Consider the following 114032-nt stretch of genomic DNA (forward strand, 5'->3'; position numbering starts at 1 on the left):
GCCAAGAACAGTGAACTGAAGAATCGGCACGGCTATCGGGTGACGTCCGGCGCCGGATTGAGCGGCATGGCCTTACAGAGCGCCATGGCGATTTTCACCGTGAACCTGAAACGGATTCTTCGCTTACTGGATGAACGCAGGCAAGCTGCAGATCAATAAAAGGGCAAAAAAAGAGTCGGAAGACAGGAAATCCTGCCTTCCAACTCTTTTTTTAGTCTCCCATTGATTTAAAGGAAGGGTTTTTCAGTGGCCTCACAATATCGGGGACACCTTTTTTATAGGTCGCGGGAATCAGTCCGTATTTGATACAGCCCGAGCGGTTCACCGTCGGCACCAATTTTGATGCCGGTCAAGGAGCCGGAATACGCAGCGCCGGTATCAATATAATAAGCCTGGCTCTCCGAGTCGTATTTTGGTTCTTTTAATGGTGTATGCCCAACTATTTGCAGTTTGTTCAAATTTTTAAGTTGGCTGCGGTTCCAGAGAATTCCATATGGGTCGTCTTCATCAAATAGATCCTGCGTGTTTTTGGCAATTCCTGCATGGCTTACAAAAACCTTTTCATGGTCATAAAACAAGGGCAATGCTTCCATCCATTCTATATCACTTATTATATCGCGATCCTCGGCTTCGTACTGATCCAATGTTTCCTGTCCGCCTTGCCTCAACCAATTGAAATTCGGAGGATCTGAAAAATGTTCAAGCATCATCGCTTCGTGATTGCCTTTGATAAAATGGGCGCGTTCTGGAAAATCGGCAGCTAATTTTCGCGCAAGTTGAATGGTTTGAGGCGTATGTTTCCCGCGATCGACCAAATCGCCGACTTGTACAAGCACTTCGTTTGTGGGATCCCAATAGTCCTCTACCAGTTGTTTGAAAGTATAAAAACAGCCGTGGACATCTCCGATAACAAAATGGTTCATGGTCTTCAGCCTCCATTCCATTCAAAGTGGGATAGAAAACAATTATCCTTTTAGTCATTTCATTTTCTGTAAAATCTGACTGTTTGTCAATGATCTTTGCTGTGCCTTATCCATTTATAACAAGATTCATTCGGTTAAAACTTGTAGAAGATCATAAGCCTTCTGTCTTAATTTGCGTTATAATAAAGTATCATTGAAAAAAGGTGTGAAGTATAATGGCGTCATTTAATGGTTTTTCCATTTACATAAGCAACAATCTTGAATCGATGGCCAAAGAAATAGTGGAAGCCGTCCGGAATGCAACGGAACAGCCTATACCTGAAGAGGAATTGAACCAAGCCTTCAAAATGTATTGCGAAATGTTGCAGGTTTTTGGAGAGACTTTGGAATACGGGAATGAACAAAGCATTCCTGAAGTGTTGATTCATTGGAGCAAGGGAAATGCCCGGATGCAAGTGGAGGCAGGAGGGAACCTGTCAGAGATTGTTGTCCGCTATCCGCCGACTAGAACCGTTTTTACGGAGATTTTTACCCGAATCAGCATCGGATTGGGTTTATCTATAGAAGAAAATGCCTTTCTTATAAAACGCATCAACTCGATGTTGGATGTTAGCTTAAATGAAACCTTTTTTGCCTTTGAACACCTTTCCAACCAGTTCAAGGAAGAATCACAAAAAGAGCTCATGAAACTGTCCGCTCCCATCGTTCCGATACTGGACGATGTAGTAGTGATTCCATTGATCGGTTTTATTGATGATAACCGCGCACGACACATAATGGAGAACGTCCTCCCGCAATTGGCCGATTCCGAAATCAATCACGTAATTACCGATTTTTCAGGCATTCTCATGATTAACAATAAAATTGCCCAGTCTCTTTACCAGATTGGAGCCATGCTCCGTTTGATGGGGATTCATGTGGTTTCTGCAGGATTGCGCCCGGATTTAGCTCAAACTATTGTTAACAGTGGCATCGATATGACAAAAATCGAATCGTATGCTTCTGTAAAACAAGCATTGAAGAGCATCAAATAAAACGTGCTTCTGCCGTGAAATCTGGAAATTGAAACTATAAATTCGATTTTTCGGTATAAAGATCTTTGTTTGGGGAATAGCAATAATAACATGCTGATGAAAATTCCCGAAACAAGGAGGATTCAGAAATGAGCAAACCGATTGAATTGACTAAAATTACAATTATCCAAAAAGACACGGCGAACAAAGTGCGTGAAGCCTATATCGCTAATTTTCCTGAGCCCGTAGTCTACGGAGTCCATTCCGGAGTACGTGAATTTTACGGAGTCGATACAGAGGTTCAGCATCCTTCCACATTGGACCACATTGTGGCAGCGGCGGGCGGTTGACTGGTCGGGACTCTTTCCGGCGCGCTGGAAGCGCGCCATATACCAACTTCTCCTGACAAAGTCCGTGCCAATGTCCAAGGAACGATTGAAGCACCTGAAGGCGTTTTGAAAATCACAAAAATCAGTTGCCATTACATCTTAAAGGTGCCGGAAGGCAAACAAGATGCCGCCGAAAGGGCGCTTGCTGTTTTTGAAAGAGGCTGCCCGGTCGCCCAGACATTAAAAGGGGCAGTTGAACTGGAACATACTTGGGACCTGGAAGTTTATTGAGCAATAAAAAGGACCGTCTCTCCAAAGAGACGGTCCTTTGAGTTTGTAGACAAAGTATATGATCGGTGAAAAGCGATGCATAAAGCCAATCGGGCCGGCCGCTTCGCTTTCCGTGGGCTTGGCTTCAGCCACCTCGTCACTGCGTGTCTGAAGGGTCTTCAGCTCAAGTCGCTCCGTCGTTTCACTCCGTCACTGCTCCACCAGGAGTCTTCGCGCCCGGCCGGGTTGGGCTTCTTTCTCGGATCCGGACAACTGCCTTTATTCCTGTGACTGGATGCTGCAAAGGCAGGCGCAATTTCTTGGCCGCCCCTTTTCGCTTCAGAACCGGAGCGCAAGCCCGCGGAAAGCGACCGCCTGGAGCGAAGGTTCCGGCATCGCTCCCGTAAGACCTGTATCTTTAATCCGTTTAAAAAATAAAACTTCTTTTGTTTACAGTCTGAAAGGACCGTCTCTCCAAAGAGACGGTCCTTTCAATTTATATTGGCAGGACGGTGGACGATTTGATCTCCCTTAAAGCCAAACTGGTCTGGATTTTGGTGATGCCCAGTTGATTTAATTTGCGGATAAATGCTTGCAGATCTTTGCGGTCTTTATTGGCTACTTTCAGCAAATAATCGTATTCACCCGTCAAAACTTGGCATTCCAAAACTTCTGGCATTTCTTCCAAGGCGTTCTCCAGCGTCTGAAGTTCTCCGGCTTGATGGATATTCGTGCTGATGAATATAAAACATAGCAGATCAAATCCAAGCTTTTCCTGATCTAGTATGGCTACTTTGCGCTGGATATAGCCCTCTGTTTCGAGGCGTCTGATCCGGGTGTGGACGGCCGGCGCAGAAAGGTTCACCCGTTTGGCAATTTCCAAATTGCTTAATGCAGCTTGCCGCTGCAAAATATTCAATAGCTGCACATCAAGGCTATCAAGAACTTTATTGGTAATCGATTCCATATAATGCCTCCTTTAAATTATTCGCGTGGAATAGACAAAAAAAGCCGTAATCTAAATAAAATTAAGGAAAATCAATATTTTCTTTCGTTTCTTTTGAGTTTTTATCATTCCTCTTAATAATACACAAAATTAGGCTCTTAGGTGTTATTATTATTAAAAGTTTAAGGCTTATCATGATTATAGTAGGAAGCCAGCCGGAGAAGAGGCAAAAGATGCGCTATTTATATTATTCAATATTATTATTAACGAGTTTTTTGTGGGCAGGAAATTTTGTCATAGGAAAAGTATTGACGGAGCACGCTTCGCCTATGACGTTGACCTCTTTGCGTTGGTTGATTGCCGTTGCTTGTCTAGTGCCGCTTGTGTGGTGGAAGGAAAAAACCCTATTGCCTCCGAAAAAAGCGGTTTTGCCGCTTGTCTTAATGGGCGGAACCGGTGTGGTACTCTTCAACATCTTGCAATTTATCGCATTGGAAAAGACATCAGCCACAAATGTTGGTTTGATATCTACGCTCAATATGTTATCGATTGCCATTTTTTCAGGTGTTTTACTCAAAGAAAAACTTAATGGTTTGCAGATTCTGGCGATGTTCTTCTCCTTATTCGGTGTCTTGCTCGTTCTTACAAAAGGGGATGCAGCGCTTTTAATGTCGCTGGATGTTAATAGCGGGGATCTGTATATGCTGGGAGCTGTGGCTATTTGGGGATTGTACTCTGTTTTTAGCAAATGGGCTATGGCACACGTTTCTGCCATGTTCGCTACTATGTATTCCGGCATTTTCGGTTTAATCATCCTATTGCCGTTTAATTTGCCGAGCTTCTCCGTTGTTGATCCGGATGTTTCATTTGTTTTTGCGATTCTTTATACCGGCGTTGTTTCAACAGTTCTATGTTTTGTACTCTGGAATATTGGCGTCCAAAAGATTGGTGCGACAACATCAGGCATTTTCCTGAATTTTAATCCGGTCTTTACGGCATTATTAGCCTTTATCCTGCTTGGAGAACAAATGACGGAAATTCAGGTCATAGGAAGTGTTATTGTCATTAGCGGTTGCTATTTCTTTACCGTCTTCGGCATAAAAAAAACGAAAAAGAAACAACTCAGCAGACCTAGTTTTCAACAATAAAAAACCGCCGCAGAAAATTCTGCGGCGGTTTTTATCATGCGTTTACAAATTTTGTTCGTACAAACTCTTCGACTTCGTCTGAAGTTGAAAGAGACAAGATGTGGTCAACTTGGCTTTCCATTTCAGCTTTCGATAACTTCTTCAGTTGAGCGCGCGCTTTAAGTATAGACGATGCGCTCATTGAAAACTCATCAAGCCCTAGTCCTAGAAGGATTGGAATGGCAACTTCGTCTCCGGCCATTTCGCCGCACATGCCTGTCCATTTGCCTTCCTTGTGGGAAGCGTCAATGACCATTTTCACCATGCGCAAAATCGCTGGGTTGAATGGCTGATACAAATACGAAACGCTTTCGTTCATGCGGTCAGCAGCCATTGTGTATTGGATCAAGTCGTTTGTTCCAATAGAGAAGAAATCGACTTCTTTCGCGAAAATATCAGCCATTACAGCAGTTGAGGGAATCTCAACCATGATACCGACTTCGATCGAATCGCTGACAGCAACGCCTTCGTCCTGAAGTTTCGCTTTTTCTTCTAAAAGAAGCGCTTTTGCTTTGCGGAATTCATCAAGCGTTGCAATCATTGGGAACATGATTTTCAAGTTGCCGTGGACACTTGCGCGAAGCAATGCACGCAGCTGCGTCCGGAACAAATCCGGCATTTCAAGGCAAAGGCGGATAGCCCGAAGCCCAAGGAACGGATTTAACTCTTTCGGCAAGTCTAAGTATGAAAGTTCTTTGTCTCCGCCGATGTCAAGTGTGCGGACAACTGTCGGCTTGCCGTCCATGCCTTTTAGGACAGCGGCATAAGCTTCAGTTTGCTCGTCTTCTGTAGGGAACTGGTCGCGACCCATATACAAGAATTCAGTACGGTAAAGACCGACCGCTTCGCCGCCATTCTCCAATACGCCAGCAATATCTTTTGGCGTCCCGATATTCGCGCCAAGTTCAACTGCATGGCCGTCCTTAGTAACAGTTGCTTCGTTTTTCAAGGTTGCCCATTCTGCTTTTTGCTGATCATAAGCTGCTTGTTTTTCTTCGTATTCCGATACAGTAGCTGCATCCGGATCGACGATGATGTTGCCATCGAGACCATCAACGATAACAAGTGTCCCGTTTTGGACAGTAGCCATCGCTGTTTTTGCGCCGACTACTGCAGGGATTTCCAGTGTACGTGCCAAAATTGCAGAGTGGGAAGTCCGTCCGCCGATATCGGTGATGAACCCTTTAACAAATTCCGGGTTCAGCTGAACCGTATCAGAAGGGGTAAGGTCTTCTGCAATGATGATCACTTCTTCTGAAATCATGCTTGGGCTTTGGATGGAAACACCTAAAAGATGCGCCAATACACGTTTTGTCACGTCACGGATATCCGCAGCACGCTCTTTCATGTACTCGTTGTCCATCGATTCAAACATCGCAATAAACATATTCGCTGTTTCCTGCAAAGCGAATTCAGCATTCACTTTGTCAGAAGAAATGCGCTCTTTGATCGGGCCTACCAATTCCGGATCGCTGAGAACAAGAAGGTGGGCGCCGAAAATGTCAGCTTCTTTTTCGCTGATTTGTTGAGCTGTGCGCTCTTTGATTACTTCCAGTTCAGAAACTGACTGGCCTAAAGCTTTTTCAAAACGCGCAACTTCAGCTTCTGCATCAGTAATATTTTTTTGTTCTACGTTTAATTCCGGATTTTCAAGGCGATACGCTTTGGCGATGGCGATACCATTGGACGCAGCTATTCCGGAAAATGAATTCGCCATCAATTTGATAGCCCTTCGGTTGTCATAACTTCTTGCGCGCGCGCCATCGCTTCTTCTTCATCCGTTCCGTTTGCTGCCACGGTTACTGTAGCGCCTGAAGGAATTCCTAAAGACATTACGCCTAAGATGGATTTTAAGTTAACTTTCTTTTCTTTGTATTCAAGCGTGATATCGGAACTGAATTTCGAAAGCGCTCCTACAAGTGCTGAAGCTGGACGTGCATGAATGCCTGCTTGATCTGTAATTGTAAATTGTTTTTCTACCATGGATGATTCCTCCTAAGGAAAATGAGTGATTTTGACTGACTTCCACCAATACAGTATGAACGTTTTTGAATGAATTTAAAAGCATTTGATTGTTTTTGAATGAATTTAATCGTTTTTGATTGATTTTGGAAGCGATTTCAAGTATTATCGATTTATCGAATCGATAAAGAGGGTGTTTAGATGTTAACAAATGAACGGCATGAGTTCATCTTAAACATGTTGGCTGAAAAACAGACAATCAAAATTCAAGATGTGGTTGATGCAACCGCTGCTTCAGAATCGACGATTCGCCGGGATTTGACGGAACTTGAAAACCAGCAGAAACTCGAACGGGTATTTGGCGGTGCTGTATTGCCTGACCGCAACTTAATGGAACAAAGCGTTTCGGATAAATCGACTCAACACCTCCAAGAAAAAATTCGGCTGGCAAAATTTGCAGCAACGTTTGTACAAGACGGGGATAGCGTTTATCTTGATGCCGGAACGACGACATTTCAAATGATTCCTTTTTTAAAGGACAAAGACATTACAGTCGTTACTAACGGCCTGACCCATGTTGATTCTTTGAATGAGCATGGCATCACCACTTATTTGACCGGCGGCTTGATGAAGTCAAGAACAGGCGCGCTAGTCGGCGCACAAACCGTCCAATCGCTGCAAAATTATCGGTTTGACCGATGTTTTCTTGGTGTTAACGGCATCCATGAAGAATACGGCTATACGACACCGGATCCCGAAGAAGCGGCCGTTAAACGGCTGGCCAGTTCACTTTCCCGAAAAGCTTATGTTTTAGCCGACCATTCCAAGTATAACAAAGTCAGCTTTGCAAAGATCATGGACCTGGCTGCTGCAGTCATGGTTGTTGATAGGATGCCAGATGACCTTCTTGCCATATTGGAAAAAAAGACAACAGTAAAGGTGGAGAGCTAATGATCTATACGTGTACAATTGCCCCTTCGGTTGACTACACCACATATTTACCCGAATTTGAAGCCGGAAAACTGAACCGCTCCCAACAAGTGTATTACTATCCTGGCGGAAAAGGAATTAATGTTTCCCGAGTGCTTAAAAGGTTGGGAGCCGACAGTAGAGCTCTTGGCTTTGCCGGCGGCTTCACAGGAAATTATATCGCACAATTTTTAGAAGGTGAAGGCGTGGCGACCGATTTTATTCCGGTTGAAGATATTACCCGCATCAACGTCAAGATCAAGTCGGCGAATGAAACCGAATTAAATGGGCCGGCGCCAAGCATTTCTGAAAGCCATCTGGAAGTATTGATGGAGAAAATCAAAAAAATGGAGCGTGGCGATTGGTTTGTACTTGCCGGTACTTTGCCGGATTCCATCCCCATTGATTTCTTCAAGAGAGTGGCGGAGATATGCCAAAGGGGCGGTATTCGATTAGTTCTCGATACGTCTGGTCCCGCTCTGAACGAACTGATCGGGCTTAAGCCATTTTTGATCAAGCCAAATGAGCACGAACTTGGCGAACTGTTCGGCATTGTCATATCGGATAAAAGTGACGCTTATTCCTACGCCAAGAAATTGGTTGAAAAAGGCGTGGAAAACGTTATCGTATCTATGGGGGGAGAAGGCGCGCTGCTTGTTGCAAAAGATTTGGCGGTTTCAGCTGAAGCTCCAAAGCAAAAAGTTGTGAACACAGTAGGTGCGGGCGACTCCTTGGTCTCTGGATTTATCGCTTCTTATGTAAAAGATGAAAATCCGCTCGAAGCCTTCAAATATGGGGTAGCGAGTGGTAGTGCCACGGCTTTCCGTTCGGATTTATGTGATAAACCCGATGTAGAAGCGCTGCTCGGCCAAGTGAAATTAACTCCATTTCATGAACAGGATGTGACAAAATGAAAATTACTCAACTATTAACAGAAGACACAATTGTCTTGGACTTGAAAGCTACGTCCAAACAAGCAGTATTAGCCGAATTGGTCAATCAGTTGGACTTAGCCGGAAAATTGACGGACAAAAACAAATTTGCGAAAGATATCTTGGCTCGCGAAGAACAAAGCACAACCGGGATCGGCGATGGCATTGCAATTCCGCATGCAAAGTCAGCAGCTGTCAAATCACCGGCTATCGCTTTCGGCCGTTCGTCATCAGGAATCGATTATGCGGCTCTTGATGGACAGCCTTCCCACTTGTTTTTCATGATTGCGGCAAGCGAAGGCGCAAACAACGATCACTTGGAAGCATTATCAAGACTTGCAACGTTTTTGATGGATGAGAAATTCCGTGCAAGAATGTTGGCTGCAAAGTCAAAAGAAGACGTCCTTGTTGCGGTAACAGAGAAAGAACTGGCGGAAGATGGGGAGGAAGAAATGGCGGAAGCGATGGACGCTCCTGCTGCATCTCCTTCAGCTAAGAAAATTCTTGCTGTGACGGCTTGTCCGACAGGTATTGCCCACACGTATATGGCGGCTGAAAAGCTTAATGAGCGGGCAAAAGAACGGGGCATCGCCTTAAAAGTGGAAACAAACGGTTCCAGCGGCGTGAAAAACCGGTTGACTGATGCAGAAATTGCAGAAGCTGACGCGATAATTGTAGCTGCCGACACGAAAGTGGAAATGGCGCGCTTTAGCGGCAAACGGGTTATCCAGACCAAAGTCGGCAAGGCGATCTATGAAACAGATGATTTGTTGAACCGGGCAGTCGGCGGAGACGCAGCGGTCTATACACACGACCGTTCCAAAGATGAAGCGGATGGCTCTGAAACAAAAGGCGGCTTCTACAAGCATTTGATGAACGGGGTTTCGAATATGCTGCCGTTTGTCGTCGGTGGCGGGATTTTGATCGCCATCTCCTTCTTCTGGGGCATCAATGCTTCTAACCCGGATAGTCCGGAATACAATCAATTCGCGGCTATGTTGAGCACAATCGGCGGAGGCAATGCATTCTTCTTGATGGTCCCGGTACTTGCTGCATTCATCGCGATGAGCATCGCGGAACGCCCTGGTTTTGCTCCTGGTATGATCGGCGGTCTGATTGCAATTACGGTTACGGGCGTTGAAGGCGCAAGCGGAGGTTCTGGCTTCCTTGGCGGTTTGATAGCCGGTTTCTTGGCAGGTTATGTAACACTTGGCGTCAAAAAAGTTTTTGCTGGGCTTCCTAACAGTTTGGAAGGCTTGAAGCCGGTCCTTTTCTATCCGGTATTCAGTATTGCAATTACAGGTCTTATCATGATGCTGATCAATCCTCAGTTGACAAAAGTATACACAGCAATATCCGCTTTTCTTGAAAGCTTAGGCGGAACGAACTTGGTGCTGGTCGGCCTGCTGCTTGGCGGTATGATGGCCATCGATATGGGCGGCCCGATCAACAAAGCAGCGTACACTTTTGGCATCGCAATGCTTGATGCCCAAAACTTCAATTTCATGGCGACGGTCATGGCGGCTGGTATGGTTCCGCCGCTTGGGATGGCGCTGGCAACAACTTTCTTTAAAAACAAATTCACCCGTCCGGAACGCGAAGCGGGCAAAACGGCTTACGTCCTTGGCGCTTGCTTTATCACAGAAGGTGTTATTCCTTTTGCTGCAGCCGACCCGGCACGTGTAATTCCGGCATCGGTTGCCGGTGCAGCGACAACAGGAGCGCTGGTTATGTTGTTCGATATCAGCCTTCGGGCACCTCACGGCGGAGTCTTCGTAATGGGGCTTGTCGACGGCGGAATCGTTAGTGTTTTAATGTACGCTTTGGCAATCATTGCCGGCGCGATTGTTACAGCAGTCGTAGCAGGGCTTTTGAAAAAGAGGACGGCAGTGCCCGCTTAATAGACAAAACCGCTGCAGGAGCTCTACTCGAGCCTCTGCAGCGGTTTTTTTAATGAAAAAAATTAAGCTTTCGTCTTGTTGTTATTGCTGGATTTCCATGTGTAAAAAGCGACGGCGCCAAAGCACAAAGCTGAATTGAAGAAAAATACAAGATCGTTCAGCTTGCCATCAAACAGCAGAATATTGATCACCGTAATGGCATGTATAATGATAAGCAAAAGAAGCAGAACAGTTGAAGTTTTCATGAAGCCATCCTTAAAATTTGTCGTTTCCCTATTATACCGCAAGGCGGATAGCCGTTATACAAGGAAAAAAGATTATGTAAAAAAATTTTCAAAAAACAAGGCTTATTTTTTAGAAAATTCCTTCTTTTATGATAGAATAGTAGAAATAATTTTTTACAGGAACATGCGGCTGGGGCGAATAAGCTCAGCAACATTCCTGAATCTGTTAAAAGGAGTGAATTGCCATTACTATCATCTGCTTAGTAAGACACGGTGAGACGGATTGGAACGCGCAAGGAAGACTTCAGGGAAGCATGGATATACCGTTGAACGCCAATGGTATTTTGCAGGCAGAGGCGTGCAGTGTGTATTTACAGAAATCAGCATGGGATTTTATCATCACCAGCCCGTTGCAACGTGCAAAAAATACAGCAGAAATCATCAATGGAAAAGTGGATGTGCCGTTGATAGTGATGGAAGAATTCATGGAGCGCCATTTCGGGGACGCGGAAGGCATGACGTTGCATGACCGGCGGGCAATTTTTCCGGATAAGAGATACCCGAACCAAGAACCTGCAGATGTGTTCAAGCAGCGTTTATTGTCAGGCATCCAAAAAATCCAGGAGCAGTTCGGGGACAACCGCATTTTATTGGTGGCCCATGGAGCAGTGATTGATACGATACTCTCCGCTTTTTCACTCCAGGAAAAGGATGGATATACGTCATTGGAAAATGGCTGCTTCAGCCGCATTCATTTCGAACAAGAAAACTGGCAAGTAAAAGAAATCAATCAAGTAGCCCATTTAGAGAAAATCCGAACAAAACAGAAGTTCAGTTATGAAAAAGAGGCTGTTTCATGGCCGTCGTAAAAGGCGGTCTTCAATTGTATACGAAGTGTTTCTCGAGTATAAAAGCTGGAAATATCTAAACTGCTTTTAACGATAATAGAAGAAAATCGGGAAGGCGGTATGCAGATTGGGACAATCGTTGTCTGGAAAAGTGGCATTTATCACAGGAGCGGGAAGAGGCATAGGCTGTGCGACCGCTCTCGCTTTGGCAAAAGAAGGGGTACATGTAGGCCTTATTGCAAGGACTGATAAACATTTGCCCGATGTGGTGAAGCAAATCCAAAATTCAGGCGGTACCGCAGCCTACGCCATAGCGGATGTTTCCCAAATGGACGAAGTGGAACAAGCAATTATGCATTTGACTGGAGCTCTAGGCACTGCTGATATCTTAATCAACAATGCAGGCATAGGGCAGCATGTTGCTTTGCTGGATACAGACCCGGCTGATTGGAAAAAAGTGATAGACGTCAATTTAATGGGGGTTTACTACGTCACCCGCGCAGTATTGCCGCAATTGATTGAGAAAAATGCCGGAGATATCATCAATATTTCATCCACCTCCGGTCTTCGGGGCAGCGCCGGTTCTACCGCGTACAGCGCTTCGAAGTTCGGCGTGCTCGGCCTTACTGAATCGCTGTCGCAGGAAGTGCGAAAACACAATATTCGCGTGTTCGGCTTGACGCCTAGCCGAGTGGTAACCGATATGACGATCCAGGGGTTTTTAAAGGACGAAAATTTGGAGAAATTCATGCAGCCGGAAGACTTGGCGGAATATATGGTATCTCTTCTAAAGTTGCATCCACGCATGTTTATTCCTTCATCAAGCCTTTGGTCCACCAATCCTTTTAATAGCAAGTGATCCAAAAAGCCGGCAGCGCGCTTCGCTGCCGGCTTTTTGGCGGAAAAATAAGATCAATAAAGCAGCAGGCAATAGGTGGAGATTCTGGAGAAAAAAATATTCTGGAGAAAAAAATATTCATGAGCCGATCTGTAGAGAATCAAAAATTTGCAGGAAAGAAGTTTAAATGTATTTATTTACATAAGGAATAATATATAAAAAAGTAATAAAAAAAGCAGAACAAAAAAGACAAATCGAAAAATAGCTTTCAAAAATAAAATAAAAAAGCAAAAAACTCAAGGTATGAAAACAGAAGAATGGGAGCAATAAAAAAGAAACTTAGAAAACAAATAGCATACTTTAATGACTGCTTGGCAACCAAAGAAAGAAACACACCTTAGAAATAGGGCAATAAAAGAGAACAGGTATTAAGAAGCTGGAATACGAGGAGAAGTAAGAAGCGACATTTATATTATCTAAACAATTTCTAGCGTTGTAACGATATTAATAGGAGGCAGCAAAGAAGAAGAACCATTTGAAATGAAAAAGCAAGCGAACCTATCAAATACTGGATATCAGGTATATAAAGAACTTTACTGCTAGAGTAATTGGAATTCTGATCATTATGAGTTAGTAAGAAAAGGTTACCAGGAGAGTGTTATAACATAAGAATCAGTTTAAAACGGAATAAAAACTAATAAATGTATTAATTTACATAAGGAAAAACAAAAAAATAAAAACATACAAACAAGAAAACAAGAAGAAAAATCCAAAAAAAGCTATACCTAAAAGGAGGCACAGCCTAAGATCAATAATTGCTTATTGAAGTTAACTAGCAGAATCTTCTCGTTTAAGGTGGGCATTGGGTGCTTTATCTGCTATGAGGTTCAATTCAACTTTGTGTTCTAAAAGAGCTTTTAAACCACAGAGAACCATTGTAAACCCGCCCATAGCATCTATAGCTTGTTTTACAATATCATCAGGTGTTCCTTTGAATCCCGTATTGGTAATTGAGACATATGTGTTATTAATGCCGCGCGATGAAAAAATCCATTCTACAGGGGTATATCCATAAGATTCTTCCCATTCAATTAAAATGCGCTGATTTTCTTCAACTTCGATAACATGTACTTTGGTTGATACTCCATACATGTCCCATTCCCATATGACGTTTTTTCCAGTTTCTAAAGGGCCACTACTTGTTGTAAACCAGAATTTCGTAGTAATGGCGGGATTTACAAAAGCCTGAAACACTTCATTTACCGGACGGCGGATCATCATTTCTGCTTTTGCTATTGGTTCGTTGATTAAACCAGTCATATTCAGCGCTCCTTTCGTCTTTACTTGTTCTTTATTTGATACTACTATTATAAACCGAATATTTTGATAATAATATGGGAAATTGTACGATATATAGTTATATCTTCAAGAATTCTTCAGCAGTGCATGAAGAGAAGCGAATGAATAAGATTATAGCGATTTCGGCAGTGATTTTTCTTTCGTTTTGAAACCATTTCTGGTGATGTCCGTAGAATAAAGTACAAAAGGGGGAAAGAATTATGAATGAAAATAAAGAGAATCTAAATTATGAAAGAATCAATCCGTTTACAGGCATCTGGATACGGACACGGGAAACGGTCCGCTATGTGATTGAAGAGAAAACTATGGGCTATATTTTTTTGTTAATAGTGTTGGCTGGTGTTATTAACGCCTTAATAGGAGCGTTTGATCCAGAATTAAGTACCGGGTTACCTATATGGGCTACTCTTTTAATCGGCTTTGTTCTCGGACCGATTGCTGGAATTGCGGGTGTAGCATTCCTTTCTGCTCTTTACCTAATTATCGGCAAAATATTTAAAGGCACGAGTACATATCAGGCGATGTTTAAAGCAATCGGTACAACGTCTATTCCATCCATTTGGTTTGCGCCGATTTTTCTTCTTGGTTACTTGATCGCCCCTGATATGATGTTAACCGAATCAGGTAACGAAATTTCACCGGTAAGTTTTGTTGTCGGCGGACTAATTTTCATCGCAAGCATGGTCCTCGGGATTTGGAGTTTGATTATCCAAAGCAAAGCAATCGGGGAAGCGCACCGGTTCTCAAGCTGGAAAGGGTTTTTCACCCTGCTGATTCCAGGCGTTATTTTATTCATAATAGTTGCTGCTTTGGCTTTCTTCTTCATCATTACGTTTATGAATTTTTCTTAAAAGAAGGCGAAAGCCTTCTTTTTTGTTTATAAAATTTAAATGGAAGTAAATGTTTTAACTAAAACTCAAAAGAAAAGGGAGGGGAAGAGTTAATGGGGGATAGATTAGAAGAACTTATTTTGCAAGGCAATTTTAATGAAGCGAAACAGCTCTACGCTCAAACCAGCTTCAAATCTTTTAGCCATGAGTTATTATCAACGGCTTTCGATAACGAAAGCCTTGCAAATTATTCTTTTTTGGCGATGCTATTGTTAGAGGGCGAAGATGAAAAACTTCATGATTTAGCTTATCTGGTATTATCCCAACCGCTTTGCCACATCGAAGGCGCTTATGCGTCCGCATTGTATCATGCCCAAAGGGCCGTTGAATTGACCGATTTTAAAAATGTAAAACGGTTAGAAAATCTATTGTTTTTAAACATCGTTCCAGAAAAAGTTGTCAGCGATGAAAAAGCTAAAGAAATTGCCAGCAAAATTTTGGTGTTAGATCCGGAAAATGAGGTGGCCCAAGAAATGCTGAGGTGACAAGGGTATATGAAAGGGTTATACAGCTACTAAAATCTAAAAAGGTTTATAGCTTTCAACCACTTATTTGATCTCGTTCTTTTTACACTCAAATGAATAATCATTTGTTAAAGAATTATGTATCTCTAAATGAATGATTCCATTGTTTTCTATGCATTGCATGCTTAAAGATCCGATTTGTTTGCTATTAAAATAACTTGAAGCAATTACTAAGAAAGAGCTTAGCAGTATAATACTTAGCGCGATTACTGTGAAATTTTTAACATGTTTAAACATCAGTTTTCCTACCTTCTTTTTTATTCCTCTTCAGTGTAACTTAAATTACCAATAAATGGAGAATAAATTTAAAGTTTCTTATGTTAATTGAAAGAAAAGAGGTCATAAAGAAATAATAAAAAAACGAATTGAAAAAATGAAAGCAGGAAAAGACAACAAGTCGGCTCCTCCGAACGTCCAGAACTGTATCTGAAAATTTTCTGTTTATATGGTCAAGGAACAGCTTATTTTCTCAATGAACATCTTGAAAAAACCTTTCCTATCTATTGCTTGACCGGACAGACAGTTATCGGTATTTACTTATACTTCGCAGCAACCTTAATGTTCTATAAAATGTTTAAGAGACAAGACAACTTCAATAAGATTTTCGGAGTTTTCCTCATGATTTTTTTGTTATTGCCCCAATCGCCTGCATGTGGTCGATTTTTGTAACGGTTATCTCCTCCGATCGTCAATTAATTAACCCATACTTCCCCGCTCATCTTCTGGTCCATAGAAAATCTCTTCCGCCTATTTTATTTAACATATAATTCCAATTGATTTCCTTTATAAGTATACTAAATCGTATCTTTGTTATACTTAAAGAAGAAGCACAAATTTTTAACTATTTACATTCCTGAATTGCAAGGAGGCGCATACATGCAGGAGTATATGCTATATGTACGGTTATTCATTGAAATCATTTTAGTCGCATTTTTTATCTATTTTGTAGGCGGCCGGTTGATGGGATCGCAAATCAATTTCACTAAACGAGTATTATCGGTGAGTCTTGGTGTCGTATTGACCTCATTTGTATATTGGTATTCATATTTGCGCTACACCAATTACTTGACCGAAAGTGTTGTGTCCGAAGTTGCAAGCGTCAGTACGGTGATCTGGATTGGCAGTATGGTATTGATCTCAATGCTGTTCTACCTGTTTTTCGAGCTTTTCGATCCGATCGAACTTGGTGAAAGAGGAGAACGCATTACCGGACGCAAGTTCTTTCTGCGGCGAATCCAGCTGCGTTGGCGCCGCCAGAAGCGGTTAAGCCAAGTATTGGAGATCGCAATACGGAACGGCATTACACGGGGGTTGAAATACGCACGCCACCGGGAGAATGACCGGGAACTTGCCATTGCGTTCCGCGACACGCTCGAACAAAGCGGAGGCATCTTCATCAAATTCGGACAGGTGTTGTCCACACGCACCGACTTGTTTCCCGCCCCTTTTATCGAAGAACTTGGCAAACTGCAGCAAGACGTAAAACCGCTTCCAAGCCCGCAAGTTCAGGCCATCTTGCAGAATTCCTTGAAAGCGCCGGTTGATGACGTTTTTTCTTTTTTTGATATGGAACCGCTGGCAGCCGCCTCTATCGGCCAGGTGCACCGGGCTGTCCTTCGGAAGAATAATGCACAAGTGGTTGTAAAGCTCTTGCGTCCCGAAATCAAACGGATCATGCGCGATGACCTGAACATCTTGGTGGAATTTGCCGAGTGGGTGTCCAACCGATCAAAATGGGCCGAGAATCTTGGATTCCGGCAGCTCGCAATCGGATTTGCAGCGGGGCTGCGGGAAGAAATCAATTTTGATATCGAAATTCGCAATATGGTACAGATATCAAATGCACTCGCCAAAAGCCCTTACCCGGTCAAGATTCCGCAAGTCTATACGGAATACAGCAACGATTCCCTCATTGTTTCGGAATTTGTCGACGGCAAAAGCTTGGCAAAAGGCGGGGAAGTGTTCAACCACTTGAACGTCGATCCGAAAGATTTTGCACGGACGGTGTTGTTCTCCTTTTTCGAGCAAATGCTGTTTTCAGGAATTTTTCACGCCGATCCGCATCCAGGGAATGTTTTTGTCGACGGACGGAATGGGACGCCCATCTTGCTCGATTTCGGGGCGGTTGGCCGTTTGGCGGCTCCGCAGCAAGACGGCGTGATCCGCTTTATTATCGGAGTCCAGCAAAACGATTCAAGTGTCATCTATGAAGCGGTGACGTTGCTTGTTGAAGAACATGACCATATCGACCGCCAGAAGTTCGAACAGGCGCTTGGCCAGCTGCTCCTCAAGATTTCCTATGTCGATGCCATTCCGACTAAAGAACTTATCCAGTCGCTATTCGAATTGGTGCGCCACTTCGGTTTGACGTTTTACCCTTCGGTCGGGACAGCGCTCCGTTCCCTGATCACACTCGATGGAACGCTTCATCTGATCGATCCGACGTTTGATATGTTTACAGAAGCCAAAACGTTTGCGAAAAAATACAAGTCGGAAGCCTTTAAAAAGCCGTTCAAGGACCCGCGCATCATCAAGGAAAAACTGGAAGATGAACTGACTTTGATCATTCCGGAGCTGCTGAATATCCCAAAACGGCTCGATCAGCTCTTGCAGCGTGTGGAGAGCGGCAAAATCATTTTGCATCACGATGTCTTTTCGGATAAGAAAAACGCAGGCTTCATCCTGCAGCTTTTTTCCCGTTTTGTGCTGCTGATGACGGGCATTACATTTGGTCTTGTGTCCGCCGCCTTATTAGCAATCGCGCAATTCATCGATGCTGCATTCGCAGTCTATTTGAACATTGCTGCCTATACCGGGCTGTTTTTATGCGTTGTGCTGCTCGTCCGGCTTTCTATTCAAGCAATACGCGACATGAAGCGCAGCGGAGCATGACTCATGTTTGTAAAGGAAGGTGCGGCGGGAATATAATGGATAGGACAGACAGGAAGAAAGGGTGGCAGCATGGACAAACGAGATGCTGAACAATTGTTGAACCAGAAATTGCGGGAGACCCGCCCTAGCTGGCAAAAACGCCAGCCGGTGCGCCCGAAAAAATACAAGACGAGTTTAAAGACTGTAGAGGATTACGTCATCCTTGATTTTGAAACGACGGGCCTGCGCGCCGGAAGCGATAAAATCATCCAGATCGGCGCAGTTAAATACATCGGCCACAACCGGGTCAATACGATGTATTTGCTGATCAATCCGGAATGTTCCATTTCACCGACAATCACCCGCATTACAGGTATTACGAATAGGGATGTCCAGAATGCGCCGGTCATTGAGGAAGTGGCTCATGAACTGATTGCGTTCATTGAAGGGTTGCCGATCATCGCGCATAACGCGCCGTTTGATATGGGCTTTCTCTATGCTTTAGAGGACATCACGCCCATTCCGGAATACACGGTCATCGATACGGTGCATTTGGCAAGACGAGTTATTCGGGAAACGCCTAACCACAAGTTGACGACTTTAAGCGCGTTCCTGGAACTGGAACACAACGCGCACGACGCACTGGGCGACTGCTTGGCGACAGCCGCCATTTACCAATATTGCATCAGCCGAATGTAAAAACCATTTTTACTATGTACAACCAAAGAGGAGCAAACTGTAATTTTTATGTAAAGAGCAGGAGATTGTCCTTAAAGTAAAACCATTTTTTAAGAAAGAACATCACTTATCGTATAAGTGATGTTCTTTTATTTTTTAAGCATTAGATTAACTCCTTTTCCTCCAACCTTAAATACCATTAAAATTAGTTTTGTTGTTGTCTCCCGATTTATCCATTAGTCTACCTATTAAATTCACTAGAACACCAAGAACAGCTAAATAAATCTGGGTATCTCATTATATAGGCTAACCTAATTCCACTTAATAGAAATTTAGAAACAAAGAGAACGTTTCACATTCTTACAACCTTCATCCTACTCCTCCTGAACAGTGTTGGTTAGGTATCAAGTTCCTCTGCTAAAGATGTGCATTGATAATCATAGCAGCAAAGTGTTCGTAAAAGTGTATGAAAATCCACGAACGTTCGTAAAGAATTTTAATAGGTTTACGAACGCTCTTTAGACTATTTCCAGCCCTTTTCAACTTGTTCATAAACGTGTACTTTTACGAACGGTTTTAACAGTGATTGAATAAATTTGATAATCTACCAATAAGATCTTAATCATGTGATAATCTGTAATAAAAAGAAAAATTAAAAATTTTTACACGTTAACTGGTGTAAAGACAAGCTTTTCTCAATGCAAGCTTGTTATAAGAAAAAGAGTGCTAATTATATTGGGAGGTAGGCCGAGAATGAAATCCATACGAGTGACAAAGTACAACCCAAGAAATAGAGATGCAAATGGGCATTATACCTTAGTGGAGGAATGGACCAGTATCTCTGATGTCGGCGATTCATATGAGGACCAAGTTTTTACAATAGACCAATACCTGGCCGCCGAAGAAAAATACATAAAAGCTGTGGAAGTGCTCCTGCAAAACACCGGCGTCACTAATTTGAAGATTGTATCTTTGGAAAATCACAATAATGAAACAGACTTAAATTTAGCAGAAGGGAAGACTATTCCACGAAGATTGGTCAAGGAATTGGTCAAGATGATTCTCCGAGAAAGGGTTTGGGGGAAACTGGTTGCCAAAAATCAATTTGAAGTACATTTTGGCTATGATTACTACATGTATTTTGTGGGAGAAAGCCTTACAGATGAAATTGTAGAAGAACTAAAAAGAATCGAAGGTTTGTATGTGGAAAATTTTCAATCTCCTTATCTTGATCAATGAAGTAGAAGTATCAATGCAAAGATAGCCGATGCTTTGAAGGATCGAATGTAACAAAAGTGCAGATAAGTTACATTCAAATCCAGTAATTGGAACGAAAGGTGCGAGACCAATGAAAATAGAAGTTGGCTATTTCCCGAAAAGGTATTACAGCTCAAAACCTGATATTAGCGGTTTTTTCCCGTTCGCGCTAGACGGTGAAACAAAATACGTTTTCGACATTTCAGGCTTTTATTTGCCAGAAAGCAATGATGAATTTATCCCTTCATGGATGACTAACGTTAAGGCATTTCCAATTTATTTTTGTGCTGGAGTTTCAAATTTTTGGCAAGAGGAGTTTGAAGAAGAATGTGCCACTGCGAATATTCGTTATCATTGTATCGGCAATACTAAAGACCATTCGGTTCTCGTTTCTGAAATTGAAAACGAAAAGCAACTGAAGGAGATTTTCCCGTTTTTTATCAAGCTCGGTGCTTCAAACGATTTGGTCTTGTGGTCCAGCAATAAGAACGTATTTAGTCTTGAAGAAAGAGAATGGACAGGGGTTTATGAAGGCGGCATTCGGAAAGCAGTCGTTGTTACCATGGAAGCTGATACCAGTATATTTTGGATTGGCTACGATGGTCACTCAATTACAACCATCTCCAACCAATCTCAATTTTCAACGTATGAAAAGATAACTCAAACCTTCCCTGAATTTGTAATCCCTAATTTTTTTAAATTTGCTGAACCTGATTTAATGTAAAAGCAGATGGATGAATGTAACTTAATGTGAATTAAGTTACATTCAAAACCTTGTAAACTGTAGGGTTCGTTTTCATGCTCTATTTTAAAATCTTTTAATTAAAAAGGAGAATGAGAAATGAATTTAAATAGTTTGTTTTTTGCAGTTGTATTTATTTTATTTTCATTGACGGGTTGTGCGAGCGGTCCTTCTGAAGTAGTGAATGGAGAAGAAGAGCTTTCAAGTGATTTTCCTCCATCAATGACCGGAACGGTCATTGTTAACGGGAAAACGTATGAAATGGAAGAAGGAAATAGCATGTGGGAAAGAAAAAAAGGGGAAGAAAGTGAAGTTGTTCAAACAGATGCTTCATCTCCATCCCAAATATCCGAAAGTTCCAATGCCATTGAAGTAGAACCAAACACAGTTATCCTAATTGAAATTGAGAGAGATCCTGTACAGTCTGTCTATCTCTGGAATGAAGATGAGCGAGATCAGGAAATCAAATTAGCAAACAATCATTTTGCGGCTCCGTCCAGCGAAGGCTGTTATGTCTATGAAGTATTCGCCGAATGGCAAAATGGGGAAGTATCTTATACGTTTGTGGTGGAAGTGAACTAATTCATTTCCATCTATTATTTGTGTTCTTTTTGGCTATACCAGTTCTCAAATGATTTGAATATAAAGCGATTATGTAAAGATTTGAATGTAACTTATTAGCAAGTAAGTTACATTCGTTATTGGCCCTTAAAAGATCCTCGGGTAATGAAACATTCATTACCCGAGGATCTTTTAAAGGGAGAAGCTATTTATTAATGATGATTGATAATCTGTAATTCACATGCTCATTTAATTTAATAAGAAACTCATCCAGTTTCTCGGTAGATGGAAATTTGCATTCGAGCAGGTAGCAGCTGTCCCCGCTAATCTTGTAGTTGTGAATGACATAAGGCTCCTGTGTTTTTAGAAAAGATAGATAAGGATGGTGATGGGTGCTTTTGGTGAAGATGTTGATCATAGCATGAACAAAAAATCCCATCTTTACTTGATTGATATTAATGGTATAACCCTCAATGATTCCGCTGGTTTCCAGTTTCTCCACCCGTGCTGAAGCGGCGGGCCCGCTTAAATGGATTTTCTCACCCAATTCTTTCATTGAGATACGGCTGTTCTTGGAGAGTTCCTCCAAGATTTGCATATCTGTGTGATCCAACATTTATTACAAATCCCTTCAATAATAAAGTCAAACGGCAAAAAGACTTAATTTATGCTATGTATTTCTAAAGTGCTCTTATTATACACTTAACGTAATTCAAACTAAAGGAGTTAACAATATGAACATACAGCAAATCCGCAACGCGACATTGGTACTCAACTATGCCGGAAGAAAATTATTAGTAGATCCGTTTTTGGCAGATAAAGGTGCTTATCCGCCTTTTCCGAATGCAGCAAGACAAGATCAAAATAATCCGCTTGATAGCTTGCCTGTACCAATCCCTGAAATTATCGATCATTTAGACGCCGTTATTGTTACACATTTGCATTTGGATCACTGGGACGATGCGGCCAAAGAGGCATTGCCAAAAGACATTAAACTGTTCGTTCAAAACGAAGAAGATGCGAAAGAGGTCCAAAAGGACGGTTTTAAAAATGTGGAGGTGCTGCAGGAAGATACTGTATTTGAAGGGATCCAATTAACGAAAACCAAAGGCGAGCATGGCAGAGGGGAGATAGTAAACCTTATGGGCCAGGTATCAGGTGTAGTCTTTAAGCACCAAGATGAGAAAACCTTATATGTAGCTGGAGATACGGTATGGTATGACGGCGTTCAGGAAGCAATTGATGCCCATAAACCAGAAGTCATTGTGGTAAACGCAGGGGCCAATCAATTCCTGGAAGGCGGTTCAATTGTAATGGACAAAGAAGATGTTTACGAAGTTCATCAAGCGGCACCTGATGCAACGATAATCGCTGTCCACATGGAATCTGCCAATCACTGGGGGTTGTCTAAAGAAGAATTGAAAAGCTTCGTAACTGAAAAAGGCTTCTCTTCCCAAGTCTTTGTGCCAGCAGACGGTGAATCTTACACATTGTAAGGAGATCCAAGAAACGAAATTCCCATCAATCGAAAGTAACTTGGTGGCAATTAACTATTATATTTATAAGAAGCGTTTTTCTTTAAAAGACGCAAATTAAAAAACTAGCAGTTGAGTTCCAGCTGCTAGTCTTTTAACTTTAAAAAGCACTTGCATTGACATATCGAACTAATTCGATATAAGATAGGCGAATGGATAATTTAAATGCTTTAGACATTTTCAAAGCCTTGTCTAATGAAACTCGCCTTAATATTTTGAAATGGTTAAGAGAACCAGAGAAGAATTTTCCAGCACAACAAGCGCATTTGCCTAAGGAGGTAAGCATCAAAGGCGGCGTTTGTGTAGGGGATATTCAAGAAAAAGTGAATTTATCTCAGTCGACCGTTTCCCATTACTTGTCGCTCATGCAAAAAGCCGGTTTGCTGGAAGCTGTGCGTTACGGTCAATGGACCTATTACAGGAGAAATGAAGAGACCTTGGCGGAAATTTCAAGTTTTATTCAAAGAGAACTTTAAGGCAGAGCTTTGCCTTTTTTTTAACTGCATATATCGATTTTTCTCGATATATGCATATATTGCTGCCTTCGACTGGAGATGTGAACGTTCTTCTTTTCGACGGCAGGAAAAATTAGGAGTGTGTTTTTAATGACCGCAGTTTTAGATAAAGATTCGTTGAACACGAAACAAAAAATATTGGCTTTTACGTTGACTCTTTTAACTTTCGTTATGGGAACCAGTGAATTTGTGATTGTCGGTCTTTTGACCGAAGTGGCAACTGACTTGAACATCAGTTTGGTTACAGCAGGTACCCTAGTATCCGGTTTCGCCCTGGCATATGCTATCGGCGCGCCTGTATTGACAGCTTTTGTCAGTCGATTCCCCAAGTATCCATTGATGCTGACATTGATTTCTGTTTTTATCATCGGAAATGTAATCAGTGCTTTATCCGGCTCTTATGAGCTTTTAGTATTTTCCAGAATTATTACAGCGGTAGTGAGCGGCGTGTTGGTTGCAATGGCAATGAGCATCGCCAGTGACATCATGCCGGAAAGCAAGAAAGGGCCGATCATCGCGTTGATCTTTGCCGGCTTTACAATTTCAAATGTTATCGGGGTTCCTTTAGGGACAATCATTGGGCAGCTTGGAAACTGGCAAATGACTTTCTGGTTTACCACGCTTTTAGGAATCATCAGTTTGGTAATCAGTATCTTTATCATGCCGAGAAAAATGAAAGTGGAGAAGACCTCTGTCAAGGAACAGTTAGGATTGCTCACCAATCCGCGGATGATTTTGGCTTTCTTTATCCCGACATTTTCAATTGCCGGGACGTATACCATCTATACGTACATCACGCCGATTTTAGAAGAAGGCTTGGCAATTCCCACTAGTTATATCAGCGTGATCTTACTGGCTTATGGCGCTTTTTCCATTCTAAGCAATGTATTGGCAGGGAAAATTGCAAGCCGGAACGGGGTAAGCAAGCTGCGATACGTCTTTATCGTTCAAGCCATTATTTTAGGTTCCTTGTATTTCACGATGGAATCGACTATTACCGGTCTTATTAGCCTCATGCTGATGGCGGTCATGATCTATGCAATGAATGCGACAATTCAACTGTATTTGATGAACTTGGCTGAAGTGTATTTTCCTGCAGCCAAAGATTTCGCTTCTTCGTTAACGCCGGTGGCTGTCAATATCGGCATTGCACTCGGCGCTACACTAGGAGGCTATGTGGTCGCAAACGGAAGCTTGCTTCATCTGTCTTGGGTTGGCGGCTTGTGCGCATTGATCGCTTCCGGACTGGCAGTGATCAGCTGCCGGATGGATTCGAAAGAAAGTTTTTCAGATGCTGAAGCGTATGAAGGGTCAAACGTATAAGAGAGTGTAAACCATCCTGCTAGAAGCAGGATGGTTTTTTGTTTTGTAGATACCGAAAGATTTTACCCCTTTCTTAGTAATTAAATAAAGTTTTACTAACTAGTTTTCTGACAATGGGCAAGGTATATTAAATTGGAACAGCTTTACTCCGATTTCACTTTGATGCTAGCCACCGGCTAAAGAATGGAGGGAAGAACATGGGAAAAGTAAGCTTTGGACTGATTCAGTCGATTGATGGGTTTATCAATGACCGGAACGGGGAGACACGTAAACTTTACGCCAGTTTTAAACCGAACGACGTCATTTTAGCAACGTGGGAGAATATAGGAGCCGTTGTTATGGGGCGGAATAGCTTTGATGGAAGCGAGGACCAGGATCCGGATGCCTATGCCGATTCTTATGAATTTCAAGTGCCTTTATTTGTTTTGACTCACCGTCCGCCTGAAAAGCATCCAAAGGAAAATGAAAACTTAACGATTACATTTGTAACAGATGGCATCGAAAGTGCAATCCGGCAAGCCAAAGCGGTTGCCAAGGAAAAAGACGTCGTTGTATTCGGGGCTAATGTCGGCCAGCAGCTTCTTCGTGCAAAACTTGCGGATGAACTGCAAATTGCGATTGCCCCTGTTTTGCTCGGCCAAGGGCTGCGATTGTTTGAGCATCTGGAAGATCTGGAAATCTACTTGGAAAAAGTACGGACCATCGAGACCGAAAAACAAGTGGAAATTTGGTATAAGGTTCTACACGAGTAACTTAGAAGGCTTAATAATCAATATTTATATAATGGTACTATACACAACCCAACTAACTTCCGAAATCAGGCATGCTCATTATCCGGAAACCTCTCAGCGGCTAGATGACCTGGATAAAATGATTAAATAAATTCCCTTATCTATGAACAAGCAATGAATGTGGGGCAAATGAATAAGTTAATCCAATTTTAAAATGAGCAGGAAATTCGCCTGCTTATTTTTTTATGAGCTTCAGCATTTTAAACAAGAAGACGATTTATTGATACTGAACTGTAATTATAACTTCGATGAAGAAGGAAACTCATAAAGATGTATGTTACGCGACAAGAATATTCAAACAACTTACCTATGAACTGGCTTTATTTGGTATATTAATAACAAGAAATAAAAGGTTATTTAATAGATAGGAGGGGGACTTTCATGAAAAGATTGACAGTTTTAATGACGGTGCTGCTTTTTTTGAGCGCTTGTGGGAATGGTGATAACCGCTATAACTTTTCGGGCAGCAGTAAAAATTGGGACATGTTTTATGTTGTGAATGTTTCCAACGGCGATAGTGAAGAGAAGAATGGAACTATAAAGTTTACGGGTAGTGGCGAGGCTCCTGAAACAATAAACTATAAAATCGCAACTAGTTCTGGCGGTTCTGAAGGGATTGGAATAACTCTGGAGGATGCTGTCGGAAAAACTGGAAACGGATATTGCAGCGGATGTGCCGTTATTCAAAAAGATGAAGAGATAGAAGTGCAAATTACATGGAATGGACAAACGGAAAATTTCGTTTTAACCAATAAAAATTAAACTATAAGTTATCAGTAGTTTTCTATAGATTTTAATATGTATAGAATCTGAAAAAGATGTGAGGACTTCACTGTAAAATAATGATAGTCAAGTTGCAGTTGAATCGACTGTTAACTTAATAATGGAGGTTAAATCATGCAAGAAATTATAAAATTATTGGATACAAATAAAAAAGGAGTAGCGGAATCAGCCATAATAGATACGGAACAAAAGCTGAACGTGCTATTCCCGACTCAGTATGTAGAATTGTTCAAATTGGCTAATGGCCCCGAGGTTGGGGAATGGATTTTATTCCCTATAAAAGATGCTAAAAATCTGAAAAAGACGTGGGATGATGTTGTCAGACAAAACACGGAAGTTTTAGATGAAGTAATTCCCGAAAATCTGATTGCGATTGCTGAAGATGGAACTGGAGATTACTTGTGCTTCGAAGTAGAAGATGGAAAAGCAGCTGATCCTATTTTTTTATGGCTTCATGAAACAACTGAGATGGAAGAGCTGGCCCCTTCTTTAAAAGACTTTATCGTCATCGCCCAAGAAGAAATGGAAGATTTTGAAGAAGACTGAAAGTAAATAAACCTCTAGTAAATAACATGCAGAAGCTTAATGCATCTTTCGCTCAATTTTATATCTTCGAATGAAAAATACAAAGTTTTTCTTAAATGGTTTCCGCTATTTCAAAATTGAAGATGCAAGGAGGCGTGCTGAAGTGAAAGTGTTTATTACAGTAAAAAGTGCAAGTTCCAGAAAGAAATACTTGAATCAGATGGCAGTAACTTTGCCGGAAACGATAGCTACGCTACAGGAGCTTGTGGAAGAACTCGTCAAACAAAATGTGAAAGCCGCCCATGCATCGCTTGAGCAGCAAGATCTGATCTCTTTTCTGACAGCAAATGAAACCGAAAACCAGCTGGCAGCAGGTAAAGTTGGATTTGGCTATACGTACGGGGAGCAAAAAACGGATTTAGAAAAGGCAGTGCAAGAAGTGGAATCCGGATTTAGAGACGGACTATACCGTGTTTTCATTAATGATGAAGAAGTGCTCGAATACAAAGGAACCATCAAACTAAGAGAACATGACACCTTGGTTTTTCTGCGGTTGACTATGTTGGCAGGGAGAATATGGTGAGCCAAAGGAGGAAACAGGATGACCCCGAAAATTGATGAGCAGTACTTGAAAGATCGTAAAGAAAAAGTCAATCGATTGCCGGAAGCCGATAAAGCGCTCGGCCAAAAGCTGGCCAGAGCCGCTACATTGGAAGATTATCATTATGACTCGCATATAAGGCGCTTGAAAAGAGAGTTAGAACGAGATGCTCCAAGTTTCGATGAGAAAATACATAAACTGAAGTTATTGACAGAGCAGCTCCTGCCTTCCTACTATGCAAAGGTTCTGGCCTACATCATTGAACATTCGACTGAGTATGCCTATACATCCGGTTATGATAGAAGGCCCTTTCGAACACCGGAACCATCAGCACATCTGGACCTAATTCTTTGGAAATGTGTGGGGCTCCATGCCTTTGCGTCATCTCAATTAAGTTTTTCAGAGCTGCTGACGCGCAAATCGAATTACGCCGAGTACAGCGTAGCGAGCGATATCTTCGCCTACGAAATTGATCGGCAGAATGACGAAGTACTGGAACTCATTCGGGACGCTGTTTTTGGCGACAACAATTATGCCTTGTTATCCAGAGACCTGATTAAAGGCATGGTGTTAAGCCACGATAGAGAAATGTACACCATGCTCGGGCAGCTTCTAGTGGCCGCAAGATTGCAGGAGGGGCTAAGGCAAAGCATTGTGGAAACGATGGATGAAGGGTGTCTGGACGCCACGATCTACTTGATGCATGTAATTATTGAACACGATCTTATCCGGTATAGTTCAGTAGCGCGGGCGATGAGTGTCTGGACCGGGATAGAGCTAGAAGTGGAAAATAAACGAGTTTTAAAACAAATCATTCACTATATGCATGAAGCGCTCACTGACGAATCATGCAGGACGGAGTGGCTCACCAGCGAGAACGCGGATAAATTATATATCAGCATATGGGCGACGGCCGTGCGGAATGAACTTCAGCTGAAGAGTGCTGTAGCAAAAGTCATGAATAGCGGGGCGCCTTATCAAAAAGTTGCGGCTTTGCATTTGCTTATGGAAAGCGAGAACCTGTACGTCAAATACGTGATTGCCGCTGATAATTTAGGTGTTTCATCGACCGAGATCGAAGCGATGATCATCGCCAACTATCCGGATACATATGACTACAAAGCAATTCACAAAATTCATTCCAATGGCGGAAGCAATAAAGACGAGTCGAATTACATACCTGAACTGGGAGATGAAATCGAACGAAATCGCCAGTTCTTAAAGTTGATGGAAATGTTTCAGGTTGCTCCCCAAAAAGAGCTTATCATTTCCTCTAAGCTATTCAACGGTGCTGAAATCCGGTACTCAAACGAGTCTGTCGCAAAAAAAATTCTGTATCTAATTTCTTATGATTACGATTCTCAAAAACTTAAAGCCCTTCTTGTATACAAGGCGCTGCTGGGGACAGACACGAGAGGCATCATTTTAAACAATTTCATGCATAATTTCGATGATCCCGTTCTAAGAGACTTTGTTTTTTCCAGTCTATCAGACCGGAGCAGCTACAACCGGGAGCTGGCCTTGAAAAAAATCAGCCAAATGACGCTAAATTCCGATGAAGTGCTTCGAGTGGAGGCGCTCTTGAAACTTAAAACTGGAACAGTCCGGCAAGCGGCGATAAAGCTTTTAATGAAATTGGATCAGCCAATGTTAAAAAGCAGCATCAGCCGTCTTGTTTCAAGTAGAAATGAGTTGCTGCGCCTTGGCGCGTTGGAACTTCTCACGGTTATCAAAGACAAAAAACCTAAGCAATATTCTTTTTTCCAGAATATACATCTGGCTGTCGAACACCCAACTCCGAAAGAACAAATCCTTTTGGATAAGCTGACGGTTCAAGAAGAAGATGGAGCTCAAGCTGGCTTCGGGTTATATGACACGAACCGAACGTTTCAGCTGTTAGAAGAACAGCCAGCAATTGAACCGCTATTGCTGCACGATTTCTTCAATCTAAAACTGGATCGCTTTAAAGAAATGTTGTCCGATCTGGATCAACTGGTTCATCAACATCGGAATGCATCATACGAAATAGAGGATTATGGTTCGACCGAAACTTATTTAATCGGCGCGGAAATCAACAGGGACAACTCCTATTACAGCGAAAATCAGCCAAAAGGAATTCGCACCCTTCCTATAACAGAAGTATGGGTCGACTTTTTTAAGGAAAAGAAAGTGACGCCTATGGAACTTTTTCAATTGGAAACTGTCTTTTCGCTGCAAATAGCCTATGGCTATTACCTGAAACTCTGTCAGATAGAAAGTGCTGGATCTACCCCTTCAAGTAAATGGAGAAAAGACCTGTTTGAATCACTCTACCCGGTAGAGACTTTAGCGGGTTTTTATGATAGTTACCAATCGATGAGATATAAGCAACAGCTAAGGGAAATTGTCGCCGCTTTTTTTGAAGATAGAAATAAACAGGCTTTCTTTAAAATGACCAGCCAAATTTTAGACTCTTTTATTAAAGGGATTCCTGAAGATGTGCGAAAAGAGCAGAGCGGCTTATTTGAGTATTTGGCTCACCCTTGGCTAGATTGGCTTTCGGAAGATTCAGAAGAAAAGCTGGATGATGATTCATTTAAACACTATTTCAAACTGAAATACCAGCTCTATACGGCGAAAAATTTCCGGAAATATCATCCGACTACAGAAGAAATCAACCGCGCATATGGGTTGGGACTCCTCGATAGAAACGAATGCTTCAAGGAATTATTGGATCGGAGCGGGGGAGAATACGGCCATCATCTATATCACCTGACACATCCGGGTTCATCGGGTAAATTCAAAGCGCTTGAGAAACTTAAAGAAGAAATAGTCGAGCGATTATTGGAAATCGAGTTGAAAAGAGGCGACCTTCCAACACCGGCTTCCAAATTGGCAGTGGAAATAGACCATTTTGAAGGAGCGGAATATTTCTTTTCCATCTTGAAGGCATTGGACGGTGAAACATTCCCTCGCGGTTATTTTTATTCGTTCGATAATCAATACTCGAAAAAAGACGTGTTGAGCCAGCTGCTGAAAAATTGCTATCCGTGTAAAGACGATAATGGCAAACGGCTGGCCCTTCTTTTCGAAGAGTTTTCGATACCAGACAAACGTTTGCTGGAAGCGGCCATGTACGCTCCGCAATGGACTGACATAATTTCTGCTCACCTTGGATGGGGTGGATTGAAAAAAGCAATCTGGTATTTTCATGCTCACACTAGCGAAAGTTTATCTTCTGAAAAAGAGACCGTGATAGCCCAGTACTCCCCAATATCACCAGAAGGGTTTAACGACGGAGCTTTTGATATAGGGTGGTTTAAAGAAGCATACGAGGAGCTGGGAAAAGAACGTTTTGATCTTTTATATGCATGTGCAAAATACATTTCATCAGGAGCCCTGCATAGAAGAGCGCAATTATTTGCAGATGCAGCCATGGGGAATTTGGATATAGAAGAGCTGAAAACAAGTATTCAAACAAAACGGAACAAAGAACATTTACTGGCTTATAGCTTGCTGCCTATTATCGCGAAATTTGAAGAAACCATTTTAGATCGCTATGACTTTATCCAGCAATTTCTAACAGAAAGCAAGCAGTTCGGGGCACAAAGGCGCGCGAGTGAAGCAAAAGTGGTGGAGATTGCATTGAAAAACTTAGCGCTAGCAGGTGGCTACGAAGACTTAACGAGAATGCGCTGGTCACTGGAAGGCAAAAAAATGGAAACCATTCAGCAATACACTGTTTCAGCTGAAGTGGAAGGATACCAGGCCCATATCGAAATCGACAATAGCGGCAAAAGCCGTCTTCGAGTCTTTAAAGGAGAGAAAGAACTTGCATCTTTACCCGCCAAACTCAAAAAGAATGACTATGTAATAACACTGAAAGAAATCCATTCAAAGTTAAAAGAACAATATAGCAGGAATCGGGCTGAACTAGAAAAATCAATGGTTTTGCAAAGTCCTTTCAGAAAACGCGAATTGGAACAGATGTTAAACAATCCGGTCGTAGCGCCTCTGGCGAAAAAATTAGTTTTTAAAATAGATGAGCGTTTTGGTTTTCTTGAAGAAAATGGACTTGTCCAAGAGAACGGAGACATTTATCCCTTCCAAGAGACGGACGTAGCCACGATAGCCCATTGTGTACATCTGCAAGAAAATGGGATTTGGGCAGCTTATCAACGAATTTTATATGATCAAAAGGTGATTCAGCCGTTCAAACAAGTATTCCGGGAGCTTTATGTGCTTAATGAGGACGAAAAGCTGGATGGGTATCGGTCATTGCGCTATGCTGGCCATCAGCTTCAGCCGGCAAAAGCAATTACGTTGTTCAGAGGGCGCTCTTGGACGGTCCATTACGAAGAAGGGCTGCAAAAAGTCTATCACCAGGAAAATATCATCGCGACTGTCGACGCACTGGCCGATTGGTATTCACCCGCAGACATTGAAAGTCCAACCCTTGAACAAGTGGCATTTTTTGACCGCAAAACCTATAAACCATTAAAGTTGCGCAGCATTCCGCCAATTCTTTTCTCGGAAACCATGCGGGATATCGATCTGGCAGTCAGTATCGCGCATGTCGGCGGCATCGATCCTCAAGCCAGCTTAACAACGATTGACATGCGAAAAGCGATTATACGCGAATCACTGAGGCTAACCAAGACGGCCAATGTCCGATTGGACAAGAATTTTGCTTTTATCGAAGGAAATCTCGGCGAATATGGAGTCCATTTGGGGAGCGGCTCCGTGCAAAAACTAGCCACAGGTTCACTCTATATCATTCCTGTCCATAGCCAACATAGAGGCAAATTGTTCCTGCCATTTTTAGATGAAGATCCGAAAACAGCTGAAATTTTAGCTAAAGTCCTTTTACTGGCTAATGATAAAACAATCAAAGATCCACATATACTGGAACAATTAAAAAATTAATGGAAAAGACCATCAATAAGGGATCGCTTGTTTAGCTTTTAGAAGAATAAAGCAGACAGAAGCATCTACCCGTCTGCTTTATTCTATTTAATCTACTCTAAAGTGTTGTGTTGTGGCGAAAAGTAAACACATCCAATAGTAGAGTTTTGATAAACAGGGTCTCCTATCAGAGTCAAAGATAGAACTTTTCTGGAGAGACCGAACGTTACTTGCAAGCAATGGAATCACATCCAAAGAGTCAGGAGGAGAAATAGATGTTAATCGACCTGTTTATCGAGGCATCTAAAGAAGAGAAAGCAGCACGATTTTTATCTTCTTTTATTGAATTAGCTGAAACCCACAGCATGAATGCTGCCACCATTGAGTTTGAGGAATATTGGAAAATAGACGACATGTATAAAATCGAATTAAGGGCTGGTGGACTGGCTAAAGATCAGCTGCAAAAGTTTATCTATCAAATTGCGTCTAAATGGTTGGAATTGCCTGGCGAATTGTTAGCTTCGAAAACAATGGAAGATTGTCTTATCCATCTGGAAAACCTTAATATGATCATCATTTATTTTGAATAACTTTACTACCCATAAAATCTTAAAGAGAAAAAAGCGGGGCAAGAGATGGATATTTTAAAGAAAGCACTTGTTATATTAATCTTTATGTCCATCATGGCTGCGTGTTCAAAAGGGGAACCTATTCAAACAGAAAACCTATCCACATATGGTGACTTACTAAATAGGATAACCGAACAAGGCATGGCTATTTCCATATCGACAGATCAGGAAACATACAAGATGCCTGTTAATCAGATCATGTTAACGATCGAGAACACGGGAAACGGCTCAGTAGAATTTGGCCCGGCTCTTTATCTTGAGAAGTTCCAGAACAACGAATGGCATCAAATTCCATATAAGGATTTTACGTTCGGTGATGAAGGTCTAGGTATTGAACTTGGCGAAATTTATGAAGAAGATGTTCCCCTCGACTAAATCAATTTTAGTTTAAGTAAAGGAAAATACTGTGTCGTAAAAGATTTTCTTGTGCACTTAGAAGAAAAAACGATTGCTGCAGAGTTTAGCGTTCAATGAAGTTTCGATTTACAATTTGAATTGTTTAGATTTTGACATAAACCCAAAAAGATTCCGATGGTTTTAAAAAGAAAAGTGAAGATAGTTAGAAATTGAGATATACGAATGTTAAAAAGATTTTCAGCTGTGATCATCAGTTCAATCATATTAACCTTAGGCATTTCACTAACCAGTCAGACTCCAGAAGAACAAAGAGATCCACATGTGTATTACATGGGCATATCGGAAGTTTTCATTTTCACTTTTTGGTTTTCCCTCATTTTCTATTCAGCTATAGGTATACCTTCTTCTTGGGTAATAGACAAAGGCAGACAAAGGTTCAATGTTGCTTCTTGCTATAAGCGCTATTTTAGAGGGAAGGCTTTATATTCTCTCGCAGGAATAATTTTTGGAGCGATTTTTTATTCTACGGTGGGATACATTCATTTTTTTCTGGATATTTTTTTAGAATCAATAGCTTTATGCCTTATTGCATCAATTTTGTACTTTCAGATTTTATGGATTTTTGAAAGAAAATTTTCAAAAACTCAAGCAAAAAAAAGAACGAACTCATAATAAGTAAGAAAGCAATTCGCAAGTTAGCACCTATGATGTACCATCAACCCGCTCTGGTATTTTGTTAATTTAGATGAAATAAGTTCCTAGGCTAATAGGTAAAAACAAAAGGATTCAAAGAAAGTGGAACTGAAAAAACTTCGGTGTTTAGAGAGGAGGAATAAATATGGAGAGGAAGGAAACTCGCCCTTCGTACATCTACATGGTAATTGCTTCGGTAAGCATGGCTTTACTGGGATTTAAACTCCTGGAATATTTAATGCTTGCCGGAGGAACGATTACGCCTAATTTCTTATTGATTTTTGCTAGTTTTTTTATACTGGTCCATTACATATACCATTTAGAACAAAAGGCTGGTGTCAGCAATAAGGTGATTTTGATTCAATCTCTTCTGCTTGCTCTATCAATATTTTTTCTCATGCACATTTTCACTAATTATTGAATGAGACTAAAGAGCAGCTACGCTACATATGATTTATCTAATACTTAGATACGATATTACAGAATAGAGGTGGATCCCAATAAAAGAAAAATGGAAAAGTAAAGAATACCAAAAGAATCCAATGGCTAACTTTTCTGATTCTATCAATAAAACTTTTACCGGGAATTTTAGCAGTATGGGCAATGTGGGGTGTACAACATCAGTTCTATTGATTTTACTTTGTATTATTATTCTTTATTTTAACTCTAAATAAACTCAGTATTAAATTAGGTTAGAATGAGTCTGAAAGTAACCTGATGATAATTGAATTATACAGACCTCTATAATTTTTTTATAAAAACCAAGGTAAATCAAAATAATAAATCTCGCAGGTAGGTTAAATGGAAAGCGAACGAGAGCAGTGATAAAAAGAAATGTTGGAAGAATACGGCTGGTAAATGGATATCGTTCTTGCTAAAGAATATGATGCCATCCATGCTAATTATCATACTCATAGCGTTCAAGAGAATTTTAGCCATATGGATTTTCAAATAGTACTTAGTATGGATCCTGAAATAGCACACCAAATATTCATTAATTTAAATACAATGCAAAGTTACTAACATTAAGTTTTTTAATCGAAGAGGAAGCTGTTTTTAAAATTAATGGACACAGAGTGGTGGTTTTTATTAATAACTGTCCTTTTAAGATATGCCAGGGAGGGCAGTGCCTAGTTTGAAAGTATGCCTTGTTTCACCCACTATTCAGAAAGATTCTGGGAAGTATGATTGTTTATTGCTTCTTTGAAAGTTTTAAATATAGTTCTCATGCTTTCATCTGCTATTCTTATCTATACAAAGGCGACAGGCCTATTAGTTGCCATACTTCCATTTGTTGCAGGAGCATTACTTTACACTTATATTCGTAAAGCATTCTCGGAACCAATAAAAACTTTAAATACAGGCTGCACGGAAGTCCGATGCTGTCTGAATAGGAAAATCAAAGAAGAGATCATTAGTGATCTCTTCTTTCTTAGTTTATAAAGTTGTGAATTTCGTATAAATTATCTTCAAATTCTTTATAGTAAATTTGTTTTTCTTCATCAGTCAGTCCTCCATACTCACCGCTGATAATGTTAGCTACTTTTAGAAGCTCCGAGAATTCTTTTGCCACTCCTAAATCTATCATTTCGCTTTTGTCAATAGATCTAAGAGCGATAAAAGTTATATCCTTTTCCGTGTTCTCTTCATCAACTGTTCCGCTATTCCAGTGATTCCAAGCGGTTTTTATATAATCCCTTGCATTTCCTTCATTAGCTACGTGTTCCGTGTTCTTTTTTGCGGAAACATCTTCTTCTGGTGCCAAGTTGACCCAAGCGATCAACAACACCATAGCAGAGAGCAAGGCTATAGGAAAGCCGACAATGATTTTCTTCATCCCATTCCTCCTATTCTATCTTCTTATTGTAACACAAGAAAACCCAGTTTTTATCCAATTAATCCAGCGTTAAGAGGATGAATTTTGTTTTTACTATTCTTTATAAGAAAAATACAAAAAGAAGTAAATGTCATCGCCATTAATAAACTGGTTCTTCTTCAATCTTGATAAGTTTTTCCACTTAATCAGCCTCAAGACGGAGTTTAAACTAATTCTCAGGTTCATTACACAAAAGCCGTTCAGACGTTAAAATGAAGTCAAGGGGAAAGAAGCCATAGAAAGCAGGGAAAACGATGAAAACTAAAAAGATAAGTAGATCTTTGAGAGTTTTGAGGAATGCTTTATTAGCTATGGTAACAGTATTTGTTATGTGGGCCGTTGCCAGTAATGTTACGACTGCGTATGAACAAAAAAAGTATCCGGCAACAGGTCAACTAGTTGAAGTAGACGGTAACCATATGCATATCTATACAAAGGGCAATGGGGAAAATACTGTCATTTTATTAAGTGGATTGGGTACTGCAGCACCAGTATTGGATTTTGAACCTTTACTAAATGAGATGTCAAAGAAGAACAAGGTTGTAGTGGTAGAGTTATTTGGATATGGCTGGAGTGATAGGACCGAAAAGGAACGAACCGTGGAAAATATAACGGAAGAAATAAGAATAGCATTACAAAAAGCGAATATAGAAGGCCCATATATACTGATGCCGCATTCCATTTCGGGAATCTATAGCATGTATTACGCCAATAAATATCCAGAGGAGATAAAAGCGATTATCGGAATTGACCCTACATTGCCAAAGCAATTTGACTATCGTGGCGATTCTGCCCCTACTCTACCCAACTTGATCGGTCTAGCAGCACCAACTGGAATTACAAGATTGATATCCTCTTTGAGCCCGGATATTTTCCTCCCGTCAGCCGCGGATGCTACTTATTCCGAAGAGAATATGAAAATGTTGAAAACTCTTTTCGCTTGGAATGGCTACAACAAAAATGTAATCGCTGAAACAAATGAAATACAGTATACCGTTGATAAGATGATTGATATGACGTTTCCGTCAGATTTACCGGTCATGATTTTCACCCCTGAAGAAAATAAAGTAATCGATGAAGACGGGAAATCCAAGGTGATTTATTATCAAGCGCAGTTAAGTCATGGTTCTTCCAATAAACTTGTCACCTTAGATGGAGGCCATTACCTGCATTGGACTCGGTATAAAGAGATGAGCCAATATGTTAACGAATTCGTCGAAGCTCATCAAAGATTGCCTTTACCGAATTGATAACGATGACGGTCCTCCGGCTTTGACCTTTAACTTCCACCTGGTTTCGGCTCACTTAGTGATGGCCCAAGGGACTCACTTCTGAAAATGGCCGATTTACAATGCGGCTAGCCCTATTGCTTGGGAAATGAATAATAATTTATGCATAAAAGGAAAAGAAGCCGTTCAAGTTGAGTGGCTTCTTTTCCTTTTATCTAGATTAATGTACTATGATGGCGGTTCTCTCTTTCAGAAGCGGCTGCTCCATGTTTAATCTCACTTTCAAAAAAGAACTTACTCTAATAAAGTAAAAATTGGAATTTACTAGCATAGCTTGATGTGCAATGTTAATCTAGGTTAAGTGCCGAGGTTTTTAGAAAATTATGCAACTAGTATAGAGGAGTCTAAAATGAAAAAGAAAATGAACTATTCAATCGTCCTTCTAACGGCCATCTTTCTGGCTGGTTGTACCGATGTCGAAGATGCATCTAATGCCGAAGCAGAAACAGATGCACAAGAAGTATCCGTGGTAGAAACAGATAATAGCAACGAAAAAGTAGAAACGATCCCTGTTGTTGAGGAACCGGCAGCGGTAGAAACACCTGCTCAATCCACTAATGAACTGTTCGAAGACTACGAATTGATTAAAGTGGATGGCGGTGATTTGTCCGGAACTCGTGAACCGAACGCCGTCACTGACATCGGTTATGGCGATCGGGAGTATTGGGCCTTTACGAATGAATATGGGCAGCTCGTGCGTGTCATTGCCGACGAACTCGTACTGCAAGATGACACAAGCGAACCTGTAGAGTCGTCTGGCAGATACTATCCGGACGAGGCGAAGGTTCCGGGTGTCGAAAGTGATGTTTTGGATGAAGGGCATGTTATTGCGGATTCACTTGGCGGTGTATCAAATGCTTATAACATTACCCCGCAAGAGAGCACGCTCAACCGCCATGGCGACCAAGCCTATATGGAAGAAGTAATCCGCAGCGCAGGCGGAGCAACAGATTTTGAAGCCGTTATCACCTATCCGGATACGGAAACGCAGATTCCATCAAGTTATCAATACACCTATACGGTAATGGGGAACGAGGTCGTCGATACTTTTGACAATGTGAACCCGGATGAAGTAAACGCATCTCTCGGTTTAACAGGAAGCGAGCCTTCTGATTCCACAAGTTCAGATACAGGCAGTGAGCCCTCAAGTTCTACTGGTACAAACACAAACGGTGATGTTTCGAGTGTGGATACAAACGGCAATGGCCAGGTGACGATCAAAGAAGCAAAAGCAGCGGGTTTTAGTATGCCGATAACGAATGATCATTGGTTATATCCACATATGCGAGATAATGATAAAGACGGTATGGTCGGCGAGTAAGCCACTGGAACGTTGCGGTAAAACAAATGAACGAAAGAGCAGTTTCCTGTTGGTACAATAAGTTTTAAGAGCTTCAATATTTAAGTTCGGTTTATTTCAATATTAAAAGAAAAGTTTGTTCTACTAATCGAACTTTTCGGTAATAATAGAATTTCTATTGAAAAGAAAGTACATAGAATAATTCTAAAGTTTACATATCAATGAGTTGCCGTCAGTATCTATAGGCATCGAAATACCCCAGTAATCCTTATTAAACGAGGTTGCTGGGGTATATTTCATTTACCGTAAACTCAAGATATCATAGCTTTTTATAAGCCAAGTGAATACCGTATCTTTAGTTCGAAGCCATATTTCTTTTTGTATTATCCATTGGGGGATGTTTCTTTTTCCATTGTCTTTCTATATAACCGGTTCCAAATAAAACGCCGGCTACGATGAACAAAAAGCCGATCAACTGATAAGCGGTAATGGTTTCATTCAGAAAGATAGCCGCGAACAGGAGGCCGAAAAAAGGCACAAAGTTATTAAATAAGGCAGTTTGTCCTGCACCGATTTGCTGAATCGCAGCATTGAATATCATATATCCTGCCCCTGTAGCCACGATTCCTGACAGGAAAAACAAAACGTAGATAAACAGCGGGGCAGAAGCCATTTTGCTGACCCCGGTTGGCTCAGCCATAAAGCTGACAATCAACAACCCAATCGATCCAGCCAGGTACATAATTGTTGTTACCTGTTTTGAGTCCAGTGACGCCGTTGCTTTTTTCACGAAGATGAAACTGATAGCTTGAGCCAGCATAGCGCCGAATAAAATCCATTCTCCCATGGAAAATTGCATGCCGCTGAAAGATCCGCCCTGGATAAAAAAGACGCCAGTTAAGGCCAGTATGAAACCCATACTCCGTAATTTCGTTAAGTGTTCGCCTAAAAAGAACACGCCTAGTAAAGCAGTTGTAAGCGGCACTAATGCGAGAATCAAAGATGCGCTCGAAGCATCAATCATGGTCAACCCGGTTGCCATAAACGAGTGGTGTAAAATGACGCCAAATAGCATGCCTAGTAACGTATAAATCCATTCCCTTTTCGATAAACGACGAAGTGATTTTCCAAGAACAATTACAAGTAATGCTGTAATTCCAGCCAGCATAATCCGGAATGCCGTCATGGTCTGAACAGGCAATTCCTCCACAAGCACTTTGATCATCACAATATTAAGTCCCCAAATAGCAGTGACAGAGAACACCAAACCGTATGTCAGTAATAATCGTTTTTGATGCATGCACACACCTCCTTTGAATCTCCCGAAGCTGAAATCAGGAGAGGTCCAGCCAGTTAAAGTTTTTAAGTTTTGAAACTTTGTTCTCCTTGTGAATTCTATGATTTAATAATCCTCGGAATGTAACCCGCATGAGGAAGGAAATTATCAATAATGTCTTTTGTTTTGAGCTTCAGATAGCCGGTTGTCGTCCCGTCGCTGCAGCCATACCACTCCTTTGTCACTACATCCTGATCCACAACGACCTGCACTTGTTTGTCCGTATCCATTAACAGACTGAATACAGTGGCAGCACCGATTTTGACACCCAAAATACTTTCCATTAGTTCAACAGGGGCGAAGGATACGCGTGAGATTCCGAGCGCACTGCTGAAGTCCTTGGATTTGAAAGACTTCTCGCCATTTGTGATAAACAGGTAAAATGCTGACTTTTTGCTGTTGCAAAGGAAGAGGGTTTTCACCATTTCCATTTCCAGCTTCCGGTTAATTTCCACACAGTCTTCCATCGAAATCGCTTCGTCAGTCTCCACTCGTTCAAATGGAATCAATAATTTGTCCAATGATTCATAAGCTTTTTCTTGCAGGGGGGATTGAAAGGCAGTTGGTGCTGTGTTCATTACATCACTTACAAAAAACAATGTTTCTTTCCCTTCTTTCCTCAAATTGATTTTTTCCTAGTAATAACATATCATGTGTTCATACATAACAATAACGAACATTTAGCATGTTATCCATGACAAAAACAGATGAAAGGAGGAGAAGTATGAATATCCAAAAATTCCTGGTATTTGTGAAAGTAGCTGAACTCGGTAGTTTTACGAAAGCTGCTGAAGCATTAGACTATACTCAGTCGGGAATCAGCCGAATGATTCATGATCTAGAAACGGAATGGAAGGTCTCGCTTTTTGAAAGAAGCCGTTCCGGTATCAGTTTGACTTCAGATGGAATGAATTTACTTCCTCAGGTAAAGCGTATTTGTAATGAGCACGAAATTTTGTTGACACGAGTTAATGATTTACACCATATACAGACCGGAATGATTCGGATTGGAACTTTTTCCAGCGTAGCAAGTCACTGGTTGCCGAACATTATTCGGGCTTATAAGAAGGACTTTCCACAAATCGAATTTGAATTTTTACTTGGCGATTATACGGAAATCGAAAACTGGACTTTAACGGGTCGTGTTGATTTCGGATTTGTCCGGTTGCCGTCAAAAACAGACCTCGAAACAATTTTCTTAGAGAAAGATCGGCTGCTGGCTGTAGTTCCGGCAGATTATCCACTTGCGAATTGTGAAAAATTTCCGATCCAGGAACTGCAAAATAGTCCATTTATGTTGCTGGAAAAGGGATCAAAGGCAGAAGTGGCTGAAATTTTCGAGAAGCACCAAATTATGCCCCGGATTAATTTTACAACCTGGGATGATTATGCCATCTTGTCCATGGTGGAAAAGGGGCTCGGGATTAGTATCTTACCGGAATTGATTTTGCGGCGTATCCCGCACAAAATTAAAGCAATTGAGCTTGAAGTTCCTGCTTATCGGAATATTGGCCTTGCTATGAGAGAACAAAAATCCCTTTCCTTGGCCTCTAAACGATTTTTAGACTATCTATCCTATCGGAATGAAAAATAAAAAAGGGTAATGAATCACAGTGGTAGGGATTTATGAGAACTCATTACCAGTTAACATATGAGGGTTATAGGAAGGAAAGGAGTGATACATATTACTTCTTTCCTTCATTTGTTCGTTTAAGTGTACTTTTACGAGGGGTTTTATTCAAGAAAGCAAAGGTAATATTTCCTCTACATATTATGGGAATTAATGTTAATCTAATGTAAATGATAGTTACATTCGAAAAGTGAGGAATATGAGTAAGGAAGAAATAAAATATGAAGGAGAATATATGTATGGTTGAGAAAAGATCAAGAAAGCTTAATCTAATTCCTTTTCTTACAAGTGTTATTTTAGTTCTATGCATTCCTTATATTTTTGACATGAAAACAATAACTTTAGGTATGGAGTATAGAGGTTTTCCGTTTAATTGGTTGGCAGTATACCCTAGTAACGGTATTAGTTTTAAAGGGCTTGGTTTCTTGGTTGACGTAGTAGTGTTTTATTGGCTGATGACATTACTTATAAACAAATTGAAGAAAAAACGTGGAAAACCTTAATGAATGCAACTTAGTGGTTTTTATGTTGCATTCATTTTCTAGTCAAAGGCCGGTATAAAAAGTATTGAAAAAGCAGTTGCATCCAACTGAATGATTTAGGAGGAGTAAATGTGCATCCAGTATTTCTAGGAATTATCTTATTTTCTTTACTCGTTTCTTCTCTGATATGCCTTTGGATTATAAAAACAAAAGTTAGCAAATGGACAAGAATTTTGGTGGCCTTTTCTGTAAACGCGCTAATCCTTTCAATTGCTTCAGCTTTTCTTTATAAATTGGACGTTCAAACTTTCCATAAACAAACAGAAGGCTTATTTGATTCAATGGGCATAGGGACATTAGTTTTTTTCGTTCCAATAAACACATTTATAACTATTCTTGTTATGGAGTTCATCAAAAATAAAAGGGAACGTACAGGTAATGAACGACCAATTTGAAAGCTACCATGCTGAAGAGTTCAAATGTCATTTCAGTTTCGAACAGTTGAAAACCAAACTAAAACTCCTCCAGCCTGAGGAACAACTGGAAGCAGAAGAAAAGCTGCAGCAAAATATCCATTATACCTCCCTGGTGCTCAAAAGAATCAAGACCATTTCACGCTAAAGCAAAGAATTCGTTTCTCTGCTTGACTGATTGAATTGCTGAATTACTAAATCTGGTTTCTATTAAAGGCTTATGAAATGTCGAAAGCCTAAAACGGTGGGTAAGAAGTGTTGTTCACATGCATTCAAACGATGAAATAGTACTGAAAAAAATGAGTCCACTCTGCTGGAGGTGTTTGGGATGTTCAAGTCATACCAAAGCTTAGATTATAAAGGGAAATTAAGAAGAACGATTTGGGTGTCGGCTTTCTCCGTTTTTCTAATCACCATGATATTTGCGTTTCCGAGATTCCCCCATCGAATGAATCTTCTCTTTTCGCTTGGTCTTATTGCGTCCTGTATATACCAACTGCAAAGGGATTACAAAAGATGCAAAAAAGAAGAGCGGCGAAAAGGTTTAAGCTGAATTTGCGGATTTTTGCTTATGACAGAAAATGCGCGTGATCAAAACTACCTGCGTTTCTATTGCCTATGTATGTAACTTATGCGCAGATAAATTGCATACAGGACTATTAATAGGAAAACAATCAACCTTATGATAGATCGAAAAAGCTTTGATCAGAATTAAGGTACTGAAAACTTAAACAGCAAAGGGAATCATCTAAACTTTATAAAGCAGCACTATGTATCTTAAGGAGGCAGACATGAAAGAAGTTATCATAAAAGAAACAGACAAGTTAAAAGGGCTAAAGTTAAGAACTGCCGGGAGAGCCGCCAATCTATTCTGGTTGGGCTTTGGCGAAATAATTCCTATCACTCGCAGAGGTGAAACCGAAGAAGCACCTGAATTTGCCCTCCATATTCAATGTGCTTGGCGCCTGAGTGCCAACTTTAAAATTGTAGTTGCGTCACAGGACCTTTTTGTTCCCCGTTCTGACTGGGCGGAAGATGATGAAGAATTCGAGTGGGATATTCCTGGAAATAATCGCTTCGATGAACGAATAACGGATTTTCTTAAGGTTGCCGCTGGAACCTTGTTTATCACAGAGGTGCAAGTGGATTCCCTGGGTGGGTTGAAAATTTTGATGTCAAATAGCTTTGTGTTGGAAGTGTTTCCGGATTCAAGCGAAGAGTGGGAATTCTGGCGATTTTTTAACCGCCAACAGAACAGCCCACATTTTGTCGTTTCCGTCAATGGAGTAGAATACGTCTAATCTTTGGGATAGGAGCAAGGACAAGTAAATAACTTGCAATTTTGAATATAACTTATTGGTAATTAAGTTACATTCAATTATGGAATAGCAGGTATTTATTAAAAGAGCGCTTCTTCTATGAGCAGCATGAATTACATACATTTATTCTCAAAGTATTTCTTAAAATCTAACTCGTATTCTAGGAATTTATTATGCAGAAGACAATTTCCGTAAGCCATTCCAAAAATTCAATTCATCGGGTATTATTCAATCTCGTATAGTCTTATTTATTATTTTCAGGCTTGGAGTACTTCTTCACAGAGTTATGAAAAATTCCAATCAGTTTCTAAGAAAACGAGGTTTCTATTGGGAATCATAGCTGGATTAACTGCAGTTCTTTCAAGCAGGTATCTGTTAAGCGTCCAATTATGTATGCAGCTTAATGTGGATCAAGTTACATTCAATGCCTTTAGTTCGATAAGCTTCGAGGAACAAAAAAAGAAAGTAGATTTGCTAGAAAAAATAATACATAAAATAGACTTATTAATAACGCTTTAAGAGGCGAATTTTTATATGGATACTAGTTAACATATAATGGCTGATCAGAAGCTGATTTAAGACAGAAGGAGAGAAGATGCGGACACTACTGCATCTTCTCTCCCTTTTAGTCTGTAGAAGTATACTTTTACGAGCGCACGCCTCATAGCAAGTTACGGTAATTATTCTTTTAATTAAAGCATAAAGTTTTCACTTTCTCTTTAAGGTTCTTTTAAGGTTTCTTCTTGATAATGTAAACAAAGCTTATGTCATGACTAAAAATGAACTGAATAATAGGAAGGTGAGATTTTTGAAGAAGCGGAACAAGAACACAATAATGTTAATTGTATTAATAATTTTGCTTTTCCTTGGTTTGAATACAGATCTATTACAAAACGTTATTTCCGGAAATATACAGGTTTTTACTTCGAAAATAGGGGGAGAGGGGAATATAGCTTACACTTTGATGATCACTTTGATCATAATGTTGATTCATAATGCACTTCCTGTTATTCCACTTTTTCTAGTTGTTTTGATAAACAATAGCTTATTGGGTTCTCAATTTGGTCTAGCATGGAGTGTTCTAACTAGTACTCTTTGTGCAGTAATTGTATTTTTAAGTGCTCGATATGCCCTGCAAGATTTGATAGTAAAAAAAGTTAGTAAAACTTTCTTTAGCAAGGTAGAACGAAACGGATTTTGGTACGTATTGGGCACGAGACTCTTTCCTCTTGCTCCGACAAGTATGCTTAATGTTGTTTCTGGCATAAGCAATGTTCGACTTTCTCACTTTACTTTCGCGACAGCAATCGTGAATCTTATTTTTATCACTTTGTACTTTCTTCTTCAGGAGGGGTTAGTATCACAAGGCATTAATAAATTCGAAATCGGGATCGTTCTTTTCTCAGGAGCTCTTCTTTATTACTTTATAAGAAAAATCACATCGCGAATAAAAATTTCAAAAATCCATTTGGCTAAATGAACCCCAATAAAATGAGTATGTGAATGATCAAATTTAAAAATAGACCTCCCGCTTATTAGCTAATAAATGGAGGTCTATTTTGAATGATAAGGCAAGGTAAGCTAAACATGAACGGCTTATAAAGGAATAACCGCGTCTTTCTCTTTTAGAGCAGGGGTTTTTGCTGCTCGATTGGCCTGGTTTCTTCGAACCCCTAATTCATTCTGAACCCTTAAAAGTATGGCCGATTCGAGCTTACGCTCGTATGGTTCAGACTCGGATTCCGGCTCGGCGAGGGAGTCCTTAGTGTATTTGAATTAATTCTGTTAAAGAAATATCTATATTACGTATGACAATTCAAAAAAACTGGCAGACCGCTCAATTACAGATGGTCTGCCAGTTGGTATTCTAAACTCGTTCATCTTCTTTTTCTCTGATAACTTTTCAAGTCGATGGGTATAGCGATCCTATTTTCTTCCCATTCCGTGATGGTGGCCTTTTCCCAGTACAGGGCGGTCAACGCCAAGTTCCGCTAATTCTGCTTCAGCTTTGTCGACGATCGCTTGTGCTTTCTCTTTCGCCGCTTCATCCAAATCTGCAAAAAGATCTTGTTTTTCGCGTTTTTCCGGCAAGCTGACTCCTAAAGCTTTCAATTGAGTACGAGCTTCCTCGTGTGTGAGGGTACCGGCTTTTTCCTGCTCACGGATAGCTTCTGCTTTTGCCTTTGCATCTTCATCTAAGTTAGCGAACGGATCTTGTTTTTCACGTTTTTCAGGGAGAGTTGCGCCGAGCGCCTCAAGTTGCTCCTGAGCTTCTTCGTGGGTCAGTGTATTTTCTTTCAGCTGTTTCAGGATCGCTTGTGCTTTCGTTTTTGTTGCTTCATCCAAATTTGCAAAAAGGTCCTGTTTATCACCTTTTTTTGGAATTGCAACTCCTAAAGCTTCCAATTCTTCTGCAACGCGGTTATGGATCTCTTGTACTTTGGTTTTCGTCGCTTCATCTAATTCTTCGAAACCATGTCTATTTTGTTCTTTTGTTTCTACTGTCGATGTGGTCGTGTCAGTCGATTCAGCAGCGTATGTGATTGTTCCGCCTATAGCTCCTAAAGTCAAAGCACCCGATAAAGCATAAGCAAATAATTTTTTTCTCATTGTTTCTTCCTCCTCGAATAGAATATTTTCATTTCGCAGTTTGTGGTATAGAGCCATTGCCTCATTAAATCAGATCTGAGACGCGCAGTAGTTCCAGACCGTTGCTTGCTGAAATGTTTGTTGCTAAAGCTATTATTAAAAACAAACCTTAAATCAACCTTAAAATACAAAAACAATTTGCTTTTATTTTATTTGATCTTATAATCAAGTCTATTATTGCTATTCCAGCGATTGAAGCAAAGGAGCCCTGCAAATGAAATTGTTAATCATAGAAGATGATCAGCATCTTTCTAATACAATTAAAGAAACCACACAAGAAATGTTCGAGGCACATCAGGCGTTTGATGGGGAGGAAGGCTTGTTCTTAGCGGAACAAAACATCTTCGATTGCATCATTCTTGATATTATGATGCCCGGCATGAATGGATATGAAGTATTAAATGAATTAAGGGCAGGCGATAATACGACACCAGTTATCATGCTGACAGCAAAAGACGGCATCAGCGACAAAATCCAAGGGTTTAAAGCCGGTGCCGATGATTATTTGGTCAAGCCTTTCCACAGGGAGGAATTGCTCTTGCGGCTGGAGGCGATTGTCCGCCGTTCTGGCGGGGAGTTGAAGGAAAATACATTGACTTTCAAGGACTTGAAGCTGAATATCAAAAACAAGATGGCTTTTATCGGGGAAGAGCCCGTAAAGTTGAATGGAAAGCAGTTTGATCTTCTTGAATATCTGTTGAATAATATAAACATTATTTTAACGAAAGAGCAGATTTTCGACCGTATATGGGGGTTCGAGTCGGATACTTCAACCACTGTAGTGGAGGTATATGCCAGCAACCTAAGGAAAAGCTTGAAAAAATTCAAGTACGATTCCTATATTAAGACGTTCCGGGGGCTTGGCTATATGCTGTCAGAAAACGGTGGGGCAGATGAATAGAAAGTCCGTTTTCAGGAAACAGCAGCTCCGGTTTATGACATTAAATCTTTTGGCGTTCAGTGTTATTTTTACGATCTTTGGATTTATTATCTTCAACCAAGTACAAAGTACCTTGTTTTCCAAAACCGACGAGGGAATGATGAACTTTAAGGAAATGATGGTCGAAAATCCATTTCGGGAAAAGAGGATTCCGCCAAACAGGGAAGAACAGCCACGTCGCCCTGATTCCAGAGGACCCAATCCAAATCCTCGGATTATCGTGCTCGACTGGAACGAAAATGGAGAAATCGTCAATGAGGACCAAATCGGAACTTTATTATATGAAAATCATTTTGATAACTATACAGTAGACGCTGAAAATTTGAACACGTTCACTAATATTACATTTGATGAAGCATACACTTTCAGGTATTTGCTATTCGAAGATGAAAATCCGTCTGATGAGGTTGCCTACACTCAGCTGTTGGTTAATATCGATCCCGAACAGACGATTATTGAAAACTTTGGAAGGTTGCTGATTGTCTGCTCGCTGATTTTTATCATCTTGTCGATTTCTGCAAGTTATTACCTATCAAAGAAAATGATGAAACCCATTATTCAATCGTGGAACAAACAAGCGGAATTTGTGGAAAATGCTTCTCATGAACTGCGCACTCCCTTAACCATCATTCAAAACAAATTGGAATTGATGTTGACGGCGCCCCATGAAAAAATTATGAATAAATTTGAAAACATTGCCCTTAGCTTGTCGGAAACGAGGCGTCTGTCGAAATTGACTTCGGACCTCTTGACCTTGGCCAGGGCGGATTCAGCTGAACTCCAGCTTTCCAAGCAAACCATACCGATTGATTCTTTTATCAGTAATACGACTGCCCCTTATAAGGAAATTGCAGAGTCCCAGGACAAGTACTTATGGCTCGATTTAAACTCCAATATGAATATGGAAGCGGATGAAAGCCGTATTCATCAGCTCTTGGTCATTTTGCTTGATAATGCCTTGAAATACACAGAGGAAAAGGATAGCGTCGGAGTCAAAACTTATTTAGAGGATCAAAAAGTGGTCATCGAGGTCAGTGATACAGGTGTCGGCATAAAAGAAGAAAATATTCCACACATCTTTGACCGCTTTTATCGCGAGGATAAGGCGCGTTCACGGGAAACCGGCGGTATGGGGCTTGGCCTGTCAATCGCCCAGTGGATCGTCGCCAGCCATTCCGGAACGATCAGCGTATTGCCGAACAAACGGCAAGGAACCATTTTTAAAGTGAAATTGCCAAAGTAAGAGATCATAAATTTGTGATCTCTTTTTTTATTGTTTATTAAAACATTCGAGTGTGGAAGAAGGTTTTTTTATTTTTTCTGCAAGCTAATGTTGATTTCCCACTCTGGGACATAATTCTTCCAATGAACAATACGTTATTTGATGAAAAATTGCCGGAAGCTTCCACCTAGCCTTAGGGAGCTGTTTTGATAAAGCAGATAATGACAATCATTCAGCAACCCATTGGGATCTGGTCTCGATACAGCGACTCGACTATGGCGGAGGAGAAATTTATTTTGATGGCACACTGACCCGGAAAGATGGCCGATTTGTGCTGCCACTTTTAAGTGGACTAAACCCAGAAAAACTCTTGGAAGAATAGAAACTCCTGTACTGAATGACTAGTTAACATAATTGTTTCCTAAAAAGTACATATGCGACCGCTTAGTGTGGAAACGCATTCGTGTATTCCATAGTGCTGTTACTGAAGTAATCTCCACATTGTGGTAAACACATTTTGATTCATTTCAAAATATACACCCATAAACCCGCAATAGATATATCCATCCTTGAGTAGAGTTAGGCGGATCCTTGAACCGTCATCCAAGTGAACAGTCAGCTCTTTATATTCCTCATTATTCTGGGAGTCTCCGATTGGATCGGAGTTTTGTTCATGGGGTAGAGGTTTTGAGTTATTCAGCTCTTCTAAGGAGGTATACAATACGGCCATATCTGAAAGCGGCTCATAATTTTTAAGACAGTTATCCCAATCACTAATAGTATAATTTCCGTTTACCATGAGAATAGCAAGAATATTATGTATTTTCATAAAATTGTGATAAAATTGTTTTCGAAGGAGCTTCATATTTTTAGTTATGATATGAAAGTCTTAACCAATTTTTGGTACTGGGTTTCAGGGGACTGAATTTTAGTACATATTCAGTTTAATATTTTAGGAAAGGGAGGAAAAACGATGACGAAAGATTCGTGGTCAAGATTACTGTTCCTTATGATGTTGATCTTTGTAATGGCTTTGGCAGCATGTGGTGGCAATAATGAAACTTCAGACCAAGAACCAACGGGTGACACAACAGAAGAAAATACTGATGAGGATGCTGACGAGAGCCCTGAAACAGCAGAAGGTACTGAGGAAGGCACTGAAGAAGACGCTGGCGAGGGCGCTGAAGAAGGCACTGATGGAAGTGCAGAATCTGAACCAAAAGTTACTGAGTTTGAACCGGCATTTCCAGAACAGACAAGAGCACCTGCAGTAAAAACTGAAACAGAACTTAATGTGGAAGTTGTTGCTGAGGGTCTTGGCGTGTCTTGGGGTATGGAAGAGTTTGAACCAAACCGCTTGTTTGTTACGCAAAGAGATGAAGCAGAACTTCTTATTGTAAACCTTGAAGATGGCTCTGTTTCAGAACCAATTCAAGGTACACCAGAAGTAAATAACGCAGGTCAGGGTGGCTTACTTGATGTAACCGTTGCACCTGATTTCGATGAATCAAGAATGGTATTCTTGACGTATTCTGAAGATGCCGATGATGGTACTGTAACTGCTGTCGGTAAAGGTGTTTTATCAGAAGATGAAACTTCACTTGAAAATTTCGAAACAATCTTCCAAGCATTACCGGCATATGATGGTGACTTGCACTATGGTGGACGTATAATTTTTGATGAAGATGGCAACCTGTTCTTAACAACTGGTGAGCGTTCAGATGATCCAATTCGCGAACGTGCACAAGACTTGGATGCTTATTTAGGGAAAGTCATTCACATTACACAAGATGGAGAAGCAGTAGAGACGAATCCATTTGTCGAAGATGAAGACGCACTGGATGGTATTTACAGCTACGGTCACCGTAATATTCAAGGTGTGGACTTCCACCCTGAAACAGGAGACTTATGGATTATTGAATTCGGTCCACAAGCTGGGGATGAACTGAATATTGTTGAACCAGGCAATAACTATGGATGGCCAATTGTTTCTTATGGTATCGAGTACACTGGTGAATTAATCAATGATGGTATTTCAGAACACGAAGCGCAAGGCTTTATTGAACCAAGATATTATTGGGATCCAACAAGTGCGCCAAGTGGTAGTTCATTCTATGATAACGACGCAATTCCTGAATGGGAGAACAACTTGTTCATCGGTGGTTTAGTGTCGAGCTATATTGCACGTGTCGTTATTGAAGGTGACACCATCGTTGGAGAAGAACGTCTATTAACTGATGAAGGCGAACGTTTCCGTGATATTCTTGTAACTGAGGATGGCGCGCTTATTGCAGCCACTGATGGCGGTAAGATTTATAAGATTACTGCAGCAAGTTAAGGTGACACAGTTGAAAGCACACAAGAAGACGATGTTGATACTGATGAAGACGGCGACGCTGAATGATTTATTATTCTCTAAAAGCACCCAACCTTATGTCAATGTCATTAACTTAAGGCGCTTGACAATATTAAAGAAGCAGGCATTCATGGAAATCCATGAATGCCTGCTTCTTTTTTGCTGCCTGTGCAGATTGGAAATATAAAGGTGGTATGATTGAAATGACTTGGTGGACGGACAGAGCTGCTGACAGCGAAATGAGGAAATTAGAAAAGTGTCTATCATGCAGGAAACCATGGAAGCGTTCAAAAACTTTTTAGAATAAGGCCAGGTGATTTACCTGGAAGATATTCGTGAAGGCAACCCACAGGCGTTTACACGCACGCGGAAAACGATCCCTTAGAAGCTCTTGCTTCAAATGTTTGCCCAGAAAGGGCACTCCCAATTTTCCGAGCTTTTGAACTTCTATGAGAGTCTGGACCAACCATTGGATATTACGACCGCAGGGTTCTATAAAGCCCGAATGAACTATAACCCGAATGCCATTAAACTCATGATGAAAGCTTACCTGTCCTTGATCTATGAAAATAATGATTCCAGCCTGTGAACTGAATGGCTACATTGGGACGGTAGCAAGGAATCGATGCAATTCTATGAAAGGATTGGATGCAAGAGTATAGGTTCAATGAAGAAAACCCCAGTTTGAAAGTGAATTCAATAAATAATAGTTTTCATATGAGGGATTATCGGAAGGATAGAAGCTGATAGAATTAGCTTCTATCCTTTTTGTTCGTTTAAGTGTACTTTTACGAACGGTTTTATTCTAGAAAGCAAAGGTGATTATTCCTTATACATATTATGGGAATCAATGTTAATCTAAATGTAGATGATGTTTGAAAGTGAATGTAACTTAAGTGCAGTTAAGTTACATTCAACCTGTAATGAATTTATATGTCGCAAATAAAATTTTTGTATAAAGGAGGAGAACCCCCATTCTTAAAATAACTAGAATTTTTTTAAATATAGTCACAGTGGTATTTGCAGCTTATGTGTTATGGAATCAGAACTTTACGTTATTACCCTATGTAATGCTCACACTTGGAATTTTTATGTTGGTAGCAGGATTTGAAAAAATCCAAAAGGACAGAAAAGAGTTTTGGGGATACACGTTTGTCATTATTTCGTTGTTTATTTTCTTTGTTTCCATACAAGGATTGATAATGAACGCTTAAGATTTTTTCTTGTAAGCGAATGTAACTTATTGTGAATTAAGTTACATTCAGGAGCTTAAATTTTGAGAGGCTTAATAAGTAAAATTGGATGGGAGAGAAGCAAAATGAAGAGGGAAATGGAAGAATTGATTGTGAAATCTTTTTTTGATAAACATATACAAGAAAGGGTACTCCATGAATTATTTACACCTAAGAAAAGGAAAGATGCAATGAATCGCCTCTGTCACCGATATACAAAGATGTTAAAGGAAAAGTACATGATTGAAATTCCTCCACCTAACTCAAATCCTAAATACATTTACGATGTACTAATGATGCACGGAGCTGAAAAGATGTGCTATTCACTGTCATATAATGAAAAAATAGATGGAAAAGAACTGCCACTTCTAGAAGCTTTGGAACATGCTGTCGGTGATGGTTTTCCTTCCATTATTTCATGTATTCCTGGTGAGTTAGCCTACTTTGAATCTGAACAAGAGTATGGAGCTCCTCCAAGATATCTCTTAAAAAGACCTAAGTATGAGTTATAAAGTAAATTTTTGAATGTAACTTATTAGCAATTAGGTTACATTCGAAGTGCTTGATTTATCTTAATTCTAGTAACATAGGAAAAGGAAAGTATTGAAAATTTAAGCTATATAGCTGGTTAGCAACCAGCCGTGATCATGATGATTATTGAAACTGACGGTTACTTCAACCAAGCCTTATTGACCGGTAAAAAATGTTCCAAGCAGCAATTGAGGCAGATGTATCGACAAGCAGACCAATTAACTTCTGAGACTCGTGACTTTGCCGATGTGTTTTGCCGGCTTCATAACTTTGATCAACTTCCGTATTCAGAGGATATAGAAGTTGATTTTGTCTTGGATACGGATACCGGCAGGATCTACTCTCCGAGTTACTAACCTTTAGGAACCATTTTTCGAGACTTTTTGTTAGATGTGAATGTAACTTAATCCTAATTAAGTTGCATTCAGTTCCTCGATTCTATTGATTTCACCAGAAAACCATACCGAACTGGTTTTATTAGAAAAAAAGATACATTCGAAATGTTGTTCTGTAAGGCTTCAAAGCTTGGATTTCAAAAGAATATAAGTTTACATATCTTCAGATTATTGATAGGCAAGGGACTTCATAGAAAGTTATTTCCCTTTTTTCGTTGGTGTAAGTGTACTTTTACGAACGGTTATTCACTGTGATTTCTCTGGCTATCTGATTATGCGCTAAGTATATTTAGAGAAATAGCAGTAAGTGTAAGAGGGAGGAAAAAGATGGACTTCATGATTGCGGGCAAGCAGGGATACATCCGGATCGACCTAACAGAAGTAGTTGGATTCCCAGACGAAACCAGCTACTTAGGTGGGTTCGATGTGAAAGGCAGAGTCGAAATTAAAAGTGGGAATTATTACGTTAAAGATGCAGAACTGTGGTTTTCCACGGGGCAGGTATACGAGTTCTTCGTTGAGCTGCAGGAAGCCTATCAAAGGTTGAAAGGTTGCGCTACATTCTTGGAGTCGGATAATAACCTTAATCTTAGCTTGCGCTTTAATCAGTTTGGCCAACTAAACATTCAGGGGCACTTTCAGGAAGTGTCGGAACCTGAAAACGCTCTTCAGTTTGAGTTCGAGAGCGAGCAAAGTTATTTGATTAGTACACTTCAGCAATTGCAGCGTATTGTGGATTACTATGGAGATTAATCTATTTACATATATATATACTAGAAGAGCATGTAGTTCACATATCAGCAATTATCAGAAGTTGCAGTTGGCAAATAATAAAATGATTAGATCTAACAAAAAAGAGTCCAGCATAACGAGCACTTTAGAAGTGCCCCTATGCTGGACTCTTTGAGACTGAATCGAAATCTCGTTTTAGTTAGCTTAATCGCTCTTCAGCCATCTTATAGATTTTTTCTTTCTCCCGCTTCCCGATAGCGACAATCTGAATCACTTGGATTGTTCCTTCAGCTTCTCTGAAAATGACCCGCAGGCCCATCTTCTTGTTTTTTAACTTATTGCATTGAGCCAAATTGCCGGAAAGCGGCTGGCCGGCTTCCATGCCCATCAACCGGATCCGATCCAATGCTTTATTGACAAAAATCTTTTGGCTGCCATCAAGTTGTTCATAGTCTTCCTTTGAATACTGGGTCCATTCAAGCTGATACAACGATTATTCCCACCCATCTTCTTCATCAATGACAGGGGATTGAGTTGCGCTTGCACCGCGGACTTCCGCATCCGAGAAAGTGGAAACCTGTTCCGTCAGCAGCCTTTTTTCAGCGATCAAATCAGCCAGCTGGTCGTAAAGTTCCTCTATTTCTCTGTTCAAAGACTCGTATTGTTTTTGGGTAAGCATGACACCGGCAACCTTTTCGCGGTTAAAGACATAGACACCTGCCGCTTCCTGATCTGCCTTCTGAAAAGCTTCCATGGGCGAACGTTTTACTTCCGAAATTGACGTTGTGGGGATATCAAGTATTCTCATGGCCATGTTCATCCACTCCTTTGGTTATATTCATTATAGCCTTTTTAAAAGACTTTTAAAAGTCTTTTTATGAGATTGGCTTAGAAGTTCGAATATATTTGTTAACACTGGCTTATAAAACTGCGCAACTTTTAAGTTGCTTTTTTCACCGGCATTCGGAAAAGTGTACTTTTACGAACGCTTTTGAAGTAACGATATTTATTGAATGCAAAGTTATCTTCCAGGTTATTAAAATGTTAAAATTAGGAATAGAAAATATGTATAGTAGACTTCTATTAAATGAGAAGAAAGGCGGGGTTCCTATGAAGACATATGAAAAGATGCTAATTGCTATTCAAGACGAGGAATTTAACTGCTTTGCTTCAAAAGGGAGCTGGTTGTACATAGCCAATAAAAAGGATACAAAAAAAGGGCTTTTCCGTTTACGGAACTCTATTCACTTTTTCGTATCATTAGATGCGCAGCGAATGCCTTCTGAATTTGGTGTAGTAAAAAAAATAGAAGTCCCCATCACTGCAAAGGAACTGGCTGAACTCGATTATAAGAGTAGAAAGAAGGATCTTTCTCTTTTAACCGAGGAATTGTTAAAGGATTATGAATGGTTCCTTGATAAAGTGAATTCTCAACCGAAACATACGCCCATGGCCGTTACCTGGCTTGAACGAATCTTTCCGAAGAAGGAAAAAGAACTGCGGGTACACAAGAAGTTTTTTAGTGGATTATCAAAAGAAGAGAAAAAAGAGTTATTTGAAAATTGATTAATTTACAATTCCTTCCTAACGGATATCTTAAAAGATTCTGAAGTGAGTTAGTAAATTATATTAAAGCATGAAAAGGAGAGATTCGAATGAGTATGAATTTGGAGATCGATTCACAGCGTCGCTATGAAAAATTTGTAGAAAGAGTTTCTAAGAGTCAAGAAGTTTGGGGTCTTAAAAGCGATGAAGGATGGGCGATTGTAGAATCTAATGCTTACGAAGATACCGGTGTTATGCTTTTTTGGTCAGACAAGGCGTATGCTAAACAATGCGCTGCAGAAGAGTGGGCTCACTACATTCCGACTATCATCACACTAGAAAACTTTATGCAGCTATGGTTACCAGGTTTAGAAGAAGATGAATTGGTAGCTGGTGTAAACTGGAATAAAGATTTGGTTGGTCTTGAAGCAGAACCTTTAGAGCTATTGAGTAATTTGCAAGAAAAAAATTAAGAGTTTAAGGCCATCTTGCGAAATATAAGTAACTGTTACAGTCATTAGTGGTTGCTTTTTTACATACAATCAATCTGTGCTATCCGGCGCAAAACCACCCACTTTTTTCTTAGGAAAGGTCCGTATACAAAACTGTTATTTCAATTGAAAATAGTTTACATATCCTGAATTATCTGAAGTCACATAAAAGAAAATGAATTGATGGTGAAACTATGAACATAAAAGAACAGGTAAAGTTGTTACTTAAAGAAATTGTAATTGATTTGGTGAATGGGAATTACGAAAAAATTCAAATAAAACTCATTGAAGAACTAGAAGTAGATGATCTCAAAGAGGAGTTAAGCTATTGGGAGTCACTTACAATGCCTCCTGATCAAGCTTTTGAGAAAATCAATTTTATCAAATATGAAGATGGCTCAGGATATGCATTGGAGTTCGAAATATGGGTAGATGACAATGAAAGCGACTTTACGTTGTCTTGTGAGGCAAATGTTGACCATAAAGGTAATGTTGACTCCTTATTAATTAACAATTTACATGTTTTATAGGTATTGTTTTATTGGGCAAAAGGATGCTCGTTATTTTGATAAGACAATAATATAGAAAAGAATCAGAAGCAACTAGCTGCACCAAAGCCAGCAGAACCAGAGCTAGATTCGCCAAAATTGTCCTCACAGGAGCCAGAAAGCGAACCTGAAACGGTAACACCTAAAAAAGACACACGAAGTTTATGGGCCAGAATCTGGAACAAATAAAAAGCGTTTATTCGGCGGGAATGAGGAGTCGATTTTAAATGAGCACTAACTATCTTCACCAAGTCATGAATAATACCAAGTGGGAAGAAATTAGAGAAGCAATGTCCTGTTACCTTGGCAATTGTCAGTGGCGTACAAAGGATATCGAAAACGATTATATTTCCCCATGGGATGGCGAATGGTATTACCACTTCCGAAATGGTGATTACAAATTCATTGAGTGGTTGGAAATTAAGGCAGAAACCGAAGAATTGCGAAAAAATCTTATAGCTATACTTCATGAAATTCATGCCCAGGAAAGGTTTGCAAAGATGCTATTCGGGTTTATGGATATGTGGAAACTGGAGTTTACATTGATTACCTTTAAACTCTTAAAATGAATGTAACTTATGTGCAGTTAAGTTACATTCAACCCATGGCACTGGCTATATTTTTGAAATTAAAGTTTAAAAGTGAGGGTGCAACGTATGGAATACAGTGGCGGTTATTTTCTTCTGTCTACAGCAAGCGCCAATCAAGCTTATTATCTTAAACCAGTAGTGAACGGTGGTTTTTACGTCGAAAAGCTGATTTCGGTGGACGAAAAAGTGGGTGGTGTCTTTCCTAACCTCTCCTTTGTCTGGAGAAAAAGCAGCCAGCCAGCAGGGACGGGATATTCGTTGGCTACGACATTGCGGGGTATGAACTGGGTGGGAGTTTCCTTTCTTTCTTGGGTAATGACTTGCTCCAGGATTACCTGGCTTTTAATCCTAACCTTTCCATCAATAAATTCGGTTTGTTTCCAGAGCAGCAAACAGCTGAAGAGCTAGCCTGCTATACGAATGATGTACTCAAGGACCTGGTTGTGGCGGAAGAAGATTTGATGTGGCTGCCGTGGAAAATCACAGTTTATAAAGGTCTCTAAATTAAAATTTCCTAGTTATTTAAAAGCTATATACTTACCTTAATCGAATGTAACTTATTGTGAAGTAAGTTAAATTCAGCTCGCTGATTCTATTGAATTTACTAGAAAAAATGAAGAAATTGAAATTCCTAAAAAAATTTTCATTTAAATCATTGACTCTATTTTTCTCGCTTTTCCTAGGCGGCGCGCTTTTTACTTTTACTAAAAATCACATTCGCAACAAGCAAAAGGAGGCAGAAAGCGGTTGAAAAAATACGGAGTGGGCCTCATATTATCCCTTGTTGTTTTGTTCCTTCTCATGGTCGTGAATGCGCAACTTTATCGCCATGTGATGCCCTTATACACGCCAATCATGTTTTTAACGTTTCACGTCCTCGTCTACAAACACCTTATACCGGAGAAGCGGTATGGGGCCTATTTCTTTTTTGTCCTGGTGGTGGGCGCGTCGATTTTCTTTTCGCTGCCGGAATTTACCCATCAGCAAGCCCAAGAACACATCTGGGCCACTTACGGTCAGGACCTGGAGCTGACGGAACAGGATAACTTGCCTCTCGATCGGAGCGACCTCTGGCATCCTTTCGCACCCAGCTGGGGCTATGCTTTTGTGGGAACTGTGCCGTCAAGCAACGAGCACATCTCCCTTCTCTTTATTCCGGACACCGGGAGAATTTTCGAAATTGCCCCTTGAGAAAATTTTCGTTCATGCCTAGTTGTTCCGTAATGTTGAAATTGGAAGAAGGCCTACCCAGTGGGAGAGACCTTAAGTAGTGGAATACGCTTGGGAAAATGATAATGAAGTTGTGTGCAATTCGCAGCCGATGCTCAGTGCCGCTGAGCAAATCGTCATTTTAGCTATGATGCTTGTAGCATATGAGCGCAAATGCCCTTTGATTATTCAATTCTGGCAAGACCGCCATTATCGCTACAAGCGCTGTACAATTCGAGAACTGGATTGGAAGCAGCAGCTCATTACATATGAAGAAGCATTCGGCGGTCAGTACCTTGAGAATGGTGCCATTAGTTCTATCTAGATGCTGGACTAATCGAAAAATTCCTTGGAGTTCACTACCTACATCTGTTTCGGGTTCATCAGTACAAAATTAGAGGGAGTGCATTACTTAGTAGCACTTCCTTTTTATACATGTTCGCAAAATCTTAATTTAATGTAGTTTAATAATAAGTAGAGTTTTATTTTTAGCAAAAGTAGATACTCCAAAAAATAACCAGTAAAAAGGACAGACAGCCCACCAAAGCTGTCTGTCATTTACTTTATAGCAACAATTATTTTAATGTATCTGTTTGTTTTGAGCGATTTGCTTCCATCCGTGATAAGACCTGTTCGTTGTCTTTGTTAGACAAATTGGTATAGAGGGAGGTAGTTTCAATGTTGCTGTGGCCTAATTGATCACGCAGGAGAACGATACTGCCGCCATTGCGAATAAAGTCTGCCGCAAAGCTATGACGCAGTTTATGCGGACTAATGCCTTCTCCTTGTGCGAAGGCAGCCGTGTATTTGGTCACCAAGTTCTCGATGGCACGTCGGGAAAGAGAGCGGGTAGTACCGCCATAGAGAGTGACAAATAGGAAGGGGACTTCTTTCGTTCCGGTGTACCGGCTTTCCCGGATATCCAGGTAGGCTTTCACATGCTGTATTGCTTGATCCATGACCCGAACGGTGTCCTCTGTCGAGCCTTTTCGCTTGATGTCGATCAATTGCTTCTTGAGGTTGATTTTCTTTACGAGAATGCGTGCCATTTCACCGAGACGGATGCCGCTTCCAAGAAAAAGGGAGAGGATGGTCAAATCCCGCTCCTTGTCCCGTTTAAACCGCTGACGTGCAAGCGCACTCTCCAATGTTGCTTCGGGTAGAAGTAGGATTCGCCGTCCTTGTTTTCCGTCTCTTTCGTTAAATAATTGAAGAGAGATTTCAGCGCATTAACGGATAGCATGACGACCGCATTGCCGCGCTTTTTCACGGTGTTGTTCTCCTGAGTGAGGGATTCCTCTCTCAGGAATTCAATGTAGTGCTCCACGTCCTGCTTCTTCAGTTCCGCCAATACGGAATAGGGGATGGAAGCGGTATTCGAAACCTCTGCCAGGTCTTCCCGGAGCAGCCACTGGAAAAAGTGCTGGTAGCGGTAGAGGTACTGCAGCAACGTATCCGCCGACAGGCCGGCCCGCTTTTTGGAGCGGACATATTCGACGACATAGAAGGGCATATCTCTCAGCTGATTTTCAATCCGCTGGAGGATCTGGAGTTCTTCGGGTGTCAGTGCCATGGTTTATTTCTCCTTTAAGTTATTCTAAGTATATGTTCGCAAAATGTAATTTAAACGAACAAATAAAGTGACCACAAAGAACCTTAGGAAATAACTTCAAAAGGGGTTAAGTTATGAATTTGAAAGAACCGGCTTTTATGTTAAAGCTATGTGGAAGAGAATTTTTTAATGAAGAGCTTTCTTGTTTAGGTTGGCAATTAGCAGAAATTCTTAATCCCCTTAAGGACTATACACAGTTCCATGAATGGTATATTTTCGATGTGACAGCAACTAGCAAAGCAGCTATTACCGAATTGTTTCCTAAGAATCCACAAGAATCTTTTGTTGTCTTATCGACCGATGAATTGATCGACACAGTTAAAAGAGTCATACAATTTGAATCAGGAGTATTCATAGCGGTGCAAAAAGGAAAAGAAGTAAATTGGGATGTCGATCATTTACCCGATACTGAAGAAAATGAAGGGTTACAACATCCATTAGCAGAAATAGAAATACGTCCTTTTGATTATTCGTATTTTGAGATTTACGGTAATAACAATAAAGTGAAAAAAACAATATTAAACTATTTTGGTGAAAATTAAATCTAAGAGTTAAGAAAGCTTTATAAGTATCGGATTTACATACAATTTCGCGAAGAAATGGAGTGTATACAGATGTCTAGCGAGAACGTTATACGAATCACCGGAGAGCCGTTAGAAAGCTATAAAGAAGTCTTGAATTTATACGAGGAACTGGGTTGGAATTCTTTGGGCTTGACGGAAGCGGATTTCGAAAAAATGTACAGTCAAAGCTGGTTTGTGGCATTTGCTTATAGTAATGATCAAATGGTCGGTATAGGCCGAATCATTTCGGACGGCGTGGTTACAGGAATTATTTGCGGTCTGGGCGTTAAGCCGAGTTATCAGCAATCCGGTATCGGCAAACGGCTAATGAACGAGCTGATCCATCAATGCTTAAAGAACGGAATCAAACCGCAATTGATTTGTGTAGAAAGTTTAAAACCGTATTACGAAGCAATGGGTTTTAAGAAGTTTGCGAGCGGCATGACATGGAGCGGCGGCAACTCATGAAAAAAGAGATAATGCTAAGCTATAAAGATAGAAGAGGCATCAAATAAGCAGTCTTCTATTATTATCAATATTTTAGTTGACATAATATAAATTATCGGAAGTAACGTTTCATTTAATAAGTATACTTTTAATAGTGAGACGAAGCGGATTTTCACACTTGTTTTGGTTTTTTAACCTAAATTTTGAATTATGCTGTTTATCGATACATTACACACTTAATTTGAATTTCAATGTTCTTTTGTTGATTTCTTCTCGCAGCAAGATTTGTTTTCATAAATTGTATGCGTTAAAAATAATCTGTTTCATAATCAATTAAACTTAAGCGCAGCAACTCGTTGGAAATTGCTGCGCTTTGTGTTTGTAATTTCAGTTGCACGTCTCATAACTAAGTTTGACTAAACAAATCTCTCTATCTAATCTTTACATATTCAACTTATAAATCTACATAATCAATAAATTCCACCGATGTCCGTCCACATCACAAAATCCTGCTCCGTAAAACCCATTGCGTTCACCAGGCTCTGAAAATACTGTCCCGCCAGCTGCTTCCACTTTCTGGATGAATTCTTGGACTTCTTCTTGCGAATCTGCAGAGATTGACAAAATCACTTCCGAACTTGAGCTCGTATCGGTCACCGCAATGCCTGTAAACGCTCTAAATGCCTCTTCTGGAAACAACATGACCATGACATTATGATCGCCGACCACAACTCCAGCCATTTCCTCGCTGTCTGAAAATCGTTCATTTACCGTGAATCCAAGGGTTTTAAAGAAGTTCTTCGACTTTTGGAGATCTTTCACCGGTAAATTGATCCAACATTCTTTTGCCATCCAACATTCCTCCATTCTATTAGCCTATCATTGGTACCGCTGTCGATTACCTTAAAGAAAAAATCTGAGGTTTAATATATCAGAATCTATGATATAAATTAAAAAGACTGAATATTCAAGGCAGTATTTTTACTTCAGGCTCATTTACCGGTTTCTCTGGCCAATTTACAAGAAAAATACCACTAAAGATCAGCATGCCGCCCACGAGCAACGTATAGTTGAGCTGTTCTCCTAAGATAGCCCAGCCGCTTATAACGCCAAAAAACGGCGCCAGAAACAAAAATGCGCTGACTTTCCCCGGGTTTCCTTTTTGCAATAAATAAAACCAGATGGCAAATTGAACGATTGAAGCCATAATCGTAAGCCATAAAATGATCGACACTGACGTTAAATTGAGACTTAGCTTCGCATCTTCCAATAAAGCACTGCCAAGCAGCAATAAAATGCCGCCAAACAGCATTTGGTATGCCGTCAGCACCCACGTGTCGAAGCGGTTTCCCCACTTCTTGATTAATAACGTTGAAATGGCCCATGAAACTGCACTGGAAATACCGAAAAGCGTACCGATTTCCAGTTTAAGTTCTCCACCCATCGTAACCACAACGCCGATAAACCCTATAATAACCCCTGCCCATTGAACAACTCGGTACCGAATGCCGAGGGTCAGTGTACCGAATATGACAACTAACAACGGATTCATAAAAGTTAAAATGGCGGATTCTCCAGCCGTAATTGTCCGCAAACTGAGAAAAATCGCACCCATGACCCCCGCCGTCTGGAAAGCGCCAATCCAAAAAATGCGCAGCCAGTCTTGAAGCTGTTTTGGTTTTGGGCGTTTTAACACCGTGACAATCGCTATCATTAATATTCCGGCCAACGTAAACCGGATGCCCACCAAAAGCAGCGGGGACACATAGCTTATTCCGATTTTGCCAACTGCAAAAGATGAACCCATTAAACTTGTCGTAATTACGACCAAGAGTGCAAATGCCGCTTTACTAGTCAAATTCCATTCCCCTAACTCCAGCTGCTGGTTTTCCCTTACATAGTTCTGCAGCCTGAACCGGATATCCTCTTTTTCCTTGTTTTGAATAAAGGATGAAGGGAAAAGAATAGAACACGAACCAGACAGAAAGGATGCGATGATTTGGACAAGCAAGCAATCCACCAAGCGCTGCAGCAAAAGACCATCACCTTGCAGGATGGCACCCGCCTCCCTGCTCTTGGTCAAGGTACCTGGACCACTGGTGACCATAAGGCCAACAAGGAGGAAGAAATTGAGGCACTGCAATTAGGGATCGAACTCGGAATGACGGTAATTGATACGGCAGAAATGTACGGAGACGGAAAATCGGAACGCCTCGTCGGCGAAGCGATTCAAGGAAGGCGCGACAGCGTCTTTTTGGTATCCAAAGTCTATCCGCAGAACGCTGGGCGTAAAAACCTCATTAAAGCGTGTGAAAACAGTTTAAAAAGGCTGAATACCGATTCGCTTGATTTGTATTTGCTGCATTGGCGCGGTCGCGTGCCGCTGGCTGAAACCGTCGAAGGCATGGAAGCGCTGAAAGCGGAAGGCAAAATCAAGCGCTGGGGCGTCTCGAATTTCGATACCGAGGATATGGAAGAATTATGGAGTGTGCCATACGGCCAGAATTGCGCAACAAACCAAGTGCTGTATCATCTTGGATCGCGCGGCATCGAATTTGATCTGATGGATTGGCACAAAAAAAACAACATTCCCATCATGGCTTATAGTCCACTTGCACAAGGCGGAACGCATCGGAGAGCGTTGACGACGAATGCGATCCTCGGGGAGATAGCGGATAACCACAATGCCGCTCCCCTTCAAATCGCTCTTGCCTGGACCCTCCGCTCCGGCAATGTACAGGCTATACCAAAAGCCGGGCAATCCGCACACGTGGTTGCAAATGCTGAAGCAGCTGCGATCCAGTTGACTCCGGAAGAATTAAAACTGCTTGATGAGGCATTTCCTGGACCGGGACAGAAAGAACCGCTTGATGTGATATAACTTGAAACGAAGAATAAAATAACGAATCTAAAAAAGAGGAACCGCTCAAAGGTTCCTCTTTTTCATGTACGACTTTTGTAAGGCAGAGCAGTCTAATTATTTCTTATCCAACTCCAACCATGTTTCCAGCCATTCGCTCTGGTCTCCTTCAAAATAGTCATCTAAGAAAGACGCAAATGTTTGGCTGTCTACATGCTGAAACTGGTATTTGGTGTAGTAGGCCGCCAAAAAACGGAAAGCGGCTTCTTCACCGCCTTTATCATTGAAGAAATCCCTCAGCAAAAGAGGGGTCTTCCCATGGAGCGTAGCTCCGTAACTCCATTCATCCAATATATTTAAAGGGGTATTGGAATACTGGGCCGGCGTTTCCCTTTCCACAAATTCAATTGCCGGCTGGAATGCTTTGTCTTCATCTCCATAGTTTTCCGTAAGATAAGCGGATGCTGCGTAACTGGACAGGCTTGCACTTAGCCAGGCGTCTGTATAGGGGTCGCTTAGTAAATGAAAACCGAACCATTGGTAAGCTAGCGAATAAGCAATTGCATCAGTTGGTATTTCGCCATTACCATCCACCTCGCCTATTCCCGATACATTGGTAGAGGAATCAACTCCATAAGCGGCAAGCAAGTCCATTTCTTCAGATGGATGATCGCCAATTTTTTCTTCATAAAAAGCAAAAGCATTCGTGGCGCTATATGCTGTAGTTTGAGCCATTTCAGCATCAGCCGGCCAGAAAAGACGCAGTTCCGTATCATTCACTTCGAATGAAGTTGTTGACCAGTGATCCGGTTTTAAAAAGCTGATGAAAAAATCATTTAGCTGCTTTGCTTCAAGTATTCCAGAAGAGCTTTCTTTACTATTGCCATCTACTGCTGAACTAACCACAAGATACGGATCATCTAATTCATACTGAATGGAAAAATCACTATAAGTCGGGTAAACCGTCTCTCCATAAACGCTTAAATTCTGAACCACCCAACCACTATCATATTGAGCAATTTTCGGATACCACTCAGAAAAGAATAAATCATCCCCTAAGGCAAGATGGTTTCCTTCATAATCTTGAATTCTTAATGTATAGACCACAGAGATTCTCTTTTTCTCGCCCGGTTCTAAAGGTTCCCTAAGCTGAACGAAAAAACGGTTGTCGTTCAACTGATAAAAAAGATCTCCTGTCGAATCGGCCACCGAGGTTAGACGCGTCTCCATCGACTTTCCCAAAAACACAGCAATTCCGCGATCATGCAATCCATTGGCTGCGAAGTTAAAGGCCAGTTCTTCCCATGAATCTGGTGAATCGTTCAGTACTTCGATTTCCGCTGAAACATTCAAATTTCCGTTGAATAGTTTGATGTCGATATCGTAGTCTGCAAGGGCGTCAGGAGTCATATCCGCTTCTGTGGCATCGTCTTCTCTTAATCCAAAGTATAAAGCGAGGCCGCTTAGGGCTAGAAAGGTCGAAATCAACAAGAAAGCCCGTCCTTTTCCCTTTTTCGATTTTGAATTGTCATACAACATAGTCATCCTGTCCACTCCCTTTATCACGTATCCTACTGGCGTCAGCAGTTCGCAGAGATTCAAGGGGTTTATCTCGGATAGCGGCGATACACGCTCCTTTCGGAATGATTAATGCAAAATCTTTAGACTGAGTAAAATCGAAAATGTCAACAATATGGAGGCACTTGTTTTGTATGTAGTCGTTCTTTTACGCCCATCATACTCCATTTACTCTGCAAATGCTCTTGTTTTTCCTGATTTTGGATAGGTGAAAATCATGCAAATAAAAAGAACAGATTTCTCTGCTCTTAATCTTGATTATTGGAGATTCAATTGTTGAAGAACCATCTGCTTGAAGGACGTTCTCTCGGCGTTAAGTTCATGATGAAGTAGCCGATGATAAGTACCAGGATGACAAGTGCATTAAAGAATGTGGATTGCGGATCGTCATGTTCCACAATGATTAAACGGACCATCGCTGTAATACCGATGTAGATGAAATACCGTAAAGGAAAATGATAGTCTTCTTTGAAATACTTCACAATCATCGAGATAAATTCGAAATACAAAAAGAAGACCAAAATTCTGGCAAAAACCGTTTGGTAATCTTCTGTTTTGTTTTCGATCATCAGCTCGCCAAATACAATCAACTCTTTAACCAACTGAAAAGAAAGAACAATTGCCAGAAAGACCAGCGATACATTTAAAAACACTTGTAAAATGTTCGGGATAGTTATTGCCAAGCCACTCAAGTTCTTTTTAAGCTGAACCATTCTCCGCTCCCTTTCAATAAGCTGAATTAAAATCGCTTAAAGAATAGCACTAAAATGTTGAGAACATATTAGCATAGCATGTAGTTTTGTTAATGCCATCCGCTACAAGTATTCACCGCAGTTTCGGCTGACCATGGTTGCCAAAAAGATTCATAAAAAGGCATCTCATAAGTGATTTTCAATTACCGCCTAATGAGTATATAAAAAAGCACTGAAAAGGGACTTGCGCCTTTTCCAATGCTTTTGCTTATAGGTATTCTTTTTCAAACTCGATTGTGCTGCGGACCGTATTGATCGGACGGACCATTTTTTCAATTTGCTCGCGTTTTCCTTCTAAAAACGGCGGCAAAGACAATTTTTCGCCAACGGTTTCGTACGGCTCATCACCCAGGAAGCCAGGACCATCCGTTGCCCACTCAAATAGGATGCCAGGAGCGACACGGGCATACAGCGACTCAAAGAAGAAGCGGTCGACATAACCGGAAGTGCCAAAGCCGAAGCTTTCCATGCGCTGGGTCCATTCGTCCAAAACAGCACGATCTTCTACACGGAATGCAGCGTGATGGACTGTGCCGAATCCTTGGCGTCCAGGCGGCAAGACCGTATTGTATTCAATGATCACTTGAGCGCCGTTTCCGCCTTCGCCTACTTCAAACAAATGCAGCGAGCCTTCTTTAGCGATTTCGCGGAACAACAGGACTTTTTCCAAGACCTCTTTCATATAGTCGAACTGCGCAATGCGGATATGGATCGGCCCGAGTCCAGTAATAGCAAACTCCAACGGCACCGGCCCTTTCTGCCAAGGTGTCCCGGAAGTGATTCCTTCGTTGTGCTCGTCAGACACCAGCATGTACTGCTGGTCGTCAAAATCGACAAACGACAAGGTCTGCTTGCCAAACAATTCTTTAACGCCCGAATGCTTTACTTCGTATTTGTCAAAGCGTTTTACCCAATACGCAATTGCCGCATCGGTCGGTACGCGGAACGAGGTTTTATAGATTTCGTTCGTTCCGTGCGTGCCTTTTTGGATGCCCGGAAAATCGAAGAACGTCATATCGGTTCCGGCCGATCCTTTATCATCCGCAAAGAACAAGTGGTACGTTTGAATATCGTCCTGGTTGACGGTTTTCTTGACTAGGCGCATGCCCAGTACATATGTGAAAAACTCGTAGTTCTTTTCAGCGCTGCTGGTAATGGCGGTAACGTGGTGCATTCCTTTAATATGATTCATGGCGTTAATCCCCTTTTGCTTTAAAATTTAAATGAAATTAAATATCTTGAATTCGAGATAATATTACTATGTCTTGAGCTGGTTGTCAACTTAGGTGTTCCGAAACGTTTTCCTCTCGATTTTCGATCAAATTCTTAATATATCTTCCGCGACTCCATATTAACAATCTGCTCTACCGGTTGAAAAAAAAGGAATTTAATCCTATGGCATCTTTCGGCTCAATATATTTGAAGATAGTTAAAACCTTTTAACTGATTAAGCTAAAGGAAAGACTGATTAAATCAAAGACCGCGAAAAGAGAGGCCTTTTAAACCCTGAACGCTCTAGGGTCTTCTATGTAAAAAGCGACATTCCCGCAATCCGGACAAACCGCCGCTTTTGGTTTAGCGGATGCTCTTCTAAAAATCCCGCCTCCTTTTTTACTGATTTTGATTCCGTATAGCCCGCCTTCAACGTTCACATTGCAATCAGCAATCATTTCAGTCTGGCATTGATGGCAAATTCTCATTTCTTCAACTCCTTCAGTTCGTATTGGTTACGGCTAATGTTTTACAGAATAAAAAAAAGAGAAAGAACTATTACTCTTTCTCTTTTCTAATCGAACTTTCAAAGGCGTGGATCTACCGGGTCTGATTCGAGGGCAAGAGTTGCCAAGACGCATTCATGGACCCGTTCGATTGATTCCCCGTTGAGGAAGCGGGTGATGCCTTCCAAACCCAGTGCAAATTCTTTTAATGCCATCTTTTGTTTTTTTCCGGTGTTGCGGCTTTTTAGACGTGCAAGGTTTTCCGGCTCCAAGTAATCCATGCCGTAGATGATACTCAAATATTTCCGGCCGCGGACCTTAATCGCCGGCTGCAATAGCTTGCCTGCCTTCCTTGCCAGGTAAGAATTCGGCTTGATGACGATTCCTTCGTGCCCATCTTCCGTCATCTCGTTCCACCAGGCAATCATTTCGTCTTCGCTCGCTTCGTCGGTGATCAGTTTGAATTCGGTTGCGACGAATAATTCCGATTGCTCTGCAAATTCACGATTCATTTCCATGTGCCACGTATGCGGCTTGTCGAAGAACGTTTCCTTACTATGTGCCAGTACATGGAACGGTGCAATCTGAATAGATTCCAACGAGTCCACTTCCCAGCAATACTTCTGGAAGACATCACGGAACGTTTGAGCGTTTTCCAATTTTTGTTCGTATTCCGAAAGCCACGGTTGAATGTCTTCATTCGCAGCTTGTGCGAGTTTGTTCTTTATAGCGGAACGGTCCAATATGGCGTTTTCGGCCACATGGGCATATTGGGCGCTGATCAGCTGTTTCGCTTTTAAGTTCCAGGGCATAATTTCAGCATCCAGCAAAACGAACTCCGTATCGTGCTTGCGGAAGTAATCCTTTTCCTGCAATTCGCTAATTAGTTGGCGAACCACTTGCTGTTCCACTTCCGTGTCGAAAAAACGCTTCCCGGTACGGGTATGGATGATGCCGATTGTATCGATGCCCGTATGTTTCAGTGCTGCTTCCGGGTTTTCGAACAGCAACAGGACAGCCCGGCTGCCCATGTGTTTTTTTTCTGCAATCAATGTATCGATGCCGTTGCTGCGGTAATAATCGATCGCTTCTTTCGGGTGTTCCAAGTAGCCATCCAGCGAAGACGGTTTAGGTGTTGGGCTCATCGTCGGCGGGATATAAAGCAATTGTTCGATTGGCACGGTAAAATGAGACACATTGTCGATTGCCGGTTTGACATTTTCCTGCTGCACTTTCACTTCCCCGAGTTCTTCTGTCAAGACCGAATAGCCGTTCAGGAATTTGGCGATGTTTGGCGGATTCAACCGGTTTTTCTTCCATTCCTGGAGCGGATTTTCGGCAGTTCCTGCGTAATTTTCTTTTGCGGCGACCGCTACAAAGTCTCGCTCCGGAAAACGGTAAGCCGTCAGTTGGCCTCCGAACACCGCGCCTTGGTCAATGTTGATGGTGTTATTGACCAAAAGTGGCCGAGGCTTCGGGTCATGTCCCCATACAATCAAGGTGCGAGAAGTATGGGAAGCGGTCCAGTCTTTTCGGACCGGCTTTCCTTGCAAATCAAAGCCGCCTGTATCGCCGTAGCGGCAGAAATCACGGACTGCCGCAGACTGTTTGCCGATGAACTCGTCTTTGATGCCGGCGTGGGCACATACGAGAACCGGAACGCCATTCGCTGTAAAGACCAAATGGGACGGTGCTTGCAGCAAAATTTCTTTCAGCTCGCCCTTTAGTTGCAGGGCGGGTTCACTGCCGGCCTCGTTTTCAAACGACAGGAATTCCGCTTCCACTTTTTCATCGCCATGGCTTAATACAACATTGCGGCCATCCAGCCAGCGGGCGATTTTCCAACCGTGGTTGCTGTCGACCATGTAGGCGAGTTCTTGGTTGATGTGGCGCTGGAAAAAGCGCATCGTTTCTAAAGATGCCGGCCCTCTGCTCATAATATCTCCGACCGAGACGAACTTGCGCCCTTGCGGATGCACGAACAAGCCGTCTTCGTTTTTCCGGTAATCCAGCTTATGGAGCAGTTCCAGCAATTCCTCGAAACAGCCATGAATATCACCGATAAGATCAATGCCTGGGCCAATTTCTTTCTCAAGCGGGTTCTCGCGGCGGAAAAATTCCAGGGTTGCTGTGTCCTTAATCGAGTAAACGGACGCAAAACCTTCCTTTTTAATCCAGCGTTTTTCCCGATTGAACACTTGGGCTTGCTGCTTGATCCGGCGTTTGCCGCGCGGGAAGTCCCGTTGTTCGTCCCTGCGGAGCAACTCCGCTTCCGGAATATCGAATACCAGTGAAATGATAGGTACATGATTCTTCTCCGCTAAAGCAACATAGCGTTTCCGGGCGTCTGAATGCAGGTGTGTAGCATCGACAATCGAAACTTTATTCAAGCGGCAGCGCGCTTCAATAAGAGCATCCATCATGGAGAACGCTTCTTCGGAGATGGCCGCATATTCATCTATCAAACCGGCAGCTTCGTCCTGAGGCCGGTTGCTCCAGTCGATAAATTCTTTGTCGCTGACCAAAATGCGAAATTGATCGGATCCAATCACTTCCGATGGAAGAATCGTGCCTTCGTTTATAAGCTTATTCATTAAGGTTGACTTTCCGCTGTTGGAAGGGCCAACCAGCAAGACAATTCCTGCGTGCGGTAACCCGATGTTCATGCGAGGGCCCCCTTTCTTTTGAAGATGCACAGTTGAGTCGGATGGCCGTGAAGCGCTTGTTCTTCCCCAATGCCGTGAAATTCCAAGTCGTATAGGTTCTGATGGTTCCGCTCTCCGCACCAAGCGGCAAATTCAGCACGGGTCCATTCAAATCGGTGATCAGCATGGCGGAACTGGTCTTCCATATCATACATTTCGTTATACTCGCGGTTTGGTGTTGAAACGACCAATGCGCCAGGCCGGTAGTCGTGCAAAATCGTATCGAGCGCTTTAGGAAGGCGCTGCTCATCAATGTGTTCAATCACTTCGCATAAGATGATGGCGTCTTTGCCCTTCAGGCGTTCGTCAAAATAAAACAGGGAACCCCATACAGTTTCCGGCATTACAAACTGCTCTTTTTCCCGGAGTTTATTGAATCGCTCCAGCGCTTTGAGCGCAGCAGACTCGGAAGGTTCAACAGCCAGGATTTCCTGGATTCCGTTGATGAATCCGAGCTTAGCTGTCAGCTTGCCTTCGCCAGACCCGAAATCAACGACGCTCTTCGGTTTCAGCCCCTCGAGCAGCTCGACAATTTTTTCATAGCGCAAATCGTTTAACCGCACTTTTTTCACCGGTTGCGCTTCTGTCGAAGAGGCTTCGGCAGGCTCCACCAAACTGTAAAGTTCTTTGAACCGCAACGCTTGCCGGTAGATAAAATCACGGAGCGGATGCGAATCGAGCCAGCCTTCTCCGTAGCGTTCAAGCTTCTCGATTTCCTTCTCGTCAATAAAGTAGTGCTTGTAGTTATCGATGACCGGAATCAAGACGAACAAATGCCGCAGCCCGTTTTGCAGCGTCTGCATGCCGGAAAGCGACAAGGTCCTGGCCGAACTCCGGTCTTTGAGATGGAAAGAATAGTCGATCTCAGGCCGGGAAATGGCCACTTCATAGCCCATCGGTTCAAAAAGATCTTTCAACTGTTGATCGGACAATGCAGACGCCACAGGACCGATTTCAAAGCGGAACGGAAAGCGATGGTCCACCCATTCGGCGTATTCTTCTTTCGGCAAGCCATTTAGCGCGGTGCCGAGCGCAGAACGGATCAGCGAAGTAAAGATGCTGCTGACGGCAAATTCCCGGTCGTTTATGTAATGAGTAATGTCATACGAGTTCGACTTGTTTTGGAGGAGTTCCAGCGGATCCGGCGTGACGAAAATCGTCGCATCCAGTTCTGTATCGGTGCACTTGCTGTAAAAAAATCGGACCAAATGGCCTTTTTGCTTTCGTTCGTATAGGTTGTTCGGGTTCTTTGCTAACAAATAAGATATTGCTTTAACATTTTTTCCCGAAGCTTGAATCGTCAGTTGCATCTATGGCACTCCTTTGAGGGTGAAATTAACAAAAATAGGATAATCTAAATATAGCATAGGTCCTATACAGGGATATATAGTATGAAAAATTAGTTTTCAGGAAAGAAAGAAGACCGTGCTGTTTGTTTACATAGGATAAGAAGGATAGGAAGAAACTTGCGAAGTGACAGAGCGGCTCGAGGAAGTTATACATGGAACCATTTTTCGTTTACATTGAAGAAGTCCTGAACAAGCATCCGGTAAGTATTTTGGGCACTGAAAATAAACACACTTCCCTTAAAAAACCCGAACAGCCTCAAATGCCTTGGCCACCACATACGTTTTTCCTAGCCGAAGAAGCTGCACAGGCTCAGTTGATTCACTCACCACCGTTTTTAAAGTGGTAGTACGCAATCCGTATTGCTCGAGAACGGCTTGATAAGCTTCGTTCAATACTTCTGGTGCGCAGGCAAACATCCCACTCTTACTAGAAAGCAATTCATCCAAATTCCGTACCAAACCATATTTAAAGTTAATATACTTTTCGAAAGGCAGTATTCTTTCTGTCAGCTCAATATGGCATAAGTATAAGGAGGCGATCAGCTCGTTAACTCTTTCATTCTCACCTTGAAAATACAATTCCGTAAACGGCTTATTGTAATCCCATAGATAATAGTGATCGCTTCTCACTTCAAGTTCTTCGAAGCTGCAGGATTCCTTAGACTCAAAAAGGTATTCTTCATAATCTGTACATGTAATGGACCATTCCTGCAAAAGCTCGCCATCACCGTCTGAGAACACAGCACAAGTCAGGTGCAAATCATCTTCAACTCTGGAAAAACGGGTGAATTCCAAAGAAATATCGGTTTCGAACCTTTCTTCTGCGAGCGCTTTAATCATCTCTTTGACCATACGTATCCCCTCTCTTTCAATAAAAATTCCTGGAATCTAATTCCTGTTTATTCTAATCATTGATTCCAGCCGACATACCATGCATCTTCCGTAAATTCGTTCCAGTGCATAGTAAACCCTTCGGCATGCAGAATCAGCCCATGAAAGCCAATAGAAGAATGATTTTTCGCGCCAAAAATATCATAGACATACACTGAATCAACTTTTTGTTCGGTAACGGTCAAAAATTCCATACCATCTAATTCATGAAGAGCAAGCGGCACTTTTTGATTTTCAATGTAGCCAATAGGGCGCATAATGCTGACGCCATGAAAAATAAGGTGGCAGGCATCGGTCGATTTAGCCACTGGATAAGGATTTAATGGATGCTCTTCTGATATGTATACAAATTCAAAATCAATGATAACCTTGTCCTTTTCCGCGTATATGCCGGTCGTTCGGCAATCATGAAAATTTAAATGCTCGAAGTTTTTTTCTGTGGTTTTAAACTGCGCCTTCACTTTCTGCACCGCCTTTTTTCTAAAATCCATAGTTTCAAATCTAATCCTAGTAACGTTTTTCCTTTGAATTGTTTATGCAGGTCAACGTTACCTCATCGTCCGTAAACGAAATAAAATGGTTAGTTTCGCCAGGAGTTAGACCGCGTGTCCAGCCTTGCAGCTTTCCGGCCACTTGCGGTTTTTTCTTCCCTATTTCCCAGGCATAAAACTTGCCCGCCGCTTTATTGCTTTCAAAAAAATAACCGAAATTGCCTTTAATGGACATGGAATCGGACCGGTGTATGCCTAATGGAGCTTTGTAGATTTTCGCTGTCTTTGATTCGCCGTTAACGTGAACTAACGGGAATTTTGAATAAGGCAAAATCCAGACAGAAGCTCCTTCGCCTTTTGCCAGGGCGTAACAATCGTCAATGATCGGACAGTTTGCCAAATCACTGTGATAGCGAAAAAGCACTTCTCCTGTAAAGTCAAACAGCACGAGGCCTTCTTCAGAGATGCCGCTGCCAAAAACACCTTCGTCAAAATAGCTGACCCAGATGCCTTCCAAGCCCACAACCACATCCTGGATGCCGTCTCCTGCGTGGAAAGACCCGGAAATTAAGCCGTCTCGATCCATAATAAAAGCATTCGCTTCTTCGTCCGCTCTGGAATTAATCACTAAGAAGCGGCTGGCATCTATCCGTCTGGCAATGGGATAAGTAAGGTTTAAGTTAAAGGGAATCGGATCTTCACCTTGTATACAAAAAAGGAACTTCTTGCCTTTTTTCAAAAGAATAAGCGATCCGTATGCATCGTTCCATTCAGCATCAACGATCGCATAATCCTGGTGTTCTTCAGGTTTTTCAAAAATTATTTTTTGGTGCAGCGAAACTTCCATCGCTATTCCTCCAGATTTTGCAATATTGTTAGCCCTTTGCTTTTATCGTACCAAAGAAAGCAAAGGGCTTATAGAACAAATATCCGCTTACTTCACCACTAATCTGTCTAATCAAAAAAGCCAAGAGCTTCTGGTGAGCCCTTAGCCGGTTTATAAGTCTTCTTTATACGCAATCCGCGAACCAGCTGGCATTAAAGCAAGAGCCAGCAGCTGCTGTAAAACCTTTTTTCTTGTATCAAAATCGAATGGCTCTCCACATGGCCGGCCCATCTTAAACGGCACATGAAGCGTTCTTGGTGCTCCGACTTTATCGGTCACATCGGGAAAAAGTGAAATCATGGCAGTTGCAATGCCTATTTCTTCTAAAGCCCGGGCATACAGCCCGAGTACATTATGGCAAGATCCTCAGCCAGGCACCAGTAGAGCCACGTCAATGTTTTCGTTCCGGAAAAGTTCCACGACGACTGGTATCGCGTCCCGCTCGACTAATTCTGTGTCAAGAATCCCGCCGTTCAACCCGAGATTGGCTCCAGCCACCGCTCCGATTTCTCCTTCAGCCTCAAGCTCCCGCAACTGAGTGATCGGAAAAACGATCGATGGATCGGTTTTTGCATACTTGGTATCGTAATAAATATGCGTCACCGTCAAATCGGTTTCTGCAGTATTTCCAGGCACGAGCCGGAACGTCGGATCGCCGGCTGGATTGTCCACATCAAACGGCGGATCGGATTTTAAATGAACGCCTGCAGTAGATACTAAAGCGACCGTGCATGCTGTGAGCGGTTTGGTGACGGTTGTTTCCGGGAGTTCTTCATTATTGTTTGTATGGCGCATCGTGAATTTCTGGTACACATCGGGAAAGTTGTTCGCAAACGTCCGGGACAGCTTTGACTTGAGTCGGGTTTTCATTTTCAATAGCATTCCGCCTTTCGAAAGGATTGATGAAACTTCTCTGTCTTATATTCGACCCGGACTTCTAATTTCCTTTGTGTCTGATCCGGTGGATTTAAAATCCTCTTGACTTCATAAAAAGCCATGGTAAGATTTAAAGCTATAAGCAACTATACATACGTTGAAAGATGTTTTAGTAGTTCGATTGCCTGCAGCAGCCAGAGACTGAATGGACGGTGGAAATTCAGGCAGCAATCCGGACGAAGTACACCATCAGCTGTTTTCAACTTTCCAATGAGTGGACGGCCTTCAAGCTGTCAAATAGGGTGGTAACGCGGAGAAAACCTTCGTCCCTTTTTTTAGGGATGATAGGTTTTCTTTTTGTTTTATAAATTAAGGGGGTTACATCATGTTCCACATCAAATCGGTGATCACACCATCAGTAAAAGAGTCATTTCTTCTAGTAGTATTGATTGTAATTACAATCAGTGTCAGCTTGATTCAGTTTGGAGCTGTACCGCATCTGCCTATTTTATTCTCTATTCTTCTTCTGATCTGTTACGGCTTGGTTAAGGGGATTCCGTACCGAAAGCTCGAAAGCGGTTTGGTCCAAGGAGCGGGAGCGGGCATGAGTGCTGTGTTTCTGTTCTTCTTTATCGGCATTTTAATCAGTACGTGGATGATGAGCGGGACCATTCCAACTCTCATCTATGCTGGGTTCCAACTTATCACGCCGCTTTTTTTCTTCGCGATTGTCTTTGTCGTTACCTCAATTGTCGGGTTGGCGATCGGCAGCTCGCTTACGACAGTTGCAACGGTCGGCGTTGCATTTGTTGGAATGGCCACTGTTCTTGATGTGTCGCTTGCCATTACAGCAGGTGCCATCGTTTCCGGCGCGTTTTTCGGAGATAAGATGTCGCCGGTATCGGATACGACAAACCTGGCTTCTTCTATCGTCAATGTGGACTTATTCACGCACATCCGCAATATGGGATGGACCACGATTCCGGCATTTATCCTTTCGTTTATTGTTTTTGCTGTTCTTTCACCGGATGTTGTTCTGAGTGATACTGAGAAGATCCAAGCTTTTCAAGACGGCCTTTTAGCTACCGGCACGATCCATTGGTATGCGCTATTGCCGCTTGTTTTATTGATCGTATTAACCGCCCTGAAAGTTCCGGCCATGATGAATCTTGCGGCCAGCTCCATTCTGGCAATTGCACTTTCGTACCTGCACCAAACTTATAACTTAACTGAAGTGTTCGGCATGCTGTTTGGCGGCTACGTGTCAGAAACCGGGGTTACAGATGTAGACACGCTTCTAACCCGCGGTGGCCTTCAAAGCATGTTCTTCACCATCGGACTTGTGCTGCTTTCCCTAAGCATGGGCGGGCTGCTCTTTACACTGGGCATAATCCAAACCCTGTTAGGCAAAATCGAAAGCTTGTTGAAGAAAGTTTCTTCTGTTATTGCCGCTGCAGCAATGACCGCTATCGGCATCAATTTGTTGATCGGCGAACAATATTTGTCCATTCTATTGACCGGACAAGCGTTCCAAGGGCAGTTTGATAAAGTCGGCCTGGCCGGCAAAAACTTGAGCCGCGTTATGGAAGACGCGGGAACGGTGGTAAATCCGCTCGTGCCGTGGAGCGTTTGCGGTATCTTTATCACTTCCATGCTTGGCGTCTCGACCTTGGACTACTTGCCGTTTGCCTTCTTCTGTTTGCTGTGCCCAATCTTGACTGTTGTGTTTGGCATTACCGGCAAAACGTTAACGTATAAATAAATACCTGCTGATTTAAAACTGCCTTTCCACTGGAAATGGCAGTTTTTTGTATAGCTTCATGTATAATAATGGAAAAAGTGTTCTTGAATTAACAAAGGGGGCAACGAACATGCTGAGACTGATCGATTATTTGGCTGGAATTATAGAAGATCTGCTGTTTTGGATCGTGAAAGCATTCAGTTACTTTCTTGCTGGCGTGATCATTGTCGGTCTGCCGCTCTGTGGACTTGCTGCTTTGCTGGAATGGATCAGTTCAGCCTTTTTTAAGCATACTATTTCATTTAAAGAGAGCGGGGACTCGATAAAGGTCTCCGCCTTTTCATTTTTATGGAAACTTCTGCATTTTTATATCTTTTAAAGAACTTTTTCGCTCTGCACAATTTCTCCATAAGTTTCTATTAGGATATAATGAACTTAATTTAATATCTGAGAGGTCTACAAATAGATGAAACTCAAACACTTGATAAGTGAACTTTCCATCAAAAATAAAATAGAAGAAAGTTTTCTGGACCAAACGGTTCGAGGCATTGCAGAGAACTCCTTGCTGGTAGAACAAGGCTTTGTCTTTATTGCAGTGAAAGGCGTTGTCCAAGATGGCCACCGCTATATTCAACAAGCTGTTGAAAACGGGGCTTCTTTCATTATTGGGGAGCAAGAGGGAATTGATTTGCCCGTTCCTTATATCCGAGTTCAGGATAGCCGCAGAGCGCTAGGAAATATTGCGAAAATCTTTTACCGGAACCCGATCAAGGACAAACTGATGATCGGCATTACTGGAACGAATGGAAAAACAACCACAAGTTACTTGTTAAAACATATTTTTGAAAGTGCCGGAAAATCTTGTGCAGTTCTTGGAACGATTCAGAATATCATAAATGGAGAAGCGTTTAACACTACCAATACAACTCCCAGCTCACTGGTGGTGCATCAGCTATTGGCTGAAAGCGACGACGAAGTGGTCATTATGGAAGTGTCTTCCCACGGATTGGTTCAGCACCGGATCGAAGGAATTGATTTTGACTTTTGTCTGTTCACAAATCTTCATCATGAACATTTGGATTACCATGGTTCTTTGGGCAGCTATTTTCACGCAAAAGCGCTGTTGTTCAATCACTTAAAGCCAGATGGACAAGCCATTGTCAGTACAGATACGCTCTGGGGAACGAAACTCACCGATATTTTAAAAAGCAGAGGGATTCCGACGCTTGAAGTCGGAGAAAAGAAGAGCAGCCACTCGCAACAAACAATTTTTCACACTGGGAACTCGACGATCGAATTAGTGGAAGAAGCGATCCTTATCCCTTCCCCAATGGCCGGCATACACAACATGTACAATACATTGATGGCTTATACTACTGCAAAGGCAAGCGGTTTGGCTGCAAACGGGATAGTGGCTTCGCTCGCATCTTTCAAAGGGGTAGCCGGCAGATTTGAAGTGTACACATTGCCGAATGGAGCCACTGTGATTATCGATTATGCCCATACGCCAGATGCCATTCTTCAGGTGTTATCGACAGCTAAGCAGTTAGGGGCCAAAAAGATTGTCCATATCTTCGGTTTCAGGGGCAACCGGGATCTCAGCAAAAGAAAAGAAATGCTGCTTGTCAGTTCCGATTTGAGTGACCAGTATATCCTTACACTGGATGACTTGAATTCCGTTCCCTTAGAAGATATGTTAGGCGAGTTGAAAAACTTAAATGATATCTTCGGCAACGAAAAAGGTCTAATCGTATCCGATCGGACGTTGGCCATAAAACTGGCGCTGGAATATAGCGAACCCGATGATTACGTTATAATCACCGGCAAAGGCCATGAAACCTACCAGCAGCATTACCGGATCCCTACACGCTCTGATCAGGAGACGGTCAATTACTTTTCAAAGGCGCAAACCCTCATTAATTGACTACTTTGTATTAAACAGAATAAAAAGGAGATTGAAAGGCCCGATTAGCGGTCTTTTCAATCTCCTTTTCACATGGCTAAGCACGTGCAATTACTGCTTTTATCCTTCGCTTTCACCTTTTTTACCGGCGATAAAAACGAAAGAGATAAGTTCTTTATCCTCCCTCCGATTCCTCGACTATCTTGGCTCTTTTCCTTTTTCCAAGAATCCACGTTGAGAATTGCGGGGCAAACTGGAACAAATAAACACCAGTGATGGCGGAAAGCAGGATAAATACGCTGCTGAAAGTCTTCAAAGAGCCTGCGGCGAGTGCCGCGATAATGATTGAAAATTCTCCGCGCTGCGTCAGAGAAAATCCGGCACGCAAAGCTGCTTTTTCGGATAATCCGTATAGCTGTCCTCCCCAATAACCCGTCAGAATTTTTGCAAGGATTGACCAGAAAAAAAGAAGGGCCATCAGCGGAATCATTGGAATGCCTGCCCCAAATTCAATCGTGGTGCCAAAATAAACAAAAAACAATGGAAGCAGGACATTGCGGAACCGGATCGTGATCCGGTGCAGCTCTTCCCCGCGTTTTACTTCTGCCAGCATGATTCCAGCGAGGAAAGCGCCGAGCACTTCAGACAATCCCAGTAGAAGTGCCAAGCCGCCGTAAGTTAAGGAGATTCCCAATACCAAAAGCATGAAAAAGTCTTCACTGGCATACCGGTCCACAAAAAGCCAGAGCTTACGGAACAAGAACACCCCGATTACTATTGCTCCGCCAATCAGCAGCAAGACGAGAAACAGCGTCCAGCCGATGGTTCCAAATGTTAACCCGCTTCCCACTGCAAGGCTTGCAAGGACCGCCACCAAAATTGGCGAAAACAAGTCTTCGAAAATCAGCAACCCCAACATGAATTCCGCTTCCGGGTATACCATCCGCTTCGAACTCTCGAGCAGCTTGGCGGTCAAAGAAGAGCTTGTCGCATAGACAACGCCACCCACCAGAAAAGAAGTGAACCAATCCAGCTGAAATGCCACAGCAATGGCCACTGTAACACCGAAACTCAACAAAATATCCAATAGCCCAGCCATATAGACTTTTTTTGCAAGACCGATCAATTGCTTGATCGGAAATTCGATGCCAAGCATGAAAAATAACAGGACGATTCCCATTTCTCCTGCAAAGTGGAGCAAATGGGAACCTGATAATGCTCCGCTGACTGCAATTCCGAGCAATAAATAAACAATAACATCAGGAAAACGAAATTTGAATGACAACCAGCCTCCGGCAAACAAGAGCAACAACAATAAACCTGCGGATAGCAGTTCCGGAATTTCAGCCATAACTTAACCCTTGCCTTTACAAGCCGCTTCAAAACGGCTGACCGCTTCTTTTTTCCCGATAACGAGCAATGTATCGCCAGCTTGAATAACAAAGTCGTCTTCCGGTTTTGGCAAGATGTCTTTCTCCCGGACCACCCCTACGATCGAAACATTTTCAGGAACGCGCAGTTGCGCCTCTTTGACCGTTTGGTTTGCAAGCGTTGAAGCCTTCTTCACTTTGATCCAATCAACCAGCATTTTCTGACGCATAATCCGGAAACGCTCAAAACTTTCTTCATCTACGGTTTCGTTTCCTATTCCAAGAAGCCTCGCCCCGAACTCTTTTGCTTCATCGGAAGTGAATGTTGTCGAAAACAGGACATCTTCATCGTCTTCTTCTGTTAAAAAGTAAACTTCCCGTTTGCCGCTAAAATGGTGAATGATGACTGTCGAAATTCCATCCCGGTTCGTGAATGAAATGCGTTTGCCGATTCCAGGCAAGTCTTGTTCCCGAATGCGCATACTATCTTCTTCCTTTCTTGGCTAAAAGCCAGATAATAAGGGCAAAAAAGCCCATCAGCTAGATGGACTTCTTTAAAAATTCTTCTATTGATGTAGAAAGTTCCAATGTGTTACTGATAAGCAGGATTTGCTTATGTAAAGACAGCAAGTTCAACAGCAATTAAGCTTGGATCGCAGTAACTTCTGTTTCTTGGATTTCTTTAATCACCATTACTCTGTTGGCTTTTTCCTTTTTATATTGCTTATAACCTTCAATATGGTTCAAGTACATTTCCAAATAATTCACTGTAATCTTATCCATTTCTTTTACTTCGTTTTTAATAATAGCCATTGTGTATTTCCTCCTTTTAGTTGTAACGCTTAGTGAGTAAATGTTTGACTGATTATGCTGTGACCGAAACAATAAAAATCTTGATAAGATACAAACCAAGGCTTAAACTATTTGCCAAAATTAGGTATAGTTTCAAATCGCCTTTTAGGCCTGTCAGAGCTAATGCGATTCCTGCAGCACCTATCAGGCAAGGAAAATATACGTTAATACTCATGAGAAGATTCATGGGCGTATACATCCAGTGGATTGAAGCCAGTCCCAGAGGAATAATCGTTACGAGAAAAAAGCAAACAGAAATGAAGGAAAGGAAGTTTCTCAGCATCAAACCGCCTCTTTCGTTCAGTTATATACAAATCGCTTCTGCCCAAGACCTCAATTTTCCCGTGCGGTTAACTGAGAGGCGTAAATTACTCAAGAAACCAGCTGGTCTTTTCACCTTTTTACAAAATTTTATCAAACGCTCCTGCAAGCCGTTCAGCAAAGTCTTCCGGCGGTTCTTTCGTTTCTAGCAGCAAGCAGCAAAGATGAGAATCTGTTTTCTGGCTTTGAGAGAAATGAGTGGGAAAAGGGATTGGATGCTCCCGCAAAGCCAAAGTGAAACCTGGCAATTCTTCTGTCAAAAGACTGACACTCGCCTGATTTATAGCATTTCCGTTTTCTTCAAAAGCACCCACCTCAACACTTAAGTCCATAATGCATATGACATTTTTTCGGTTTTTAACAATCCGTTGTTTCCGGTAATGCCAAGAGCTATCGGAAACTTCAATTTCTGCATCAAGCAACAAACTGATTTTTTCTGCTAAAGAATCTAGAGATGCTGTATGCCCCACTTTATCCAATCCTTTCATCAAGTATTTTTTCGGTTTCAATATCAGATCTTCGAAAGAGATGATGTTCCATCTTCCGTTTTTACTGATTGGCGTATGTCTAAGAGAGAAAACAGGGACAAGAAAACGCGTGTTTCATAATAAAAATAACAAGAAATGAATATTAATAAATAGTCAGAAAACAAATGAAATTTTAGAATATTTAATTATCCCGTAATTTCTTTTAGGCTATTTGCTTACTTTTTTTCCATATCCCCTTTTCTTATTAATTTTTTTATTACAATTAGACTATAATATCTTTTACACTTTGTAAATAGCGATAGTTTATTATCTTTTTAACATTAATTTTTTATGGATGAAATTGTTATTTTTTAATAGCATTCATAAATTTACTGATAATTCTAACTATTTTACTTAAAAAAGTTATAAATGCTTCTTCTTATATTTTTTTTATACACTTTAATGTGTTTTATGTATGTAAAAAGGACTCCTTCTACCTACAAAGCTATTTTTTACACTTTATTTCCAGTTTTTTGTTACTTCTGCAGAAGTAACAAATGTAGATGGAGAAAACAACAGAAAATAGGAAAGGATTGGAAAGAAGAGGAAAATGTTATCTTTGAAAAGTGAAAATTTTTTTTTATTTTTTCTTTGTAAATTTATCTTTCTGGACAATTTCCGATGAATTCATAGAAAAAAGAGCTTCGAGGGTTATTCTCGAGCTCTTTCTATTCAGCGTTTGAAGTTTTTAAATTTCATGAAAGAAAATGACAGCGAAATGCCAACGTTCAAAAAATTAGTTCTTAGTTAGATCGCTGACTATTCGGTTTAGGCCTTCTTCGACCGGCGTAGCCGGACGGCCTAAAATTTTCTCGAAATCGTCGCTTTCAATTGCCAAAGCATTGTTCCGTATGCCCCGCTGTATCTCAACTAACATTGGCACAACAAAATCCGGTACGCCTGCTTGTTTCATGATGTCAGCGTATTCAGCATCTTGCACTTGCAAAACTGGAATTTCCTTGCCCGCCACTTCTTCTAAAGCCGCAGCCAATTCTTCTTGTGTCAGCGGTTTACCGGAAAGCTCATAAATTGTATTTTCATGCCCTTCCCCAGCGATGATTGCAGCTGCTGCTTCAGCATAATCTTGCTGCAATGCCCAGCCCACTTTTCCATTTCCTGCAGAGGTTACCCATGGCGCACCCGCCAAAGCTCCTTGGATACTTGGAATTTCGTTTTCCAAATACCAGTTATTGCGGAGAAAAGAGTATGGAATTCCGGTTTTCAGGATCGCAGCTTCTGTTGCCTGATGCGGTGGAGCTAAAAAGATTTGGCTGTTGCTTGCGTTTCCAAGGCTTGTATAGGCAATGAACTTAACGCCAGCCCGTTCCGCAGCAGCAACCGCATCGGTATGCTGGCGTATTCTCGTTTCATTATCTCCATCAGCAGAAATGATCAATAGCCGGTCAATGCCGGCAAATGCAGCATTCAACGTTTCTGGATGATCAAAATCACCGTGTCGGACCTCAATTCCTTTAAACCGCATTTCTTCAGCTTTTTCAAGGTTGCGAACACTAACCGCTATCTGTTCTGCAGGTACGTTTTGCAATAACGTTTCGATAATTTTTGTTCCCAATTTGCCTGTTGCTCCAGTTACTAATAATTTCATCGCTTTCTCCTCCTAAAATACATGTTGTAACAAAGATTATTACATGTAATTATAATAGTTACAAGTTGGTGGTTTGTCAATGCAACGAAACCACAATCCTTAAATGATTTGCTTTTTTCAGGTATAATGAACTTGTAATCTTCATTATTACAAGTAAAAGAAGAAACTAATACATTATCGAACGTAAGGAAGGGGCTACCCATGTCTATCAGCAGCCGTTTTGCGGTAGGAATTCATATATTAGTGCTTATCGAAGTGAATAAAGGAAACGTCAGTTCATCGGAATTTATCGCCTCAAGCGTGAACACGAATCCTGTTGTTATACGAAGAATTATGGGAATGCTTAAAAATGCAGGCTTGGTGACTGTTCGTCCAGGCGTTGCCGGAGCGGAATTGGCGAGAGATCTTACAGGCATTTCGTTGTTTGATGTATATAAAGCGGTTGATGTTGTCCAAGAACGGGAATTATTCAATGTCCATGAGAACCCAAATCCCGCCTGTGCGGTTGGGCGAAATATCCAGGAGGCTATTATGCCCGTGTTTTCCGTTGCGCAACTTGCTATGGAAAAGGCTTTAGGCAGTGTTACGATCAATGATGTGGTAAAGGATATTTTAGAAAAAGAAAAGGCGGACAACGCCAACAGATTGACTACGTAAAAAAGACACTCAGCAATGAATGTCTTTTTTTTGAGAGCATATTTTTAAAGAAAAGGCTGGTTTTCCAAATCTAGGAATACCATCAATTAAGTTTGACCGCTTCCCCTCCTGCTGAGCGATATAGCTCCATTTCAGTGCCTTCACCAGAGCCGGGGTAATATTCCAGTTCGCAATTATAAATTCCGGCCTCAATAGAGGGATAATCCTTAAAATCATAGGTAATCGAGCTGATATCAAACTCCGCTCTCAGCCATGGTTCTTCTCCTTCTTCCAGGTTCTCCAAAATGATTTCACATTCACCCGCATAATGTTTGGTTTGATTTGTCACTACCGCTTTAAAATCCAATGCATACATAATGAAGGTAAAGCCGAAAGAGAAAAGCAAAATCGCTGGAATAAGATACCTCACCATCAATTTAACGATCGAAAACTTTTCAAATTTTTTCAAGGCGATCATTTTCCAGAAATAGTATGACCAAAAAATGGTATCGAATAGGCTGAGGATCAATATAAAATAATACATGCAGTGCACTTCCTAACTAAAAATTTTCTTTCTGAAATTCTCCGATAAACCATAGCTCTCCATCATAAAAGTATCCGGCTTCTTTGTCTGTAATCACTTCTTGAAATCCGAAACTACGAAAATGGTTTGGAGCGGCTAAGCTCCATTCTGTTTGCAGGTTTCTTTCAAGCGGCAAAGGAAGCCATTTCTGGTCCTCATTATTTCTATTGAAGAATCCTTCAAAGCAAAAATCCTCTTCAAATATAATAAGCTGAGAACGCCATAAATCTGGTAAACACACAGAAATTACTACACAAAATTTTTCTTTTCCTGGTTTCATGGAGCTTAGACGTCTGCCTCTGTCCAAGAGGGTCTGGATGCAAAGCCGCTTTACTTTAGCTGGTGTTTTGCTTGAATTGATAAAATCCTCGGCAGCAGGCAACGGCAAGTACCAGTAGCCGTTGTGAAATTCTTCAGGAAACGCTTCGGTATATTCTTCGATGCGTTGGATCAGGCTCTTCATTTTCCGGTGTTTCCCCCGTACTTTTTTCTCTCTCATATTTTTACCCCTAGTTTTCATAAAATAGCCGCTTGGACTTTTTCCGAAGGAATTCATGGTCTATTAATTTTATATAATACATGCCTTTTTAACGGACTATCTGCTTCAAGTTTGGGATGATCAAATTCTTTAACCTTTCTCATCCCGGTTCTTTGCATGACCGTTTCTGAAGGAACATTAAGAACAGAAGTAAAAGAATATACCTCGTCCAATTGCATTTCATCAAAAGCGTAGTTTAAGCAGGCCATAGCACCTTCAACCGCATACCCTTTCTTCCAATGCTTTCTATCAAGCCGCCAACCGATTTCAGTCTTGAATTTGAAATCGACCTCAAAACCGATTTCCAGCAGCCCGATAAAACCGATAAAAACTTGGCCTTCTTTACGCTCGACTGCCCAGATTCCATATCCTTTTTCTTTAAAGTGCTTTTCAAGGCGTTCTATTAAAAGATCAGATTCTTTTTTTGTTAAAGGGTTCGGAAAAAAGCGCATCACGTCTGCATCGGCGTTCATAGCAGCAAACGGTTCTTTATCCTCTTCCTGCCATCTCCTGAATCCTAAACGTTCAGATTCGAAATCATATTTTTTTTGCATAGAAAACTCCCTTTCCTTTTTTCTGCAAGCTAATAGCTTGGTTTAAAGATTCGATCGGTGTCTGTATCGATCACGTAATCTGCTTGCTGGACAGATTATATAGCTCAGATTTTTAGTCGTTTAACGACAATGGGTCCGGGATCTTCTTTTTTTGTAATGAGTGCCCAGATACAGCCAATTAGAAAACAAATTAACAGGACCATCAGAAATGTATAGCCATTAAAGAAAAGGCTATTGGTATAGATGTTCAGATATCCTATTTGGTTCGGTCCATCGATCGAGTCATTGATTTTGATGATTTTAGCCTGCATACTCTTAACAGCATTGAAAGTCACGACAAAGATCAGTGAAACCAAACAAAAAGCAAGAAATGCACAGATCCGAATTACTTTAGAGCTCCACTTCAACAAATAGCGCATGGAATACTCCGTAGTTCCGTAAAGGAAAAATAATATGAACGGATGAAGGATCATAAGCGGAAAAAGAAAGGGATTTCCGTTTCCGCTTATGGAATCAGGAGTTACTTCAGATGTCATTGCATTGGACAAAATAAAGACCGACCCGGTAAGTAGAAAAGAACAAAGATATAAGAAGAGAAAGAATTTTTTCATTGTCCTCCTGCTTTCTTGTTGGAATCGCATTTCATTTTTCGCGGTTCTTTTTTATCGCCTGGTCATCTCTACATCCTGCACAATAGAAGGGCATTGAGTGAATAGTACGGTATAGTCAAATGACCTAAATAAACAATCTTGTATTTAGTATAATCGAACTTAAAGAGATGGAGAGAATTTTTTTATGCCTATTTTTCGCCGCTGTCGGCAATATTTAAAAAAGTGTAAAAAGGCCATCTAGCAGCCTTTTTGCACTAGCAGTATTTTTTCTGAATAAACCAGAATTTATCTTGCAAAACATACCTTCTATATACAGGGTTCTACTTTTAACTCCTTATTAATATGCCTTCGCCCAAACCACCATTTTATCCGCAGGTTCGCTACAGTAAACACAAACTTCTGACAATTGTTCCTGTTCAAAAGGAATGCAGCGTGATGTTGCTTGTGTCTGTTCTTTGATCTGGTCTTCGCACGATTGCTTGCCGCACCACATCGCATTGATAAATCCGCCGTTCTTCGTCAAATTTCCTGTGAACTCGTCCATAGTTACTGCTGCAGCGGTCTTGCTTATGCGGTGCCCGAGCGCTTTGTTGTATAGATTTTCTTGTATCTCTTTTAATAAACGGCTAATTTCCGCTTCGATTTTTTCGTTTTCCACTTGGATTTTTTCACCGGTATCTCTTCTAACAAGGACAACTTTCTTCTCTTCAATATCTTTTGGTCCAATTTCCAAACGGAGCGGAATGCCTTTCATTTCCGATTCGTTAAATTTCCAGCCTGGTTTTTTGTCGCTTGCATCGATTGCAATGCGGACAGAAGACTTGAGACTGTGGTGAAGGTCATATGCAGCATCCAGAACCCCTTCTTTGTGCTGGGCAATCGGTACGATCAGCACTTGGATTGGTGCCACTTCCGGCGGCAAAACCAGTCCTTTGTCGTCTCCATGTACCATAATCATCGCGCCAATGATGCGTGTCGTAAACCCCCAGGAAGTTTGGTGCACAGGCTGCAGTTTTCCTTCCCGGTTCAAGAATTCAATTCCGAATGATTCCGCAAAACCGGTGCCAAGATTGTGGGAAGTACCCGATTGCAGCGCCTTTCCGTCGTGCATCAAACTCTCGATCGTATAGGTATACTTCGCGCCTGCAAATTTTTCTTTTTCGGTTTTACGTCCTTTCACGACTGGAATTGCCAGTAGCCGCTCACAGATCTCCGCATAAACTTCAAGCATTTTGACGGTCTCTTCATGGGCATCTTCTTCAGTTTCGTGGCACGTATGGCCTTCCTGCCATAAGAATTCAAGCGTCCGCAAAAAAGGCCGCGTCGTCTTTTCCCAACGGATAACATTTGCCCATTGGTTATACAGTTTCGGCAAATCCCTGTAGGAATGTATGATGTTCTTGTAATGCTCGGCAAACAGCACTTCGGATGTTGGCCGGATGCACAAACGCTCCGCTAATTTCTCGTCACCGCCATGTGTTACCCAAGCCACTTCCGGCGCAAATCCTTCAATATGATCTTTTTCTTTTTGCAGAAGGCTTTCTGGAATTAACAATGGCATGTAGACGTTTTCGTGTCCTGTTTCTTTGATTTGAGTATCGAGTGCATCTTTAATCCTTTCCCAGATGGCATAGCCATATGGGCGAATGATCATGGAACCCCGGACGCTCGAGTAATCGACGAGTTCTGCTTTTGTCACAACGTCTGTGTACCACTGGGCAAAGTCTTCATCCATATTGGTGATTTTTTCTACCATTTTTTTCGTCATGTACATTCTCCTTTTTTGTGAAAAATAAAAAAAGCCCTACTTTAAATAAAGGGACCCCTTGAGGTGGTACCACCCTTTTTTAAAGCAAAGCTTTACACTCAAAACCGGTAACGGGATCAACCGCCGTATTTTTCAATACAGATATGAAAGGCAGGTTCGAAAAACGTGTTTTGGATATCTCACAGCTTTCAATATCCTCTCTGAAAAACACCATTTATCTACTAGTCCTTAAACAGGCTCATTGCTTGTATTAATATTTTATATAGACTAAATGAAATAGAAAATTAAGTCAATGGCCTTCCATATATATTTTTGGCTTATTTCGATCTGGCAGTCGTAAGCTTCTTTAGCTCTTCTTGCATAATAGGCAGTAAAACTTCTTGATCCGACAGGCTAATGATTTCGTGAAAATTAATAGCCGTTTTATTAAAAATATCCAGGAATCGGTTCCTGCAGCACCTGTTCAAACAGGTCATCTTCTGCCCGTATCATGCATATTGCTTTTGAAGATTGCTGCAACTCATTTGATATCACACGAAAACCCATTTTTTCATAATAGCCTGGTTCGATTTCACTGTATAAAATGAATGCTGCTTCCGGATGTTTTTCGAGACACTCACGCACTAGTTTTTTTCCAAACCCTTGATTTCGAAATACAGGATTTACTACAATCGACCCAATGCCATATAATGTCGGTCGAAACTGGATCATCATAAGAGAAGCAATAATTTGCTCTTGGTCGTTGACTAAAATATACCGAATGCCATTCTCTTCTTCTTTTTGGTTGTCTTTAATGTAGCTATCTAATTGCCTGCCTTTTGCCCATTCTTTAAAGCCCTGTTTATAAATTTCCTGAAATTCTTCCGGCAGTGCTTGTCTTACTTTCAAAAAATTACCCCCATCCATAAATGTAAGCTTTAATTCTTTATGTATGGTTTCTATAGTTATGTTGTTTTTCCCTTTTTGTTTTTTCTTTAGTTGCGTGTTTTTGTTTTTTATATTTCCTTATGTAATATAATACATTTATAATTTCTTACAACATAGAAAAAGCCCGCACCAGATTCTGAGTCAGCGCGAGCTCCATTTTATAGAATGTAAGATAAAAATAAGCCGATAGACAGCAAAAAACTAAACAAAGTATTTGTGATGCCAGTAGATTTCATTGCTACACCCATTTGCTTAGGCTCTGTTTTTCCGCGTTTAAAGCCTTTAATCGCCTGGACTGGCTTTGGTATACTCCCTAAGACCAGCAATGCCCACGGGCTCACTGTTCCAGTTATCACTAATGCTGCAATCCAGCCATAAGCAACAACAAAGAAAATAGCCAGACAGGCGATTGCCCGGTCACGCCCAAGCAGAATCGGCAACGTTCTCCTCCCGCCTTTTGTGTCTTCCTCAATATCACGGATATTGTTTGCCATATTAATGCCTCCGACCAAGATTCCTATGGGAATAGAGATAAGCAAGCTGACAAGCGTAACCGTATCAGTTTGGATGAAAAATGAAATTAATACAAACCCTACTCCCATCAGTAAACCGGAAGCTAATTCGCCAAACGGCGTGTAGGCAATCGGAAGCGGCCCACCCGTATAAAAATAACCGACAGCCATACCAACTGCGCCAATGGCGATCAGCCACCAGGAACTGTTCATGCAGATGTAAACACCGATAATTGCTGCAATAACATACAATACTAACGCCACTGACAACACGTTTTTCGGCTCTAATCCGTGACGGACAATCCCTCCGCCAATGCCGACTGATTCTGCGGTATCCAATCCACGCTTGAAATCGTAATATTCATTGAACAAATTAGTTGCGATTTGCAGACATAAACAAGCTACCATCATCGCTGTAAACAAGAACCAATTTATTTCAGTAACTGACAAAGCAATTACTGTCCCTAATACAACGGGAGCAAATGTTGCCGTCAGGGTATGCGGCCTGGTCATTTTCCACATCAATTTCCCTGAACTCATTGTTTCTGCATTCTCTTGAATCATTTTTTCCACTTCTTTCTTCTGTACATATGTAAGAACCGCATCGGTCCCTGCTAATCATACCAGTATTTGAGACTTGTTAGCGCAACTTTTGCTTAAAAACTACCTGCGAAATCCGCCTTCTGAATGGATAATCTGCCCAGTGATCCACTCAGCATCTTCACTTGCAAGAAAACCGATTAGTTTTGCCGCATCTTTCGGTTCTCCAATCCGTTCGAACGGAAATTTCCGGATTATTTCTTCCTTTATTCCTTCTCCCATCCAGCCTGTATCTGTTGGACCGGGGTTAACGGCATTGACCGTTATTCCGAGGGGAGCAAGTTCAGCAGAAAGTGTAAGGGTTAATGCGTCAACGGCCCCTTTCGTTGTTGCATAAGCTAACTCTCCCGGCATCGCGCCTTGGAATTGGCCGGACGTCATATTGATGATGCGTCCGCCGTTTTTCTTGTTGAAGCTTGTCGCGAATTTGGCGCTGAGCATTGCGGTTGCTCGAATATTAACAAAGTAATGATTGTCCAGTTCTTTGGCAGTCAACTGGGAAAAACCGCCGTTCACCGAATATGTGGCATTATTGACCAAAATATCCGGTTGCCCCATCAATTCAACTACTTTGTTTATCAGTTTTTCTGGTGCATCAATTTGTGACAGGTCCATTTCATAGCCGTACGCATCTACACCTAATCTCTTCAGTTCTTCTTCTAATATCGACGGCTCATCTTCATCAATGCCCCAAGGCATGGTTTTGTCGTATGATTTCCAGTATGTAAAAAAGACGCGGCAGCCATTTGCCGCCAATTCCTTGCAGATGGCCGCTCCAATTCCCTGAAGACGGCTTGCTCCTGTCACCACAGCGACTTTTCCAGCTAGCTTGTCCATAGTCTTCCTCCCATTCCTGTAGTTGCTAAAGCCTCATATTTTTCACTTTACCAACAATGCAAAAGGAATACAATTAGGATAATACATTTTACATATTCCATTACTTGAATTATTTCGGCATAATGAAGATAGGTGATATGCAACCGAAGGCGGTGTTAGAAGTTAATGAATTTTTTTATAGCAGGTGAAGATACAAAGATAGAAATTGAAGTTTTTACCCAGAGCTATCCCGACAGCACTGATTATTGGGATGGAAATTGGTTGAATGCGACGATAGATTGTGAGGTTCCTGGATTCAATGCAAAATTCGATTTGCATATAAGAACTGATGAATTACAAGACTTCTCCAATCAGGTAAAAGAAATGGCACGGAAAAAAACGGGCAAGGCAGCTCTTTATAACCTTGATGGTTATGTCGAAATCGAAGCGGTTTTTGAAGAGGCAGGAACCATTAGTTGGACAGCCTCTTTATGTTATCCAGCTGGAAATGGAGCAAGTTTGAAGTTTGACTTTTCAGCTGATCAAAGCAGGCTCCATCAGTTGATACAAGAGCTGGACGAAATAATATCCGTATTCCCGGTTGTAGGTGCACCTTAAAAAGAACAAGAAGGCAAGCGGCTCTGTTTCTTTTTCATTAAACCCCTGAACCAGAAAAAAGGCGATCCGATTGAACCGGACCGCCTCTTTTTGCTGTTATTTTTCTGCTTGTTCTTCCGCTTTTTTCTTTCTTACGCCAATCAATGCGCCAACCGCAACAATTCCTACCAACACTGTCCAGAAGACAATTGTCCAAGGAGTAGAGTGTGGGAAATCATGTGGCAATATGTGGACGTTTTCATGAGCCAAAGTCATAACAAGAAGTTTTACCCCTACCCAACCAACAATAACGAAGGCTGCTGTTTCAAGCTGCGGATATTTTTCCAATAGCTGTACAAATTTGTGGGCTGCAAAACGCATAATGATAACACCGATCAATCCGCCTGCAAGCATGACGAAGAACTGGCCAGAGTTGATGCCGCCGATATCAGTGAATCCAAAAACATTTAGATGAGGAAGCGTCACTGCTAGAGCAACCGCTGCAAGCATAGAGTCGATTGCGAAGGCAATATCGGCTAATTCGATCTTCAATACAGTCATCCAAAAACTGGAGCCTTTATTGTCATTCGCTTCAAGGAGTTCTTCATGATCATTGCCATGCCCTTTCCGCTGGTCGTAAATGTGTTTAACCGATATGAATAAAAGGTAAGCAGCACCAAGTGCTTGGATTTGCCAGATATTAACCAGCAATGTAATCATGAACAATGCGGCGAATCGGAAAATGAAAGCTCCCGCTAAACCATAAAATAATGCTTTTTTCTGTTGATCTTTTGGTAAGTGTTTTACCATAACTGCCATAACGACTGCGTTATCCGCCGCCAGTAGCCCTTCTAGTCCGACAAGCACCAGCAAAACCCAGGCATACTCCAATAAAACTGTTTCCATACTCCGTCTCCTCCTATTTTTTGCCAACAAAAAAGACCTCTGCCTAATAAAAGGCAAAGGTCTTGCTAAGCAAAATTATTTGCTATCACAACCGATGGCTACGAACCATGTAATGACGACTGTGAAATAGGTTTCCCTATAGCTACTCCCCCTTGACTGAAAGTCAAAGTCTATTGAGTTGTAAGGTAAGTATAGCACCTATCCTAGGATAATAACAAACTTAAATTACTAAATTATAAAAAATTTTTTTAACCTGGATTTCTTTGGATTTTGCCATGCATTAACCAAGGGGAGTTTTAAAATAAGTTGTTATTAAGCGATACTTATTTCTTTGCCAAATCGCTATTCGACTAGCTTCCTGACTTTCTAGCTTGAATCAGTGATTCTTTATATTGATACGGAATGGTTTTTTGTCAATTCTGCCAAGTCATTCACTTTAGCCTGCAGTAATTTATGATCATAAGATTTTAATTCATGCCCCTTTAATACTTCCAGAACATACAATTGCATCTTCCAAATAGTCGAGTGGTGGTGTTCTGGACTAACTTTAGCCGCAATCCCAAGTGCGTCAGCCATGGAAAACAAGACGGATATATCCTCTTTCCCATAATGCGACAACTGAAAAAAGACATTATATAAAACGGCTTCATATGAAGGAAACCGATACAACACCAATGGAGCTCCTTCTTTATTCGCTAGAACCAAATCTCCCGTCTCTAAGTGACCTATTTTCCCAAGCAATCCGCCCAGACGGACAATGATGTCATTAGCTGTATTTGGGTCATTTATGCCTGGCGAAATTGCACGAAGCGCAATCTCTACCAACTTTTGCAAGGAATAGGAAATGTCTTGTTCTGTTACCCTTTCGTTTCCAATCAAGTAGCAGCTATCTAATTTAAATTCTATCTCCTCTTTTGCATATATCTGCATGATTTGCATTCCTTTATAAACAAACTCGCCGATTGCTGCTTCAATTTGAATTTCCAGCCCATGTTCTTCGGCATAATCTATAAGCTTTTCTAACGCTAAAAACTGCAAATAACCCTCATTTTCTGCTAATACAATTTCTTTTTCTCCATTTGGCGACCAGTGAGACGAGTCGGAGATCACAACTTTATTTTCCTGCAAATTTTTGAAGTGTGAAATCACTTCTTCTGTCTCTTGTATCAAGGTTTCAATAAGTTTAGTTACCTGTACAGTCGTAGCAATATAATGGATAAAATAGGTGAATGCCGCTAAACAATAGAAGGCGATAAGAATTCCAACAAAAGTTGAAATAACATCATGTGTATATAGATGCTGCCGCATAAACAATAAAGATAAAGTGTTGTAGATGAAACCTCCTAAAAAAACCCCCAGTACCCGCCATGTCACCTTGTCATGAACAAAGTTTTTAAGTGCACGAGGCGAAAATTGCGAAGAGTACATCGTTAAAACGACTAATATGGTGGAAAAAGTGAAAGTGCTCATCGTTAAGAGTGCTCCAGACAGCGTTCCCATAATGTTCTTTGCTAAATCCACATTTGTTAGTAGAATTGAAGGAATATACTCTTTGTATTCATCAATGAGCAAAAGATCGACGTAAAAGAACCCGACAGAAAGAATCACTGCTGATACACTGAAAATTGCTGGCGTCATCCAAAACTTTTCTTTAAACCGATACAATCTAATTGCCACGTTAATTCCTCACTTTCCAAATAGAGATCCAGTCAAGCCTTATTGTCCTCCACTGTCTAACGATGGGTACTGGCCTAACATGATAATTTACAAAATTTCATCTCCTTTATTCTTTTAATGCTTCTGTTTGTGTCCAGGAAATCAGTAGTAGCATAAAAAAAGAGCGACCTTGCAGGGTCCGCTCTTTTTCGTCCGTTATCATCCATTCTAGTGGTATCTTACCGTATTGCGGCCTTCTCGTTTAGCTTGGTACATGGCACGATCCGCCTCATTCAATAATTCCTCCAAATCTTTGCCAGGTTCTGCAAACGTCATGCCAACACTCGCGGAAATGCTCAATTCCCAATCTCTCACTTTTACCGGCTGGCCGCTAAGCTCGTTTAGGATTTGCGAAGCCGTTCTTTTTGCTTCTTCCATTTCTTCAGTTGTTACTGGAACAAGCAAGACAAATTCATCTCCTCCAATTCTGGCAATCACACTGCCGGAAGGTGCCAGTTCTTGAAATACAGTAGCGACTTTTTTCAGCAATTCGTCTCCCGCCTCATGGCCATATTGGTCATTGACCATTTTAAAACGGTCAAGGTCAACGTAAAGCAAGGCAGACTTATGTTCTTCACCATTATTCCGATCAAAGTGGCCGACCAAATAAGCGCGATTGTGCAATCCGGTCAACGAATCACGGACCATCATATCTTCAAGCATTATCGCTTGGCTTAACAGTAGGCCAAGTGTCTTGATCAGTTTTATTTCATAAGCAGTAAAGCCATATGGTTTCGTATCGGCAGCGCAAAGAGTCCCAAAGATGGAATCGTTTGACTGATATATTGGCATCCCGATATATGATCCGTTAGGGATTCGTTCTGCTCCTGGGTGTCCAGACGTTAGCGGTTCCTTTGCAATGCTCGGGATAACAAGCGGTTCCCCTCCATTTTCAATAACAAGTTTACAGAGGGATTTGTTTAATGGCAACTGCTCCCCGGTTTGCAGCAAATTGGTTTTTCGATTGAACGCCTTCACGATAAAATTAGTTTCCCGATCGGTGTTTGTCAAAAAAATTGAATTTACATCGATTGTTTCGCTCAATAAGGAAATTACCTCGTCAATCACTTTATCAATTCTATTAAAATATAGCTCTTTTTGGCTTTGGATCATCTTTACCCCTCCTGTGAATTTCCCAAAAATGCTTAGGGGCTTTCGCCCGAACTTTGTTTTTCTTCTATATATTATGCCCTTTAAAAGATATTTTATTCATCGTATGTATATTTTCATGGAGAATTACCGGCCTCAAAGAAAAGCCGGCTGCTTTTGGCAGCCGGCTCAACAAAGGTTTTCAGTTTTATACCCATTTCTTTTCTTTATGGACAGTTATTTGTCTAATGAATCTTTTTACCGAAAAGTAAAGGTAAAGCATATCGACCCATTTTCTTTTGATGAAAGTGCCGATCAACTTTTTATCCATATTGCCAGAATGGAAAAAATCCAAGCTGCCTGTAACACGTTCGTCTTGCATTATTTTTTTGAGTTGGGATCTAATATGCTGAGGAGTTAACCCGCTTTTAGGATTGAATAAATTCCAGAAACAGGTCACGATTCTAGAGGTGTAAAACTGTTCGAAAAGTTCCTTGTTTTTTCCGGTATAGGCCTGGTTTCGGCGTAAAAACTCCCTTGTCGTCCCTTGCATCATTTGCATGTTCTCGAACAAATCGGAACGGAATTGGCTTGTGATCGAAGAGCTGTTGGAGTCAATGTAATAATAAGGCGTGTCTTGGCTGATGCAAATCTTCCTGCATTTCTCTATATATTGCAGATTAAAAAGCAAGTCTTCTCCCCAATTGACTTTCGTATCAAAAGATAACGCCGCTTCTTTCAGAATTTGAGTCCGGTAAAGTTTGTTCCAGTTAAAGTGGATATAATAATCTTGATACAACTCGCTGAAATTCTGCAAAAACTCTTCCAGTTCGTATTCGCCAGCTTGTTCGATGCGGAACACTTTTGAACTGATGATTTGGTTTTCCCTTTTTAAAATTTTTTTATATCCGCAAATAACAAGATCGTTGTGGTTCTCCATTGATTTTACCAACCGTTCTGTCATGTCGGATTCAATAAAGTCATCGGAATCCGCAAATTGCAGGTATTCTCCAGTCGCCATTCCAATTCCTAAATTTCTGGCAGCAGAAGGACCGGCATTAGCTTGATGCACCACTCTTATTCTGCTATCTTCCTGAGCGAACTTCTTGCAAATCTCACCGCTTTGATCGGTAGAGCCATCATTAACAAGGATCAACTCAAGGTCTTGGTAAGATTGGTTCAAGATGCTGTTTACACATTTTGAAATATATTTTTCAGCATTGTAAACAGGTACGACGATACTAACAAGTTGTTTTGAATACATAAGAGCCCCTCCATTCATATTATCTATTACAGCCGAAAAGAACGGACCCGCTAATAATTCTCGGATTATTCTAAAATTATAACATATAGATATTAAGCTAAAGTAAATTTCGTGTAGATTTTATATGATTAGCAGTTGCTGCAATGAACCTATCGTAAAGAAACTTTACTTGTGTTATACTTGGTAAATCAAATAAAACCTTGGAACCTTCGAGACTTTCTTTAGTCACTTTCCATTGCGAAAGGAGAAGTCCAGCATGAGTAGCGAAAGCATTAAAGCCCTTTTGGAGACCATTTGCCAATACAACACCGCGCGCATTACCCAAACTTTCTCAAAAGATGATATGGATGTGATCCATGTAAGGTGTTTACCTGGTACAAGCACCCTCGAATTGACTTTTATTGAAAACGAACAGATCGAACATTATGATTCGATTAATGAAGCCACTAAGGTCATTGAAAAAGCCATTAATTCTCACGTGAACGTTTAACTCCTGAATTTTAGGGGTTTTTCTTTTTGATATTCCAATTAGCGGGTTAAAAGATTTTTTCGACTAAACTTATTTTGGGTTCGAACTATATAGATGAAAAAAGGAAGAAGCGATGTTTCCAATATGGACATCGCTTCTTCCTTTTTTAAATTTTTTTAACTTTTTTAGCTTTGCTTCACCCTAATTATTTTAAAAATAGTCATTTGATATCCCTTTACGAGAAAACGAGTGACATTTAACGGCGCAAGCTACCTGACCGTGACTGAAGCCGCTTTGCTGCTATTGCCCGCGGCGTCTTTCGCTGTAACAGTTAAAACCGTACGCTTGGCTTGCGGTTTGATCTTTACAGTAAATGTTCCTGTGGATGAAGCTTTTGCGGTGCCAATTACGGTTTTCCCTTTTTTCACCGATACTGTTGCATACGGTTCAGTCTTCCCACTAAGACTTTTAGAGTAGGAATATACTTTATTGACTGTAGGTACTGAAGGTGGTGTTTTATCGAATACTTTATTTGTTGATGCAAAACTTGTGTTCCCGGCTGCATCTCTTGCCGTTACAGTAATATATGTTCCTGCTTTTTGCTTTTGAATAGGAACGGCAAAAGTTCCATCCGCAGTTGCTTTAGCAGTTCCAAGGACGGTAGACCCCCTTTTGGCAGTCACAATCGCATTTTTTTCCGTTCTTCCTTTTACGGAAGTGGAATTATCACCTATGATGGATACAGAAGGCATGTTTGGCGGTGTTTTATCCAGTACAGTTTTGGTCGCAGGCGCACTGACGTTTCCAGCGGCGTCTTTTGCCGTGACGTTAATAACCGTACCTGCCTTTTGGATAGGAATTGCCACCGAATAACCGCCACCAGTATCCGCAGTAGTTGATTTAAGCACAACACTTCCGATTTTTATTGTAACAGTCGAATTTTTCTCCGCCTTTCCGCTAATAGAGGTAGAATTGTCTGTAATCGAGTTCACTACAGGAACTGGCGGAGGTGTTTTGTCAATGACCGTAACGGTTGTCGGCGCGCTGACATTTCCTTCCGCATCTTTGGCCACTACTTGCAATTTGGTTCCGGCAGGTTGCTTCGCTATGTTCACCGCGAAAGTTCCATCAGAATTGGTTTTGTCCATGCTTCCAATTACCACTGTTTCTTTAGAAACGATAACAGTGGATCCTATTTCGGCCGTTCCGTTGACTTGAGTTGAGTTATCAGCTACCGTATTGACTTTCGGTGCCAGTGGAGGCGTTCCATCCTTTACCGTTATTGACATCTCTTTTAAAGTTACTCCAAATTCATTTTTAAGGTGTAGAGTCAAAACTGTGCCAATCGGTTGCTTAGCAATGGGAATAGAGAAAAATCCGGCCCTATCAATAACATCTGATCCGAGCACTTGACTTCCTTTTTGTATCGATATAAAAGCAGTAAGATTGTTTTGATCACCACTGCCCGTCACTGTAACAGATTGATCTGTAACTTTTGCCACGTTGACTTGACCTAGCGGCAAATTGACTTTAACTTCTCTCGTTTGTGTACTTACGTTATTCCCTTCATCAATAGCTTCTAATTTTAAAGTATAAGTTCCTGAAGCTAATTCTCTTATATCCCAGTTTCCAAGAAGGCCGTTCTCGACTGGATCTGTTCCGCTAGAGATCAAGTTCCAAGAAGAAGGTTCACTTCCGCTGCCGTAGAATAATTTGTATTCTTTCAGCCTATCGTCCTTCGCAGTCCCTTTGACTTCAACAGTCTTATACAGTAATGCTGACGAATTCGGAGATTGAATATTTACAACTGGTTTTATTTCATCATAAAATGAAACATTATGTGAGTATATCTCGCCAAAAAAACCACTGTCGCGATGATACATCTGCCATTTCAGTTGAATTTCCCCGATTGGTTGTTTTCCAGAGTAGTTGATTCTGAACATTTTTATATCATCCGGTTCTATCACTTCTTCAGGCAATAAGGAATCAACGGCTAACAAAGCGTTTTCAGATACAAGTTTAAGCTCGTATCCCTTCTCTAACGTCCAGGCTTCAGAACCCAGGTTCTTAAATCTCATAGTCATTATCCCATCGCCATTCACCGAGCTTGTAGAAAATGTTGAAGCATGATGTGCATCATACTTTTTCCTGATGACAGCGGAAATTGGCGTTGTATGCCCTGAATAATTCCCTTCTTTATCGACGGCTTCAACAGAAATGTAAATTTTACTGCCTTTGAAGAAAGTAGGAAATCTAGATGTTAAAACGATTTCGTTTTCCGTTGTCTCTCCATGACTTAAATCAAAATCCCCTGGAGTGCTGCCCATTCTTACACGATACTTTATTGCATCTTGCAGGCCATCCCACTCCACTTTCACTCGTTCCGGAGACGCTTCTGCAACAACAACATTCGATACTTTCTCAAGTGCTATACGGTTAGGAACCGAAACACGAAACTCATCTGAAGGTGCCGATTCTCCAAACTCATTATAAGCCGTCAATTTAAAATAATAAGAACGGGAATTTTTTTCTGTATTTCCGGCATTTTCGTATAGCAGTCCAGGATTACTGGAAAGATTTGTTCCTGTTCCGTCTAATTTCAATTGATAAGCACCATTTTCTATTTCTTCTGCAGTTGGCCATATATTTTTGTTGAATGATGTCCATTTACTTGTCATTCCAATATCAATCGTTTCATACTCTTTTCCATTGAAGATGGAAAGTTTATAGCCTTTGACACCGCTTTGTGTAAACCATGCTAAATCAATATAGTTTTCGCCTGAATTCAGTTTTAACCCTCTACCATAGCCGCTATTGAAACTCGGCCGAGGCGAATAATCGATCAACAAGCGTGGAGCCCTATCCAGCTGATCATATGTTTTATTCGAATAACCTTTGCTTGTATAAAAAGAACGATAGGTAGCCGGGATACCCTCTTTGCCGGTTACCGCTAAACCAAAATCAGCTTTTGGGTTCTGATACCACTCTCCCACTATTTTCGTGACGTCCCATTCATATCTGCTGCCGCCTTCTTTAATATACATAGTTTCCAACGTATAGGGTTCACTAATCTGCGGCCTATTCATCCATGTAACCGAGTCGCCACTCCACTCTGTCAATACTTTATGTATACTATAGTTTCTATTAATATATGCGGGATCCCAGTAACCTCCGTGAAAAGGATTGTCTATTTCAAACAGATTTAATTCGGCTTTATGTATAAGGCCTCCATTGATATCCGGAAGCCTGTTTCCGAACTTCAAAAAAGTGATATTTTGTTCTGAATCGCTAGTTCCAACATCCAGCTTTTGTGCTGCCGAAAAATTCTCGGAAGGCGAAGACTCAGAAACAAATGCTTGGTAAAGCGGATATCCCCCCCTTTCTCCAGCTAAGGTTGGAACTAATTCGCCCGTTGCTGGATCCGGCAAGTAGATTGGCGTTGGAAAGACTTCCAGTCTATTTGTCAAATCCATATTGCGGGTAGTTTCTGAAAACTCGGTCTTGCTTAATATCGGAAATGAATAAGCTGCAGTTGACTCCATGAAAAAGAACCACTGGCTAGCTAAAACAAAAGCAGTGATAACTGTTAACTTCCTAAGTATTTTATACAAGTAAATTCCATCCTTATAGTCATATTTTCTTATTATATATTATTTATAACCTTTTTAATGGAAATTAGCCACCTATTTTTGAACCTCAATAGTTTAGTTTAATCCCCTTTTCTACTTCTCATTCCTCTTCATTAACAGCCCTAAAATAGCCTGTTATTAATAGATATCTTTTTCTTGTCCGTTTAAGATAGAGATACTTGCTGTTCTTTTAGAAGTAAATTAAAGAAAAGAGGGAATTCAGTGAAACATATCTTATTTGATTTCGACGGAACGTTGGCGGATTCTGCCCATCTACATATGCAAGCCTGGAACGCACTTGCAGACCGCTATAAATTTAAACCCGTTACGATAGAAGACCTTCACTCGACACGGAATTTAACAATCCAGCAACGAGCGAAACTTTATAATTTTCCAATGCATAAATTACCGGTCATCTTGCCAAAGATTTATCAACACTTCAAGGAAAACATCGGAGAGGTGAAACTGTTTGAAGGGATCAAAGAAATGCTGGATGCATTATCAAGCCAAGGCTATATAGTCGGGATTGTTTCATCCAATGCAAAGGAAAACATTGAAATTTTATTAAAGCAGGAACAAATCGATTCAGTTTCACAAGTCCTTTCTTCGAGCAAAATTTTTGGCAAGGATGCGGTTATTAAAAAGTTCATGAAGCAGCATAATTTAGTTCCGAACCAGATTTTGTACGTTGGCGATGAAGTGCGGGATATTATTGCCTGCAACAAAGTCGCAGTTCCTTTCATGTGGGTGAGCTGGGGATTGGATGGCTATGAACTGATTGAAAAGGAAAAGCCTAAATATGTGATACATTCGCCAGAAGAGCTTATAGATATATTAAGTTAAAAATTTTGAGGAAGGCTGGAACTTACGCTTTCAGAAAGTAAGAGACACTTTCTTCCATGAAAAAGAACAACTGGCTAAATGGCCAGTTGTTCTTTTTGTTTTACTTTTCTTAACTTCTTGCTTCTGCCTGTTTTGGCTGCACTTTCTTTTCAGAGAGCATATAGAATGTGAGGATTCCAATCAATGAAGTGATGAATAAGATAGCTCCCATTGGAACAGCTGTCGTTTCATCAATGCCGACTAGCGGCGAGACGAGGGCTCCGATCATCATGGGAAGCATGCCGATTACAGCACTCGCGCTTCCTGCGCGGTGTCCTTGTTCTCTTAATGCTAGTGTGAACGAACTTGTCAGTGTCATGCCGATTGTAATCATATAGATGAAAATTGGTATGACAATTGTTGCCAACGGCCCTTCCAGTATAGTTGCAATCAATAAGACCGCTGTTGCGATACCTGCTGTCGTGACGGCAATTTGGAGCAGCCGTTTCTCGGAAATGATGCCGGCGAATCTTCCGATAAGATAGCTTCCCAGTATGATTGCCAAACCATTGATACCGAACAACACACTGAAAACTTGCGGAGAAACACCGTAAATCCCTTGATAGACAAAGGGTGTCCCTGAAACATAAGCAAAACTTCCTCCATGGACAACTCCTACAATTAACGTATAACCGATATACGAGCGGTCTTTTAAAAGACTCAACATCGTACGGAGCGATTGGCCGATTGAACTTGGGCTGCGCTTTTCTTGAGGCAATGTCTCAGGAAGTTTTGCACCAACTGTCAGCACAATAACTATTCCGAGGAAACCTAAAAAGTAGAAAATGGTCTGCCAGTTGGCAAAAGGAAAAGCCAAAATGGCTCCTCCAGCAAGCGGCGCTGCCATTGGCGCCACTGAATTGATCACCATTAAAAGAGAAAAGAATTTTGTCAGTTCCCGTCCACTGAACACATCACGAACAACGGCACGTGATAATACGATCCCTGCTGAAGCGGTAAACCCTTGCAGAAAGCGCGCAACAATCAGCATGGTAATGTTGGTTGAAAGTGCACATAATATAGAAGATAGTGCAAACAACGTTACGGCAATGAGGATCGGCTTTCTTCTGCCTTTCGCATCGCTAATCGGCCCTACAAGCAACTGTCCTAGCGCAAGTCCGATCAGGCACGTGGTCAAACTCAATTGCACAAGCGATGCAGATGCATCCAAATCTGCAGCGATGCCTGGAAAACTTGGCAAATACATATCGATATTCAGAGGAGCGAGTATCCCAAGAAGACTCAGAAGAAGCGCAAGCCCAAGGCGCGCTTTCCCTGTTGGATTTTGAATCATTAATACCAAACACCTTTCTATAAAAACTTATCAGTTGCTCATTTTTTGCTTATGTAATTCAACAACCTCAAAAAACAGTATGCAGGAATCCAGAGATTTTCCTTCTTCCTTGGTTTTACTTTTTTCCTTTCTTAGCGTACCACCGTGCGAGCGCGATAAACACCACTTTTCCAGATGTAAGCGCTTAAGCAGTAAAAAGTTTTTCAAAACCTTGCCTTTCTATTACTGTGCATTGTCTCCATTGCGTTTTCATTGCAAAGTTCTTGATAAATCAGCGTTTAAAATATACTAAAAAATAATCAAAAAAAGGAGCTGCCCTTTTATCGGCCGCTCCTTTTATAACCGGGATTCGAGGTGTCTTCGTCTTTTGGCTTTGAGCCATCTTAAGTCATATGGAAGCCAGCAAATGAACGGATAGATAATGATGGCCGGGATTTTATACACGTTATCCGGAAACAGGAAGTAAATTAAAATCATCCCGACCGTCAAAGAAATATACGTTATGATGAGCAGCTTGCGATTTTCTTTCGCTGTGAACAAACCATCCGCCTCCTCGGGGTGTTCTGTCAATTCCCGACCAAACTTACCGATTCTTTCATTTCGTTTTTGATCAGCTTCGTGTAATTGCTCTTTTCGAATAATTTCAGCTGCTGTTTTTCCACCATATACGTAGCGTTCATTAATTTATAGTCGTGCTTTGCCCCAAAATACCCGGTGTCTATGCCGTATATGATAACAAGGGAAGCAATGGCCCCGACCACCTTCCCGATATACGGTATATAAGAAAGCAACAACGAAGTAATGGTAATTGCCGCTGCTTTGTCTGGAATTTCAATGGTGTAGTAGCGCCACTTTCCGTAAATCCATTTTCCTTTTAATCCTGGAGAAAGTGCGTTGCTTGAAACATCAAGCTGCACACTGGCTTGATTCAGTTTCTGAAGTTCCACTTTTTCCTCTTGGCGGCTCCACTCTTCAGAAGAAAATGAGATAAATTCGTCTTTCGCTTTATCCCGCACGACTTCCACTCTGTCCTCCGTACCTATAATGACTGTCGTTACCTTGGCCCCATCGTCCACCTGTCTCGCGGTATACGTTTCCCCCATGATTTCTATGCTTTCGTAAAATACAACGTTCTCCCGACTGCTCTCTGCAAATGCGTGAGTCGGCGCAATTGATGATGACATCAGAAGAATGAAGACCATTAGAAAGCTGATGCTGGCCTTCAACATGTTCGATCCTCCTTATTAGAATTTTCAGTCATATTTTTACTATATAATATCACATAGTTATTATTGCGTATAGAAGAAAAAGACCTTATTCCTTGCAGAAATGAAGTCTTTTAAAATATATTTTCACTAAATTTTTAGCTTTTAAGAAGGGGTTGTCAAAATCCTTTTTTCTTGTAAGCAAATGCCGCTCTTCTTCTGACATATTCACATTCATCTAGTAAAAAGTGGGTAAGGAAAGTTTTTATTTCTTGATTATTTCCATCGATCTCTCCAAGTCCATAAGCTACTTGCCACCTTGCATTATGGTCAGGAAAGAATAAAGAATGTTCGGCAATGGATAACAATTGGTTTGGAATGTCTATCAATGCCTCTAAAATGATTTCGCATTCGTTGTCTCGAGCTAAAATATAAAGAAATTCATTTAGTAGGTTTGAGTTCCATTTTTGAACCGGAGTGGCCACGATCAGCATGTTTATATAGTGATATATTCTGTCCCAATGAAAGTACTCAATTTCCCATTCACCAAAAGATTTATCTCCTTTTTTAGCCCAATTTCTGAATAACTCAATCTCTAAAAGCAAGTTATGCATTTCTATATTGACGCCCCCTTTTCTTTTGTGGTGTCGAGTACTGCGCAATCGAAGATCACTCTATAAAAGTCTACGTTAATCATTGGTGAAGCTGCTTGTATTATAATGTTTTATCGCAGTATTTTGGGTGAAAGCAAAAATATGTACCCGATTGAAAATACGCTCATGAACAAAAAGTATACCGATAAAAACCCAAGGCCTTTTGTAGGAGAATCGGCTAAGCCGATGCTTGCGCTAAAAAGCAATACACCGATTGCCAGCATACATGCATTAAAGGCCAATTTATTATTTTTTAAAATCCAACTAGCAAGCAAGTAAATTACTACTAAAGCAGAGCTAATCATAAGAACCGGGAAAAGCGGCTGAAACTTTGCCGCATAGATAAAATGATCAATTCCCATTATTTCGCCCGGAGTGGTGACTTCTCCATGCCTCCATACTGAAAATATCGCAGTATGCTTCCATTCCCAAGGTATGTCCAGCAGTTTAGCTCCTTCATACCAACTAATAAATGCAGAAAAAATAAAAAAACAAGATGCTGTCAGCAAGGCAACGACACGATAAAACCCCATAAGTTCATCCCCCCTCTTTTTATTTATTGCATTATTTGACCTATCAGTTTTCAACATCCAATATTCGTTTTACGTTTAAATCTATATAATCCCTAAAATCCGCTAAATCAGTTTTATCAAACACATTATCTGAGTCTTTATTGCCATATGCATTTACGGCTTTATACATAATAGGACAAAACTTTGTCGGAAGATGTACGGCTCCCCACCTGCCGGCTTCAAGTTTTGATGAAATTGTACCGTCCTGCAAAAACAAGTAAACGCGCATCATATTTAAGATGCAGTAGACGGGTTTAAGAAAAATGTTAAGGAGACAATCCTCATAATCTTCTAGAATAGAAGAAAGATAGTCCGATTGAGGAATAGTTGGAAAGACTTCATGAATAGGACTGCCCTGTAAGCAAATACCGCGCTCTTTAAGAATCGTGAAGTGGGCTGCCAAATCTCCATCCTTCTTTTCTTCAGCATTTAAATACTCTGTCGTTCCTTCCTTCAATTCCCGGTCATACCTTTCCCGCCAAAACTCGCTGAAATGAAAATCGTACAATGATGGATGTTGCCACTTCCTTAATTGAGAATGGTTTAAGATGCTTATTTCTACCGGGAACGGGCGACTTGAGACGCCTAGGAAAAGTTTTGCCAACTCTTTTTTGGCATTTAAACTTAAAGGGTGCTTTGTAACTAAGATCAAGTCAATATCGCTGCTGTTTACATTAAAGCCGCCCATTGCGAGTGAGCCATGTAAATAAGCACCGACAACTTCGCCATCGATTACAATATTGGTTTTTTCAAGCAGCTCCATTACGAACCTTCTTACCTCTTGTCCGCAATTGTCCCATTGGCCTATCATGTTAACAGCCCTCATTTCATGGCTTTTTATACTTCATAAATTAGAGAGCTATCACCGACGCCTTGTAGTCGGATCAGCCTCATCGAATGGAGTAATTTAAGATTTATTTATTTCCGCTTAGCCTACAATACAGTTGCCTTCACACACTAAATATTACCATATTTATAGAAATTTTAAATCTACAGTTTTTAGACGACTGCTCGGCTATTAAATTCAACTTCTAACTTTACGTAAAGGAAGTCTCAACTTTCCCAGGCCCATGCTGAAAACCAATAACAGAACAGCGATGGATAGCATGGTGAAAGTAGCTGCAATTACAGTCGCTTGGATAGAAATTAGTTGGGACGCCGCACCTATTACTACTGTAGCTCCAATAATCAACAGAGCCTCAAGCAAGCCATAAACACTGACGATTCTTCCCATCTTCTCTACCGGGATATTGTTCTGTGAAAAGGTCTGGAATCCTGTATTTGCAAAAGCAAGGGCAAAGGCAAGGACAAAAAACCCGATTGCTGCAACTTGAAAAGAACTGAAAAAAGCGTAGACAATATAACCGGCAGCGACCATCACCGACCCTCCTCCCATCAAGAAAGAAGGCTGCAATTTCTTTACGAGCAAGGCGTTGATAGTGGCACCGACAATTATACCGGCTCCCGCTATACTGACTAAAAATCCATATTCGCTGTCCGACAGCAAAAGCACTGATTTAGCAAACGAAGCTTCCTGCGAATCAATGGCAGTCGCGATGACCATCAAACAGTTAAAAAGAAAGAAAGTGAACATGACTTCATTGGATTGGCGGCTGAATTTCATGACTTCCGCCCAATCTTTACGAATGGCAGTCCAGGACAATGGGGTGCCGGCCAATTTAGTAGATTCGAATTTTTCTATTGTTGGAAGTTTAAGCATCAATAGAGCAGAAACAACCAAAGCCGCTGCATTTAGATAGATGGATACAATGGGAGTGCCTATTATAAAAAGCAGCCCTGCTATGGCGGGACCTAGCAAAAATGCGCCTGAATCGATCAAGCTTCTGAACGCATTGAACCGTTGCCTTTGTTCTGCGGGAAGTAATTTGGTGATATAGGAAAGGGATGCGGGTTCAAACATCGACCCCGCCATGTTAATAATCAGTACTAACGCATAAATCACCCATAACGAAGAAGCAAATGGAATCACAGTAATGAAAGCTGCTCTTAAGAAATTAAGAAAGATCATCAAGTTCCGTTTGTTCGTCCTGTCAACAACACTGCCAGCCCATCCATTCGTCAATAAAGCTGCTATGGGTTTGACGATATAAAGCCCGGCAACCGCTAGTGGCGATTGGGTCATATCAAATACCAATAGATTAAGTGCAATCAGGTAAATCCAGGCTCCTATGTTCGATACGCCTATTACTGATAAGAGCAAAAATTGCTGTTTCCACAATGCGAATGGGTTCATAATGAACTCCTTTCTTCTCCATATTTGAACAAAATAAAAAAATCCCACCCCCAAGACTAATGTCTTGGGGACGAGATTCATAAAATCGTGGTGCCACCCCTATTCGCTAATATGTCACCATACTAACCTTATTTGGTACAGCGATGAACGCATATACCTCAGCTCTATAACGGGAGCTCCCGCCACACCATCCCCTAAAGATCAGGTTCCTTTGTGATGCTCAGAGGCTTGTTTCGATAACAAACACATACTCCTTTTCACCAACCGGAGCTCTCTAAGATGGATTTGTTTACCTACTCTTCTCTTCATCGCTTTTAATTTCTAATTTCAATTATCTTAGCACATGATTTAAAAGATGTGTTTTATAATTTTTTGATTCCTTATAATATATTTCGTGTTTTCTCAATCAATTTATTAACGCATTAAAGGATTTGCAAAGCACTTTTAGCACCCAAAGTATGACTACACTTCCGGTTATAACTTGGTTCTGACATTACATTTCTGGTAAACAAAAAGGGCAATCCAACAAAGTAAAGCTACCCCAAATAACGTATGGAAATTTAGCAAAAAGCCAGAAGTACTGCCAAAAGCAACTTTCGCCTGAAGCATTTCGACATTTCCCCATGCCAAGGCGATATTTGGCCTGTACATCATCGTTTTGGCATATCCAACGGCCATGGTAGCACCATAAAAAATAATATGCATTACTCCCGAAGCTATAATGGCGTAGACAACATTTCTCATTCCAAATACCTCCTCTTTTCCTAAATTTTAGTATATCAGCTCTCTTATAGAATTGGTTAAAATTTTTAAATTATTCTTACTCCTAAATATTCAGAAACAGAGTCTTAACGCAAACAAGCATAAAGAAAGCCAGCTGATTTACTGTCAGCTGGCTTTGTCGCTAAATAGATTGTTGTTTTTTCACTCTAGAAACAGTCATCCCGTCCCCAATCGGCAAAAGAACGGACTCTAACAGAGGATGGTTGGCTACTGTTTCATTAAAAGCTAGCATATTTTCTGTATACTGCTTCGGCTGCAAGTCGCTATCCGCTACAGTTCCTCCTGCAAGCACATTGTCAGCGACTATTAGGGCTCCGGCTTCCGCTAACTCGATGCAAGCAGCTAAGTAATTCTCGTAATTTTCCTTGTCTGCATCGATAAAGAAAAAGTCGAATCGCTTGTTAAACGCAGCAAGCTGCTCAAAACTATGGAGTGCTGGTCCAGTCATATAAGTGACTTGTTGGCCGAATCCCGCTTTTGTTAAATTCCTTTTCGCCAAAGCTGCATAAGTTTCCATCAATTCCAGCGAAGTTAAATGACCGGTTTCTCCAAATCCTCTGGCCAGGCATATTCCGCTGTAACCGCCAAGCGCTCCAATTTCAAGGATATTTTTGGCTCCGGAAACCGCTACAAGCATGGTGAGCAATTTGCCGGAAGAAGGTGATACTGAAATCGGACGCATGCCGTTTTCTTCAATGGATTGGAGAACTTCCTCCAATAGATCATCTTCGTTTTGAAAAATCGAGTCAATATAGCAGTTGATCTTTTTCATCCAACAAACTCCTTCGCTGCATTCAAATGGTTTCGTCTTCTTCCCGTTTACTGTTTTCTTTTGCTGTTTTTTTAAATTCATTTAGTTCAAAAAGCAATACAAATTCATCGATGATTGTTTCAGTGGCTTTCAGTTCACCGACCAAAATGGGGTAGATTGTCTGAAGTTCCGGTGTTTCTAACTGTTTCTTCAAAGTAGCCCGCCTCTGTTCCATCTTTTCCAAGAACGCGATAGCTCTTCCCCGGCGGAAGGTCTTGGCACCTTTAGGTTGTGAATGAAAATCCTTTCTTCTAAGTCTTTCACCGTGTTTTCTGTCTTTTTCTTCTTGTTGTTCGTCGAGTGCCATAAAATCTCCCTTTCAATATATATACAAATGTATACATTCCTATTTTCTTTTTAGTATACAATAGTATACACAAAAACAAAGTATTTTGTATACTTTTGAATACAATAAAATATTTATTGTTGTATTCTTTTGTATACCCAAAAAAAGAAGAGAAAAGCCTAAAATAGGCGTTTCTCTTCCATAAGCGCTTTAACACGGCATTTTTTATACTGAATTCTATTTTCAAAAATGTACAAGCTGAGAAACCCTAGAATCTAATGGTTCAGCCTTTTATTAAAAAAGGAACTTGAAAAAGACCTTATTATTAATTGCCCTATCAAATAAACAATGCCAGTGAAGACCACAGCTCCAGTGCGGCCCACCGGTTTAAACCAGCCATCATCCGGAATAAAATACATAACTAATGCTACGGAAATTAATACTGTAAAAATATTTACAAATACTACAGTGCTAATTCTTATTTGACCAGCTAAAAACCCTGATAAGACCACCGCTAATGCTGATCCGTGCAACAAATACGGCGCTTCTTCATGCTGGATATGCTCCCCATACTCATAAAAGTGAAATAAGAACGGAGCCGGTATTAAAGTAAAGACTAACCACACTATTTTCATCTTGTTCTCCCTTGGATATTCCATTTTTTAAAATTGTCTTCTGCAATTATTCTTTGTGTAGATATAAAAGTGGTCATCTTATAAAATAAAATGTTGTAAGCAATGTTCGTACTATATCAATAAGCTTAAATAAAAAAGACGCTATAAAAAAACTGCCAGTGCCTTCTTGCTGATAGGACATTGGCAGTTCAGGATTTACATTTAGAGTCATCGCATAAAGTTTAATAGCTGCCTGATTCTAAAAATTTGATCAGCTCTTCTTTGGATGAAGCGCCCATGTATTCAAGGGGATTCACTCCATCTGGTCCAGCTAAGGAAGGATCAGCACCGTTTTCCATCAGAAGAATCGCACTTTTATGATCTCCGAACATGACAGCGGTGCCTAGAGCTGTAGAATAATTGTCGGCTGTATTGGCATTCGCACCTTCAGACAGCAGATACGATGCAACAGCAGAATGTCCTGAGTAAACGGCATACATCAAGGCATCTGCACCTTCAGAATCTTTTTTGTGAATATCTTCACCACTTTTTACCGCTTGCTCCACTTCGGATAAATTTCCAACAGATGCAGCGGTCATCAGCGGTGTTTGGCCTTCGACCAAAAAATCTTCTTCCGCATATAAATCCTCGTCCCAGTTTGTAGGAATGAATTGTGAATAAGCAAACGCTCCTCCAGCAAAGACGGCTATGCTGATAAAGTAAACAGCTCCCAGGGTTCCGAATAAAAGCATAGCCCCTAGTACAATCTTGCCTGGATCTTGGGTATAGAAACGAACGCCGCTTTTTTCAAACTTTTCCAGGGCTTGAATCCGCTTTGGAAGACGCGGGTGCGAGGAAAGTACTTCGCTAAGCCAGACAAAAGGATTCGACTCTGTCTTAATTTGCTCTCTGAAGGCGTCCACGTTTATTTCTGCATACATCTTTTTGCCGATTCCAAGAAGTGCAAGCGCCCGTTTAGCAGCCGGCCCATTTTGAGTGATATAAGCTGCATGGCGGTCGCAGGTATATTCGCACGATCTGCTGTATGCTTCGCTCAAAAACGGGATAAATTTTGCCGGCAATAGTAATAAATTTTTCCAAACGTGCCTGTGTTTTATATGAGCCAGCTCATGGGCAATGATGAAGTCTAGTTCTGCATGCCCTTTTTCACGTGCCAGTTCAAACACTTCAGAATAAAGTACAACCATATTACGGCCGAAAAATCGTGTGGCGAAAGCGTTTAATGCACCTTCAGATTGAATGACAAACACATCAGGCACTTTTTTAAGTCCTATCTCTTTTGATAGCGTTTGGACGCTTTCATACACATCTGGAAACTGCTTTTCGTGAATTCGTACTCCATTTCCCCGAATCGACCCGAGCATTAATGCGTTGGTGAATAACAGCAGCACAAAAATACCAAGGGCGACCGCAATGCCGATGATAGAGACCGCCGTTAGAGCATAAATGATAATACTCACTACAAGGCTGATAATAAAATACACGGTCTCCCTAGTTGAATGAATTTCTGTATGTTCCATTATTTCCTCCCTGAAAATATGTAATTTCTTACATATAATAGCACTTAATATCTAATATTAATAGATATTTTATGAGGGATAAATATTAATCTTTGCCAAAAAAAATTGCTATAAGCGGTCAAAGTCTTGCCAGATAATTTTCTTAACATTCTTCTTCGCCAAAACCGCTTTGAAATACGATAAGAGCCAGAAAGATCGAGTCTTTCTGGCTTCTTTCACACTTGCGACTGGCGCTATAAAACACTCCGGTAAAGCGGGAAAAACCCTTGTTTGAGAACTGATTGGCTACTGGCTAGCTTTACTAATTCATCGTAGATATCTTTATTGTAGACTTTCATTCCCAACATGAAATTATAATGATTGCCGTTAGTGAACGAAGATTTGAACTCAAACAAGCTGTCGTTTTCCTGGTAGCCTCCACCGAGATGAAGGAATTTGCACCCCAAATCTTTGGCGTACTGTACCATAAAATCAAAAATCAAATTATTCGGCCGAAGTTCAAGGTATTTTTTATCGGAAGCCCCAAGATGATAATGGGCTAGATCTTTAGAAGTTAGAAGGAGTACAGAGGAAATGACTTTTTCACCGTGAAAAACAAATAGCAAGTATGAATTTGTGAAAGCCGTATCAATGAGCTGATCTTTAAAAATAGCATAGTCAAAATAATAATAATCATCAGCGTTTTTTCGGTCCATCGTCGTTTTATATAAGTCTAAAAATATCTCAATGTTTTCAATGTTTTTCTCTACCACTCGGCATTGGAGATTGCGTTTGACCGCTTTTTTAATATTCCTCTTATTCATGTTGCTATAACTGCTTCGTATGTCTTGAAGGTCAGGCAGCAAGTCGACTGCTGTTGTTTTTCGCACATATTTCAGTTTGCAGTATTCACCAAGATAATCGGCGTTTTTCAAAAGTGGATGCAGTCGAATAACTTCAGAGACGATATGATTTTCTAAACAATATTTCTGAAAAACAGAAGCGAATTCTTCTAGAACTAATTCATTTTTGGAAACAAGGGGGCCGCCATATCCATATGGGTTGGTTATATCATAAAATTGGCCGTCCATATGGCTGTTTATAGGACGGATAATGATGGGATAAATAACAGAACCCCATTCATTTTCGAAAAATATCAATTTTGCTTGCCCACTTTCAAGTTTCGCGGTCCAATGGCAATACTCGTATGTGTAATAAACATCAAACTGACCAAAGCTGCTTACTATATTGTTCCATGCTTCCCGCTGTTCAATGATTACTAGTTTTGAATTGCGCGTATCAGTTCCCATGTAGAGTGCTCCTGTTCGTGATCTGTCGTAAATTCCTATTTAAAACATATAGGACAGATTTGCAGAAACAATGAAGAATCAATTAACTTCTTTCGAAATTTATTTATTATACTAAAAAAACTGACCGGGATATTTCCGACCAGTTTTTTATATATTATCCCGCTTCTTAAATCCACTTATATCCTATTCCCCAGACAGTGATAAAATGCTCGTCAATCGGAAAACCGGTTTGCCGAATTTTTTCCCTGACATTTCGCACATGTGAATCGATTGTCCTACCTTCTGTCTCCGAATCGTATCCCCAGATCAATTGGATCAACTGATCTCGAGTAAAAACTTTGTTAGGGTTTTTTAATAGATGGCCCATCATCAAAAATTCCTTCGGTGTCAATTTGATGATAATTTCCTGGTAACTGAGTTCAAACTTTTCCTCATTCCATACCAAGCCATCCACTTCTATCGGGTTTTTTGGCGCTCTTCTGCGCAGCAGCGCATCCATCCGGGCTAGCAGTTCCCCTTCATGAAAAGGCTTCGTAATATAATCGTCAGCACCAAGTTTCAAGCCTTTAATAATATCTTCTTGCTGTTGGCGCGCTGTCAGCATAATAATCGGTACATCTGAAAATTTCCTGATTTCACCGCAAAGTTCCCATCCATCCATTTCCGGCATCATAACGTCCAGCAATACAAGGTCGAATGGTTCTTTTTCTAAAAAGGCAAGCGCTTCATACGGTCCTAACGCTTTTTGACAAAGGTACTTATGGGGCTTCAAATACAAAGCCACTAAATCGAGCATCCGTTTTTCATCATCTACTAATAGCACCTTCCGCAATTTGAGCCCCCCTATCCAATCTGATGTTCACGGTTGTTCCCTTGCCATACTCGCTTTGGAGTGAAATACAGCCGCCATGCAATTCCACGATTTCTTTTGCAATAGCCAGGCCCAAACCGCTTCCACCAAGTTCTCTTGACCTGGATTTATCTACGCGATACAGTCGTTGAAAGACATACGGCAAATCTTCCTCCGGTATTCCTTCTCCTTCATCACTGATGCTGATTTCAATCGTTTCTTCATGAAGCTTCCCTTCAAGGACCACTAATGCCCCTGTCTTTGAATACTTACGAGCGTTGTCCAATACGTTTAGCAAAACTTGCTGGAAACGTTCGCGATCAATTAAAGCGATTATATTCGGGTCAATCCTGGTAGACAAAGTAATATGCTTTTCCTCAAAAGCTGGCCGTACCAAGTTTGCAACGGTTTCAAATAGCTCGCCTATTAGTACATCTTCTTTTTTGATAGAAAATTGGTTGTGATCTAATTGAGCCAATTCAAATAGATGTTGAATCAATGCTGTTAAATTTGCAGTCTCTTCCCGAATAATGCCGAGATATTCTCTTTTCTCCTCATCAGAAGCATCTTGGCGGCTGGCAATATCGGCATACCCTTTTATATAGGTTAAAGGAGTCCGCAATTCGTGTGAAATATTGGACAAAAATTCGTTTCTTGCATTTTTCAACTGATCTAAGTCATTGGACAAAGCCGTTATGGCTTTCGCTAATTCACCTAGTTCGTCTTGGCG

The 114032-nt window shown here is 41.1% G+C and carries 122 protein-coding genes, 1 pseudogene and 2 other annotated features (1 of these 125 running past the window's edge); of the genes and pseudogenes, 61 read left to right on the forward strand and 62 right to left on the reverse strand.

From position 1 onward, the window contains the following. Positions 1–275: 275 nt before the first annotated feature. Positions 276–923 (reverse strand): metallophosphoesterase family protein, encoded by a 648-nt coding sequence (locus B0H99_RS04130; protein WP_181313564.1) that lies wholly within the window; start codon positions 921–923, stop codon positions 276–278. A 215-nt stretch (positions 924–1138) separates the two neighbouring features. On the opposite strand from B0H99_RS04130, the gene B0H99_RS04135 reads away from it, so the two are divergent. The 3 genes from B0H99_RS04135 to B0H99_RS04145 all read left to right on the forward strand — a co-directional run bounded on the left by B0H99_RS04135 (position 1139) and on the right by B0H99_RS04145 (position 2556). Further along, positions 1139–1957, forward strand: a complete 819-nt coding sequence (locus tag B0H99_RS04135; RefSeq protein WP_106532384.1) for an STAS domain-containing protein — start codon at positions 1139–1141, stop codon at positions 1955–1957. A 128-nt stretch (positions 1958–2085) separates the two neighbouring features. After that, positions 2086–2286 carry a hypothetical protein gene (locus B0H99_RS04140; RefSeq protein WP_106532385.1) on the forward strand — a complete coding sequence of 67 codons (201 nt, stop codon included), beginning with the start codon at positions 2086–2088 and terminating at the stop codon, positions 2284–2286. Continuing rightward, positions 2287–2556: an OsmC family protein gene (locus tag B0H99_RS04145; RefSeq protein WP_106532386.1), complete on the forward strand. Its 270-nt coding sequence runs from the start codon at positions 2287–2289 to the stop codon at positions 2554–2556. Positions 2557–3031: 475 nt separating this feature from the next. Here B0H99_RS04145 and B0H99_RS04150 read toward each other — a convergent pair whose 3' ends face one another. Further along, positions 3032–3502, reverse strand: coding sequence for an Lrp/AsnC family transcriptional regulator (locus B0H99_RS04150; RefSeq protein ID WP_106532387.1), 471 nt, complete (start codon positions 3500–3502; stop codon positions 3032–3034). 212 nt (positions 3503–3714) lie between these two features. Between B0H99_RS04150 and B0H99_RS04155 the strand changes: the two genes are divergently transcribed. Beyond that, positions 3715–4629: a DMT family transporter gene (locus B0H99_RS04155; protein ID WP_106532388.1), complete on the forward strand. Its 915-nt coding sequence runs from the start codon at positions 3715–3717 to the stop codon at positions 4627–4629. Between the two features lie 34 nt (positions 4630–4663). Here B0H99_RS04155 and ptsP read toward each other — a convergent pair whose 3' ends face one another. Both ptsP and B0H99_RS04165 read right to left on the reverse strand, forming a co-directional pair. Continuing rightward, positions 4664–6385, reverse strand: coding sequence for a phosphoenolpyruvate--protein phosphotransferase (ptsP, locus tag B0H99_RS04160; RefSeq protein ID WP_106532389.1), 1722 nt, complete (start codon positions 6383–6385; stop codon positions 4664–4666). Beyond that, positions 6385–6651 carry a phosphocarrier protein HPr gene (locus B0H99_RS04165; RefSeq protein ID WP_106532390.1) on the reverse strand — a complete coding sequence of 89 codons (267 nt, stop codon included), beginning with the start codon at positions 6649–6651 and terminating at the stop codon, positions 6385–6387. The genes ptsP and B0H99_RS04165 overlap by 1 nt, the downstream gene beginning before the upstream one ends. A 180-nt stretch (positions 6652–6831) precedes the next feature. Here B0H99_RS04165 and B0H99_RS04170 point away from each other — a divergent pair, with 180 nt between their 5' ends. The 3 genes from B0H99_RS04170 to B0H99_RS04180 are packed head-to-tail and all read left to right on the forward strand — an operon-like array spanning position 6832 to position 10432. Continuing rightward, complete coding sequence (locus B0H99_RS04170; RefSeq protein ID WP_106532391.1) at positions 6832–7581, forward strand: DeoR/GlpR family DNA-binding transcription regulator; 750 nt, start codon at positions 6832–6834, stop codon at positions 7579–7581. Beyond that, a complete protein-coding gene (gene pfkB / locus B0H99_RS04175) occupies positions 7581–8513 on the forward strand; it encodes a 1-phosphofructokinase (protein ID WP_106532392.1) in 933 nt (310 codons plus the stop codon). Before B0H99_RS04170 ends, pfkB begins: the two co-directional genes overlap by 1 nt. After that, positions 8510–10432, forward strand: a complete 1923-nt coding sequence (locus B0H99_RS04180; protein ID WP_106532393.1) for a PTS fructose transporter subunit IIABC — start codon at positions 8510–8512, stop codon at positions 10430–10432. The genes pfkB and B0H99_RS04180 overlap by 4 nt, the downstream gene beginning before the upstream one ends. A 62-nt stretch (positions 10433–10494) precedes the next feature. Here B0H99_RS04180 and B0H99_RS04185 read toward each other — a convergent pair whose 3' ends face one another. After that, positions 10495–10677 (reverse strand): hypothetical protein, encoded by a 183-nt coding sequence (locus B0H99_RS04185; RefSeq protein WP_106532394.1) that lies wholly within the window; start codon positions 10675–10677, stop codon positions 10495–10497. A 224-nt stretch (positions 10678–10901) separates the two neighbouring features. On the opposite strand from B0H99_RS04185, the gene B0H99_RS04190 reads away from it, so the two are divergent. Together B0H99_RS04190 and B0H99_RS04195 are read left to right on the forward strand one after the other, a co-directional pair. Beyond that, complete coding sequence (locus B0H99_RS04190) at positions 10902–11525, forward strand: histidine phosphatase family protein (protein ID WP_106532395.1); 624 nt, start codon at positions 10902–10904, stop codon at positions 11523–11525. Positions 11526–11631: 106 nt separating this feature from the next. Next, entirely contained in the window at positions 11632–12363 is a 732-nt protein-coding gene (locus tag B0H99_RS04195) for a 3-ketoacyl-ACP reductase (protein WP_106532396.1), read from the forward strand. A gap of 807 nt (positions 12364–13170) precedes the next feature. Here the strand turns inward: B0H99_RS04195 and B0H99_RS04200 are convergent. Then, the gene (locus B0H99_RS04200; RefSeq protein ID WP_106532397.1) at positions 13171–13662 is read right to left on the reverse strand and encodes an SRPBCC family protein; all 492 of its coding nucleotides are present in this window, start codon (positions 13660–13662) and stop codon (positions 13171–13173) included. 239 nt (positions 13663–13901) lie between these two features. On the opposite strand from B0H99_RS04200, the gene B0H99_RS04205 reads away from it, so the two are divergent. The 7 genes from B0H99_RS04205 to B0H99_RS04235 all read left to right on the forward strand — a co-directional run bounded on the left by B0H99_RS04205 (position 13902) and on the right by B0H99_RS04235 (position 21245). After that, positions 13902–14552: a Yip1 family protein gene (locus tag B0H99_RS04205; protein ID WP_106532398.1), complete on the forward strand. Its 651-nt coding sequence runs from the start codon at positions 13902–13904 to the stop codon at positions 14550–14552. Positions 14553–14644: 92 nt separating this feature from the next. Continuing rightward, a complete protein-coding gene (locus B0H99_RS04210; protein WP_106532399.1) occupies positions 14645–15076 on the forward strand; it encodes a hypothetical protein in 432 nt (143 codons plus the stop codon). A gap of 927 nt (positions 15077–16003) precedes the next feature. After that, positions 16004–18007: an ABC1 kinase family protein gene (locus tag B0H99_RS04215; RefSeq protein WP_106532747.1), complete on the forward strand. Its 2004-nt coding sequence runs from the start codon at positions 16004–16006 to the stop codon at positions 18005–18007. 69 nt (positions 18008–18076) lie between these two features. Continuing rightward, complete coding sequence (locus tag B0H99_RS04220) at positions 18077–18685, forward strand: 3'-5' exonuclease (protein ID WP_106532400.1); 609 nt, start codon at positions 18077–18079, stop codon at positions 18683–18685. 732 nt (positions 18686–19417) lie between these two features. Continuing rightward, positions 19418–19903, forward strand: a complete 486-nt coding sequence (locus B0H99_RS04225; RefSeq protein WP_106532401.1) for a hypothetical protein — start codon at positions 19418–19420, stop codon at positions 19901–19903. 109 nt (positions 19904–20012) lie between these two features. Next, positions 20013–20645 (forward strand): hypothetical protein, encoded by a 633-nt coding sequence (locus B0H99_RS04230; protein ID WP_106532402.1) that lies wholly within the window; start codon positions 20013–20015, stop codon positions 20643–20645. Positions 20646–20762: 117 nt separating this feature from the next. Then, a complete protein-coding gene (locus tag B0H99_RS04235; RefSeq protein WP_106532403.1) occupies positions 20763–21245 on the forward strand; it encodes a hypothetical protein in 483 nt (160 codons plus the stop codon). 184 nt (positions 21246–21429) lie between these two features. Here B0H99_RS04235 and B0H99_RS04240 read toward each other — a convergent pair whose 3' ends face one another. After that, positions 21430–21840, reverse strand: coding sequence for an Lrp/AsnC family transcriptional regulator (locus B0H99_RS04240; RefSeq protein ID WP_106532404.1), 411 nt, complete (start codon positions 21838–21840; stop codon positions 21430–21432). 118 nt (positions 21841–21958) lie between these two features. On the opposite strand from B0H99_RS04240, the gene B0H99_RS04245 reads away from it, so the two are divergent. The 13 genes from B0H99_RS04245 (at position 21959) to B0H99_RS18200 (ending at position 34534) form a co-directional block, all read left to right on the forward strand. Continuing rightward, positions 21959–22720 carry an MBL fold metallo-hydrolase gene (locus B0H99_RS04245; protein WP_106532405.1) on the forward strand — a complete coding sequence of 254 codons (762 nt, stop codon included), beginning with the start codon at positions 21959–21961 and terminating at the stop codon, positions 22718–22720. Between the two features lie 191 nt (positions 22721–22911). Continuing rightward, a complete protein-coding gene (locus B0H99_RS04250; protein WP_106532406.1) occupies positions 22912–23235 on the forward strand; it encodes an ArsR/SmtB family transcription factor in 324 nt (107 codons plus the stop codon). A 129-nt stretch (positions 23236–23364) separates the two neighbouring features. Next, positions 23365–24597 (forward strand): MFS transporter, encoded by a 1233-nt coding sequence (locus tag B0H99_RS04255; RefSeq protein WP_106532407.1) that lies wholly within the window; start codon positions 23365–23367, stop codon positions 24595–24597. Positions 24598–24794: 197 nt separating this feature from the next. Continuing rightward, on the forward strand, positions 24795–25349 hold the full coding sequence (locus B0H99_RS04260) for a dihydrofolate reductase family protein (RefSeq protein ID WP_106532408.1): 555 nt from the start codon (positions 24795–24797) through the stop codon (positions 25347–25349). Positions 25350–25769: 420 nt separating this feature from the next. Continuing rightward, positions 25770–26150, forward strand: a complete 381-nt coding sequence (locus B0H99_RS04265) for a hypothetical protein (protein WP_106532409.1) — start codon at positions 25770–25772, stop codon at positions 26148–26150. Between the two features lie 135 nt (positions 26151–26285). Next, positions 26286–26717, forward strand: a complete 432-nt coding sequence (locus B0H99_RS04270; protein ID WP_106532410.1) for an SMI1/KNR4 family protein — start codon at positions 26286–26288, stop codon at positions 26715–26717. A gap of 142 nt (positions 26718–26859) precedes the next feature. Next, positions 26860–27279 carry a hypothetical protein gene (locus tag B0H99_RS04275; protein ID WP_106532411.1) on the forward strand — a complete coding sequence of 140 codons (420 nt, stop codon included), beginning with the start codon at positions 26860–26862 and terminating at the stop codon, positions 27277–27279. 18 nt (positions 27280–27297) lie between these two features. Then, a complete protein-coding gene (locus B0H99_RS04280) occupies positions 27298–32202 on the forward strand; it encodes a DUF4132 domain-containing protein (RefSeq protein ID WP_106532412.1) in 4905 nt (1634 codons plus the stop codon). A gap of 254 nt (positions 32203–32456) precedes the next feature. Beyond that, the gene (locus B0H99_RS04285; RefSeq protein WP_106532413.1) at positions 32457–32771 is read left to right on the forward strand and encodes a hypothetical protein; all 315 of its coding nucleotides are present in this window, start codon (positions 32457–32459) and stop codon (positions 32769–32771) included. Between the two features lie 45 nt (positions 32772–32816). Beyond that, positions 32817–33185: an immunoglobulin-like domain-containing protein gene (locus B0H99_RS04290; RefSeq protein WP_106532414.1), complete on the forward strand. Its 369-nt coding sequence runs from the start codon at positions 32817–32819 to the stop codon at positions 33183–33185. 204 nt (positions 33186–33389) lie between these two features. Beyond that, a complete protein-coding gene (locus B0H99_RS04295) occupies positions 33390–33839 on the forward strand; it encodes a hypothetical protein (protein ID WP_146137241.1) in 450 nt (149 codons plus the stop codon). 166 nt (positions 33840–34005) lie between these two features. Then, complete coding sequence (locus B0H99_RS04300) at positions 34006–34281, forward strand: hypothetical protein (protein ID WP_106532416.1); 276 nt, start codon at positions 34006–34008, stop codon at positions 34279–34281. A 79-nt stretch (positions 34282–34360) separates the two neighbouring features. Further along, positions 34361–34534 carry a DUF6366 family protein gene (locus B0H99_RS18200; RefSeq protein WP_425440379.1) on the forward strand — a complete coding sequence of 58 codons (174 nt, stop codon included), beginning with the start codon at positions 34361–34363 and terminating at the stop codon, positions 34532–34534. A 758-nt stretch (positions 34535–35292) separates the two neighbouring features. On the opposite strand, the gene B0H99_RS04305 is transcribed toward B0H99_RS18200, so the two are convergent. After that, a complete protein-coding gene (locus B0H99_RS04305; protein WP_106532417.1) occupies positions 35293–35697 on the reverse strand; it encodes a hypothetical protein in 405 nt (134 codons plus the stop codon). A gap of 293 nt (positions 35698–35990) precedes the next feature. On the opposite strand from B0H99_RS04305, the gene B0H99_RS04310 reads away from it, so the two are divergent. Together B0H99_RS04310 and B0H99_RS04315 are read left to right on the forward strand one after the other, a co-directional pair. Further along, on the forward strand, positions 35991–36986 hold the full coding sequence (locus tag B0H99_RS04310; RefSeq protein WP_106532418.1) for an alpha/beta fold hydrolase: 996 nt from the start codon (positions 35991–35993) through the stop codon (positions 36984–36986). 388 nt (positions 36987–37374) lie between these two features. Continuing rightward, the gene (locus tag B0H99_RS04315; RefSeq protein ID WP_106532419.1) at positions 37375–38346 is read left to right on the forward strand and encodes a DNA/RNA non-specific endonuclease; all 972 of its coding nucleotides are present in this window, start codon (positions 37375–37377) and stop codon (positions 38344–38346) included. A gap of 334 nt (positions 38347–38680) precedes the next feature. Here the strand turns inward: B0H99_RS04315 and B0H99_RS04320 are convergent, their stop codons facing one another. Together B0H99_RS04320 and B0H99_RS04325 are read right to left on the reverse strand one after the other, a co-directional pair. Continuing rightward, the gene (locus tag B0H99_RS04320) at positions 38681–39625 is read right to left on the reverse strand and encodes a DMT family transporter (protein WP_106532420.1); all 945 of its coding nucleotides are present in this window, start codon (positions 39623–39625) and stop codon (positions 38681–38683) included. 95 nt (positions 39626–39720) lie between these two features. Beyond that, on the reverse strand, positions 39721–40260 hold the full coding sequence (locus B0H99_RS04325; RefSeq protein WP_106532748.1) for a YbaK/EbsC family protein: 540 nt from the start codon (positions 40258–40260) through the stop codon (positions 39721–39723). Positions 40261–40385: 125 nt separating this feature from the next. On the opposite strand from B0H99_RS04325, the gene B0H99_RS04330 reads away from it, so the two are divergent. The 5 genes from B0H99_RS04330 (at position 40386) to B0H99_RS04365 (ending at position 45045) form a co-directional block, all read left to right on the forward strand. Beyond that, positions 40386–41255, forward strand: coding sequence for a LysR family transcriptional regulator (locus B0H99_RS04330; RefSeq protein WP_106532421.1), 870 nt, complete (start codon positions 40386–40388; stop codon positions 41253–41255). Positions 41256–41530: 275 nt separating this feature from the next. Further along, positions 41531–41794, forward strand: a complete 264-nt coding sequence (locus B0H99_RS04335; RefSeq protein ID WP_106532422.1) for a hypothetical protein — start codon at positions 41531–41533, stop codon at positions 41792–41794. Positions 41795–41904: 110 nt separating this feature from the next. Beyond that, complete coding sequence (locus tag B0H99_RS04340; protein WP_106532423.1) at positions 41905–42228, forward strand: hypothetical protein; 324 nt, start codon at positions 41905–41907, stop codon at positions 42226–42228. Positions 42229–43037: 809 nt separating this feature from the next. Beyond that, positions 43038–43547, forward strand: coding sequence for a hypothetical protein (locus B0H99_RS04355; protein WP_106532426.1), 510 nt, complete (start codon positions 43038–43040; stop codon positions 43545–43547). Between the two features lie 853 nt (positions 43548–44400). Further along, positions 44401–45045 carry a TVP38/TMEM64 family protein gene (locus B0H99_RS04365; RefSeq protein WP_181313565.1) on the forward strand — a complete coding sequence of 215 codons (645 nt, stop codon included), beginning with the start codon at positions 44401–44403 and terminating at the stop codon, positions 45043–45045. Between the two features lie 446 nt (positions 45046–45491). Here B0H99_RS04365 and B0H99_RS04370 read toward each other — a convergent pair whose 3' ends face one another. Next, positions 45492–46175 carry a hypothetical protein gene (locus tag B0H99_RS04370; RefSeq protein WP_106532429.1) on the reverse strand — a complete coding sequence of 228 codons (684 nt, stop codon included), beginning with the start codon at positions 46173–46175 and terminating at the stop codon, positions 45492–45494. Between the two features lie 253 nt (positions 46176–46428). On the opposite strand from B0H99_RS04370, the gene B0H99_RS04375 reads away from it, so the two are divergent. The 8 genes and pseudogenes from B0H99_RS04375 to B0H99_RS04420 all read left to right on the forward strand — a co-directional run bounded on the left by B0H99_RS04375 (position 46429) and on the right by B0H99_RS04420 (position 53643). Next, positions 46429–47115 carry a response regulator transcription factor gene (locus B0H99_RS04375; RefSeq protein ID WP_106532430.1) on the forward strand — a complete coding sequence of 229 codons (687 nt, stop codon included), beginning with the start codon at positions 46429–46431 and terminating at the stop codon, positions 47113–47115. Between the two features lie 34 nt (positions 47116–47149). Continuing rightward, a complete protein-coding gene (locus B0H99_RS04380; protein ID WP_342750489.1) occupies positions 47150–48397 on the forward strand; it encodes a sensor histidine kinase in 1248 nt (415 codons plus the stop codon). Positions 48398–48516: 119 nt separating this feature from the next. Continuing rightward, positions 48517–48758, forward strand: a pseudogene (locus tag B0H99_RS17990) (aminopeptidase); the annotation flags it as partial. Positions 48759–49349: 591 nt separating this feature from the next. Further along, positions 49350–50714, forward strand: a complete 1365-nt coding sequence (locus B0H99_RS04395) for a PQQ-dependent sugar dehydrogenase (RefSeq protein ID WP_106532433.1) — start codon at positions 49350–49352, stop codon at positions 50712–50714. 1088 nt (positions 50715–51802) lie between these two features. Next, complete coding sequence (locus B0H99_RS17995; protein ID WP_281258863.1) at positions 51803–51946, forward strand: DUF3953 domain-containing protein; 144 nt, start codon at positions 51803–51805, stop codon at positions 51944–51946. 62 nt (positions 51947–52008) lie between these two features. Next, positions 52009–52476: a hypothetical protein gene (locus tag B0H99_RS04410; RefSeq protein ID WP_245894385.1), complete on the forward strand. Its 468-nt coding sequence runs from the start codon at positions 52009–52011 to the stop codon at positions 52474–52476. Between the two features lie 135 nt (positions 52477–52611). Beyond that, positions 52612–52851 (forward strand): hypothetical protein, encoded by a 240-nt coding sequence (locus B0H99_RS04415; RefSeq protein WP_219905812.1) that lies wholly within the window; start codon positions 52612–52614, stop codon positions 52849–52851. 366 nt (positions 52852–53217) lie between these two features. Beyond that, complete coding sequence (locus B0H99_RS04420) at positions 53218–53643, forward strand: WapI family immunity protein (protein WP_106532437.1); 426 nt, start codon at positions 53218–53220, stop codon at positions 53641–53643. A gap of 178 nt (positions 53644–53821) precedes the next feature. On the opposite strand, the gene B0H99_RS04425 is transcribed toward B0H99_RS04420, so the two are convergent. Together B0H99_RS04425 and B0H99_RS04430 are read right to left on the reverse strand one after the other, a co-directional pair. Further along, complete coding sequence (locus B0H99_RS04425) at positions 53822–54112, reverse strand: type II toxin-antitoxin system RelE family toxin (protein WP_106532438.1); 291 nt, start codon at positions 54110–54112, stop codon at positions 53822–53824. Positions 54113–54115: 3 nt separating this feature from the next. Continuing rightward, positions 54116–54436, reverse strand: a complete 321-nt coding sequence (locus B0H99_RS04430; RefSeq protein ID WP_106532439.1) for a hypothetical protein — start codon at positions 54434–54436, stop codon at positions 54116–54118. Positions 54437–54663: 227 nt separating this feature from the next. Between B0H99_RS04430 and B0H99_RS04435 the strand changes: the two genes are divergently transcribed. From B0H99_RS04435 to B0H99_RS04465, 7 genes are all read left to right on the forward strand, one after another. Continuing rightward, a complete protein-coding gene (locus B0H99_RS04435; protein WP_245894387.1) occupies positions 54664–55188 on the forward strand; it encodes a hypothetical protein in 525 nt (174 codons plus the stop codon). 89 nt (positions 55189–55277) lie between these two features. After that, positions 55278–55640: a DUF2750 domain-containing protein gene (locus B0H99_RS04440; RefSeq protein ID WP_106532440.1), complete on the forward strand. Its 363-nt coding sequence runs from the start codon at positions 55278–55280 to the stop codon at positions 55638–55640. Positions 55641–55852: 212 nt separating this feature from the next. Continuing rightward, positions 55853–56188, forward strand: coding sequence for a DUF7668 domain-containing protein (locus B0H99_RS04445; RefSeq protein WP_106532441.1), 336 nt, complete (start codon positions 55853–55855; stop codon positions 56186–56188). A gap of 245 nt (positions 56189–56433) precedes the next feature. Next, positions 56434–56775 carry a DUF6678 family protein gene (locus tag B0H99_RS04450; RefSeq protein WP_106532442.1) on the forward strand — a complete coding sequence of 114 codons (342 nt, stop codon included), beginning with the start codon at positions 56434–56436 and terminating at the stop codon, positions 56773–56775. A 329-nt stretch (positions 56776–57104) separates the two neighbouring features. Further along, entirely contained in the window at positions 57105–57299 is a 195-nt protein-coding gene (locus B0H99_RS04455) for a hypothetical protein (RefSeq protein WP_106532443.1), read from the forward strand. 244 nt (positions 57300–57543) lie between these two features. Further along, on the forward strand, positions 57544–57987 hold the full coding sequence (locus tag B0H99_RS04460; RefSeq protein WP_106532444.1) for a hypothetical protein: 444 nt from the start codon (positions 57544–57546) through the stop codon (positions 57985–57987). Positions 57988–58066: 79 nt separating this feature from the next. Further along, on the forward strand, positions 58067–58330 hold the full coding sequence (locus B0H99_RS04465) for a hypothetical protein (protein ID WP_106532445.1): 264 nt from the start codon (positions 58067–58069) through the stop codon (positions 58328–58330). A 250-nt stretch (positions 58331–58580) separates the two neighbouring features. Here B0H99_RS04465 and B0H99_RS18000 read toward each other — a convergent pair whose 3' ends face one another. Next, positions 58581–59102: a tyrosine-type recombinase/integrase gene (locus B0H99_RS18000; protein ID WP_245894389.1), complete on the reverse strand. Its 522-nt coding sequence runs from the start codon at positions 59100–59102 to the stop codon at positions 58581–58583. Then, positions 59099–59578, reverse strand: coding sequence for a site-specific integrase (locus B0H99_RS18005; RefSeq protein WP_245894390.1), 480 nt, complete (start codon positions 59576–59578; stop codon positions 59099–59101). The genes B0H99_RS18000 and B0H99_RS18005 overlap by 4 nt, the downstream gene beginning before the upstream one ends. 113 nt (positions 59579–59691) lie before the next feature. Here B0H99_RS18005 and B0H99_RS04475 point away from each other — a divergent pair, with 113 nt between their 5' ends. Together B0H99_RS04475 and B0H99_RS04480 are read left to right on the forward strand one after the other, a co-directional pair. Continuing rightward, positions 59692–60159 carry a hypothetical protein gene (locus B0H99_RS04475; RefSeq protein WP_106532446.1) on the forward strand — a complete coding sequence of 156 codons (468 nt, stop codon included), beginning with the start codon at positions 59692–59694 and terminating at the stop codon, positions 60157–60159. A 72-nt stretch (positions 60160–60231) separates the two neighbouring features. Beyond that, a complete protein-coding gene (locus tag B0H99_RS04480) occupies positions 60232–60648 on the forward strand; it encodes a GNAT family N-acetyltransferase (RefSeq protein ID WP_106532447.1) in 417 nt (138 codons plus the stop codon). A 441-nt stretch (positions 60649–61089) separates the two neighbouring features. On the opposite strand, the gene B0H99_RS04485 is transcribed toward B0H99_RS04480, so the two are convergent. Both B0H99_RS04485 and B0H99_RS04490 read right to left on the reverse strand, forming a co-directional pair. Further along, positions 61090–61479 carry a VOC family protein gene (locus B0H99_RS04485; RefSeq protein ID WP_106532448.1) on the reverse strand — a complete coding sequence of 130 codons (390 nt, stop codon included), beginning with the start codon at positions 61477–61479 and terminating at the stop codon, positions 61090–61092. A 115-nt stretch (positions 61480–61594) separates the two neighbouring features. Next, a complete protein-coding gene (locus B0H99_RS04490; protein WP_281258860.1) occupies positions 61595–62485 on the reverse strand; it encodes a DMT family transporter in 891 nt (296 codons plus the stop codon). A 141-nt stretch (positions 62486–62626) separates the two neighbouring features. On the opposite strand from B0H99_RS04490, the gene B0H99_RS04495 reads away from it, so the two are divergent. Further along, on the forward strand, positions 62627–63508 hold the full coding sequence (locus B0H99_RS04495; RefSeq protein WP_106532449.1) for an aldo/keto reductase: 882 nt from the start codon (positions 62627–62629) through the stop codon (positions 63506–63508). A gap of 96 nt (positions 63509–63604) precedes the next feature. Here the strand turns inward: B0H99_RS04495 and B0H99_RS04500 are convergent, their stop codons facing one another. The 11 genes from B0H99_RS04500 to B0H99_RS04550 form a co-directional block, all read right to left on the reverse strand. Next, positions 63605–65032 (reverse strand): gluzincin family metallopeptidase, encoded by a 1428-nt coding sequence (locus B0H99_RS04500; protein WP_106532450.1) that lies wholly within the window; start codon positions 65030–65032, stop codon positions 63605–63607. 302 nt (positions 65033–65334) lie between these two features. Continuing rightward, positions 65335–65778 (reverse strand): phosphate-starvation-inducible protein PsiE, encoded by a 444-nt coding sequence (gene psiE / locus B0H99_RS04505; protein WP_106532451.1) that lies wholly within the window; start codon positions 65776–65778, stop codon positions 65335–65337. Between the two features lie 247 nt (positions 65779–66025). Beyond that, a complete protein-coding gene (locus B0H99_RS04510) occupies positions 66026–67009 on the reverse strand; it encodes a ring-cleaving dioxygenase (protein ID WP_106532452.1) in 984 nt (327 codons plus the stop codon). Positions 67010–67316: 307 nt separating this feature from the next. After that, the gene (locus B0H99_RS04515; protein ID WP_106532453.1) at positions 67317–67517 is read right to left on the reverse strand and encodes a nucleic acid-binding protein; all 201 of its coding nucleotides are present in this window, start codon (positions 67515–67517) and stop codon (positions 67317–67319) included. A 98-nt stretch (positions 67518–67615) separates the two neighbouring features. Next, positions 67616–70201 (reverse strand): polynucleotide kinase-phosphatase, encoded by a 2586-nt coding sequence (locus B0H99_RS04520; protein ID WP_106532454.1) that lies wholly within the window; start codon positions 70199–70201, stop codon positions 67616–67618. Continuing rightward, positions 70198–71550: a 3' terminal RNA ribose 2'-O-methyltransferase Hen1 gene (locus B0H99_RS04525; RefSeq protein ID WP_106532455.1), complete on the reverse strand. Its 1353-nt coding sequence runs from the start codon at positions 71548–71550 to the stop codon at positions 70198–70200. Before B0H99_RS04525 ends, B0H99_RS04520 begins: the two co-directional genes overlap by 4 nt. Positions 71551–71826: 276 nt before the next feature. Next, a complete protein-coding gene (locus B0H99_RS04530; RefSeq protein ID WP_106532456.1) occupies positions 71827–72441 on the reverse strand; it encodes a hypothetical protein in 615 nt (204 codons plus the stop codon). A gap of 56 nt (positions 72442–72497) precedes the next feature. Beyond that, positions 72498–72941: a hypothetical protein gene (locus B0H99_RS04535; protein WP_106532457.1), complete on the reverse strand. Its 444-nt coding sequence runs from the start codon at positions 72939–72941 to the stop codon at positions 72498–72500. Between the two features lie 46 nt (positions 72942–72987). Next, positions 72988–73818: a TetR family transcriptional regulator gene (locus tag B0H99_RS17755; RefSeq protein ID WP_181313566.1), complete on the reverse strand. Its 831-nt coding sequence runs from the start codon at positions 73816–73818 to the stop codon at positions 72988–72990. Positions 73819–73968: 150 nt separating this feature from the next. Continuing rightward, positions 73969–74157 (reverse strand): hypothetical protein, encoded by a 189-nt coding sequence (locus tag B0H99_RS04545; protein ID WP_106532458.1) that lies wholly within the window; start codon positions 74155–74157, stop codon positions 73969–73971. 66 nt (positions 74158–74223) lie between these two features. Next, positions 74224–74727 carry a glycine/sarcosine/betaine reductase selenoprotein B family protein gene (locus B0H99_RS04550; protein WP_245894419.1) on the reverse strand — a complete coding sequence of 168 codons (504 nt, stop codon included), beginning with the start codon at positions 74725–74727 and terminating at the stop codon, positions 74224–74226. 391 nt (positions 74728–75118) lie between these two features. On the opposite strand from B0H99_RS04550, the gene nhaC reads away from it, so the two are divergent. The 3 genes from nhaC (at position 75119) to B0H99_RS04565 (ending at position 78398) form a co-directional block, all read left to right on the forward strand. Then, positions 75119–76495, forward strand: coding sequence for a Na+/H+ antiporter NhaC (gene nhaC / locus B0H99_RS04555; RefSeq protein ID WP_106532460.1), 1377 nt, complete (start codon positions 75119–75121; stop codon positions 76493–76495). 109 nt (positions 76496–76604) lie between these two features. Further along, entirely contained in the window at positions 76605–76853 is a 249-nt protein-coding gene (locus B0H99_RS04560) for a hypothetical protein (RefSeq protein ID WP_106532461.1), read from the forward strand. An 87-nt stretch (positions 76854–76940) separates the two neighbouring features. Further along, positions 76941–78398 carry a UDP-N-acetylmuramoyl-L-alanyl-D-glutamate--2,6-diaminopimelate ligase gene (locus B0H99_RS04565; protein WP_106532462.1) on the forward strand — a complete coding sequence of 486 codons (1458 nt, stop codon included), beginning with the start codon at positions 76941–76943 and terminating at the stop codon, positions 78396–78398. Between the two features lie 154 nt (positions 78399–78552). Here the strand turns inward: B0H99_RS04565 and B0H99_RS04570 are convergent, their stop codons facing one another. The 6 genes from B0H99_RS04570 to B0H99_RS04590 all read right to left on the reverse strand — a co-directional run bounded on the left by B0H99_RS04570 (position 78553) and on the right by B0H99_RS04590 (position 83053). Beyond that, positions 78553–79728, reverse strand: coding sequence for a cation:proton antiporter (locus tag B0H99_RS04570; RefSeq protein ID WP_106532463.1), 1176 nt, complete (start codon positions 79726–79728; stop codon positions 78553–78555). A 3-nt stretch (positions 79729–79731) separates the two neighbouring features. After that, entirely contained in the window at positions 79732–80229 is a 498-nt protein-coding gene (locus B0H99_RS04575) for a cation:proton antiporter regulatory subunit (protein WP_106532464.1), read from the reverse strand. Positions 80230–80389: 160 nt separating this feature from the next. Continuing rightward, on the reverse strand, positions 80390–80560 hold the full coding sequence (locus B0H99_RS17760) for a hypothetical protein (protein ID WP_181313568.1): 171 nt from the start codon (positions 80558–80560) through the stop codon (positions 80390–80392). A gap of 52 nt (positions 80561–80612) precedes the next feature. Then, on the reverse strand, positions 80613–80882 hold the full coding sequence (locus tag B0H99_RS04580; protein ID WP_106532465.1) for a hypothetical protein: 270 nt from the start codon (positions 80880–80882) through the stop codon (positions 80613–80615). 118 nt (positions 80883–81000) lie between these two features. Then, on the reverse strand, positions 81001–81429 hold the full coding sequence (locus tag B0H99_RS04585; RefSeq protein WP_106532466.1) for a hypothetical protein: 429 nt from the start codon (positions 81427–81429) through the stop codon (positions 81001–81003). A gap of 754 nt (positions 81430–82183) precedes the next feature. Beyond that, on the reverse strand, positions 82184–83053 hold the full coding sequence (locus B0H99_RS04590) for an SDR family oxidoreductase (protein ID WP_106532467.1): 870 nt from the start codon (positions 83051–83053) through the stop codon (positions 82184–82186). 201 nt (positions 83054–83254) lie between these two features. Here B0H99_RS04590 and B0H99_RS04595 point away from each other — a divergent pair, with 201 nt between their 5' ends. After that, the gene (locus B0H99_RS04595) at positions 83255–83710 is read left to right on the forward strand and encodes an Rrf2 family transcriptional regulator (RefSeq protein ID WP_106532468.1); all 456 of its coding nucleotides are present in this window, start codon (positions 83255–83257) and stop codon (positions 83708–83710) included. An 82-nt stretch (positions 83711–83792) separates the two neighbouring features. Here B0H99_RS04595 and B0H99_RS04600 read toward each other — a convergent pair whose 3' ends face one another. From B0H99_RS04600 to B0H99_RS04635, 8 genes are all read right to left on the reverse strand, one after another. Then, positions 83793–84233 (reverse strand): hypothetical protein, encoded by a 441-nt coding sequence (locus B0H99_RS04600; protein ID WP_106532469.1) that lies wholly within the window; start codon positions 84231–84233, stop codon positions 83793–83795. Positions 84234–84249: 16 nt separating this feature from the next. Further along, on the reverse strand, positions 84250–84771 hold the full coding sequence (locus tag B0H99_RS04605) for a DUF3916 domain-containing protein (RefSeq protein ID WP_106532470.1): 522 nt from the start codon (positions 84769–84771) through the stop codon (positions 84250–84252). 53 nt (positions 84772–84824) lie between these two features. Continuing rightward, the gene (locus B0H99_RS04610) at positions 84825–85364 is read right to left on the reverse strand and encodes a GNAT family N-acetyltransferase (protein ID WP_106532471.1); all 540 of its coding nucleotides are present in this window, start codon (positions 85362–85364) and stop codon (positions 84825–84827) included. Between the two features lie 104 nt (positions 85365–85468). Beyond that, the gene (locus tag B0H99_RS04615; RefSeq protein WP_106532472.1) at positions 85469–85975 is read right to left on the reverse strand and encodes a hypothetical protein; all 507 of its coding nucleotides are present in this window, start codon (positions 85973–85975) and stop codon (positions 85469–85471) included. A gap of 337 nt (positions 85976–86312) precedes the next feature. After that, the gene (proS, locus tag B0H99_RS04620; RefSeq protein ID WP_106532473.1) at positions 86313–87743 is read right to left on the reverse strand and encodes a proline--tRNA ligase; all 1431 of its coding nucleotides are present in this window, start codon (positions 87741–87743) and stop codon (positions 86313–86315) included. A 46-nt stretch (positions 87744–87789) separates the two neighbouring features. Beyond that, positions 87790–87981: a binding site (T-box leader), on the reverse strand. Positions 87982–88169: 188 nt separating this feature from the next. Further along, positions 88170–88631 (reverse strand): GNAT family N-acetyltransferase, encoded by a 462-nt coding sequence (locus B0H99_RS04625; RefSeq protein WP_181313569.1) that lies wholly within the window; start codon positions 88629–88631, stop codon positions 88170–88172. Positions 88632–88828: 197 nt separating this feature from the next. After that, positions 88829–89746, reverse strand: a complete 918-nt coding sequence (locus tag B0H99_RS04630) for a 1,4-dihydroxy-2-naphthoate polyprenyltransferase (protein WP_106532475.1) — start codon at positions 89744–89746, stop codon at positions 88829–88831. Between the two features lie 99 nt (positions 89747–89845). After that, positions 89846–90619, reverse strand: a complete 774-nt coding sequence (locus B0H99_RS04635; RefSeq protein ID WP_106532476.1) for an SDR family oxidoreductase — start codon at positions 90617–90619, stop codon at positions 89846–89848. A 165-nt stretch (positions 90620–90784) separates the two neighbouring features. Here B0H99_RS04635 and B0H99_RS04640 point away from each other — a divergent pair, with 165 nt between their 5' ends. Then, entirely contained in the window at positions 90785–91216 is a 432-nt protein-coding gene (locus tag B0H99_RS04640) for a WapI family immunity protein (protein ID WP_106532477.1), read from the forward strand. 96 nt (positions 91217–91312) lie between these two features. Here B0H99_RS04640 and B0H99_RS04645 read toward each other — a convergent pair whose 3' ends face one another. The 4 genes from B0H99_RS04645 to B0H99_RS04660 all read right to left on the reverse strand — a co-directional run bounded on the left by B0H99_RS04645 (position 91313) and on the right by B0H99_RS04660 (position 96170). Beyond that, positions 91313–92101, reverse strand: coding sequence for a TerC family protein (locus B0H99_RS04645; RefSeq protein ID WP_106532478.1), 789 nt, complete (start codon positions 92099–92101; stop codon positions 91313–91315). Between the two features lie 387 nt (positions 92102–92488). After that, positions 92489–93778, reverse strand: a complete 1290-nt coding sequence (locus B0H99_RS04650) for a DUF2254 domain-containing protein (RefSeq protein ID WP_245894392.1) — start codon at positions 93776–93778, stop codon at positions 92489–92491. A gap of 207 nt (positions 93779–93985) precedes the next feature. Then, positions 93986–94930 (reverse strand): sensor domain-containing diguanylate cyclase, encoded by a 945-nt coding sequence (locus tag B0H99_RS04655; protein WP_106532480.1) that lies wholly within the window; start codon positions 94928–94930, stop codon positions 93986–93988. Between the two features lie 184 nt (positions 94931–95114). Next, positions 95115–96170: a glycosyltransferase family 2 protein gene (locus B0H99_RS04660; RefSeq protein WP_181313570.1), complete on the reverse strand. Its 1056-nt coding sequence runs from the start codon at positions 96168–96170 to the stop codon at positions 95115–95117. Positions 96171–96426: 256 nt separating this feature from the next. Between B0H99_RS04660 and B0H99_RS04665 the strand changes: the two genes are divergently transcribed. Further along, on the forward strand, positions 96427–96660 hold the full coding sequence (locus B0H99_RS04665) for a hypothetical protein (RefSeq protein WP_106532482.1): 234 nt from the start codon (positions 96427–96429) through the stop codon (positions 96658–96660). A 248-nt stretch (positions 96661–96908) separates the two neighbouring features. Here B0H99_RS04665 and B0H99_RS04670 read toward each other — a convergent pair whose 3' ends face one another. Further along, the gene (locus B0H99_RS04670; RefSeq protein ID WP_106532483.1) at positions 96909–100250 is read right to left on the reverse strand and encodes an Ig-like domain-containing protein; all 3342 of its coding nucleotides are present in this window, start codon (positions 100248–100250) and stop codon (positions 96909–96911) included. 240 nt (positions 100251–100490) lie between these two features. On the opposite strand from B0H99_RS04670, the gene B0H99_RS04675 reads away from it, so the two are divergent. After that, positions 100491–101111: an HAD-IA family hydrolase gene (locus tag B0H99_RS04675; RefSeq protein ID WP_106532484.1), complete on the forward strand. Its 621-nt coding sequence runs from the start codon at positions 100491–100493 to the stop codon at positions 101109–101111. Positions 101112–101220: 109 nt separating this feature from the next. Here B0H99_RS04675 and B0H99_RS04680 read toward each other — a convergent pair whose 3' ends face one another. From B0H99_RS04680 to B0H99_RS04750, 15 genes are all read right to left on the reverse strand, one after another. Then, complete coding sequence (locus tag B0H99_RS04680; protein WP_106532485.1) at positions 101221–102444, reverse strand: Bcr/CflA family efflux MFS transporter; 1224 nt, start codon at positions 102442–102444, stop codon at positions 101221–101223. Between the two features lie 336 nt (positions 102445–102780). Then, entirely contained in the window at positions 102781–102984 is a 204-nt protein-coding gene (locus B0H99_RS04685) for a hypothetical protein (RefSeq protein ID WP_106532486.1), read from the reverse strand. 26 nt (positions 102985–103010) lie between these two features. Beyond that, entirely contained in the window at positions 103011–103673 is a 663-nt protein-coding gene (locus B0H99_RS04690) for a hypothetical protein (protein WP_106532487.1), read from the reverse strand. Between the two features lie 155 nt (positions 103674–103828). Further along, positions 103829–104263, reverse strand: coding sequence for a HEAT repeat domain-containing protein (locus B0H99_RS04695; RefSeq protein ID WP_106532488.1), 435 nt, complete (start codon positions 104261–104263; stop codon positions 103829–103831). 110 nt (positions 104264–104373) lie between these two features. Next, positions 104374–104892, reverse strand: coding sequence for a DUF4306 domain-containing protein (locus tag B0H99_RS04700; RefSeq protein ID WP_106532489.1), 519 nt, complete (start codon positions 104890–104892; stop codon positions 104374–104376). Next, positions 104879–105637 carry an aminoglycoside adenylyltransferase domain-containing protein gene (locus tag B0H99_RS04705; protein ID WP_181313571.1) on the reverse strand — a complete coding sequence of 253 codons (759 nt, stop codon included), beginning with the start codon at positions 105635–105637 and terminating at the stop codon, positions 104879–104881. Before B0H99_RS04705 ends, B0H99_RS04700 begins: the two co-directional genes overlap by 14 nt. A gap of 261 nt (positions 105638–105898) precedes the next feature. Beyond that, positions 105899–107128, reverse strand: coding sequence for an MFS transporter (locus B0H99_RS04710; RefSeq protein WP_106532491.1), 1230 nt, complete (start codon positions 107126–107128; stop codon positions 105899–105901). A gap of 63 nt (positions 107129–107191) precedes the next feature. Then, positions 107192–107446: a binding site (T-box leader), on the reverse strand. Positions 107447–107602: 156 nt separating this feature from the next. Next, complete coding sequence (locus tag B0H99_RS04715; protein ID WP_106532492.1) at positions 107603–107872, reverse strand: hypothetical protein; 270 nt, start codon at positions 107870–107872, stop codon at positions 107603–107605. Positions 107873–108032: 160 nt separating this feature from the next. After that, positions 108033–108683, reverse strand: a complete 651-nt coding sequence (locus tag B0H99_RS04720; protein WP_106532493.1) for an O-methyltransferase — start codon at positions 108681–108683, stop codon at positions 108033–108035. A 22-nt stretch (positions 108684–108705) separates the two neighbouring features. After that, complete coding sequence (locus B0H99_RS18010) at positions 108706–108876, reverse strand: hypothetical protein (RefSeq protein WP_245894394.1); 171 nt, start codon at positions 108874–108876, stop codon at positions 108706–108708. A gap of 407 nt (positions 108877–109283) precedes the next feature. Then, positions 109284–109643: a hypothetical protein gene (locus tag B0H99_RS04730; protein ID WP_106532495.1), complete on the reverse strand. Its 360-nt coding sequence runs from the start codon at positions 109641–109643 to the stop codon at positions 109284–109286. Positions 109644–109864: 221 nt separating this feature from the next. Then, positions 109865–111163 carry a M48 family metallopeptidase gene (locus B0H99_RS04735; RefSeq protein ID WP_106532496.1) on the reverse strand — a complete coding sequence of 433 codons (1299 nt, stop codon included), beginning with the start codon at positions 111161–111163 and terminating at the stop codon, positions 109865–109867. Between the two features lie 233 nt (positions 111164–111396). Further along, a complete protein-coding gene (locus B0H99_RS04740; RefSeq protein WP_106532497.1) occupies positions 111397–112452 on the reverse strand; it encodes a lipid II:glycine glycyltransferase FemX in 1056 nt (351 codons plus the stop codon). Between the two features lie 166 nt (positions 112453–112618). Beyond that, positions 112619–113284 (reverse strand): response regulator transcription factor, encoded by a 666-nt coding sequence (locus tag B0H99_RS04745; RefSeq protein WP_106532498.1) that lies wholly within the window; start codon positions 113282–113284, stop codon positions 112619–112621. Beyond that, positions 113259–114032, reverse strand: the 3' portion of a protein-coding gene (locus B0H99_RS04750; protein WP_106532499.1) for a sensor histidine kinase. It continues 633 nt past the right edge of the window; the window shows 774 of its 1407 coding nt (coding positions 634–1407); its start codon lies off the right edge, out of view — the gene reads right to left on this strand; its stop codon occupies positions 113259–113261. Before B0H99_RS04750 ends, B0H99_RS04745 begins: the two co-directional genes overlap by 26 nt.

The organism is Planomicrobium soli, from assembly GCF_003014655.1.
In the GTDB taxonomy this organism is placed as follows: Bacteria; Bacillota; Bacilli; order Bacillales_A; family Planococcaceae; genus Planococcus; species Planococcus soli_B.

Excerpts from the sequence above, each read along its gene's own strand:
- B0H99_RS04545 (WP_106532458.1), bottom strand. The coding sequence starts at position 74,157 with ATGATTTCACTTTTTCCCGATGTGACCGATAAAGTCGGAGCACCAAGA.
- pfkB (WP_106532392.1), top strand. The coding sequence starts at position 7,581 with ATGATCTATACGTGTACAATTGCCCCTTCGGTTGACTACACCACATAT.
- B0H99_RS04290 (WP_106532414.1), top strand. The coding sequence starts at position 32,817 with ATGGATATTTTAAAGAAAGCACTTGTTATATTAATCTTTATGTCCATC.
- B0H99_RS04510 (WP_106532452.1), bottom strand. The coding sequence starts at position 67,009 with ATGAATCATATTAAAGGAATGCACCACGTTACCGCCATTACCAGCAGC.
- B0H99_RS04500 (WP_106532450.1), bottom strand. The coding sequence starts at position 65,032 with ATGACTATGTTGTATGACAATTCAAAATCGAAAAAGGGAAAAGGACGG.
- B0H99_RS17755 (WP_181313566.1), bottom strand. The coding sequence starts at position 73,818 with ATGGAAGTTTCGCTGCACCAAAAAATAATTTTTGAAAAACCTGAAGAA.
- B0H99_RS04355 (WP_106532426.1), top strand. The coding sequence starts at position 43,038 with ATGAAAGAAGTTATCATAAAAGAAACAGACAAGTTAAAAGGGCTAAAG.
- B0H99_RS04450 (WP_106532442.1), top strand. The coding sequence starts at position 56,434 with ATGAGCACTAACTATCTTCACCAAGTCATGAATAATACCAAGTGGGAA.
- B0H99_RS04705 (WP_181313571.1), bottom strand. The coding sequence starts at position 105,637 with ATGGAGCTGCTTGAAAAAACCAATATTGTAATCGATGGCGAAGTTGTC.
- B0H99_RS04155 (WP_106532388.1), top strand. The coding sequence starts at position 3,715 with ATGCGCTATTTATATTATTCAATATTATTATTAACGAGTTTTTTGTGG.
- B0H99_RS04575 (WP_106532464.1), bottom strand. The coding sequence starts at position 80,229 with ATGCGCATTCGGGAACAAGACTTGCCTGGAATCGGCAAACGCATTTCA.
- B0H99_RS04265 (WP_106532409.1), top strand. The coding sequence starts at position 25,770 with ATGAAAAGATTGACAGTTTTAATGACGGTGCTGCTTTTTTTGAGCGCT.
- B0H99_RS04660 (WP_181313570.1), bottom strand. The coding sequence starts at position 96,170 with ATGTATTCAAAACAACTTGTTAGTATCGTCGTACCTGTTTACAATGCT.
- B0H99_RS04570 (WP_106532463.1), bottom strand. The coding sequence starts at position 79,728 with ATGGCTGAAATTCCGGAACTGCTATCCGCAGGTTTATTGTTGTTGCTC.
- B0H99_RS04295 (WP_146137241.1), top strand. The coding sequence starts at position 33,390 with ATGTTAAAAAGATTTTCAGCTGTGATCATCAGTTCAATCATATTAACC.
- psiE (WP_106532451.1), bottom strand. The coding sequence starts at position 65,778 with ATGGTTCAGCTTAAAAAGAACTTGAGTGGCTTGGCAATAACTATCCCG.
- B0H99_RS04435 (WP_245894387.1), top strand. The coding sequence starts at position 54,664 with ATGTTAAAATTAGGAATAGAAAATATGTATAGTAGACTTCTATTAAAT.
- B0H99_RS04260 (WP_106532408.1), top strand. The coding sequence starts at position 24,795 with ATGGGAAAAGTAAGCTTTGGACTGATTCAGTCGATTGATGGGTTTATC.
- B0H99_RS04720 (WP_106532493.1), bottom strand. The coding sequence starts at position 108,683 with ATGAAAAAGATCAACTGCTATATTGACTCGATTTTTCAAAACGAAGAT.
- B0H99_RS04665 (WP_106532482.1), top strand. The coding sequence starts at position 96,427 with ATGAGTAGCGAAAGCATTAAAGCCCTTTTGGAGACCATTTGCCAATAC.
- B0H99_RS04225 (WP_106532401.1), top strand. The coding sequence starts at position 19,418 with ATGAAATCCATACGAGTGACAAAGTACAACCCAAGAAATAGAGATGCA.
- B0H99_RS04605 (WP_106532470.1), bottom strand. The coding sequence starts at position 84,771 with ATGAGAGAGAAAAAAGTACGGGGGAAACACCGGAAAATGAAGAGCCTG.
- B0H99_RS04215 (WP_106532747.1), top strand. The coding sequence starts at position 16,004 with ATGCTATATGTACGGTTATTCATTGAAATCATTTTAGTCGCATTTTTT.
- B0H99_RS04445 (WP_106532441.1), top strand. The coding sequence starts at position 55,853 with ATGAACATAAAAGAACAGGTAAAGTTGTTACTTAAAGAAATTGTAATT.
- B0H99_RS04300 (WP_106532416.1), top strand. The coding sequence starts at position 34,006 with ATGGAGAGGAAGGAAACTCGCCCTTCGTACATCTACATGGTAATTGCT.
- B0H99_RS04285 (WP_106532413.1), top strand. The coding sequence starts at position 32,457 with ATGTTAATCGACCTGTTTATCGAGGCATCTAAAGAAGAGAAAGCAGCA.
- B0H99_RS04560 (WP_106532461.1), top strand. The coding sequence starts at position 76,605 with ATGCTGAGACTGATCGATTATTTGGCTGGAATTATAGAAGATCTGCTG.
- B0H99_RS04530 (WP_106532456.1), bottom strand. The coding sequence starts at position 72,441 with ATGGTCAAAGAGATGATTAAAGCGCTCGCAGAAGAAAGGTTCGAAACC.
- B0H99_RS04200 (WP_106532397.1), bottom strand. The coding sequence starts at position 13,662 with ATGACTGGTTTAATCAACGAACCAATAGCAAAAGCAGAAATGATGATC.
- B0H99_RS17760 (WP_181313568.1), bottom strand. The coding sequence starts at position 80,560 with ATGGCTATTATTAAAAACGAAGTAAAAGAAATGGATAAGATTACAGTG.
- B0H99_RS04180 (WP_106532393.1), top strand. The coding sequence starts at position 8,510 with ATGAAAATTACTCAACTATTAACAGAAGACACAATTGTCTTGGACTTG.
- B0H99_RS04220 (WP_106532400.1), top strand. The coding sequence starts at position 18,077 with ATGGACAAACGAGATGCTGAACAATTGTTGAACCAGAAATTGCGGGAG.
- B0H99_RS18005 (WP_245894390.1), bottom strand. The coding sequence starts at position 59,578 with ATGGCACTGACACCCGAAGAACTCCAGATCCTCCAGCGGATTGAAAAT.
- B0H99_RS04170 (WP_106532391.1), top strand. The coding sequence starts at position 6,832 with ATGTTAACAAATGAACGGCATGAGTTCATCTTAAACATGTTGGCTGAA.
- B0H99_RS04420 (WP_106532437.1), top strand. The coding sequence starts at position 53,218 with ATGGACTTCATGATTGCGGGCAAGCAGGGATACATCCGGATCGACCTA.
- B0H99_RS04710 (WP_106532491.1), bottom strand. The coding sequence starts at position 107,128 with ATGAACCCATTCGCATTGTGGAAACAGCAATTTTTGCTCTTATCAGTA.
- B0H99_RS04595 (WP_106532468.1), top strand. The coding sequence starts at position 83,255 with ATGTCTATCAGCAGCCGTTTTGCGGTAGGAATTCATATATTAGTGCTT.
- B0H99_RS04210 (WP_106532399.1), top strand. The coding sequence starts at position 14,645 with ATGGGGGATAGATTAGAAGAACTTATTTTGCAAGGCAATTTTAATGAA.
- B0H99_RS04740 (WP_106532497.1), bottom strand. The coding sequence starts at position 112,452 with ATGGGAACTGATACGCGCAATTCAAAACTAGTAATCATTGAACAGCGG.
- B0H99_RS04480 (WP_106532447.1), top strand. The coding sequence starts at position 60,232 with ATGTCTAGCGAGAACGTTATACGAATCACCGGAGAGCCGTTAGAAAGC.
- B0H99_RS04525 (WP_106532455.1), bottom strand. The coding sequence starts at position 71,550 with ATGCAACTGACGATTCAAGCTTCGGGAAAAAATGTTAAAGCAATATCT.
- B0H99_RS04440 (WP_106532440.1), top strand. The coding sequence starts at position 55,278 with ATGAGTATGAATTTGGAGATCGATTCACAGCGTCGCTATGAAAAATTT.
- B0H99_RS04150 (WP_106532387.1), bottom strand. The coding sequence starts at position 3,502 with ATGGAATCGATTACCAATAAAGTTCTTGATAGCCTTGATGTGCAGCTA.
- B0H99_RS04130 (WP_181313564.1), bottom strand. The coding sequence starts at position 923 with ATGAACCATTTTGTTATCGGAGATGTCCACGGCTGTTTTTATACTTTC.
- B0H99_RS04235 (WP_106532403.1), top strand. The coding sequence starts at position 20,763 with ATGAATTTAAATAGTTTGTTTTTTGCAGTTGTATTTATTTTATTTTCA.
- B0H99_RS04395 (WP_106532433.1), top strand. The coding sequence starts at position 49,350 with ATGACGAAAGATTCGTGGTCAAGATTACTGTTCCTTATGATGTTGATC.
- B0H99_RS04320 (WP_106532420.1), bottom strand. The coding sequence starts at position 39,625 with ATGCATCAAAAACGATTATTACTGACATACGGTTTGGTGTTCTCTGTC.
- B0H99_RS04610 (WP_106532471.1), bottom strand. The coding sequence starts at position 85,364 with ATGCAAAAAAAATATGATTTCGAATCTGAACGTTTAGGATTCAGGAGA.
- B0H99_RS04250 (WP_106532406.1), top strand. The coding sequence starts at position 22,912 with ATGGATAATTTAAATGCTTTAGACATTTTCAAAGCCTTGTCTAATGAA.
- B0H99_RS04640 (WP_106532477.1), top strand. The coding sequence starts at position 90,785 with ATGAATTTTTTTATAGCAGGTGAAGATACAAAGATAGAAATTGAAGTT.
- B0H99_RS04365 (WP_181313565.1), top strand. The coding sequence starts at position 44,401 with ATGTTAATTGTATTAATAATTTTGCTTTTCCTTGGTTTGAATACAGAT.
- B0H99_RS04315 (WP_106532419.1), top strand. The coding sequence starts at position 37,375 with ATGAAAAAGAAAATGAACTATTCAATCGTCCTTCTAACGGCCATCTTT.
- B0H99_RS04520 (WP_106532454.1), bottom strand. The coding sequence starts at position 70,201 with ATGAACATCGGGTTACCGCACGCAGGAATTGTCTTGCTGGTTGGCCCT.
- B0H99_RS04230 (WP_106532402.1), top strand. The coding sequence starts at position 20,013 with ATGAAAATAGAAGTTGGCTATTTCCCGAAAAGGTATTACAGCTCAAAA.
- B0H99_RS04305 (WP_106532417.1), bottom strand. The coding sequence starts at position 35,697 with ATGAAGAAAATCATTGTCGGCTTTCCTATAGCCTTGCTCTCTGCTATG.
- B0H99_RS04700 (WP_106532489.1), bottom strand. The coding sequence starts at position 104,892 with ATGTTGAAAACTGATAGGTCAAATAATGCAATAAATAAAAAGAGGGGG.
- B0H99_RS04485 (WP_106532448.1), bottom strand. The coding sequence starts at position 61,479 with ATGGCAAAAGAATGTTGGATCAATTTACCGGTGAAAGATCTCCAAAAG.
- B0H99_RS04580 (WP_106532465.1), bottom strand. The coding sequence starts at position 80,882 with ATGCTGAGAAACTTCCTTTCCTTCATTTCTGTTTGCTTTTTTCTCGTA.
- nhaC (WP_106532460.1), top strand. The coding sequence starts at position 75,119 with ATGTTCCACATCAAATCGGTGATCACACCATCAGTAAAAGAGTCATTT.
- B0H99_RS04245 (WP_106532405.1), top strand. The coding sequence starts at position 21,959 with ATGAACATACAGCAAATCCGCAACGCGACATTGGTACTCAACTATGCC.
- B0H99_RS04240 (WP_106532404.1), bottom strand. The coding sequence starts at position 21,840 with ATGTTGGATCACACAGATATGCAAATCTTGGAGGAACTCTCCAAGAAC.
- B0H99_RS04165 (WP_106532390.1), bottom strand. The coding sequence starts at position 6,651 with ATGGTAGAAAAACAATTTACAATTACAGATCAAGCAGGCATTCATGCA.
- B0H99_RS04565 (WP_106532462.1), top strand. The coding sequence starts at position 76,941 with ATGAAACTCAAACACTTGATAAGTGAACTTTCCATCAAAAATAAAATA.
- B0H99_RS04430 (WP_106532439.1), bottom strand. The coding sequence starts at position 54,436 with ATGGCCATGAGAATACTTGATATCCCCACAACGTCAATTTCGGAAGTA.
- B0H99_RS04590 (WP_106532467.1), bottom strand. The coding sequence starts at position 83,053 with ATGAAATTATTAGTAACTGGAGCAACAGGCAAATTGGGAACAAAAATT.
- ptsP (WP_106532389.1), bottom strand. The coding sequence starts at position 6,385 with ATGGCGAATTCATTTTCCGGAATAGCTGCGTCCAATGGTATCGCCATC.
- B0H99_RS04715 (WP_106532492.1), bottom strand. The coding sequence starts at position 107,872 with ATGAGAAATGTTGTCTACGCCATTATAGCTTCGGGAGTAATGCATATT.
- B0H99_RS04370 (WP_106532429.1), bottom strand. The coding sequence starts at position 46,175 with ATGAGAAAAAAATTATTTGCTTATGCTTTATCGGGTGCTTTGACTTTA.
- B0H99_RS04645 (WP_106532478.1), bottom strand. The coding sequence starts at position 92,101 with ATGGAAACAGTTTTATTGGAGTATGCCTGGGTTTTGCTGGTGCTTGTC.
- B0H99_RS04655 (WP_106532480.1), bottom strand. The coding sequence starts at position 94,930 with ATGATCCAAAGCCAAAAAGAGCTATATTTTAATAGAATTGATAAAGTG.
- B0H99_RS04690 (WP_106532487.1), bottom strand. The coding sequence starts at position 103,673 with ATGTTGAAGGCCAGCATCAGCTTTCTAATGGTCTTCATTCTTCTGATG.
- B0H99_RS04730 (WP_106532495.1), bottom strand. The coding sequence starts at position 109,643 with ATGAAAATAGTGTGGTTAGTCTTTACTTTAATACCGGCTCCGTTCTTA.
- B0H99_RS04635 (WP_106532476.1), bottom strand. The coding sequence starts at position 90,619 with ATGGACAAGCTAGCTGGAAAAGTCGCTGTGGTGACAGGAGCAAGCCGT.
- B0H99_RS04135 (WP_106532384.1), top strand. The coding sequence starts at position 1,139 with ATGGCGTCATTTAATGGTTTTTCCATTTACATAAGCAACAATCTTGAA.
- B0H99_RS04280 (WP_106532412.1), top strand. The coding sequence starts at position 27,298 with ATGACCCCGAAAATTGATGAGCAGTACTTGAAAGATCGTAAAGAAAAA.
- B0H99_RS04475 (WP_106532446.1), top strand. The coding sequence starts at position 59,692 with ATGAATTTGAAAGAACCGGCTTTTATGTTAAAGCTATGTGGAAGAGAA.
- B0H99_RS04185 (WP_106532394.1), bottom strand. The coding sequence starts at position 10,677 with ATGAAAACTTCAACTGTTCTGCTTCTTTTGCTTATCATTATACATGCC.
- B0H99_RS17995 (WP_281258863.1), top strand. The coding sequence starts at position 51,803 with ATGCTCACACTTGGAATTTTTATGTTGGTAGCAGGATTTGAAAAAATC.
- B0H99_RS04255 (WP_106532407.1), top strand. The coding sequence starts at position 23,365 with ATGACCGCAGTTTTAGATAAAGATTCGTTGAACACGAAACAAAAAATA.
- B0H99_RS04630 (WP_106532475.1), bottom strand. The coding sequence starts at position 89,746 with ATGATTCAAGAGAATGCAGAAACAATGAGTTCAGGGAAATTGATGTGG.
- B0H99_RS04515 (WP_106532453.1), bottom strand. The coding sequence starts at position 67,517 with ATGAGAATTTGCCATCAATGCCAGACTGAAATGATTGCTGATTGCAAT.
- B0H99_RS04140 (WP_106532385.1), top strand. The coding sequence starts at position 2,086 with ATGAGCAAACCGATTGAATTGACTAAAATTACAATTATCCAAAAAGAC.
- B0H99_RS04735 (WP_106532496.1), bottom strand. The coding sequence starts at position 111,163 with ATGGAACATACAGAAATTCATTCAACTAGGGAGACCGTGTATTTTATT.
- proS (WP_106532473.1), bottom strand. The coding sequence starts at position 87,743 with ATGACGAAAAAAATGGTAGAAAAAATCACCAATATGGATGAAGACTTT.
- B0H99_RS04380 (WP_342750489.1), top strand. The coding sequence starts at position 47,150 with ATGACATTAAATCTTTTGGCGTTCAGTGTTATTTTTACGATCTTTGGA.
- B0H99_RS04615 (WP_106532472.1), bottom strand. The coding sequence starts at position 85,975 with ATGAAAAAATTCTTTCTCTTCTTATATCTTTGTTCTTTTCTACTTACC.
- B0H99_RS04205 (WP_106532398.1), top strand. The coding sequence starts at position 13,902 with ATGAATGAAAATAAAGAGAATCTAAATTATGAAAGAATCAATCCGTTT.
- B0H99_RS04415 (WP_219905812.1), top strand. The coding sequence starts at position 52,612 with ATGATGATTATTGAAACTGACGGTTACTTCAACCAAGCCTTATTGACC.
- B0H99_RS04330 (WP_106532421.1), top strand. The coding sequence starts at position 40,386 with ATGAATATCCAAAAATTCCTGGTATTTGTGAAAGTAGCTGAACTCGGT.
- B0H99_RS04680 (WP_106532485.1), bottom strand. The coding sequence starts at position 102,444 with ATGATTCAAAATCCAACAGGGAAAGCGCGCCTTGGGCTTGCGCTTCTT.
- B0H99_RS04695 (WP_106532488.1), bottom strand. The coding sequence starts at position 104,263 with ATGCATAACTTGCTTTTAGAGATTGAGTTATTCAGAAATTGGGCTAAA.
- B0H99_RS04375 (WP_106532430.1), top strand. The coding sequence starts at position 46,429 with ATGAAATTGTTAATCATAGAAGATGATCAGCATCTTTCTAATACAATT.
- B0H99_RS04270 (WP_106532410.1), top strand. The coding sequence starts at position 26,286 with ATGCAAGAAATTATAAAATTATTGGATACAAATAAAAAAGGAGTAGCG.
- B0H99_RS04310 (WP_106532418.1), top strand. The coding sequence starts at position 35,991 with ATGAAAACTAAAAAGATAAGTAGATCTTTGAGAGTTTTGAGGAATGCT.
- B0H99_RS04550 (WP_245894419.1), bottom strand. The coding sequence starts at position 74,727 with ATGAAAACCCGACTCAAGTCAAAGCTGTCCCGGACGTTTGCGAACAAC.
- B0H99_RS04335 (WP_106532422.1), top strand. The coding sequence starts at position 41,531 with ATGGTTGAGAAAAGATCAAGAAAGCTTAATCTAATTCCTTTTCTTACA.
- B0H99_RS04600 (WP_106532469.1), bottom strand. The coding sequence starts at position 84,233 with ATGTATTATTTTATATTGATCCTCAGCCTATTCGATACCATTTTTTGG.